The sequence below is a fragment of the Salipiger sp. CCB-MM3 genome, assembly GCF_001687105.1.
GTDB lineage: Bacteria > Pseudomonadota > Alphaproteobacteria > Rhodobacterales > Rhodobacteraceae > Salipiger.
In genome coordinates, this window is sequence record NZ_CP014595.1 from 2,116,022 (window position 1) to 2,225,308 (window position 109,287).

Genomic DNA, 109,287 nt, shown 5'->3' on the forward strand with positions numbered 1-109,287 from the left:
GAACTGCGTCCAGAGGCCAAGCAGAAGCCCCGCGCTGGTGTCTCCGACCAGCCCCCAGCTGGCACCGATCTCGGCCTGCAGCCGCTCGCGCAGCGGCAGCACCACCGATGGGGCCAGCCGCACGAAACCGGGATCGCCGCGCTGCACTCCGGTCTGCACCTGCAGGATCGCCTTGCGCCGCTGCGGCAGGTTGAGCCCAAGCGTCAGGTCCATCTTCACGTCGGTGCCCGCCGCGCCGCGCAGCTCCGCCAGTATGTCGGCATTGAGCCAGCCGCGCGCGTGGCTGAGCCCCAGCGACAGCCCGGGGCGCAGCGCCTGATGGCCTTCGATCCGTCCCGCCCCCAGTTCCGCGCTCAGCCGCATCGGGCCCGCGCCGATCAGCGGCAGGCGCAGGAACAGCAGCGATTTGCCCGCGCCCGAGATCGCCCGCCCAAGATCGGCACCAATCGTCACCCGCGGGCTCAGCCCATATTCGACATAGAGTGTGTCGTACCGCCCGCTGGGCAGTTGCCACCCCTGAAGCCCGTAGCTCTGCGGCCATGTGAGCCGCGTGGTCGAACTGGCGAAACCCGCGCCGCGCTCTTGCAGCCAAGCCCCCGCCTGCAGCGGCCCGGCGCAGAGCCAGAGCAGCCCGCAAAGCACACCGAGCCGTGCCAACCTCCGCATAAGCGCCTCCCTTGCGGAAAGCCTGCTCCGGACGTGGTTAACGTGGGGTGAATATGGCGCAGGACCCTCGGCGAGCGCTCGGCGATCCCATGGCGATCTCTTGGCGACCACACGTCATCTGGACACTGGACGGAGTGCCGCGATCGGATATGCTGCAAGTGCAAAACAGCCCTACAGAGGGGCGGGGAGGGGCAGCCATGACCGGATCGGTGATCACCGTCGCACAGCAGAAGGGGGGCTCGGGCAAGACCACGCTCTCGGCCAATCTGGCGATCGGATTTCTTGCGCAGGGCAAATCCGTGGCGCTGGTGGACATCGACCCGCAGGGTAGCCTCGGGCGCTGGTTCATGACCCGTCTGGAACGCGATCCCGAGGCGCTCGGCGCGCTGGAGTTCGCCACCTCCTCGGCCTGGGGGGTCACCTACGAGTGCCGCAAGCTGTCGGGCAGCCACGACGTGGTGATCGTCGACACGCCGCCCAAGGCCGACAGCGATCTGCGCCCGGCGCTGCGTGCCGCCGATCTTGTGGTGGTGCCGGTCTCGATGAGCCATCTCGACCTCTGGGCCACCGAGGGTGTGCTCGATCTGGCCCGCCGCGAGAACCGCGAGGCGATGGTGGTGCTCAACCGCACCCGCCCCGGCACCCGGCTTTCGGGCGAGATCTCCGAGGCGGTGGGCGCTATGGACGTGCGCATCGCCGCCGCGCAACTGGCCAACCGGGTGGCCTATGCCGAGGCCTTCGGGCGGGGGCAAAGCGCCGCCGAAGGGCGCAAGACCCCGGCCCGCGCCGAGGTCGCCGCGCTGACGGCAGAGGTGGCGGAGGCGCTGGCAAACGGGTAAAGCGTGCCGCAACAGGAGACATGCCCGCCCATGACCGAGATGACCGATACCACAGACCACGCCGCGCTTGCCGAGACGATCCGCCGACACCAAGAGGGGCAGGGCCAGCCGATCTCGCGGCTCGGGTATTTCTGCGCGCCCTTCCGGCCCGCCGACGGCCCGTTTGCCGACAAGGTGATCAAGGTCTATCGCGGGCTGCCCGACGGCGCGAAGCTGGAGCGGCTGGCGCAGGCGCATGACGCCTATGTCGCGGCGCTCCAGCAGACCGGCGTGCCGCTGCCGCAGACCGAGTTTCTGCTGATGGAAACCGAGCAGGGCCGCATTCCGGTGATCCTCCAAGAGGCGCTGCCCGAAAGCGCGCTGATGCGCCCGCGCATGCAACGCGAGGATCTGGCCTCGACGCTGGCGATGATGGAGGCCGCGGGTCAGGTCATCGCGCAGTTCTGGAACAACGCCGATCAGCTTGAAGGGCGGGTGGGCTTCCACCCGTCGATTCGCAACTTCGCGGTGCTGGACGGTCAGGCGATCTTTTACGACACTTTCCCGCCGCTGATCGGCTACAGCCGCGACGAGATGGGCGAGCTTCTGCTGCTGTTCTCGGAAAAGCGCCTGATGCGCTGGGTCGGTCCCTTCCTCAAGGCGAAGGTCACCGGCATTCAGGACGAATGGTATTCGGCCCCCGAGACGCTCGTCGGCCTCGTCGGCTCCGCCTGCCGCCTGCGCCCCGAGCATGCGGGCGCCTATCTCGACTGGGGCCGCGACTTCGCTCCGCGCGCCATGCCGCGCTTTGCCGAGGAGGCTCTGGAAGGGCTTTCGCAGCCGCCGCGGCTGCCGGGCTATTGGACCGGGTTCCGCAAGCTGCTGGGGCTGCAGGGCGAGCCCAATCTCTGAGCGCAGCCCTGGCTCGGTCGCCGGATGTGCGTATTTGAGAAGAGAAGAAGCGGCAGGCGCCGCGCAGGGGTTTGAGGGTAATCTGCCGTTAACCCTGATCGCATAGATGTGGCTGTGCGGTACAGGCTGGCGAGCCGATGACCGCAAGAGGAGAAGCCTCGCGGTCCCGCGGCCTTGTTGCTTTCCCGGGGTGCCGGATCGCGGGGTGGACCCGCGCGCTCCCCTTGCTTCTTCTCTTTGAAAATACGCACGGCGGAACTTAGCGGCGGGGCGCGCAGCCGGGGCGGGTCCATAGGTTTCGGAAATGCTAAAGAAAAAGGCCCGCCTCCTGCAGAGGCGGACCTTTGGTGTCCCGGATGGGAGGAGGCGATCAGACGATCTTGATGCCAGCCTTTTCGGCATCGGCGACGAAAGCGGCGAGGCCCTTGTCGGTCAGCACGTGGTTGGCCATCGCCTTGATCACGGCGGGCGGCGCGGTGCAGACGTCGGCGCCGATCTTGGCGCAATCCGACATGTGGTTGGCCGAGCGGATCGAGGCGGCCAGCACCTGCGTCTCATAGCCGTAGTTGTCGTAGATCTGGCGGATGTCGGCGATCAGCTGCAGCCCGTCGAGGTTCAGATCGTCGAGGCGACCGATGAAGGGCGAGATGAAGGTCGCGCCAGCCTTGGCGGCGAGCAGCGCCTGATTGGCCGAGAAGCAGAGCGTCACATTGACCATGTTGCCCTCTTCCGAGAGCACTTTGCAGGCCTTGAGGCCATCCCAGGTCAGCGGCACTTTCACCGCGATATTGGGGGCGATCTCGGCCAGCTTGCGGCCTTCTTCGATCATCGCCTCGGCCTCGAGCGCGACCACCTCGGCGGAGACGGGGCCCGGCACCATCTCGCAGATTTCCTTGGTGACCTCGAGGATGTCACGGCCGGATTTGGCGATCAGCGAGGGGTTGGTGGTGACGCCGTCCACCATGCCGAGCTCGTGCAGCTCGCGGATGGCATCGACATCGGCGGTATCGACAAAGAATTTCATCTGGGTAAGCCCTCCAGGCTTGGCTTGGCATTCGGTCGCGCCTGTCTTACCTCATGAGATGAGGGGCGGGAACCCCCTAGAAAATAGCGCTAACGGACCTGCCCTCAATGGATGATTACTTTGACGAAGGCACGCTGATCTCGGTGCTGACCACGCAACCGCTGGATCGGCTGCTGGACTATAAGGCGCCCGCGGGTGGCTGTGCGCAGGGGGCGTTTGTCGAGGTGCCGCTGGGGCCGCGCAAGGTGTTCGGCGTGGTCTGGGGGCCGGGGCAGGGCGGCTTCGATCCCGCCAAGGTGCGCGGCGCGTCGCGGGTGCTCGAAGCGGCGCCGATGCGCGCGGAACTGCGGGAATTCCTTGAGCGATCCGCGGATTACACGTTGACGCCGCGCACCGCGATGCTGCGGCTTGCCACCCGCGCGCCGGGGCTGGGCGAGGCGCCCTCGATGCGCAAGATCTACCGCCGCGGTGACAGCGTGCCCGAGCGGCTCACCGATGCGCGGCGCCGGGTGCTGGAGGTGCTCGACGAGATGGGCGGCCTGTCGCTGACGCTGAAGGAACTGGCCGATGCCGCCGGGGTGACCTCTTCGGTGGTCAAGGGGCTGGCAAAGCTCGGGGCCGTGCGTGAGGAGGAGGCGCCGCGCGATACCGCCTTTGCCCGGCTCGATCCGAACTATGGCGGCAAGGCGTTGACCGAGGATCAGGCCAAGGCCGCCGAGGAGCTGCGCGCCGGGGTGCGCTCGGGCAAGTACGGTACGGTGCTGCTGAAGGGGGTGACCGGCTCGGGCAAGACCGAGGTCTACCTCGAGGCGGTTGCCGAAGCGCTGCGCAAGGGCCGGCAGGCGCTGGTGCTGCTGCCCGAGATCGCGCTGACCTCGGAATTCCTGACCCGGGTCGAGGCGCGCTTCGGGGCGCGGCCCGCCGAGTGGCACTCTGGGGTCACGGTGACCGAGCGTCGGCGGGTCTGGCGGCAGGTGGCCGAGGGCGGCGCGCAGCTGGTGGTGGGGGCGCGTTCGGCGCTGTTCCTGCCGTTCCGCGATCTTGGCCTGACGGTCGTCGATGAGGAGCACGACACCTCCTACAAGCAGGAGGAGGGTGTGCTCTACAACGCCCGCGACATGGCGGTGCTGCGCGCTTCGATCTGCGCGGGGCGGGTGGTGCTGGCCTCGGCGACGCCCTCGCTCGAGAGCTGGGCCAATGCCGACGCAGGCAAGTACCAGCGGCTCGATCTGGTCTCGCGCTTCGGCCCGGCGGTGATGCCGGAGATGCGCGCGCTCGACATGCGCGGCGAGGACCTGCCGGGCAGCCGCTGGATCTCGCCCTCGTTGCAGGCGGCGGTGAAGCGGCGGATCGCGCAGGGCGAGCAGTCTTTGCTGTTCCTCAACCGGCGCGGCTACGCGCCGGTCACCATCTGCCGCGCCTGCGGTCACCAGATCGCCTGCCCGCATTGCGACGCGCGCATGGTCGAGCACCGCTTCCAGCAGCGGCTGATCTGCCACCAGTGTGGCGAGAGCACGCCGAAGCCGGAAAAGTGCCCTTCCTGCGAGGTCGAGGGCAAGCTGGCGGCGGTCGGGCCGGGGGTCGAGCGGCTGGCCGAGGAGGCGGCGGAGGTCTTTCCCGACGCGCGGTTGGCGGTGCTCTCGTCGGACCTCTTCGGCTCGGCGCGGCAGCTGAAGGCGGAGATCGAGAAGATCGCCATGGGCGGGGCCGACATCGTCATCGGCACGCAGCTGGTGGCCAAGGGGCACAACTTTCCGAACCTGACCCTCGTGGGGGTGATCGACGCCGATCTGGGGCTGCAGGGTTCGGACCTGCGCGCCGCCGAGCGCACCTTTCAGCTGATGCGGCAGGTGGCCGGGCGCGCGGGCCGGGCCGAGAAGCCGGGCACGGCGCTTTTGCAGACCTTCCAGCCCGAGCACCCGGTGATCCGGGCGATCCTTTCGGGCGACGAAGAGGGCTTTTGGAAGGCCGAAGCCGATGAGCGCCGCGCCGCCGGGATGCCGCCCTATGGCCGCCTCGCGGGGGTGATCCTGTCGTCGACCGAGGTGCAGGACGTGTTCGATCTGGGCAACGCCATGGCGCGGCAGGACGGCCCGCTGCGGCGGATCGGTGCGCAGATTTACGGGCCTGCGCCTGCGCCCATCGCGCGGGTGCGCGGGCGGCACCGGGTGCGGCTGCTGGTGAAGGCTCCGAAGGGAGTGGCGTTGCAGGCGGCGCTGGCGGAATGGGCCGGGCAGTTCCGGCTCAAGGGCGAGCTGCGCATGGCGATCGACATCGACCCGCAGAGCTTTTTCTGACGGCAGCGATACGGCAGGCGCGCGCGCCTCTACCCCGCGCGGTTCAGTTTCGTGCTCAGGTGGATCAGGCTCTCGGAGCTTTTCACCCCGCGCGCCTCGGCGATCTTGTCGAGCGTGGCGTCCAGCTCTTCGGTGCTGCGCGCGCTCACCTGCACCAGCAGATCGACCCGGCCCGAAGTGGTATGCGCCGCCTCGACCGCTGGCATCTGGCGCAGCCGGGCGAGCACCTCGGGCTGGCTGCGCGGCTCGATACAGACCAGCACCGTGGCGCGGATCGGCGCCTTCAGCGCGGCGCCGCGGCGCAGGGTGAAGCCGGCGATGATCCCGCGCGAGAGCAGCCGGTCGATCCGCGCCTGCACCGTGGTGCGCGCCAGCCCCAGCCGACGCGCAAGATCGGCCACCGGCAGCCGGGCATCGGCCTCGAGCAGGGCGATGAGCTGACGGTCGGTTTCGTCGATCTGTCCGGTTCTGTCGTCAATCTGCGGCATGATGCCTGACATTCTGTTCCATCTGCCACGCGGATCCGAGCGTTTTCTGCGCCATGCTTAAAGAAAACGCAGCAGGAGGCAGTGACACATGCGGATCGACCCCAGTCTATCGCCGACGCCGGAAAGCTGGCTCGCGGCCAATGCGCCCGACGCGCCGGTGTTTTTCTTTCACCCGGAGCGGCTGGCCGAAGTGGCGCGAGAGTTTCGGGCGGGGTTTCCGGGGCTGGTGACTTACGCAGTGAAGGCCAACCCCGCGCCCGAGATGATCCGCGCGCTGCACGGCGCAGGGATCACCGCCTTCGACGTCGCCTCGCCCGCCGAAATGGCGCTGGTGCGCGCCCATGCGCCCGGCGCGGCGCTGCATTATCACAACCCGGTCCGCTCGGCGGCAGAGATCACGGTGGGCGTCGAGGCGGGCTGCGTGTCGTGGTCCGTCGACCGCGCCAGCGAGCTTGAGAAGCTGCGCAGCCTGCCCGCGGGCACCGAGATCGCCGTGCGCCTGAAGCTGCCGGTGGCGGGCGCGGCCTATGACTTCGGGGCCAAGTTCGGCGCCACGCCCGATCAGGCGGCGGCGCTGCTCCGGCGTGTGGCCGAACTGGGCTTCACCCCCTCGCTCACCTTCCATCCCGGCACGCAATGCGCCTCGCCCGAGCCATGGGCGCGCTACATCGCCGAGGCCGCCGCGGTGGCGCGCTCGGCCAATGTGGTGCTGCACCGGCTCAACGTGGGTGGCGGCTTTCCGGCGCACCGCGACACCGACCGCCCCGATCTGCAGGCGATCTTCGACACCATCCGCGAGGTCACCGAAGGCGCGTTCGACACCGCGCCGCAGCTGGTCTGCGAGCCGGGCCGCGCGCTGGCCGCCGAGGCGCTCACGCTGGCGCTGCGGGTGAAGGGCGTGGACGAGGAGGCGGTCTTTCTCAACGATGGCGTTTACGGCGGGCTGGCGGAATGGCGCGACATCGCACCGATGAGCCGGGTGCGCCCGGTGGCTGCTGCGGGCGGTGCGCTTTGCGGCGCTTTGCGGCGGCGCATCGTCTTTGGTCCGACCTGCGACAGCATCGACCGGCTACCGGAATTGCTGCCGCTGCCCGGTGACTTGGCGGAGGGGGATTACCTGCTCTTCGAGGGCATGGGGGCCTATTCGCGCGCGCTTGTCACCGGCTTCAACGGCTATGGTGTACGCAGAGTCGTGGAAATCGAAAAACAGTCCTGAGATCACAGTCCCGGGCGCTGGACTCTGCCGACATGCCCTCTACAGTCGCCCGCGAAGACGCATCGCGGGAGGACCAGCCAGATGGAAAAATTCGGCAAGAGCCAGTCGTTCAAGCGCACCGAGGATGTGCGCTTTCTCACCGGGCACGGTCGCTATGTGGATGACATTGCACCCGAGGGCGCGCTCCATGCCTTTGTCCTGCGCTCGCCGGTGGCGCATGCGAAGATCACCGAGCTTGACGTGACCGACGCCCGCGAGATGCCGGGCGTGCATCTGGTGGCGACGGTGGAGGATCTGCTGGCCTCCGGCATGGACATCTCGATGGGCGGCACGGTGATCAGCAACCGCGACGGCAGCAAGGCCGCCGACCCGATGCGCCCGGTGCTGGCCAAGGACCACGTGCGCCATGTGGGCGAGCCGGTGGCGCTGATCGTGGCCGAGACGATGATCGAGGCGAAGGACGCCGCCGAGGCGATCCTGTTCGATTTCGAGGACCTGCCGGTGCATATGGCGCTGGAGGCGGGCGGCGATCCGATCCACCCCGAGGCGCCGGACAACCGCGCTTTTGACTATGGTCTGGGCAATGAGGCCGAAACCGACGAGGCCTTTGCCAAGGCCGCCAAAGTGGTCAGTCTCGAGGTCGGCGACAACCGCGTCATCGTCAACGCCATGGAGCCGCGCGGCGCCTATGCCGAATGGGACGGCGAGAAGCTGCATGTGGCCTTCAACGGGCAGGGCGTCTGGGGGCTGAAGTCGGAACTGGCGCAGGCCTTCGACCTGCCGGTCGAGCAGATTCGCGTGACCAACCCCGATGTCGGCGGCGGTTTCGGCATGAAGGCTCCGGGCTATCCCGAGTATTTCGCCATCGCCTACGCGGCGAAGCAGTTGGGCAAGCCGGTGCGCTGGATGTCCGACCGCACCGAGGCGATGCTTTCGGATCATGCGGGCCGCGATCTGGTGACGCTGGCGGAGCTTGCCTTTGACGAAGACAACCGCATCCTTGGCTACCGCAACCACACCCGCTGCAACCTTGGCGCGTACAATTCGAACTTCGGGCAGGCGATCCAGACCGCGCTCTATGCCAAGGTGCTGACCGGCACCTATGACATCAAGGCGGCCTATATGCGGGTCGAGGGCTTCTACACCAACACCACGCAGGTCGACGCCTATCGCGGCGCGGGCCGCCCCGAGGCGATCTACACGCTTGAGCGGGTGATGGACCGTGCCGCGCGCGAGCTCGGCGTCGATCCGATGGAGCTGCGCCGCATCAACTTCGTGCAGGAGTTTCCCTATAAGACCGTCACCGGCGAGAATTACGACGTGGGCGATTTCTCCCGCGTGCTGGCCCATGCCGAGGCGGATGCCGATATCGCCGGATATCCCGCGCGCAAGGCGGCTTCGGAGGCGCAGGGCAAGCTGCGCGGGCTGGGCCTGTGCTATTACATCGAAAGCATCCTCGGCGATCCCGCAGAGGACGTGAAGGTGGAGTTCACCGAGGACGGCGGCGCGACCATCTACGTCGGCACCCAGTCGAACGGGCAGGGGCATGAGACGGTGTTCGCCAAGTTCCTTGCGGATCAGACCGGCATCCCGGTCGAGAAGATCGGCTTCGTGCAGGGCGACAGCGACCGCATCCCGCGCGGCGGCGGCACCGGGGGCTCGCGCTCGGTGACCACGCAGGCGACGGTGACGCTGACCGCGGTGCGCGACATGATCGCGGGCTTTGGCGAGTTCCTTGCCGGCGAGATGGGCGTCGATCCCGACGACGTGCGCTTTGATGACGAGCAGTTCCGCGCCGAGGGCTCGAACCTGCACCCGACCATGCTCGAGGCTGCCGCGCTGGCCCGCGAAAAGGGCCGCGAGGATCTGCTGAGCTGGTCCGCGCGCACCGCCATCGACGCCCGCTCCTACCCCAATGGGGCGCATTTCTGCGAGGTCGAGATCGACCCCGAAACCGGCGTGACGCGGGTGGTGAAATACACGGTGGTCGATGATTTCGGCAATCTCATCAACCCGATGCTGGCCGAGGGGCAGGTGCATGGCGGGGTGGTGCAGGGGCTGGGTCAGGCGCTCACCGAACACACCGTCTATGACGAAGATGGCCAGCTGCTGACCGCGACCTTCATGGATTACGCCATGCCGCGCGCCAAGGATGCGCCGTGGATCGCCTTCGATGTCGAGCCCGTGCCCTCCACCGGCAACCCGATGGGCATGAAGGGCTGCGGCGAGGCGGGGACCGTGGGCTCCATGGCCGCCGTGTCGAACGCCGTGCAGGACGCGCTGTGGGAGCGGGGGATTCGTCAGGCGGATATGCCGTTCACGCCGCACCGCGTTTGGCAGATGCTGAACGGCGCTGCCATGGCAGCAGAATGAGGTCCGCCAGCACGTGAAGATGGGAAGGTCAAGATTTTTTCATCACGTAAGCGCGAGGGGTCTTACATTCGTGGCATTTTTGCCTATCTCTGATGCAGAGGCGCGGAACCGGAACTTCCGCAGCCCCTTCACTGTCCCTCGTTCCGTAACTGGCGTCCGGGTTTCTCCCGGACGCTTTTTCTTTTCCCAGTTTCGCTTCCCCCGGCGCTGTGACAGGCTGTTCACATGAGCTATTCCGACGCATTTCTCAAAGATGTCCTCACCCGCACGCGGGTGATCGCCGTGGTCGGTGTTTCGACCAATCTCATGCGCCCGAGCCACTACGTCTCGCGCTTCCTGCATCAGCGGGGGTATCGGATCATCCCGGTCAATCCCGGCCATGTGGGGCAGACGCTGTTCGGCGAGGACGTCCGTGCTGGTCTCTCAGAGATCGACGCGCCGGTGGATATGGTCGACATCTTCCGCCGTCACGATGCGGTGCCCTCGGTGGTCGGCGCGGCGCTGTCGCATCTGCCGCAGCTGCGGACGATCTGGATGCAGCTCGGCGTCGAACACGCCGAAGCGGCCGCCAAGGCCGAGGCGAAGGGGATCGACGTGATCCAAAACCGCTGCACGAAGATCGAATACGAGCGCTTGATTGGCGCGTCCATGCCGCTCGCCGACGCAGTCGGTGGCTGAGGAGCGCTAGGGGAGGGGGCTCTGCCCCCGTCCGCGATGCGGACTCCCCCGGGATATTTGCGTCTAGACGAAGGCCGTAGGGTCCCGGCCCGTGTGCTTCTTCTTTTGGCTTCTTCTCTTTGAAAATACGCCGGGGGTGAGCCGCGCAGCGGCGAGGGGGCAACGCCCCCTTGGTGGGCGGTCTCAGCCCTTGGGCCGCGCGGCCTTCTCGGCGATGCCCGAGCGGCCCTGACGGCGCTCGAGCTCGGCCATGACCTCTGACAGCGGCAGCTCGCGGGCGCGCAGCATCACGAGGAAGTGGAACAGCACGTCGGCGGCCTCGGAGGTTAGCTTCTCGCGATCGCCCTTCACCGCTTCGATGATCGCCTCGATGGCTTCTTCACCGAATTTCTCGGCGCATTTCTCCGGGCCCTTGGCGAGCAGCTTGGCGGTCCAGCTTTCGTCGGGCGAGGCGGAGGCGCGGTCGGCGACCACCTGTTCGAGCTTTTCCAGCGTCATCTGCGACATGTCAGAGCCTCACGGGGATGCCGGCCTGCGCCATATGCGCCTTGGCCTCGGCGATGGTGTAGGTGCCGAAATGGAAGATCGAGGCGGCAAGCACCGCTGAGGCATGGCCCTCGGTCACGCCCTCGACCAGATGGTCGAGCGTGCCGACGCCGCCCGAAGCGATCACCGGGATTGGCACCGCGTCGGCGATGGCGCGGGTCAGCGGCAGATTGAACCCTGCCTTGGTGCCGTCGCGGTCCATCGAGGTGAGCAGGATCTCTCCTGCGCCCTTGCGCGCCATGGTGATGGCGAACTCCACTGCGTCGATGCCGGTGGGGCGGCGGCCGCCATGAGTGAAAATCTCCCAGCGGCCGGGCGCTACGGTTTTGGCATCGATGGCGCAGACGATGCATTGGCTGCCGAAGTGATCCGCGGCCTCGGCCACCACGTCGGGATTGGCCACTGCGGCGGAATTGAACGAGACCTTGTCGGCCCCGGCCAGCAGCAGCGCCCGGACGTCGCCGACCGTGCGCACGCCGCCGCCCACGGTGAGCGGGATGAAGCATTGCTCGGCGGTGCGGGTGACCACGTCGAACATGGTGCCGCGGTTTTCATGGGTGGCGTGGATGTCGAGAAAGCAGATCTCGTCGGCGCCAGCGGCGTCATAGGCGCGGGCGGCGTCCACCGGGTCGCCGGCATCGCGCAGGTCGACGAAGTTGACGCCTTTGACCACGCGGCCATCGGCCACGTCGAGGCAGGGGATGATGCGGGTCTTCAACATGGCGCTGTGATAGTGCGGAATTTCCGCGGGGGGAAGGGGATGTTGCACTGCGGCGCGCATGCGGGCCTGCCTGAAAGCAAGAAGGGCGCGCCGCTTGGCGCGCCCTTCGGCGTTTGTGCCTCAGTCGGGGGTCACTCTTTCACGGTGATCCGGCCCTCGGTGAAGGGCTCGTAGGGGCTGTGCGCGGCGACGAATTCGGCCGTGACATCGGCGAGGTCGGGGCCGAAGTCATAGGCGTTCTCGGCGGTGGTGAACATGGAGTAGCCATCCCCGCCGTTGCGCACGAAGTTGTTGGACACCACGCCGTAGGTGACGCTTTCGTCCAGCGCGGCTTCGCCGACCATCACGTCGGAGACGCGGCTGCCAGCCTCGGCCGAGGGATCGACGGTGAAGCTCATGCCCGAGACCTGCGGGAAGCGCCCGCCGCCTTCTTCGATCTGGCTGACGCCGTTTTCCAGCGCCTCCTTGATCACCGCGCCGGTGACCTCAAAGGTCGAGAGGGTGTTCTGGAACGGCAGCACGGTCAGCACTTCGCCCATGGTCACCTCGCCCGCGTCGATCGAGGCGCGCAGCCCGCCGCCGTTGGTGATGGCGATGTCGATGCCCTGATCCTTCACGCGATCGAGCATGGCGTCGGCGACGAGATTGCCCATCGGGCATTCCTCGGCGCGGCACATGTCGCGGCTGCCATTGATCTCGGCGGTCGACTCGCCGATCACCTTGTTGCGGATCTCGTCGAGCGGCTTGGCCGCGTCGGTGATGCGCGACTTGGTGGCCTCGTCCTCGGTCACGCTGGCATCCATGATCAGCGGCTGGCCGGAGGCTTCGACAAGGTTGCCCTCATCGTCGAAGGTCGCGTTCAACTCGCCGAGGAACTTGCCGTAGGCATAGGCCGAGAGGATCGCCGTGTCCTTGACCATGGTGGGGTAGGGGCCTTCGGCACCGTCCATGTCGCCAAGCAGCGTGTTCGAGTGGCCGCCGACGATGATGTCGACGCCGGTGGTCTCTTCGGCGACGCGCAGATCGGTGTGATAGCCCGAGTGCGACAGCACCACGATCTTGTTCACGCCCTCGGCGGTCAGCTTGTCGACCTCGCCCTGTACCGCATCCACCGGATCGGTGAAGACGACGTTCTTGCCCGGCGAGGACAGTTCCTTGGTGTCCACCGGGGTCAGGCCGATGAGGCCGATCTTCTCGCCGTCCTTCTCGATGACCACGGATTTCTGGATCTCACCTTTCAGCAGATCTTCGCCGGTGAGATCGGCGTTGGACATCAGCACCGGGAAGTCGACCGAATCGACAAAGCCGCGCAGCACCTCGGGGCCGTCGTCGAACTCGTGGTTGCCCACGGTCATCGCGTCATAGCCCATTTGGTTCATCATCTCGGCGGCGAGCTTGCCCTTGTAGTAGGTGTAAAAGAGCGTGCCCTGAAATTGGTCGCCGCCGTCCACCAGCAGGTAGTTCCCGGCGCGATCCTTGGCTTCGGTGATGGCGGTCTGCAGGCGGGCCGAGCCGCCAAAGCATTTGCCCTCGGTGTTGTCTTCTTCGCCGCAGGTGGAATCATACTTGCTGATCGGCTCGAAGCGCGCGTGGAAGTCGTTCGTGTGCAGGATGGTGATGGAATAGTCGGCGCTGGCAGTTCCAGCGGTCAGCGCCAGCGCGGCGGCGCCGGTCAGAAGACGAAGCGACATGGGAATCCTCTCTGTCGTGTTATTATCTTTTGATCCTGCAACGCCTTCTGCGGCCTGTCAAAACACGTTGAGGGAAAAGTCAGCCTTGCGTCCAGCCGTGGGTCAGAACCCGGGCAAGTTCGGCGGGATCGGCATCGGTTTCTCCCGACAGGAGCTTCAGCCAGAGCATGGCGATCACCGCGTCGGCCAGTGCTTCGGGGGCGAGGTCGGGGGCAAGCTCGCCGCGCGCCTCGGCGCGGTGGATGACGCCCACCAGCGCATCGCGCCGCTCGAGACGAAACTCGGTGAGAGCGGCGTTGACGTCCGGCTCGGCCTGCGCGGCGGCGATGATCGAACGGAAGACCTGCGCCGTGCCGCCGCGCCAATGGCCGAGGACCAAGGCGAGCACCCCGGCGATGTCGCTCTCGAGCGCGCCGGTGTCGGGGTAGTGATCGTCGAACTTCATGCGCCGGTAGACCGCCAGCAGCAGCGCGCCCCGCGTCGGCCACCAGCGATAGAGCGTTGCCTTGCCAGCCCGCGCGCGCTTGGCCACCGCCTCCATGCTGAGACCCGAGATGCCCTTTTCGGCCAGCACCTCTGCGGCGGCGTCGAGCACGGCGGTTTCCGTGTCAGGGTTGCGGCGGGCGCCGATGGAGGCTCGTTTTTCGGTCATCGGATGGGCTTTGCTGCGAAAAGGGCGGGTTCTAATCGCATAGCCCTTTACAGGCGCGCACACCAGATATTATGGAACGGAACGTATCGTTCCGATAAATGGAGTCCTCCCATGACTGCCACGACAGCCACGCCGCGGACCCCGTCCCGTCTGCGGTTCGCCATCTTCGTGTTTATTGCGGTCTATCCGCTTGTCACGCTGCTGCTCTATCTGATTGGTCCCATCACAGCCGAGTGGCAGGTCTGGCAGCGCAACCTGCTGTTTGTCCCGATCATGGTTTTCTCGATGGTCTGGGTGATCATCCCACGCATCCAGCGGCACTGCGGGCGCTGGCTCTGAGCCGTCTTGCGCCTGCCTTTCGGTAGGCGGGGATTGACCGGCGCAGGGTTCCACGGCATCTGGAGCCCATGCTGATTTACAAAATCCTCCGGGCCGACGAATGGGCGGCGCTGCAGGCGCAGGGCGAGACCGCCGGGGCGCCCATCGACGTGGCCGATGGCTACATTCACTTCTCGACCTCCGAGCAGGTGCGCGAAACCGCCTCGAAGCATTTTTCTGGCGTCGAGGGGCTGCATCTGCTCTGCTACGAGACGGAGGATCTGGGTGACCAGCTGCGCTGGGAGCCGTCGCGCGGTGGCGCGCTGTTCCCGCATCTCTACGCCGCCTTGCCGATGGCGGGGCTCAAATGGGCGCGTCCGCTGCCGGTGGGCAGCTCTGGGGCGCATGTGTTTCCGGATGATCTGGCATGATGCGATTTCTCGAGAAGGCAGGTCTGCCGCTGTTCCACAAGCTTGACCCCGAGCAGGCGCATCGGGCCGCGGTGCTTGCCCTGAAGATGGGTCTGGCACCGGCGCCCGGTCTGATCACCTCGGACCGGCTGCGCTGCGAGGTGGCGGGGCTGCGGCTGCCCAACCCGATCGGGCTTGCCGCCGGGTTCGACAAGAACGCCGAGGCGCTTTCGGGCCTGTCGCGCGCGGGCTTCGGCTTTGTCGAGGTGGGTGCGATCACCCCCCGCGCCCAGCCGGGCAACCCCAAGCCGCGGCTGTTCCGGCTGACCGAGGATCAGGCGGCGATCAACCGCTTCGGCTTCAACAACGAGGGCATGGAGGCCGCCGCCGGGCGGCTGGTGCATCGCCCGCGCGACATGGTGCTGGGGCTCAACCTCGGTGCCAATAAAGACAGCGACGACCGCGCGGCGGATTTCGCCAAGGTGCTGGCGCGCTGCGGCGAGCATCTCGATTTCGCCACCGTCAACGTCAGCTCGCCCAACACCGAGCGGCTGCGCGACCTGCAGGGCAAGGACGCTCTGGCAGCGCTGCTCGGCGGCGTCATGGAGGCTCGGGCGAACCTCGATGACCGCATTCCGGTGTTCCTCAAGATCGCGCCCGACCTCGACGAGCAGGGGCTCAAGGACGTGGCCGAGGTGGCCATGGCCTCCAAGGTCGACGCGGTGATCGCCACCAACACCACGCTCTCGCGCGAGGGGCTACGCTCGAGCCATGCCTCCGAGGCGGGCGGCATGTCGGGTCAGCCCTTGTTCGAGAAATCCACCCGCGTTCTGGCGCATCTGTCGCAGCTGACCGAGGGCCAGCTGCCGCTCATTGGTGTCGGCGGCATCGGCTCTGCCGAGCAGGCGTATCAGAAGATCCGCGCCGGGGCGTCTGCGGTGCAGCTTTACACCGCGCTGGTTTACGGCGGGCTGTCGCTGGTGCAGGACCTCGCCGAGGGTCTCGATGCGCTGCTGGCGCGCGACGGCTTTGCCTCGGTCGAGGAAGCGGTGGGCACCGGGCGCGGAGACTGGACATGATCCTCTGGCACAATCCCCGCTGCAGCAAGTCGCGCGAGGCGCTGGCGCTGCTGCAGGACAAGGGCGCCGCGCCGCAGGTCCGCCGCTACCTCGAAGACGCGCCGAGCTATGATGAGCTGAAGGCGGCGCAGGCCGCGCTTGGCGTACCGGTGATCGCGATGATGCGCACCAAGGAAGCCGAGTTCAAGGCGGCGGGGCTGAGCAAGGACAGCGACGATGAGACGCTGCTGCGCGCTATGGCCGAGACGCCCAAGCTGATCGAACGCCCGGTCGCCTTCGAGGGCGAACGCGCGGTGATCGGCCGTCCGCCCGAGCGCGTGCTGGATCTGCTCTGAGCCATGGAAAACACCTTCGAGATTTTCCTCGCCTGCGCGCCGGGGCTGGAGCCGGTTCTGGTGCAGGAGGCCAAGGCGCTTGGCTTCGGCCCGCTGAAGCCCGAGCAGGGAGGCGTGTCGTTTCAGGGCGGCTGGCCCGAGGTGGCGCGCGCCAATCTGGAACTGCGCGGCGCGGCGCGGGTGCTGGCGCGGATCGGCGGCTTTCCGGCGTTGCATCTGGCGCAACTCGACAAGCGGGCCCGCAAGTTCCCATGGGGCGACATCCTGCGCGCCGATGTGCCGGTGAAGGTCGAGGCGCTGAGCCGTAAGTCCAAGATCTACCACGCGGGCGCCGCCAAGCAGCGCATCGAGCGGGCGATCACCGAAGAACTGGGCGCGCCCGTGGCCGAGGATGGCGTGCGCATCCTCGCGCGGATCGAGAACAACCTCGTCTCCTTCTCCGTCGACACCTCCGGCCAGCCGCTGCACCGGCGCGGGCTCAAACAGGCGGTGAGCAAGGCGCCCATGCGCGAGACGCTGGCTTCGCTCTTCATGCGCGCCTGCGGCTACGATGGCGTCGAGCCGGTGCTCGATCCGATGTGCGGCTCGGGCACCTTCCCCATCGAGGGGGCCGAGATCGCCGCCGGTCTGCTGCCGGGCCGGGCGCGGGCCTTTGATTTCGAGCGTCTGGCGGTCTTTGCGCCGGCGGACCTCAAGGGGATGAAGCGGCAGGGTCCGCTGCGCATGCCCTCCGCGCTCTACTATGGATCCGACCGCGACGCGGGGGCGATCCGCTCGGCGACCGCCAATGCCGAGCGTGCCGGGGTGACGGAATGGACGCGCTTCGATTGCCGCCCGGTGAGCGAGCTGGAGCGTCCCGAAGGGCCGCCGGGGCTTGTTATGGTGAACCCGCCCTATGGCGCGCGGATTGGCGAGAAGGGCCCGCTGCACGCGCTGCACGCCTCGCTGGGCACGGTGCTGAAAGAGAAGTTCGGCGGTTGGCGCGTGGGGATCATCACCACCGAGCCGGGTCTGGCCAAGGCCACGGGCCTGCGCTTCCTGCCGACGGGGGCACCTGTGGCCCACGGCAGCCTGAAGGTGAAGCTCTACCGCACGGAGCCGCTTTAACTACTAACGCCCGCCGGAATGCACAAAGGGCCGCCCCAATCGGGCGGCCCTTTTGCTTGGCTCCGGCGATGGGCTCAGCCCTTTAGGGCGGCCAGCGCGTCCTTCAGGTCGATGGCCCCATCGTAAAGCGCCCGTCCCGAGATCGCGCCGTTGAGCTCCGCACCGCAGTCGCGCAGGGCGATGAGGTCGGCCAGCGACGACACGCCGCCGGAGGCGATCACCGGGATCGACACGGCGCGCGCCATGGCGGCGGTGTAATCGATGTTCGGCCCCTGCATGGCGCCATCGCGGTTGATGTCGGTGTAGATGATCGCCGCCACGCCGTCGTCCTCGAAGCTGCGCGCCAGATCCACCGCGTCCACATCGGTGACCTCGGCCCAGCCCTTGGTGGCCACCCGGCCGTCGCGGGCGTCGATGCCCACGGCGATCTTGCCGGGGAAGGCCTTTGCCGCCTCGCGCACCAGCGCGGGGTTCTCCACCGCCACGGTGCCGAGGATGACGCGCGCAAGCCCCTTGTCGAGCCAGCGCTCGATGGTCGCCATGTCGCGGATGCCTCCGCCCAGCTGTGCGGGCACTTTGGTGCGCTCGAGGATCGCCTCGACCGCCGCCGCGTTCACCGGCTCGCCGGCGAAGGCGCCGTTGAGGTCGACGAGGTGCAGCCAGTCACAGCCCGCCTCGACGAACTCCATCGCCTGCGCGGCGGGATCGTCGTTGAAGACCGTGGCCTTCTCCATATCGCCGCGCAGCAGGCGCACGGCCTTGCCGTCCTTGAGGTCGATGGCGGGGTAGAGGATCATGGCGCGGCTCCGCAAAAGGTCAGTGACGGGATCGGTGTCGGGCACCCTATAGCCGCGCCGGGGCGCGCTTTGCAATCCGCGCGCTGCCGCAAAGGCAGCCCGCGCCAGCACCAAGGATCAGGGCGCCCAGGTCAGGAAGTTGCCGATCATCCGCAGCCCGGTCTCGGCGCTCTTCTCGGGGTGGAACTGAAAGCCCAGCATGGTGCCGGTTCCGACGACCGCGGTCACCGTGCTGCCGTAGTCCACATGGGCGATGCGGTGCTCGGGGGTCAGCATGCGCATCTGGTAGGAATGCACGAAATAGGCGTGATCGCCGCTCTGCACGCCGTGCAGAACCGGGTGCTCGTGGTCGATGACCAGCTCGTTCCAGCCCATATGCGGCACTTTCAGCGCCGGGTCCTCGGGCAGGATCTTCTCGACCTCGCCGTCGACCCAACCAAGGCCGGGGGTCTCTTCATATTCATAGCCGATCCGCGCCATCAGCTGCATGCCGACGCAGATGCCAAGGAAGGGCCGACCCTTCTGGGTCACCGCCTCGACCATGGCGTCGAAACAGCCCGAGTGGCGCAGCGCCTTGGCGCAGGCGGGGAAGGCCCCGTCGCCGGGCAGCACCAGCCGGTCGGCGCGGGCCACCACTTCGGGATCGTCGGTCACCACCACGGTGCCGGCGTCCAGCTCATTCGCCATGCGCTGAAAGGCCTTTTCGGCCGAATGCAGGTTGCCGCTCTCGTAGTCGATGATCGCCGTCAGCATGTGGCTCACCTTTCCGGGCCGGTGCAGTCCCGGCCCCTTTCATCTTTCCGCAAATACTCCGGGGAGCGCGAGGGGCTGGCCCCTCGCTGACCCGCGAAAAATTCAGAGCGCGCCCTTGGTCGAAGGGATCGCGTCGCCCTTGCGCGGGTCCGGCTCGACCGCTTCGCGCAGGGCGCGGGCCACCGCCTTGAACGCCGCCTCGACGATATGGTGCGAGTTCACCCCATCGATGGCCTCGACGTGCAGTGTGATGCCGCCATGGGTCGCCAGCGCCTGAAAGAACTCGCGCACCAGTTCGGTGTCGAAACTGCCGATCTTTTCGGTGGGCAGCTCGACCTTCCACACCAGGAAGGGACGGGCCGAGAGGTCGAGCGCCGCGCGCACCAGCGCATCGTCCATCGGCAGCAGGCAAGAGCCATAGCGGCGGATGCCGCGCTTGTCGCCGAGCGCCTTGGCAAGCGCCTGCCCGATGGCGATGCCGGTGTCCTCGACGGTGTGGTGATCGTCGATGTGCAGATCACCCTCGGCACGCACCACCATGTCGATCAGCGAATGGCGTGCCAGTTGGTCCAGCATGTGGTCGAAGAACCCCACGCCGGTCTTCATGTCGTAGCTGCCGGTGCCGTCGAGATCGAGCGCGACCTCGATCTTCGTTTCGGCGGTGCTGCGGCTTACCTCGGCCTTGCGCATGGACCATACTCCTCGATGTCTCGCAGGGGCTTATAGGGCGGGGCAGGGCGCGCGCCAAGCCCCGCGCGTTACGGACGCCGCGGGCACGCTTGCGGCGGCGGGGGCGGTGTGACAGCTTGCCCGCATATCAACGAAAGGCCCCGACCATGACCACCTGCGTCTTCGTGCAGATCCGCTGCAAGCCCGGCACCACCTATCAGGTGGCCGATCAGATCGCGCTTCGCGAGATTCATTCCGAGCTCTATTCGACGTCGGGCGACTGGGACCTGCTGCTCAAGCTCTACATCCCCGAGGGTGCCGACGTGGGGCATTTCATCAACGAGAATCTGCTGGATGTGCCGGGAATCGAGCGCTCGCTGACGACGCTGACCTTCAAAGCGTTCTGAGCCGCCGCAGGGCGGCCTTCGGGTCGCCCGTCCGCGCGTGGCAAGGGGCTTGAGCAAAGCGCGCAGCACAGATTCAGGCATCACAATACTGCCGCCTGTAGGTCGATCAGTCTGGAAACTTCGTCTGGAAGTAAAGTGGTGAATGGAGCGGGCGAGGCGATTCGAACGCCCGACCCTTACCTTGGCAAGGTAATGCTCTACCCCTGAGCTACGCCCGCAAACCATTCATCATGTGCGACTTTCAGGCCTCTGCCCGTCTGTCGATCCGGCCTTTCACCGGCCCGGCTGCTGCCGGAGGTCCAACTGGAGCGGGCGAGGCGATTCGAACGCCCGACCCTTACCTTGGCAAGGTAATGCTCTACCCCTGAGCTACGCCCGCTTCCTTGTTGGTGTGGGCGATTTAGAGTTTCCCGCAGACCTCCGCAAGAGGAAAATTCAGGTTTTTGCCGGAAATTTCCCGGACAGCAAAAAAGCTCAGCAAAACGCGACGGAAACTTCGCGGCGGCGCGTATCGGATGTGGGCGCGCGGGGGAGGGCGCGGCCTTTCGAACGCCAGCATCGGAGCATCCGCCGCATGAAACCCGTCATCCAACGCTACGCCACACCGCTCATCACCGGTCTTTTCCTCGTCTCGCTCATTTCGGGAATCGCGCTGTTCTTTCATTGGAACATGGGCTGGTTTCACGGCATGCACGAATGGCTGAGCATGGTGCTGATCCTGCCCTTCGCCCTGCACCTGTGGAAGAACTGGCGCCCGATGACCGCCTATATGCGCAAGCCTGCCTTCGGGCTGGCGATGGTGGCGTCGCTGGTGATGGCTTTGGCCTTCGTGGTGCCGTCGCTGTCGGGTGCGGACGGTGCGCCAGGCGGCGGGCGTCCGCCGCAGTTCGCCGCTGCCGGGCTGGTGCTCGAAGGCAGCGTGGCCGAAGTGGCGGCGCTGATCGACGTGCCTGCGGCCGACCTCGGTGCCACGCTGACGGAGGCGGGGTTTGCGGTCGGCGGGCAGGAGGAGAGCCTTGCCTCGATCGCCCGCGCCTCGGGGCGGAGTGACGGCGAGATCCTTGCCGCGCTGATCGGGGCGGAGCGCTGAGCCGTCGGTTGCGACATGCGTATTTGAAAAGAGAAGAAGGCCCGGAGCAATGCACCCCGGGCCTTCTTTTATATCAAGGTGTGCGTCGGTGTTTCGTCAACAGCCCGCCCCGGCGGCGCGTCAGAACGGCACGTCGCCCGCCGAATCTGCAGCGGTGACGAAACGGGCCACCACTTTCTTGACGCCTGCCTTCTCGAAGTCGATCTCGAGCTTGTCGCCTTCGATGGCGACGATGGCGCCATAGCCGAATTTCTGGTGGAAGACGCGCTCACCGGTCTCGAAGGCCGAGACCGCCTGCAGGTCGATCACCTGATTGCGGCTCTCGCGAGGCTGGCTGACCGAGCGGGCGCTGGAGGAGCGTTCCTGCAGGCGTTTCCAGCCCGGGGAATTGTAGACATTGGCCTCGGCGGCGCGGCTTTCCAGCCCCGATCCGCCGCCAAAGCCGCTGTTCATGCCCGCGGCGCCATAGCCGCCGCCGTAGAGGCCGGGCGGGGTGAGAATCTCGACGTGCTGCTCGGGCAACTCATCGATGAAGCGCGAGGGCAGGGCCGATTGCCACTGGCCGAACACGCGCCGGTTGGCGGCGAAGGAGATGGTGCAGAGCTCCTCGGCGCGGGTGATCCCGACATAGGCGAGGCGGCGCTCTTCCTCGAGCCCCTTGAGGCCGCTTTCGTCCATCGAGCGCTGGGAGGGGAAGAGCCCGTCCTCCCAGCCCGGCAGGAACACCGCGGGAAATTCGAGACCCTTGGCCGCGTGCAGCGTCATGATCGAGACCTTGGCGCCGGCCTCTTCCGTCTCATTGTCCATGATCAGCGCGACGTGTTCGAGGAACCCCTGCAGGTTGTCGAAATTCTCCAGCGCTTTGACCAGTTCCTTGAGGTTTTCCAGCCGGCCCGGGGAATCGGGGTTCTTGTCGTTTTGCCACATCTCGGTGTAGCCGCTCTCGTCGAGCATGACCTCGGCCAGTTCCACATGGCTCATGGTCTTGGCCAGCGGCTTGTCCTCGTCGATCAGCACCAGATCATCATCATCCTGCTGCACCTCCGAGGGGAGGCCCAGTTGCTGGCGGGCCACCTCGTGCCAGCGGTCGATCTGCTCGACGAAGGTGGCCAGCTTGCCCGCGCCCTTGCCGGTGATCTCCTTGTCGCGCAGCAGCAGCCGCGCGCCGTTGAGCAGCGTCGTGCCGTTCGCGCGCGCCTTGATCTGGATCTTCTGCTGCGCCTTGTCGCCGAGGCCCCGCTTGGGCGTGTTGACGATGCGCTCGAAGGCCAGATCATCTTCGGGCGAGACCACCAGCCGGAAATAGGCCATGGCATCGCGAATCTCGAGCCGCTCGTAGAAGCGCGGGCCGCCGATCACCCGGTAGGGCAGGCCGATGGTCAGGAAACGATCCTCGAAGGCGCGCATCTGGTGCGAGGCGCGCACGAGGATCGCCATGTCATCAAGCGAGACGGGCCGCATTCCACGCGATCCGCGCTGCGCCGCCTCGATCTCCTCGCCGATCCAGCGCGCCTCTTCCTCGCCGTCCCAATGGCCGATGAGGCGGACCTTCTCGCCGCCATCGGCCTCGGTCCAGAGTTCCTTGCCGAGCCGGTTCTCATTGCCGCGGATCACCGAGGAGGCGGCGGCGAGGATATGCGCGGTTGAGCGGTAGTTCTGTTCCAGCCGCACCACATGGGCGCCGGGGAAATCCTTTTCGAAGCGCAGGATGTTGCCCACTTCGGCGCCGCGCCAGCCATAGATCGACTGATCGTCGTCGCCGACGCAGCAGATGTTGGTGTGGCCCTGCGCCAGCAGCCGCAGCCAGAGGTATTGGGCGACGTTGGTATCCTGATACTCGTCCACGAGGATGAAGCGGAACCAGCGCTGGTATTGCTCGAGCACATCGGCGTGCTGCTGGAAGATCGTCACCACATGCAGCAGCAGGTCGCCGAAATCGCAGGCGTTCAGCTCGCGTAGGCGGGTCTGATACTGGGCGTAAAGCTCGGTGCCGCGGTTGTTGAAGGCGCCAGCCTCGGACGCCGGCACCTTGTCGGGAGTCCAGGCGCGGTTCTTCCAGTTGTCGATCACCCCCGAGAGCTGCCGGGCGGGCCAGCGCTTCTCGTCGATGTTGTTGGCCGCGATCACCTGTTTCAGCAGACGGATCTGATCGTCGGTGTCGAGGATGGTGAAATTCGTCTTCAGCCCCACCAGTTCGGCGTGGCGGCGCAGCAGCTTGACGCAGATCGAGTGGAAGGTGCCCATCCACGGCATGCCCTCGACCGCGTGGCCGAGCAGGCGGCCCACACGCTCTTTCATCTCGCGCGCGGCCTTGTTGGTGAAGGTCACCGAGAGAATCTCGTTCGGCCTCGCGCGGCCGGTGGTCAGCAGATGCGCGATACGGGCGGTCAGCGCCTTGGTCTTGCCTGTGCCGGCGCCGGCCAGCATCAGCACCGGCCCGTCGAGCCGTTCCACCGCCTCGCGCTGCGCGGGGTTGAGGTCGTCGAGATAGGGCGCGGGGCGCGCCGCCATGGCCCGCTGCGACAGCGAGGCCCCCTCGAATGCATCCATGTCGTCAAAGCTGCTCATGGCGCAAATCTAGCGCGGCACGGCGGGCTGTGAAAGGTGCGTTCTTTATTTGTTCCAAAAATCACTGTGCGGGCGGACTCCATGGAGGTTTTCCGCACTCGTGGGCGGCGGTCGCGGCGTCTAAAATGAACGGGATTTTCAGACCGCATTTGCACCCGCCGGTTGCGGAGTCCGCTTTTGACCACGGCTCGCTCCCGGCGCCAGAGGCCGAAATCCATTGCACGACAGAGATTCTGGAGGAGGGATCGATGGAACTCAAACTGGAAGCCAAGGTTCACGAATACGGCAATCGCGACATACGGCCCGCCGACAGGTCCGAACCAGAGAAGCTGGGCGCGCTGAGCAAGCTGCCGGGCAAATGGATCAACGCAAAGGAGGGGCTGACCACCGGATTTGAAGGCCGCGGCTGGAACATGATCGCGCTGCCCTTCTTCACCGATGCCAGCGGCGACTTCCGGGTGCTGGCGAACCAATACAACGAAACGCTCGATTTCCTGACCGTCGACGGACCCGTGCCCAACCGTGGGGTCGACAAGGAGGGCAGTGCCGATGCGACGGCGCAGACCGACCAGACGATCTTTGGTCTCGACTACATGCAGCGCATCGCGCAGATCGCGGTGAAGGACGCTCCGCCGTCGAGCGACATGATCCGTGGCAAGATCGGTGCCGGGATCCACCATGAGCCGGGCTTCATGCTGTGGATTCGCGATCAGCACACCTTCATAGATTACGTGGTCAGGACGCCCGCGGGGGATGAGTGTGAAACCAAGCTGCCGCTCAATGTGGCGCGGCTGGCCTCGATCCCGCATGGCGATACGGTGACCGCGATGGGCGTGTCCTTCACCCGCCCGGGCGCGCCGCTGGTGCCAGAGATCAGCGGCCTTCCTGTGCACCTGCAATCCCCGCCGGGCGAGCCGGACCCGGAGCTTACGCGCTATCTCGCGCCCTATGGCGATCTGAGTGGCGGCAATAAGTTCGAGGGTCTGTTCGACGTCTCGCGCCCGTGGGAGCTGCTGCGCGGAGGAATCGCGGCGCTGGGTCCGATCCGCCAAACCACGACGCTGCATTTCAATACCGAGTTCGCCACGGGCGGGATCGTCAATATCCCCTTCATCGTGAGCGAAGCCAATGCCACGGCGATGGAGGCCTTCTTCTGGATCATGGAACTGGAAGAACCGATCAACGGCCGGGGCTGGGCGCTGGCTTATATTCAGAACGTGCTGCTCGACTTCTTCCCGCAGTTCGGTGGGCCAGAAGGCGCGCTGATCCGCTGGCCGCATGTCAGCATCAACATCATGTGCCTCGATGAGGCGCCGGCCCGCGAGCCGCTGCACAAACCCGAGGAGCAGGACGCGAGCAACGGCTGACATCGGCGGCATTTTGCAAAGTTGGCGCTCACGGGTGCTAACTTTGCATAGTCATCTTGCGCCGCATCGCAGCATGGCGTTCACTCCACGTCACCCGCAGGCATGGCGGTAGTGACGGAGGAAGATAATGCCAGAGTTCCAGAAGATTCTCATCGCCAACAGGGGCGAGATCGCGATCCGCATCATGCGCGCCGCGAACGAGATGGGGAAGAAGACGGTCGCCGTCTATGCCGAAGAAGACAAGCTGGGGCTCCACCGTTTCAAGGCCGACGAGGCCTATCGCATCGGTGAGGGGCTGGGCCCCGTGGCGGCCTATCTGTCGATCCCCGAGATCATCCGCGTTGCCAAGGAATCGGGCGCCGACGCGATCCATCCGGGCTATGGCCTGCTGTCCGAGAATCCCGAGTTCGTCGATGCCTGCGTCGAGGCAGGCATCACCTTCATCGGACCCAAGGCGGAAACCATGCGCGCGCTTGGCGACAAGGCCAGCGCCCGCAAAGTGGCGGTCGAGGCCGGGGTGCCGGTGATTCCCGCGACCGAGGTGCTGGGCGATGATTTTGCCGCGATCACCAAGGAAGCCGAAGAGATCGGCTATCCGCTGATGCTCAAGGCCAGCTGGGGCGGCGGCGGGCGCGGCATGCGCCCGATCGAGTCGTCGAAGGAACTGAAAGAGAAGGTGCTCGAAGGGCGGCGCGAGGCCGAGGCGGCCTTTGGCAACGGCGAGGGCTATCTCGAGAAGATGATCATCCGCGCCCGCCACGTCGAGGTGCAGATCCTCGGCGACAAGCAGGGCAACATCTATCACCTCTACGAGCGTGACTGCTCGGTGCAGCGCCGCAACCAGAAGGTCGTGGAGCGCGCACCCGCGCCCTATCTGTCCGAGGCGCAGCGCGAAGAGCTTTGCGAACTGGGCCGCAAGATCTGCGCTCATGTGAACTATGAATGCGCGGGCACCGTCGAGTTCCTGATGGATATGGACAGCGGCAAGTTTTACTTCATCGAGGTGAACCCGCGCGTGCAGGTCGAGCACACCGTCACCGAAGAAGTGACTGGCATCGACATCGTGCAGGCGCAGATCATGATCGCCGAGGGCAAGAGCCTTGCAGAGGCCACCGGCAAGGCCAGCCAATACGACGTGCGCCTCACCGGCCACGCGCTGCAGACGCGGATCACCACCGAGGATCCGACCAACAACTTCATCCCCGACTATGGCCGCATCACCGCCTACCGCTCGGCCACCGGCATGGGCATCCGCCTCGATGGCGGCACGGCTTATGCGGGCGGGGTGATCACCCGCTATTACGACTCGCTGCTGGTGAAGGTGACCGCCAAGGCGCCGACGCCCGAGAAGGCCATCGCCCGCATGGACCGCGCCCTGCGCGAGTTCCGTATTCGCGGCGTGAGCACGAACATCGACTTCGTGATCAACCTGCTCAAGCACCCGGTGTTCCTGAACAACCAGTACACCACGAAGTTCATCGACACGACGCCCGAGCTTTTCGATTTCAAGAAGCGCCGGGACCGCGGCACCAAAGTGCTGACCTATCTCGCCGACATCACCGTCAACGGTCACCCCGAGGTGCAGGGACGTCCTAAGCCGCATGCCGAGCTGAAGCCCGCGCGCGCGCCCGAACTGCGCGCCGAAACGCCGCCGCCGGGCACCCGCACGCTGCTGGAAGAGAAGGGCGCGCAGGCCGTGGCCGACTGGATGGCGGCGCAGAAGCAGCTGCTGATCACCGACACCACCATGCGCGACGGCCACCAGTCGCTGCTGGCGACCCGGATGCGCTCGCTCGACATGATCAAGGTGGCGCCGGCCTATGCGGCGAACCTCTCGAATCTCTTCTCGGTGGAGTGCTGGGGCGGCGCGACCTTCGATGTGGCCTACCGTTTCTTGCAGGAATGCCCGTGGCAGCGGTTGCGCGACATCCGCGCCAAGATGCCCAACGTCATGACGCAGATGCTGCTGCGCGCCTCCAACGGCGTGGGCTACACCAACTACCCCGACAATGTGGTGCAAAGCTTCGTCGCGCAGGCGGCGGAGTCGGGCGTCGATGTGTTCCGCGTCTTCGACTCGCTGAACTGGGTCGAGAACATGCGCGTCGCCATGGATGCGGTGATCGACAGCGGCAAGATCTGCGAGGGCACGGTGTGCTACACCGGCGATATCCTCGATCCTGCGCGTGCCAAATATGACCTCAAGTACTACGTGGCGATGGGCAAGCAGTTGAAAGAGGCCGGGGCGCATGTGCTGGGTCTCAAGGACATGGCGGGCCTGCTGAAACCCTCGGCGGCTGGTGCGCTGATCACCGCGCTGAAAGAAGAGGTCGGCCTGCCGATCCACTTCCACACCCATGACACGTCGGGTGCTGCCATCGCCACCATCATGGAGGCGAGCCGGGCCGGGGTCGACGCGGTGGATGCGGCGATGGATGCGCTCTCGGGCAACACCTCGCAGCCCACGCTCGGCTCTATCGTCGAGGCGCTGCGCCACACCGAGCGTGACACCGGGCTCGACGTGGACGTGATCCGCGAGGTCTCGAACTACTGGGAGGCGGTGCGCGGCCAATATGCGGCCTTCGAGAGCAGCATGCAGGCGCCCGCCTCCGAGGTCTATCTGCACGAGATGCCGGGCGGGCAGTTCACCAACCTCAAGGCGCAGGCGCGCTCGCTGGGGTTGGAAGAGCGCTGGCATGAGGTCGCCAAGACCTATGCCGACGTGAACATGATGTTCGGCGATATCGTGAAGGTGACGCCGTCGTCGAAAGTGGTGGGCGACATGGCGCTGATGATGGTGAGCCAAGGGCTGACCCGCGCGCAGGTCGAGGACCCCAAGAGCGACGTCAGCTTCCCCGACTCGGTGATCGACATGATGCGCGGCAATCTCGGCCAGCCGCCGGGCGGCTTCCCCGAAGGCATTCTCAAAAAGGTGCTGAAGGGCGAGAAACCCAACACCGAGCGCCCGGGCAAGCATCTGCCGCCCGCCGATTTCGCCAAGCTGCGCGCCGAGCTGCAGGAGAAATTCCCCGATGTCGAATTCGACGACGAGGATTTCAACGGCTACCTGATGTACCCCAAGGTCTTCACCGATTACATCGCGCGGCACGAGGAATACGGCCCGGTGCGCACCCTGCCGACGCTGGCCTATTTCTACGGCATGGAGCCGGGTGCCGAGATCACCGCCGAGATCGACCCCGGCAAGACGCTGGAGATCCGCCTGATCACCGTCGGCGAGACGCAAGATGACGGCGAGGTGCGGGTGTTCTTCGAACTCAACGGTCAGCCGCGCGCGGTGCGCGTGCCCGACCGCAAGGCCAAGGCCGCGAGCGGTGCTAAGCCTAAGGCCGAGTTGGGCAACGCCAACCACATCGGCGCGCCGATGCCGGGCGTTGTCGCCTCGATCGCGGTGCAGGCGGGCGCCTCGGTCAAGGAGGGCGATCTGCTGCTGACCATCGAGGCGATGAAGATGGAGACCGGGCTGCACGCCGAGCGCGATGCGGTGATCAAGGCGGTGCATGTGACGCCCGGCAGCCAGATCGACGCCAAGGACCTTCTGATCGAGCTGGAAGAGTAAGGCGCGCGCCGCAGAGCGTTGGACGCAACGAAGCGCGGGGCAGGGGTGACCTGAGCCCGCGCTTCTACTTTGCGCCTACACCGCGTCCGGTTACATCGCCCGTGTTTACATTGCCCAAGCCGCGCCCGCCCAGAGCGCCGGGCCGAGCAGAGCGAAGGCCAGGATGATCAGCAGCCCGTCGCGCAAGGTCAGGCCAAGCCCGAACAGCAGCACCGGCACGGCGACGAGGAACGGCAGGCCGGGCACGAAGCCGAGGCCGATCACCGCTGCGCCTGCGAAGATCAGCAGAACGGCGATGACGCGCGAGATGGTGCCGCTGGCCGCCCATGTCATGCGCGAGCCAAGATAGCGGCGAAGGCTCCGGGCCTTCGGCCAAGCTCTCTTGATGCTGGCGGTGAACTTGTCCGCAGGGAACTCGATGCTGGCGATCTTCGAAGGCAGCCAGACCCCGGATTTGCCGCGCATCATCTGCGCGCCGCAGAGGATGAACAAAAGGCCGATCAGCGCGGGCACGCCGGGGATCATTCCGATCGGCAGCATGAGGAAGGCCGCCAGCACGATGAGCAGTGGCCCAAAGCCCCGCGATTCCAACGTGCGCACCACCTCTTGCACCTCGATGCAGCCGTCGCTGTCTCCGAGTTCCGAGAGGTCGTGCATAATTCCTTCAAGCGGCCGGTCGGTCATATCGTTCCCCACTAATGTGTAGGGATAAGCGCCTCAGGGGTGCTTCGGTTCCAGACCGTTTGGCTGCGGTGGTGGTCCGGGCGCCTGTCAGCGCGCCCGGGGATGGGCTTATTCAGCCGCCTTGCGCTTCGCCTTGGGCGCGGTGATCGGCAGGTAGTCCTGCGGCTCGCGGTGCTCTTCGAAGTTGAAGACATTTGCGCGGATCTCGGCGCAGCGGTCGAGATCGACCTCTGCCGTGATCACCTCGTCGCCGGAGGTGCTGGCCTTGGCGACGATCTCGCCAGTGGGAGCGACGATGATGCTGCCGCCGATCAGCACAGAGCCTTCCTCCAGCCCGGCCTTGGCCACCGCCACGCCCCATGTGCCGTTCTGGTAGCAGCCTGCCATCACCGACAGTTCGTTGTGGAAATACTGCAGGTGATCATGCTCGGGCGCGGGCGCAAAGTGGATCGGGGTGTTGTAGCCAAGGCAGACCAGTTCGGCCCCGCCAAGGCCCAGCACGCGCCACGTCTCGGGCCAGCGGCGGTCGTTGCAGATGCACATGCCCATCTTGCCACCGAGCATGTCGAACACCGGCCAGCCCAGATCGCCCTTTTCGAAATAGCGCTTCTCGAGGTGCTGGAAGGGGCGCCACTCCTCGTTCTCCCAATGGCCGGGAAGGTGGATCTTGCGGTATTTGCCCGCAATCTCGCCATCGGGGCCGACGAGGATCGCGGTGTTGTAATGGTGTCCGTCCGGCGTCAGCTCGGCATAGCCGAGGTGAAAACCGATCTGCAGGTCCTTGGCGAGGGCGAAGAGCGGCGCGGTGGCCTCATTCGGCATCTCGGTCTCGAACCACTGATCCAGCTCGGGGCCCGCCTCGATGAACCAGCGCGGAAAGAAGGTGGTGAGCGCAAGTTCGGGGAAGACCACGAGGGAGGCACCGCGGGCCTTGGCCTCCTTCATCATCGCGCAAAGGCGGGCCACGGCAGAACTGCGCGGCTCATCCTTGGCGATGGGGCCAAGCTGGGCAGCGGCGACGGTGAACTTGCGGCTCATGGGGTCGGTCCTTTTCTAGAGGCGTATCTGGGAGGCCGGGGCGCCGATGAGCTGCTCATAGAGCTCTGGGTCGGTGTCGCCCTCGGTGCCGAAGGTGAGAATGCGGGAGGTGGCGTCGAGGCCGAGCAACTGGCGCGCCTCGGGGTCTTCCATGGCAAGGCGCAGCCCGGCGATGCCCGCGACGGCCGACTCGCCCGCGACCAGCGCAGGATCGCCGCCCTCGGGGTAGGCGAGGCGGCGCATGGCGGCGATGGCCGCGGCATCGGTAAGCGCGATCACCGCGTCGCCGTGGTCTTGCAGGATCTCCCACGCCAGCGCCGAGACCTCACCGCAGGCGAGCCCCGCCATCAGCGTATCGAGATCGCCATGCACCGCCGTGCGCGCGCCGGTGCGGTAGGAGGCTAGGAAGCACGCCGCCTGATCGGGATCGCAGAGCACGATCTTCGGCCTGTCCGCGCCGTAGCGGCGCACTGCCTGCGCGGTGACTGCCGCCGCCATGCCTCCAACGCCGGTTTGCAAAAAGATGTGGGTGGGCGGCTCGGGCAGGGCGTCCAGCGCCTCGGCGGCCATGATCTCATAGCCCTGCATCACGTCGCGCGGCACGTCCATATAGCCGGGATACGAGGTGTCGGAGACCACGAACCAGCCTTCCGCGCTCGCCACCTCCTGCGCCTCGCGCACCGAGTCGTCGTAATTGCCCGGCGTGCGGCGGACCTCGGCGCCAAAGGCCTCGATGGCGGTCTTGCGGCCCTCGGAGACGGTGGCGTGGATGAAGATCACGCAGTTGCAACCAAAGCTCTGCGCCCCCCAGGCGACCGAGCGGCCATGGTTGCCGTCGGTGGCGCAACAGACGGTGATCTGCGCCGCCTCGGGGATCGCGCGGGCGGTGATCTCGTCCATACTCACATCGCGGCCCAGCCGTGCCGACAGTTCCTTCTGCAGCAGCCGCGCCACCGCATAGGCCCCGCCAAGCGCCTTGAAGCTGCCGAGCCCGAAGCGGGTGCTTTCGTCCTTGTAGTGCAGCGCGGCAACGCCGATCTCAGCGGCGAGCGCGGGAAGGGCAACCAGCGGCGTCTCGGCGTAGCCGGGCCAAGCGCGGATGGTGCCCGCAGCGGTGGCAAAGCCTACGTCGCTGAGGATGGCATTCTGCGCTTCGGTCCACTGGGTGCCGGGGGCGGCCTGTGCGTTCAGGGCGAGCGTGAAGGCCTCTTCCGTGCCTGCGTTGCGGGTGATCTCCTCGGCCATGGTGTCCTTCCAATTGATCTGCGTTACTGAAGTAGAAAGTTCGGACTTTTGCAAAGGCCCGCATGCGGGCAGCGCGCCGCCGCGCAAGCCTGTGCTGAATAATCGGGCAGCTCAAGCGATGTGTTCAGGCCCTGCGTGTGCGCCGCCGCGTCAGGCTGCGATTTCGCGCAAGAGCCAGTCGCGGAACGCCTGCACGCTTTCGCTGTCGGCGCTGCGTTCGGGCTGGATCAGCGCGTAGCTCTCGCCGGTGTCGAAGCGACGCTGCGCGGCGAGGGCAAGCTGCCCGCTGGCAAGGGCCGGGCGGGCGATGATCTGCGGCACGATGCCGACGCCAAGCCCCGCCATCGCGGCATCGAGGATCATGTCGAAATGGTCAAAGCGGGCGCCGCGCAGGATGCGCCGCGCGTCGGTGTCGCTGCCGCGGAACCAGTCGAGCCAGAGCGTCGGGCGCGTGGATTGCTGCAGCAGCGGCAGGTCGAGCAGTTCCGCGTCCGAAAGCTCGGCGCGCCCCGCAAGCAGGGCAGGGGCGGCGACAACCACCATCTCTTCGCGCGCCACCGTCTCGGCGCTGGTGCCGGGGGTTTCATGCTGGCTGCGCATAAGCGCAAGGTCAAAGGGATCGCGGCTGAACTCCACCGGCTGCAGCCGGGCAGAGAGATCGAGGGTGATTCCGGGGGCGACTTCGGCAAAGCTCGGCAGGCGCGGGATCAGCCATGTGCGGGCAAAGCTTGGCAGCACCGCAAGGCGCAGCACGGCGGATTGCCCCCCGAACGCCATGACCCCCATGGCGGCGCCGTCAAGCTCGCCCAGCACCTTCTCGGCCTGCAGCAAAAAGGCCTGCCCCGCTGGCGAAAGCACCAGCCTCTGGCGAACGCGCAGGAAAAGCGCGACGCCGAGCCGGTCCTCGAGCGCCGCAAGCGAGCGCGAGATCGCGCTCTGCGTAAGGTTCAGACTGTCGGCGGCCATCGTGGTGGTGCCGCGCCGGGCGCAGGCGACAAAGGCCTCCAGCTCGCCGACGCTGGGCATATAGGGTTTGCGCATCCGGGACTCCTCTGGATGCGCAGATTATGATTTTTGATCATGACATGAGCAATTCAAATCGTTTCCCAGCGGCCCGCCCCGGCGCTAGTCTGCGCGCCAAACGCATGATCCCTCCGGAGGAGCCTTCCGATGACCGACCTGTCCCACCTCAAGCCCAAGGAACAGCCCGCGCTTGCCTCGTTCAACTGGGAGGACCCGCTGCTGTTCAGCGAGCAGCTGACCGAGGAAGAGCGGATGATCAGCGACACCGCCCATGCCTTCTCGCAGGAAAAGCTGCTGCCGCGGGTCGAACATGCCTATCTCGACGAGCACACCGACCCCGAGATCTTCCGCGAGATGGGCGAGTTGGGCCTGCTGGGCTCGACCATCCCCGAGGCCTATGGCGGCATCGGCGCAGGCTATGTGGCCTATGGCCTCGTCGCGCGCGAGGTTGAGCGCGTGGACAGCGGCTACCGCTCGATGATGTCGGTGCAATCCTCGCTGGTGATGTATCCGATCTACGCCTACGGCTCGGAAGAGCAGCGCATGAAGTATCTGCCGAAGCTCGCCAGCGGCGAGTGGATCGGCTGCTTTGGCCTGACCGAGCCCGATGCGGGCTCCGATCCCGCAGGCATGAAGACGCGGGCGGTGAAGACCGAGGGCGGCTATGTGCTCAAGGGCTCCAAGATGTGGATCTCGAACGCGCCGATCGCCGATGTCTTCGTGGTCTGGGCCAAGTCCGAGGCGCATGGCGGCAAGATCCGCGGTTTCGTGTTGGAAAAGGGCATGAAGGGGCTGAGCGCGCCGAAGATCGGCGGCAAGCTCAGCCTGCGCGCCAGCATCACCGGCGAGATCGTCATGGATGACGTCGAGGTCGGCGAGGACGCGCTGCTGCCCAATGTCGAGGGCCTCAAGGGGCCGTTCGGCTGTCTCAACCGCGCGCGCTACGGCATCGCATGGGGCGTCATGGGTGCCGCCGAGTTCTGCTGGCATCAGGCGCGCAGCTACGGCCTCGACCGCAAGCAGTTCGGCAAGCCGCTGGCAGGCACACAGCTCTTCCAGAAAAAGCTCGCCGACATGCAGACCGAGATCGCGCTGGGGCTGCAAGCCTGCCTGCGCACCGGTCGGCTGATGGACGAGGGCCGCGCCGCGCCCGAGATGGTCTCGCTGATCAAGCGCAACAACTGCGGCAAGGCGCTGGATATCGCGCGTATGGCCCGCGACATGCACGGCGGCAACGGCATCCAGATCGAATACGGCGTGATGCGCCACGCGGCCAACCTCGAGACGGTGAATACCTATGAGGGCACCCATGACGTGCACGCGCTGATCTTGGGGCGGGCGCAGACCGGCATTCAGGCGTTCTTCTGATGCAGGTTCCCCCGCTGCCGCCGATGCACGGGGTGCGCGTGATCGAACTGGCGCGCATCCTCGCCGGGCCTTGGGCCGGGCAGGTGCTGGCCGATCTCGGCGCCGAGGTGATCAAGGTCGAGGCGCCGCAGGGCGATGACACCCGCCGCTGGGGCCCTCCGTTCATTGAGCGCGAGGGCGACCGCTCGGCGGCCTATTTCCATGCCACCAACCGCGGCAAGCGCTCGGTGATCGCCGACTTCCGCACGCCCGAAGGGCAGGCGAAGGTGCGCGAGCTGGTGGCCGAGGCCGATGTGGTGATCGAGAACTTCAAGCTCGGCGGGCTGCGCAAATACGGCCTCGACTATGAGAGCCTGCGCGAGGTGAACCCCGGGCTGGTCTATTGCTCGATCACCGGCTTTGGGCAGGATGGCCCCTACGCCGAGAGGGCGGGGTATGACTTTCTCATTCAGGGCATGGCGGGCTGGATGGACCTCACCGGCAGCCCTGAGGGCGAGCCGCAGAAGGTCGGCGTGGCCTTTGCCGATATTTTCACCGGGCTCTATTCGGTGATCGGCATTCAGGCGGCGCTGGCGGCGCGCGCGCGCACCGGTCGGGGGCAGCTCGTCGATATGGCGCTGCTCGACTGCGCCGTGGGCGTGCTGGCCAACCAGGGGATGAACTATCTCGCCACCGGCAAGGCACCGCGGCGCCTCGGCAACGCGCATCCGAATATTGCGCCCTATGAGGTGCTGCCCACCGGTTCGGGAGATATGATCCTCGCGGTCGGCAATGACGGGCAGTTCGCCCGGCTCTGCGCTGTGCTGGAGCTGGCGCTGGCCGAGGACCCGCGCTTTGCCACCAATGAGGCGCGGGTGGCGCATCGTGACCTGCTGCGGCCTGCACTGGTAAGCGCGCTGGCGGCATGGGACCGGGCCGAGCTTCTGGCCGCGCTGGAGAAGGCCACCGTGCCCGCCGGGCCGATCAACTCGGTGGATCAGGTGTTCGACAACCCGCAGGTGATCGCGCGCGGTATGGCGGTGGAGGCGGGCGGGGTGCCCGGCATCCGCACCCCCATCCGCCTGTCGGAAACGCCCTTGGCCCCGGCACGCCCCTCGCCGAAGCTCGGTCAGGGCTGAACCGCGGTCGAGGGGGCTGCGCCCCCTCGGCGCTGCGCGCCTCACCCCCAGGCATATTTTTCGGGCGTATTTTTAAAGAGAAGAAGGGCGCGAACCCCGGCTTCGTCTCTTTCCAAATACGCCCGCCGGAGGCGGTCCGATGCGCGCCAGAGGCGCTTTCCGCCGGGAAAAGCGAAACGCGTTCCGCTGTGCTCTGGTGCGCGGCGCGCCGCTTTAGTAGGGTCGCGCGCATGACGGCGCCCGCGATCAGTTTTTCCGAGGATCAGGCCGAAGCCTGGGACCGCGTGGCCGAGATGCTGCGCGGCGCTGGCGTCGATCTGGATGAAGGCACCACCGAACCCGCGCGCGAGGGCCTGTCCAAGGTCATGGCGCTGATGGGCAAGGCCGGATCGGGCAAGACGCTGCTGCTGGCCGAGCTGTGCAAGGCGCTGCAGGAGGCGGGCTGCGAGGTGGTCTCGGGCGATTTCGAGAGCCGCCGCAAGCGCGACAAGCGCACGCTGGCGATCCTTGCGCCGACCAATAAGGCGGCCTCGGTGCTGCGCATGCGCGGCGTGCCCGCCACCACCATCCACCGCATTCTCTACACGCCGGTCTATGATCCGGTCTATGAGCGCATCGCCGAATGGCTGATGGGCAACGAGGAGCGCCCGGAGATCGAGGCGCTGACCGATGAGGCGCTGGACCGGGCCTATGCCGCGTATCAGGGCCACAAGTCGGTGCCGGCGGCGCTGGCCGCGGCGGGGCTGCGCGGCAGCGATTTCATCACCGGATGGAAACGCCGCGAAGAGCCGCTCGACATCGGCTTCGTCGATGAGGCCTCGATGCTGGATGACCGGCAGTTCGAGGATCTGCGCGAGATCTTCCCCAACCTGCTGCTCTTTGGTGATCCGGCGCAGCTGGCACCGGTGAACCAGTCGGGCAAGATGGTGTTCGACGCGGTGCCCGAGGACCGCAAAATGGAGCTCTCGCGCATCCACCGGCAGGAAGCCTCGAGCCCGATCCTCGATCTGGCCCATGCGCTGGCCGATCCGGAGGTGGATTTCTACCGTTTCGAGCGGCTGGTCGAGGAGATGGCGGCCAAGGACGATCGGGTGATCTGGGGCCAGCGGGTCGAGGTGGATCTGATGGCGCGCTCGCCGGTGCTGGTCTGGCGCAACGCCACGCGCATCCGGCTGATCAACGCCTTCCGTGCCGTGCATGGCGCGCCCGAGACCGAGCTTCTGCCCGGCGAGCCGCTGATCTGCGACGGTATCGAACTGCCGCTCAAGCACCGCAAGAAACGGCTCGATCTGGAGGCGCGCGGGCTGATCAAGGGCGCGCAGGTGGTCTATCTCGGGCCGGGCAAGAAACCCGGCTTCTCGCGGCTGCACGTGATGGGCGCGCCCGACCCGCAGGTTTCGGCGGCGTCCATCGTGAAGATCGAGAAGCCCGACGAGGAAGAGCCCTTCATCCCCTTCGCCGCGCGCATGGGGGCGACCTTCCTGCATGGCGCGGCGGTGACTATCCACAAGGCGCAGGGCTCGCAGTGGGAGAACGTGCAGGTCTTTGCGCCCGATCTTTACACCGCTGCGCGCATGGGGCGCGTCGAGGCCGGGCAGCCGCTGTGGAAACGTCTTGCCTATGTGGCCATCACCCGCGCCTCCGACCGGCTGCACTGGGTGGTGCGCAACCGCCTCGCCAAGCCCTCGGGGCCACTGCGGGTGGATGATCTGGCCGCTGCGGCTCCGGCGCCGCTGGAGCTTGAGATGCAGGGCGAGGACGCGGCGGGCTGATGCCCTGCGGCTGATCGGGATTTCCTCTTGCCAGCGGCGGGGCCGATCCGCCAATCTGCCTCGGGTTTGGCAATGCGCAAGGAGAGGCGATGATCCGGGGCAGCAGCAACAGGCAAGCGGGGCACCATGCCAGCTGAGGCGATCCTAGGAATGGAGCCGAAGGTGTCGCGCTGGTTTCTTCTGGACGCGGAGAAAGTGGCGCAATTTGGCGCAGTGACCGGCGATCTGAAGTTCTTCCACGAGGACGCGGGGGCCTCGGCCGATTTCCTGTTCGGAGAGCCGGTGGCGCAGGGCTTTCTGACGCTGTCGCTGCTCTCGGCCATGTGCGCCGACGCGGTGCCGCCCTTTCCGGGACAGATCGCCAATGTGAACTACGGCTTTGACCGGGTGCGATTTGTCACCCCGGTGCCGGTGGGCTCGCGGGTGCGCGGGCATTTCACCGTCGGCGGGGTGGAGGAAGAGGAAGAGCGGCTCACCGTGCATTGGGACGTGGAGATCGAGATCGAGGGGCAGGTGCGCGATCAGCCCGCGCTGGTGGCGCAATGGGTGACCTTCCTCGAACTGCGCGACTGATCCTCAGCTGACGCAAAGGCCCCGGCTTGACCCTGCGCCGCGCAGCGCCGACACAAGGGGCGCGCAACAGGAGACCCCGCATGACCGAGCCGTTCCTCGAAGGCCCTTCGCCCTATCTGCAGCACCTCGGCGCTGCGCTGACCGACTGGCGCGCCGATTTCGCCCGGTTCGAACTGGACTTGGGGCCCGAGCATATGAACCGGCACGAGAACCCGCATGGCGGGGTTCATGCGTCATTGCTCGACACGGCGATGGGATTTGCAGGCTGTTTCACCGGGGATGCGGACGACAAGCTGATGGCGCTGACGCTGTCTCTCAACGTGCAGTATCTGTCGCGCCCCAAGGGCACGCGGCTGATCGCCGAGGGCACGCGCACCGGCGGCGGCAAGAGCACCTTCTTTGCCGAGGCGACGATCACCGATGAGACCGGCGAGCTTATCGCGAAGGGCTCGGGCGTGTTCCGCTACCGCCGCCGGGGCTGAGGCTCAGCCCGGGGCCAGCGCTTCGAGCGCGGTGATATCCGCAGCCTCGAGCGCGCCGCGGGCCGCGGCGATGCGCTCTCCTGGCCAATGCCACCAAGCGAGGCGCAGGAGAAGGTCGATGGTCTCGGGATCGAAGCGCATCTTCGCCACGCGTCCGGGGTTGCCGGTCACCACCGCATAGGGCGGCACCTCGCCGCGCACCACGGCACCCGCGCCGATGATCGCGCCCGAGCCGATCTTTGCACCCGCCAGAACCATCGCGCCGGTTCCTAGCCAGACGTCATGGCCGATCTCGATGCCTCGGGCGTCGGGCTGCGTGGCCTGAATGGCCTCGCGGTCGAACACCATGAAGGGGTAGGTGCTGAGCCCCCGCGTCTCATGGTTGGCCGAGCCGCCGATGAAACGCACGCCATGGGCGATCTGGCAGAAATTGCCGATCACCAGCCGGTCTTTTGAGAAGGGAAAGAGATAGGGCGCGAGGCGCGCCGCCCAGCCGTCGACCGCGGGCGGATCGAAATCCGAGGCGTAGGTGAAACGGCCGACCTCGATGCACGGATGGTCGATCACCGCGCGCAGATGCACGGTGCCCGCGTGCGGGGTGCCATCGGGCAGGATGATGGGGTGAACTTCCTCCGCGGAGGGAAGGGCAAAGGGCATGGGAGCCTCCTTTCGAAACGCATTTGTCAGGGTTTCAAAGGTGCTGGTCCATGGCTCCCTCCATCGGTGAACAGGGGCACTCTAGCGCGGAAGGGCGGCGCGGGAAAGCGCGCTCACTCTCCCGGGCGTTTGAGCGAGAACACCTCGCGGATCACCGCATAGTCGCGGTAGCCGAGGCGGGTGAGCGGCTGGAAGGTGGTCACATCGAACTGCCCATCCTTGAGGCAGTCATCACGCATGTGAACGCCAGTGACCTCGCCGAAGACGGCGAAATTCGCCGCGCCTTCCAACGGCACGATCTGGGTCACCTTGCATTCCAGCGAGGCAGGCGCCCCGGCCACGCGCGGGCAGTCGATGGTCTCGCACTCGGCTTTCTCGATCCCGGCGAGGGTGAACTCATCCTCGCCCGCCGGCCACGGCCCGGAGCTGAGGTTCATCACGTCCCGCGCCGCGTATTCGACGATGTTGACGCAGAAGACACCGCTTTCGCGCAGCTGCGCCACGCTGTCCTTGGTGCCGTCGCGGTCGTCCTTGGCCGAGGTCGAGGCGAACATCACCTGCGGCGGCACATAGGCCACCGCGTTGAAGAAAGAATAGGGCGCGAGGTTGTCGCCCATCGTCCCGCGGGTGGAAATCCAGCCGATAGGGCGGGGGGTGACGATGGCGTTGAACGGGTTGTGCGGCAGGCCGTGGCCGTCTTCGGGGCGGTAGAACATGCCTGTCCTCTCAGCTGTTTGCGCGGTCTTTGGACCCGTGATAGGGCCAATTCAGCCAAAACGCCACGGGAGAGCACACCTCTGTACAGCTTGTTTCAGGAACGCCCGGATGATGTCTGGGAGGTCGAGGCCCTCTATGACCTCAGCTTTGCGCCGGGGCGGACGCTGCTGTCGTCCTACCGCCTGCGCGACGGCGTGGCGCCGGTGGCCGAGCTGTGCCGCGTGGCCAAGGACGAAAGCGGCATCATCGGCGGCGCGATCCGTTACTGGCCGGTGCGTGTGGGCGAGGTGCAGGCGCTGCTTCTGGGGCCGGTCGCGGTACACCCCACGGCGCAGGGCGAGGGGCTGGGCGCGGCGCTGATCCGCGACACGCTGGAGCGGGCACGGGCGCTGGAATGGGGCCGGGTGCTGCTGGTGGGTGATGAGCCCTACTACCGCCGTTTCGGCTTTTCCAAGATCGACGGGGTCGAGATGCCGCCGCCGACCAACCCCGAGCGCGTGCTGGCGATGGAACTGCGCCCCGGCGCATGGGCCGGTGTGACCGGCGAGGTCACGCGCAAAGCTTGAAATTTCGGGGGCGGGGCCGATCTTCTTAGAAAGACCCTAGGAGGCGCAAGATGACCGCAGCAGTCCCCGGAACCGAGCTTGTTCCCGTCAGCATCGAGGCAGAGATCGCCGCGCTTGCCCGGCGCCACCGCGCCGCGGGCGGGGTCGGGCTGCAGGTGCTCAACCTCATCGGCGGCAAGGCGGAGAACCTGCTCGAACGGCTGCCCGACTCGGTGAAGAACCGGCTCGAAAGCAGTACGGCGAAGGCGCTGGAGCTTTCCTTGAAGGCGGCCTCGGGCTCGCGCCGGGCGGTGCCGGATCAGAAGGGGTGGCTCAACACCGCGCTGGCCACCGCCATGGGCGCCGCTGGCGGCGCGGGCGGGCTGCCTACGGCCATGGCCGAGCTGCCGGTCACTGTCACCGTGCTCCTGCGGGCCATTCAGGGCATCGCGGCGGAATATGGGTTTGACCCCGAGATGCCGGAGATCCGCCGCGAGTGTCTGGCCGTCTTTGCCTCCGCCGGTCCGCTGGCGACGGATGATGGCGCGGATCTGGGGTTTCTGGCGACGCGGGTCACGCTGACCGGCGCGACGGTGCACGGGCTGATCGGCAAGGTCGCGCCGCGACTGGCGACGGCGATGGGGCAGAAGCTGGCGGCGCAGACAATCCCCGTGCTGGGCGCGGCCGCTGGGGCCGCGACCAACTACGCCTACACCAGCTATTATCAGGAAATGGCGCATGTGCAGTTCGGCCTGCTGAAACTGTCGCAGCAGACCGGGCGTCCGCGTGCCGAACTGGTGGCGGCGCTGCAGAAGCAGATCGGTTAACCGCTTCGAAAGGTTAATGGCCTAGAGACTTGCGTAAGGCGCGGTGAAACCCGCGCCGCAACGCCCGCGCAGAAGGTGCGGGTTGTGTCCCGTGTCAGAACGGCCGGCGATGCGCGCAACATCCAAATCGCCCGGGGCGCGGGGGACCGATGCGCCGGGCGAGCCACTTTGCAACAAATCTAGCCAGTCGCGCAGACGCCCGGAAGCAGGCCGAAGGCGCCGGGCGAGCGCCTGCTCGTCCGGGCGGGCTGGCGCTTTGTGAAACTCGCGCGCCGCTGACGTGCTGGCCGGACTTGGCTGGCATAAAGCGCAGACCTCATGCGGAGCAGCGCCATCCCACGGGCAGACGCTCATCCGGCGCGCGCCGGACATGCTTAATCCGTTTCAGATAGCGGCCTTGCCCCGCCTCAGCCCTGCCAGCGCATATATTCCATCACCGCGTCGCGCACCGACTGCTCGCCGCGCTCACGTGCGTCGCAGATCACGTCATAAAGCGCGTCTAGATCCGTGCGCATGATCAGGCTCTTCACCGGGCCGATCGAGGCCGGGCGCATCGACAGGCGGTGCAGCCCGATGGCGGCCAGACAGACCGCCTCGATCGGGCGGCCCGCATCCTCGCCACAGAAGCTCAGCGGCGTGCCGGTGGCCGAGCAACGCTGCACGATCTGTTCGAGGAAGGTCAGGAAGCTGACGTTGAGCGTGTCATAGCGCCGGCGCACGCGCTCGTTCTCACGGTCGGCGGCAAAGAAGAACTGCTTGAGGTCGTTGCCGCCGATCGACAGGAACTCCACGTCCTCGAAAAACTTGTTCGAGGCGTAGGCGAGGCTGGGGGTTTCCAGCATCGTGCCGACCGAGATCTTGTCGGGCACCACATGGCCCAGCTTCTTCTCCAAAGCGATGGCCTTATAGACCTCTTCGCGGGCGGCGCTGAATTCTTCCCATTGCGCGACGAAGGGGAACATCAGGGTCAGAGGGCGGCCCTCGGCGGCACGTAAAAGCGCCTGCAGCTGCATCCGCATCACGCCGGGCCGGTCGAGGCCGACGCGGATCGCCCGCCAGCCGAGCGCCGGGTTGGGCTCGTCGGTGGGCTTCATGTAGGGCAGCACCTTGTCCGAGCCGATGTCGAGCGTGCGGAACACCACCGGCTTGTTTCCGGCGGCATCTGCTGCGTCGAGCACGCGCTTGTAGACCGCCGCTAGCTCGGTGCGGTTGGGCATCTTGTTGCGCACGAGGAACTGCAGCTCGGTGCGGAAGAGGCCCACACCCTCGGCGCCCGAGGTTTCGAGCGACGGGACATCGGCCAGAAGGCCCGCATTCATGTAAAGGCTGATACGCTTACCGCAGAGCGAAATCGCCGGCTTTTGCCGGATCGAGGCATAGCGTTCCTGCGCCTCGGCCTGCATGGCGATCTTGTCGCGGAAGGCCGACACCACCGTGTCATCGGGGCGCAGGTGCACGAGGCCCTGATCGCCGTCGACCATGATGTGATCGCCGTTGAGCGCCTCTGTGGTGATGCGCGGCGCGTTGATCACCAGCGGGATCGCCAGCGCGCGGGCAACCACGGCGGCGTGGCTGCCGACCGAGCCTTCCTCGAGCACGATGCCGCGCAACTGGCGACCGTATTCCAGCAACTCGCCGGGGCCGATGTTGCGGGCCACGAGGATCGGATCATGCGGCATCGACGCGCCGGTGTCGCTGCCCTGACCGGTGAGGATGCGCAGCAAGCGGTTCGACAGATCGTCGAGATCATGGAGCCGCTCACGCAGGTAGTTGTCGGCCACTTGGCTCATGCGGGCGCGGGCGGCGGATTGCTCTTTCTCTACAGCCGCTTCGGCGGAGAGGCCGCGCTGAATGTCTTCTTCCATGCGCCGCCGCCAGCCCTTGGAGTTGGCGAACATCCGGTAGGCTTCGAGCACTTCAAGCTGTTCGGCGTCATGGCCCGCGCCGGCGAGCATCTCGTCGACGCTGACGCGCAGCCGCTCGATCGCCTCGCTCAGCCGCTCATGCTCGCGCTCGGGATCGTCGGCGACGAAATTGGTGACCATCACCCGCGGCTCATGCAGCCAGACGTGGCCCTCGGCGGTGCCTTCCTGTCCGGTGCCGCCGCGCAGCAGGGTGGGCTGGGTGTGCCGGGCCGAAAGCGCCGCGCTGTCGCCGACGAAGGCGCCCAGTTCGGTCATCTCGGCCAGAACCATGGCGACGACTTCCAACGCATAGACCTCGTCAGAGGTGAACTCGCGCTTGGCCCGCGTCTGCACCACCAGCACGCCCAGCGTCTCGCCGAGGCGCTGGATCGGCACGCCGAGGAAGCTGGAGTAAATCTCCTCGCCGGTCTCGGGCATGTAGCGGAAGCCCTTGGCCGAGGGCGCATCGGCAGTGTTCACCACCTTGCCGCTGCGCGCGACGCGGCCCACCAGACCCTCGCCCATGCGCATGCGGGTCTGGTGCACGGCCTCTTTCTTGAGGCCCTCGGTCGCGCAGAGCTCCAGCGTCTCTTCATCGCGGAAGAGGTAGATCGAGCACACTTCGGTGCCCATCGAGTCGGCGGTCAGATGCGTGATCTTGTCGAGGCGCGCCTGTCCGGCGGCATCCTCGGCCATGGTGTCCCGCAGCCGCCCGAGAAGCTTGCGACTTTCGCTTTCCGTGCCGTCCGGCATTCGGCCACCCTGTCCCTAATTATTTGGAAGGGAGCCCGCGGTGTCTGTCAGGCCGCCTTCTCGAGTTCGAAGGCATCATGCAGCGCCTGCACCGCAAGTTCCATGTATTTCCGGTCGATAAGCACCGAAATCTTGATCTCTGAGGTTGTAATGACCTTGATGTTGATGCCCTCGTCGGAAAGCACCTTGAACATCTTTGCCGCGACGCCCGGCTGGCTGCGCATGCCGATGCCAACGACCGAGATTTTGCACACTTCGGTGTCGGCCTTCAGCTCGGCGAAATTGATGCTGCCGGCGTCCTTGCAGTCCTGCAGGGTCTTCTCGGCGCGCGCCACCTGATTGGTGGGGCACGAGAAGGTCATGTCGGTGCGGCCCTCGTCCGAGATGTTCTGGACGATCATGTCGACATTGATGCCCGCCTCGGAGAGCGGCGTGAAGATGGCCGCGGCGATACCCGGACGGTCGGCGACCGAAACAAGGGTCATCTTGGCTTCGTCGCGCGAATGGGCGACCCCGGAAACGACGTTCAGTTCCATGATTTCCTCCTCGTCGCAGACGAGCGTACCGGCTTCGTCGGACTGTTCTTCAAAGCTGGAGAGCACCCGCAGCTTCACGTTGTAACGCATCGCAAGTTCGACGGAGCGGGTCTGCAGCACCTTGGCGCCGAGCGAGGCCAGTTCGAGCATCTCCTCGAAGGCGATCTTGTCGAGCTTGCGGGCCTTCTCGCAGATCCGCGGGTCGGTGGTGTAGACGCCATCGACGTCGGTGTAGATGTCGCAGCGCTCGGCCTCGAAGGCGGCGGCAAAGGCGACGGCGGTGGTGTCCGAGCCGCCACGGCCCAGCGTGGTGATCCGGCCCTCGGCGCTGATGCCCTGGAAGCCCGCGACCACGGCCACTTTCATGCCCTCGCCGAACTTGCGGTTGATGTTGTCGGTGGGGATGTCGACGATCCGCGCCGCGCTGTGCGACGAGGTGGTCTGCAGCGGCACTTGCCAGCCTTGCCAGCTGCGCGCCGGCACGTCCATTTCCTGCAGCGTCAGCGCCATCAGCCCCGCGGTGACATTCTCGCCCGAGGAGACGACGGCGTCATATTCGCGCGCGTCGAACAGCGGCGAGGTCTCTTCGACGTAGCCGACCAGCTTGTTGGTCTCGCCGGACATGGCCGAGACGATGACGATCACGTCGTAGCCCTTGGCGACCTCAACGCCCACGCGTTTCGCGGCCCGGCGAATGCGGTCCAGCGTGGCGACGGAGGTGCCGCCGAATTTCATCACGAGCACGGGCATGGCGTTTTCCCCGGGGTGGCCTTTGAATCAGCGGTCGTTTACGCGCGGGGGGCGGGCTGCGCAAGAGCCTTACACCGGCGCCGTGAGCGATCACTGCGCGGGCAGGGGGCTTTTGAGTATTTTTGGAAAGATGAAAGCGCCTTCCTGTCCCGGTTCCTTGCGCGCGCTCCGGTCGGGGCGCGGGAAGGGGCTCAGGAGAGGTTCATAGCTTGCGGTAATTGGCGGTCGAGATCCCGTCCTGTGCCACATAGGTCTCTTGCCCGGGCATGACCTCGGTGTTCTGCGCGGAGACGGCCTGCCATCCCTCCGCCGTGCGCTGCAGGACGAAGATCAGGATGGTCTGGCGCGGGCCGGCGGCGCTGCCGTCCGGGGCGCGCTGGCCGGTCATGTGAAAGCGGCAGCGCACCACGGCGTGGTCCTCGCCCAAGTGCCGGGTGGCGATACGGCCGGGCCGCAGGGTGGTTGAGGCAAAGAAGCTTTTCAGCGCGTAGTCATGCGGGCGGGCGATTGCCGCGCGGCCCTGCCACCACAGGCCGGTGACATTCACGAACTCGGTGTCCTCGGCAAAGAGCGCGGCGATGGCCGCGCCCTCGCGCGTGGCCCATGCGCGGGCGAAAGCGGCGGGGAAATCTCCGGGCCGCTGCGGCAGATCAATAGGGGTGGGCGCGGCCATCCCAGGTCTCAAAACAGCCGGTGCCATCGAGGCTCAGCGCGTCCAGCCGGTCGGCGAGCCCTTCGGCGGATTGCGCCGGCGTGAGATCGGCGCCCGCGCCGCCCATCTCGGTGCCGACCCAGCCCGGATGGTAGATGCCCACCGCGATGCCGCGGGGCTTCAGGGCTTCGGCAAGGTTGCTGCCAAGGTTCAGTGCTGCGGCCTTGGAGGCGCGGTAGATCAGCGCGTTGCCCTTGGCGAGCGCGTTGGAGCCCATCTGCGAGCTGATGATCATGATCTTCGGCGTGGCGGCGCGCTCCAGCAGCGGCAGCATGGCCTGCACCGTCAGGAAGACGCCGGTGACATTGACCGCGAACATATCGGCCCACATCTGCGCCGGGTAACCGGTGTCGAGCGTCTCGGGTTTGTCGAAGTAGATCCCGGCGTTGCAGATCAGCGCATCGAGCGGCGCCTCGCCAAGCTGGCCCGCCAGCGCGGGCGGCGAGGCCGGGTCGGCCACGTCGAGCTTCAGCAGGCCTTCGGTGTTGCGGGCGGTGCCCAGCACCTCATTGCCGCGGGCGCGCAGCGTATCGGCCAGCGCGGCGCCGATGCCGCGGTTGGCGCCGGTGATGAGCAGTCGCATGGGAATGTCCTAGTTCGATTTCCGGGTCGGCATAAAAGGCAGGGGAGCCACGGGCACGCCGTCTTCGATCAGCGCCTTGGCCTCGTCGCCGCGGGTCTCGCCCCAGATCGCCCGTTGCGGCGCGTCACCGCTGTGCATGGCGCGTGCTTCGCGGGCAAAGTCGCGGCCCACGTAATCCGAGGTTTTCTCCACACGCTCGCGCAGGGCGCGCAGCGCCTGTTCGGCGGGGTTGGCCGGTTCGGAGAGGCTTGGCGCTTCGGGCTTGGGGTCGGCGGCGCCATTGTTCACGCGCGGCGCCATGGGCACCTTTTCCACCTTGGTGGAGCCGCAGGTGGCACAGGCCACCATGCCCGCGGCCTGCAGCTTGTCGAAGGCGCTGGCCGATTGGAACCAGCTGTCGAAGCGGTGGTCTTCCGCGCATTTTAGAGAGTATTGGATCATGCGGCAGTTTCCGAAATGATCCCTGATACGTAATGTTTTTTACGCGGAGATCAAGCGTATCTGGCCACCGTCGCAGGCGGGCCTGATGTTGCGCAGCAGCCGGGCCAGTTCGGGATGCTCGACCAGATGCGCCGCGCGCTTAGGGCTGACCCAGCGCAGTTTGCGTTCGCCGCGCTCGGGAAACTTGCGGTCGCGCGAGGCGGCTTCGAGCGGGTAGACCAGCGCCAGATGAGGATGCGGGGAGTTGCGCTTGCGATAGGTGTAGGAGCCGACGCAGACCTCATGCGCGCGTCCGCGGATGCCGGCCTCTTCCCAGGCTTCGCGCGCGGCGGCCCCGGCCGGGCTGTGACCGGGCATCGGCCAGCCTTTGGGTAGTGTCCAGCGACCACGGCCCCGGCTGGTGATCAGCAGCACCTTGAGCTTGCCGTTGCGGACGCGAAAGCACAGCGCGGCGTATTGCACTTGGGTCTTCCGGGGCAGCCGTCCTTGGCCGAGGCTTTGGACGGCGAGGGCCGGCAACGCTTTCATCCTGGATCCCTGCTCGTGGTCTTTTTCCGGAATCTTGCGCCTATTTTTCGGCTGCGTCTACATATTGTGTAAGCAGGGAGACGAGGTCGTGCGCCGACGCCTCGGGTTCGAGCAGGCTGCGGGCGGCACCTCCGGCGGCGTTCTGCGCGCTAGGGGTGCGCAGCCTTTGCAGCGCAGCGGCGAGTTCGGCGGAATCCTTGATCTGCAGCGCCGCGCCCGAGGCATCGAGCAGGCCAAAGGGCGCGTGGAAGTTGCGCAGGTCCGGGCCGTGGATCAGCGCCGCGCCGAAAGCGGCGGGCTCATAGGGCGTGTGACCGCCGCGGTCGGTGAGCGTTCCGGCGATGAACACGCGCCCCGCCAGCCGGTAGAAGAGCGCCATCTCTCCAAGCGTGTCGGCAAGGTATACGTCGGCGCCCTGCGGCGGCTCGCCCAAGCTGCGACGGGCGCAGCTCAGGCCCTGCGCGGCGATGAGGCGGGTGATCTGCTCGGCCCGGCGCGGGTGGCGCGGGGCGAGGATCAGCCGCAGGCCCGGCTCGTGTTTTCGGGCTTCGGCATGGGCGGCGAGGACGATCTCATCCTCACCTTCATGGGTCGAGGCCGCCAGCCAAGTGGAGCCGCGGGGAAATTCGGCTTCCAGCGCCGGGTCGCGCTGCTGAGGCGGGATGTAGAGCGCCTTGAGGTCAACCACGGGGCCAAGCGTTTCGGGGCGCAGCCCGGCGGCGAGGAAGCGATCGCGCGAGCCGGAATCCTGCGCCGAAAGAAACGCGATGCGCCGCAGTACCCGCGCCTGCAGGCCGCCAAAGATGCGCCAGCCGCGGGCGGTGCCCTCGGACAGCCGCCCGCCCAGCACCAGCACCGGGCCGGGGCAGGTGAGCAGCCGGTTCGGCCATAGCTCGGATTCCATGGTGATATGGGTGCGCACGTTCCAGCGCCGGTGCATGCGCCGCGAGGCGCGTGCGAGGTCGAGCGGTGCCAGACGTGCCACCAACCCCCAGCTTTCGGCAAGGCTGACACCGGAGGCGGAGTTGCAGGTGACCAGCAACTTTAAATCCGGGCGGGCGGCGCGCAGCGCTTCGATCACCGGTTTGGCCGAGGCCAACTCGCCGTTCGACGCGGCATGCAGCCAGACGTGGGCACCGGGGTTGCCGGGGCCCAGTGCCAGCCGCGCACGCAGCGTGTCGCCGTCGCGCCGGAGTGCGGCGCGGCCAAGAATCGCGATGGCAAAGATCGACAGAAGCAGGCGGTACAAAAACATCGGGTTCGGCGCATCCAAGTGGCATAGGGCAGCCGCCGGGCCACCGGTGCCGCAGTGTAACCGCCTCTTCTATATAAAAAGCCGGCGAAGGAGGCGACCTCCTATCGCCGATGCCCCAAGGATGCCAGACGGTCGCCCCCGCTCAGGCCGCTTGCGCGCCCGGCCGCCGCATGGCTTCGATTTCGAAGAAGATACGCCGCACCTCGGGGTGCGCTTCCTGAATGCGGGCCTGCACCCGCTCGACGGTTTCAAAGATGTCGGCGGCGCTCAGGTCGGTGCGGAACCGCGCCTCCATGTTCAGCAGCACCTGCTTGGGGCCGAAGTGCATGGTGAGCAGGCTCGACACTTCGGAGATTGCGGGCTCCTCCAGCGCGATGTTTCGGACCGAGCGCGTCACTTCGCTGTCGGCGCTTTCACCCATGATCAGCGAACGGGTCTCGGACACCAGCAGGCAGGCCACGGCGATGAGGATGACGCCGATCACGATCGAAGCGATGCCGTCAAAAATCGGCGCGTCGAAGGTCACCGACAGATAGACGCCAAGCGCGGCGGCGATGATGCCAAGAAGTGCGGCGGTGTCCTCGGCGACGACGGTGAACACCGACGGGTCCTTGCTGCGCCGGAAGGTCTGCAGCGCGCTCTCCCCCTCTTTGCGGGTCTTGAGCATGGCGCGCAGGGCGATGATCCACGAGGCGCCCTCGGCCAGAAAGGCGATTCCCAGAACGGCGTAGTTCCACATCGGCTCTTCGATCGGTTCGGGGTTCATCGCGTGGACGATTCCCTCATAGACCGAGAGCCCGCCGCCGATGGCAAAGAGCAGCATCGCGACGATCAGCGACCAGAAGTAAAGTTCCTTGCCGTAGCCGAATGGGTGTTTGGCGTCGGGCTTTTTGCGGCTGCGGGCGAGGCCGAGCAGCAGCAGCCCCTCATTTCCGGTGTCGACCACAGAGTGAAATGCCTCGGACAGCATCGAAGAGCTGCCGGTAAAGAGCGCGGCGGCGAATTTGGCGACGGCGATCAAAAGATTGGCTGCGAGCGCCCCGTAGACTGCAATGGGGCTTTCTCCCGATGATTCTGCCATGGGTGTCCTGCTTTTTCTGATTCTCTGGATGCGCCGGTCGGCTTGCCGGAGGTGGAAAAGTCAGGCCAGTCGCAGGACATTAACAGGTGCCAGCGCTGCGGGTTCCCGCATGTGCTTCATCTGATAGAAATTTCTCGTGATGAGAGAGGGGGCGCTGCGCTCAGACAGAAGGGTGCGGGATGCGGTGAGGCACGCGCGAAACGCGAAAACCCACGGCTGGACATGCCGCAGAAAGCTGCCACTTTGGTCTCTGATTTGAAGAGGGAAAGTGGTGGGCGACCTTGGAATCGAACCAAGCGTGCGTCTCCGCGAGGGAGTTACAGTCCCCTGCCACACCTTGCGGCCTGTCGCCCACTTTCCACCGTCTGGCGGTGTCCTCCGCCGGCTGCCCGGCGTCGTGGGGCGCTGACTACAATCAGTGAAAACTGCCGTCAACAGGAAAATCTCTTGCAGCGCGTCACAGGGCGATGCAGAGACCGAAGCTCAGGAAAAAGGGACGCGTGCCATGGTCAAGAAACCGAAATGGGTGGTCGAGAAAGAACAGTCGAAAAAGGCCAAGGCGGCCGAGACCGTCTGGCTGTTCGGCCTGCATGCGGTGCGCGACGCGCTGATGAACCCCAAGCGCGAGAAGCTGCGGCTGATCCTGACCCTGAATGCCAAGGCAAAACTGGAGGATGCGCTGGAAGCGGGGGGAATCGAGCCCGAGATCCACGACCCGCGCAAATTCGGCGCGCCGCTCGATCCGCAGTCGGTGCATCAGGGCGCGGCTCTGGAAGTGAAGCCGCTGGATTGGGGGCGACTGGATGATGTGGCGCTGGGAGATGGCACACTGCCGCCGCGCCTGGTGCTGCTCGACCGGGTGACCGATCCGCATAACGTCGGGGCAATCCTGCGCTCTGCCGAGGTCTTCGGCGCGCAGGCGGTGATCGGCACGCTGCACCATTCGGCGCCCGAGACCGGCGCACTGGCCAAGACCGCTTCGGGCGCGCTGGAACGCCAGCCCTACCTGCGCGAGCGCAACCTTGCGGACACGATCATTGCGCTGCAGGGCATGGGCTATCTGGTGCTGGGCCTCGACGGCGAGGCGGAGGCCTCCATCGAAGAGGCGCTCGAGGGCAAGCGCGACCGTGCCGTGGCTCTGGTGCTGGGCGCCGAGGGACCGGGGCTGCGCCAGCGCACCAAGGAGACGGTGGATCAACTGGTGAAGATCGACTTTGCCCGCGGCTTCGGCTCGCTCAACGTCTCGAACGCGGCGGCGGTGGCGCTGTACGCGGCCAAGCCCTGAGCTTGCGGGGCGCGCCCGCCGCGCCCATATGCTGCTGATGGCCCAAACGATTGCGACCTGTTGTTACTGCGGCGCCCGCGCCGCGCTTGTGCTGGACGGGACGTCCCGTCACGAACTCAGCTGCGCCTCCTGCGGGGCACCGCTGTGGCAGTTGAAGAACCTGAAAACCGAAACATCGCGGGCCGGGGTCATCCCACACCCCAAGCTGCATCCGGACCGGGACATCCTTCGCAAGGCCGAGAAGGCGGCGCGCAAGGCCGCCAAGAAGGCGAAGAAGCGCAAGCGCAAGTCGCCGGCGAAAAAAGCGCTGTCGGGCATGTTCGACCTTCTGGACGATATTTTCGACTGACCGCCTTGCACAGGGTGCAATACAGCCACGCACAAAAACCGGCCTAGTCTTTCGCGCCCGCCTGTCTTATTTGGCGGGTGCAGAATTGAGAGGCGACATGGCGGATTACGAAAACCCGGGTCCGGTTGAAGAGAACTGGAAAGACGCGATTTCCTCGGTCGAGGAGATTATCGAGGATGCCCGCAACGGGCGGATGTTCATTCTCGTCGACCACGAGGACCGCGAGAACGAGGGTGATCTCGTGATCCCCGCGCAATGGGCGACCCCCGACGCGATCAACTTCATGGCCACCCATGGCCGCGGTCTGATCTGCCTGTCGATGACCTCCAAGCGGATCGACGAGCTGGGCCTGCATCTGATGTCGGTCAACAATTCCTCGCGCCACGAGACGGCCTTCACCATCTCGATCGAAGCGCGCGAAGGGGTGACCACGGGCATCTCTGCTGCCGACCGTGCCAAGACCGTCGCCGTTGCCATCGACGCCTCGAAGGGGGCCGCCGACATCGCCACACCGGGCCACGTCTTCCCGCTGCGCGCCAAGGATGGTGGCGTTCTGGTGCGGGCCGGTCATACCGAGGCCGCCGTCGACGTCTCGCGCCTTGCCGGGCTCAACCCCGCGGGCGTGATCTGCGAGATCATGAACGAAGACGGCACCATGTCGCGCCTGCCCGAGCTGGTCGCCTTCGCGCAGCGCCACGGGCTGAAGATCGGCACGATCTCCGACCTCATCGCCTACCGCCGCCGCCACGACAACCTCGTGCGCGTGCGCTCCGAAGAGGTGATCCACTCGGAGTTCGGCGGCGACTGGAACATGCGCATCTACACCGACCAGTCCCATGGCGACGAGCATATCGTGCTGACCAAGGGCGACATCTCCGGCGATGAGCCGGTGCTGGTGCGGATGCATGCGCTCGATCCGATGCTCGACATCATCGGCACCGGCCACGGTGGCCGCTCGGACGAGTTCCGCGATTCGATGAAGGAAGTCGCCGAAGAGGGCCGCGGCGTGGTCGTGCTGCTGCGCGACACCTCGATGAAACTGGAGTTGCATGACGACGTTTCGCCGCGCACCCTGCGGCAGTACGGTCTGGGCGCGCAGATCCTGTCGTCGCTCGGCCTGTCGAAGATGGTGCTGCTGACCAACTCGCCCACCCCGCGCGTCGTCGGGCTCGAGGCCTACGGGCTCGAGATCGTCGGCACCCGCAAGATCGGAGAGAAGTGATGGCCTCGAACGAAACCCATTACAGCCTGCCGCGCGCCGAGTTCGACAAGCCGGTGAAAATCCTCATCGTCGTCGCGCCTTACTACAAGGAAATCGCCGACGAGCAGATCGCCGGTGCCATCGCCGAGATCGAGGCCGTGGGCGGCTTCCACGAGATCGTCGAAGTGCCGGGCGCGCTGGAAGTGCCCACCGCCATCGGCATCGCCGAGCGCATGTCGAACTTCGACGGCTATGTGGCGCTTGGCTGCGTGATCCGCGGCGAGACCACCCATTACGACACCGTCTGCAACGACAGCTCGCGCGGGCTGACGCTGCTGGGCCTGCAGGGCCTGTGCATCGGCAATGGCATCCTCACCGTCGAGAACTACGAGCAGGCGCGGGTGCGCGCCGAGGCGAAAGGCCAGAACAAGGGCGGCGGCGCGGCTGCTGCGGCCTTGCATCTTATCGCGCTCGAACGTAGGTGGGGCGGCGCCCGCAAGGGGGTGGGATTCGTTCCTGCCCAGGACGAGTACCAGATCGCGGGCGCTTCCAAAGGAAAGCATAGCGCATGACGACCCCGGTCCCCCCCTCCGGCAATCAGAAACGCCGTATGAAATCCGCATCGCGGCTCTATGCCGTGCAGGCGCTCTATCAGATGGAGCTCTCGGGCACGACGGCCGAGAAGACCATGCAGGAGTTCTACGACTACCGCTTCGGCGCGGAGGTCGAAGAGGGCGTGGAGCTGGTCGAGGGTGACATTGATCTTTTCGGCAAGCTGGTCGGCGAGGCGGTGAACTGGCAGGCGAAGATCGACCAGATGACCGACCGCGCGCTGGTGGCGAAATGGCCGATCGACCGCATTGATCCGATCCTGCGCGCGCTGTTCCGCGCCGCCGGGGCCGAGATGGTGGCGCTCGACACGCCGCCGAAAGTGGTGATCACCGAGTTCCTCGACGTGGCGCGGGCGTTTTTCCCCGAGGGCCGCGAAGTGCAATTCGTCAACGCGATCCTCGACCACATGGCGCGCGAGGCCAAGCCCGAGGCGTTCTGAGGCGTTCTGGGGCGTCAAAGGGAGAGAGGGGGCGCTGCCCCCGCCGCGGCTGCGCCGCGACTCCCCCGGCGTATTTTTAAAGAGAAGAAGGGGCCGGGGTCGGGGGACGCCGGCCTTTTTGCGTGTGAGCGACTTGCGTGTGATCTAGCGGGCGTGGCTGGGCGGGACTTGGCTGGGCGGCGCTTTCGTCGCGGCGGGATTGCTTGCGTTTCGTAAAAGTATCCCTACATTTGAATGTGACGGAGCGGAATCTTGCAAGAGACTTGAGCTTTGCAGAGGTTACGTTACGCTCTGTCGACCTGATGAAGGAGAGAGTCATATGCCGAAACTCGTCCGCCTCTACATCACCCAATGCGCGATTGGCTTTGGCCTGTCGGCGGGCTTCGTGGCTCTGCTGCTGTGGCAGAACGTCGCCAACCTGCAGCATTTGGTAACCCATTCCGACATGGGTGGTCTGGCGGTGTTTCTTCTGTGGCTTTTCAACGGTCTGGTCTTTGCCAGCGTGCAATTTGCGATGACCGTGATGCGCATGGGCGACGACGCGCTTCCGCCGGCTGGTGGCAAGCGCATGGCGCTTGAGCCGATGCCGATCCGCGTGCCGGTGGATGAACCGCGCAAGCGCCGCCATCTCTGATCGCCTCAGGTCTGTTTGCCGAATCGAAGCGCCTCCTTGTGGGGCGCTTTTTTCGTTTCCGGGGGGCGGGAAGAGGGGAGCTTGAATAGGAACGGCAGATTTCCGCGCCCTAGCCTGAGCCGTGACCGGAAATCTTGAGGGGGGAGAAGTGGCGGGAACCGGTCCTTCCGTGGGGTTATCTCATTCCCGAGGACCTGTATATACAGGTGGGCGTCAGGTAACCGGACCAGGGCCCGGACAGAGCCAACTCCCTCGGAATTGCTTAAGGCCACCGGAATGCAACCATGCACGCAAAGGTCAGAACCCGCCTGAGCCGCAGATAGTCTCTGCGTGGCCTCGCGGCAAGGGGCAGGGCGCAAATCCTCGGCGCGGCACCGTCATGATCCGGTCACGAAGTTGTAACGGGTCAGCTCCTCGGGCAGCAGCACGTAGATCTGATCGGAAGGTGTGGCGAGCGCGGGGCGCAGCAGCATCGGGTCGATGCCCATCTCGTCGAGATATTCCATCACCTCGCCCTGACCGCGCTGGATCTGCTCGACCGCGACAAAGGCGGGCAGGATCGTGCTTTCGCCAAAGTAATGCTGGTGCACGCCGACCGAGGCGCCCTCGGGGATGTCGCGGGTGACGCCGGAGGCGAGCAGATAGGGGCAGGCGGAATAGCAGAACTCGCCCTCCAGCATGCGCGTGCCGAGGCCCATCTCGCGGATGTGGCGCCCGATGGCCAGCGCATCGGGGACCGAGCCACCGGGGCTTTGTAGGATCACCGTCTCTGGCTGCGACTCGTCGAGGACTTTGATGACGCGCTCGGCGTCCCCGTCGGCGATCGTACCTTCCAGCCGCCACGTGGCGCCCTCGGTCTGGGTCAGCGTCAGCCGCTCCGGCAGATCGCCCGGATCACGCAGCGGAGAGAGCGGCGGCAGATCGCGGTTCGGAGCGAAGGTGCGGCGCTGATCGCCGGGCTGCACCGGCTGTGACAGCCGCGGCGCGGAGGGGCCGAAGCGGGGCAGGGAGAAATCCGAGGTTCCGAGATCGCCAACGACCAGAAAGGCCCCCAGAGCGATCTGCAGCACCAGCGCGCCGGTCAGCGCGCGCGAGACGCTGAGTTTCATGTGCTGCGTCCCGGCAGGCGCGAGACCTCAGGGTGATCTGCGGGGGGATCTGCAGCGTCGCGCTCTGTGGTGCCCTCGGGCGCGATCGGCGCGGCTTCGGCGGCAGCGGGCGTGCGGGCCATGGTGGCCTCGACGTCGCGCATGGCGTGCAGCGCGGCGCGCAGCTCGGCGAGGGTCAGCGTGTCTTCGATCTCGGCGCCTTCGCGGCCATGGCGGATGGCGCCATGGGTGACCGCGAGGATCAGCACCAGCACCGCGGGCAGCAGGTCGATGGCGATCGCCCCGGCCCAGGATGGCACGAAGTTGCGAGCGTACATGATCACCGCGTCTGCGGCAGAGACCGGCGTATAGGTGACCTCGGCGGCGGGCTGCAGCGCCAGCACGTTCTGCGCGGCGCGTTCCAGCGTGGTGGCGCGCTGCGCCAGAACATCCAGCACCGAAGTGATGGTGGCGGCCTGATTGCCGCGGTCGGCGTCGCTCTGGCCGTCAAGCTCGGGCAGCACCACCGAGGCGGCGAGATCCTGCGCCGCGCGTTCCACCAGCGGCGCGACCGAGAGCTGGCGCAGCTGCGCGATCAGCCCCTGCAGCTCCACCGCGGCCTCGGAAAACTCCACCGAGCGCGGCTCCACCGGGCCGGGCTCGACGGTCAGCGCGCGCATCCGCGACAGAATGGCGTTGCCCTGCGCGAAGGCGCTGTCGACCAGCGGTGTCTGCTCGGCGATCTGTGCCTCGAGCGCCGACAGTTCGGCGGCCTTCTGGCGCAGCACCCGGAACACCGCGCCGCGCCCGGCGAGGCCCGACAGCGAGCCCTGCGCCTCCTGTTCCGACAGATCCTCGAAGCTCTGCCGGACGCGGGCCACGTCGCGTTCGAGGGATTGTCCGGTGAGGGCGATCTCATGGGTGCGCTCCAGCGCGCCCTGGTATTGCTGCACGGTTGTGGCGAGATGCTGTTCAACCGCCGCCGAGCCCGCCAGCGCCGCCGCGTTGAGCCAGGACGACATGGCGATGATCGCCAGCGAGCCAAGCCCCATGGCCCCCAGCAGCCCCATGCGTGCACGTGTCGAGCGCATCGCCGGGAAAAGGCGCATCAGGTAGGACCAGAAGACGAAGATCCCGACCGAGACCGCGACCGAATAGGCGACGGCGGCAAAGACGGTGAAGGCGCCGCCTTCTTCGAGCAGCGAGGACACGCCGAGATAGGTGTAAATGCCGGAGGCGACCGACAGAACCCCGAGCGCGGTGCCGGAAAACGTGTCGAGCCAGCCGAGGTGCGATTCCAGCTCGCGCGCGTGCCGCAGCCCGCGTGTCTTGGACTGGCCGGAGCGGATATCGTCGGTCCTGTCGGCGTCGTCAGTCGTGGCGGTCATGCGTGTGGCCTCCTGCAACCATTTGACAAGAAATAGGCGCGCAGGCGGCGCAAAAAAGAGTGAGCGGCTCTCTGCTTGCTTTTGTTCACGTATTGTTCATATTGGGGCCATGATCCCGCAGACCGATACCCCACTGATGCCCGGCCAGCTTCTGGCGCGGGGCGTGTGCCGTCATCTTGCCAGCCTCGGCTTTGCTGTCGTCGAGGAGTTCACCCCCGAGCGCGGCAAGCGCGTCGACGTCATGGCGCTGGGGCCGAAGGGTGAGATCTGGGTTGTGGAGTGCAAGAGCAGCCGCGCCGATTTCATGTCGGACGGCAAATGGGAGGGCTATCTTGACTGGTGCGACCGCTATTTCTGGGCGGTGGATGAGGCTTTCCCGACCGATCTGCTGCCGGAAGGGACGGGGCTGATCATCGCCGATGCCTATGATGCGGAAGTGCTGCGGATGGCGCCGGAGGTGAAGCTCAGCGGCGCGCGGCGCAATGCGCTGATCCGGCGCTTCGCCATCCATGCGGCGCGGCGCCTGCAGGCGCTGCGCGACCCCGAGGCGCGACTCGACGCCTGGGGGTGAGGTTAGCTGCGGCGCTGGCTCAGCGCTTTACCTTGCGCGCGGTGGCGGCTGCAGCGCGCAGTTCTTCGGCGATTTCCTCGGCCTCTTCGGGATCGAAATCCATCGGGATCTCGAGGTCGCCGGCAAAGACGTAAAGGCGCACCATACCCTGGTCGGTCGGGCCGATCTGCAGGTTGGCCTCGATGTCGCGTTCGCTGTTGATCCCCATGATCACCCTCATCAGAATGGAATTGCGCGGACTTAGTCCCGCACCGATCATAATGCAAGCGCGGGGGCGGAAGTCCATGAATCAGGTAAGCGATCAGGTCACGTTGAAGCCCTATGAGCCCGCCGATCGCGGCTGGCTGGTGGCGCAGCACGCCCAGCTTTACGCCAAGGCCGAGGGGTTCGACGACAGCTTCGGCGTGCTGGTGGAGAGCATCCTGAAGGAGTTTGAGGCCGCGCATGATCCTGCCTGCGAGCGCGGCTGGGTTGCATGGGCGGGCGGGCAGCGACTCGGCAGCATCTTTTGCGTGCGCGCGGGCGAGGGGCTGGCGAAGCTGCGGCTCTTTCTGCTGGTGCCCGACGCGCGGGGGCTTGGTCTGGGGCAGCGCTTGCTCGACGCCTGCATGGGATTCGCGCGCGAGGCGGGCTACGGGCGCATGACGCTCTGGACTCATGAAAGCCATGAGGCCGCCTGCGCGCTCTATGCCAAGAACGGGTTTTCCCTTGTCTCGTCGACACCTGTGACCAGCTTCGGGCAGGCGCTGGTCGAACAGCATTGGGAGCGGCAAATTTAGTGCCGGATTTCTGCTTGCATTCGAAAATGGAGGGCGTTATTCCCCCCGAGCGTGCCGCCTTAGCTCAGTAGGTTAGAGCGCTTGATTGTGGATCAAGAGGTCTCCCGTTCGAACCGGGAAGGCGGTACCATCTCCCCCCTTCGGAAAATCGCTTGTCGCGCTGCAGGACAGATGTCGCTCGTCTGGCCGCTCGTCTGGTGTGTGGATGCGGGTGTTTTTGGGGCGCTGCCCCGTCCGCGCTGATGCGCGGACTCCCCGGGATATTTTTGTCTAGACGAAGGTCTATTCGTTGGTCTTGACCGCGATGGTCTGGCGCAACTGATGGTCTTCGCGGTTGAAGATGAGGATCTCATCGTCCGCTGTCACCACCGCGTACCAATCCGAGCCTTGGGTGAAGGCCGTTGCCTTGGTGCCGGAGGGCAGGGTGATCTCGTCGGGAAGCGGCGCGCGGGCGTTCGTGAAGCGGATGACAATCAGCGACAGGATCGCTACAAGCCCTGCGATCATCACCGCCGTCAGCAACGTCACCAGCCGGCGCAGGAAGCGCAGGTTGGCGGGTTCGGGCAAATCCTCAGGGTTTTCGGGAGTATTGGACATGGAGCAGCCTCTGCGCATCGTCATCGGGGAAGCCCCGCCGCCGCGCCTTGATAAGGCGCTGGCGCGCGATGTGCCAGAGGAAGCGGCCCTCTCGCGCACCCGGCTGGCCCGGCTCATCGCCGAGGGCGCGGTGACCCGTGGCGGCGAGGTGCTGTCGGACCCCAAGGCCAAAGTGGCCGAGGGCGATGTGCTGGAGATCTCTGTGCCGCAAGCCGAAGAGAGCCACATCGGCCCCGAGGACATCCCGCTCGACATCATCTGGGAGGATGCCGACCTCGTGGTGGTGAACAAGCCCGCGGGCATGGTGGTGCATCCCGCGCCGGGCACGCCCTCGGGCACGCTGGTCAACGCGCTGCTGTTCCATTTCGGCGACGATCTGTCTGGGGTCGGCGGCATGAAGCGACCGGGCATCGTGCACCGGATCGACAAGGACACCTCCGGCCTGCTGGTCGTGGCCAAATCCGACCGCGCGCACCACGGGCTGGCGGCACAATTCGAGAAGCACAGCGCCGAGCGCGCCTATCTGGCGGTGGTGCATGGCCTGCCCTCGACCGCCGATCCGCGGCTGCGCGGTGTGCGCGGCGTGTCTGTCGAGCCCGGCGAGGTGATCTGCATTCAATCGGGGCTGGCGCGGCACAAGACCGACCGGCAGCGGCAGGCGGTCTATTTCGACGGGCAGGGACGCCACGCCACCACCCGCGCGCGGGTGCTGGAAAGCTTTGGCACGCCGCCGTCGCTGGCGCTGGTCGAATGCCGGCTGGAGACCGGGCGCACCCATCAAATCCGCGTGCATATGGCCCATGCCGGTCACGGGCTGATCGGCGATCCGGTCTATGGCGGCAAGCGCAAGCTCTCGCCGAAAGCGCTGTCGCCCGAGGCATTGGCGGCGGCGACCAGCTTTGACCGGCAGGCGCTGCACGCGGCTCTGCTGGGCTTTGAGCATCCGGTCACCGGCGAGCATCTGCGCTTCGAGGCGGAGCTTCCCGCAGACATGGCCGATCTTTTGCAGGTGCTGCGCGGGGAATGACATAAGCTTCCCATCTGCGTGAAAGCGGCGAAATACGGATCCGCGCGACGGATCCATGCGTTAGAAACGTGAAACCTTCGTAAGACCGCTAACATCGCGGCCTTGAAATGATCCGGGGGCCTGCCCATATGGCATGTTAACCCCCATAACATTGGAGGAACGGACACGTGAGCAACTACGCCAATCTGCCGGCGCCGTCGCCGGAAGCCGGCCTCAGCCGGTACCTGCAAGAAATCCGGAAGTTCCCGCTTCTGGAGCCGGAAGAAGAATACATGCTGGCCAAGCGCTGGGTCGAAGAGCAGGACGCCGAGTCGGCCCATAAGATGGTCACCAGCCACCTGCGTCTCGCGGCCAAGATCGCCATGGGCTATCGGGGCTACGGTCTGCCGCAGGCCGAGGTCATCTCGGAGGCCAACGTCGGCCTGATGCAGGCGGTGAAGCGCTTTGACCCCGAGAAGGGCTTTCGCCTTGCGACCTACGCCATGTGGTGGATCCGCGCCTCGATCCAGGAATACATCCTGCGGTCGTGGAGCCTGGTGAAGCTGGGCACCACCTCGGCGCAGAAGAAGCTGTTCTTCAACCTGCGCAAGGCCAAGAACCGCATTGGCGCGCTGGAGGACGGCGATCTGCGTCCCGAGCACGTCGAGCGTATCGCCACCGATCTCGGCGTGTCCGAGGATGAGGTGATCTCGATGAACCGGCGCATGTCGGGCAGCGACGCCTCACTCAACGCCACGGTCGGCGCGGAGGGCGAAGGCTCGATGCAGTGGCAGGACTGGCTCGAAGACGAGGACGCCGATCAGGCCGCCGACTATGCCGAGCGCGACGAGATGGATGCGCGCCGAGCGATGCTGGCGCAGGCCATGGACGTGCTCAATGACCGCGAGAAGGACATTCTCACCCAGCGCCGTCTTGCTGAACAGGCGGTGACGCTGGAGGAACTGTCGAGCGTCTATGACGTCAGCCGCGAGCGGATCCGTCAGATCGAGGTGCGCGCCTTCGAGAAACTGCAGAAGCGCATGCGAGAGCTTGCGCAGGAACAGGGAATGCTGAGCGACGCCTGACGTCGCGCCTCCCGAACGTGTCCCCGAACGCCCGTCGCACCTGCGGCGGGCGTTCTGCTTGCAGCCCCCTGCGGCGACGCTACCATCTGCGCAAAGGCTGAAAGGATTTGAGCATGGGTGATTACGTCAGATGGGGCATTCTGGGCGCTGCGAATTTCGCAAAGAACCACATGGGGCCAGCGATCCATGCGGCGCGGGGCGGGGCGCTGACCGCGCTGGCGAGCTCCAAGCCCGAGAAGGCCGAGCCCTTCGCCGCCTTTGCTCCCGGCTTGCGGGTGCATGACAGCTACGACGCGCTTTTGGCCGATCCCGAGATCGACGCGGTCTACATCCCACTACCCAACGCGCTGCACGTGGAATGGAGCCGGAAGGCCGCGGAGGCGGGCAAACATGTGCTCTGCGAAAAACCCATCGCCATGCAGGCCGAAGAGATCGACGATCTGGTGGCGGTGCGGCAGAAGACCGGCAAGCTGATCGCCGAGGCCTGGATGGTGGCGCATCACCCGCAGTTCGCCAAGGCGCGCGAATTGCTGCAGGCCGGAGAGATCGGCGATCTGCTGCGCGTCGACTCGACCCACAGCTTCTACAACGACGACATGCAGAACATCCGCAATCAGGCCGATGTCGGCGGCGGCGCGATGCGCGACATCGGGGTCTATGCCTTCGGGTCGATCCGGCTGATCACCGGGCAGGAGCCCGGCGAGATCCTCGCGGCCCAGATCGACTGGCAGAACGGTGTGGATGCCTCGGCGCATGTGATGGCGCAGTTTCCGGGGTTTCTCTACACCGGGCGGGTCTCGACGCGGGCGGCGCTTTGGCAGGAGATCGTGCTGCATGGCACCAAGGCGGTGATGCGCTTGCCGGTGCCCTTCAACGTGCAGGTCTTTGGCGAAGCGCGCGTCGAGGTTCACGGGCCGGGGCTGGAGACGCGCACATGGCGCTGGCCCGCCGAGAATCATTACGTGCTGCAGGTGGAAGCGTTCAACAGGGCGGTGAAGGGCGAGGCCGACTATCCGCTGCCGCTGGAGTTCTGCCGCGGCACGCAGGAATTCATCGACCGTATCTTCGCCGCAGCGCCGCAGGGCTAATGCTGCGCAGCATTTTTAAGGCCGCGATGCAGCATGTTGCAGCATCGCGGCGGTGAGCCGTCCGGCAAGTGTCGGTGAAACTGGTGCTTTTCTTTTTTTCTGCGCTCGCATAGGCTTTTCCTCAACTCTGCGTGGAGGGAGGGTCCAACGTGGCTGACACCGAAAAACCGCTGCTCATCAAGCGCTATGCGAGCCGGCGGCTCTACAACACCGAGACCAGCGATTATGTGACGCTCGAGGACATCTCGGGTTTCATCCGCGACGGTCGCGACGTGCAGATCGTCGACCTGAAATCGGGCGATGACCTGACGCGTCAATATCTGCTGCAGATCGTCGCCGAGCATGAAAGCCGCGGCGAGAGCGTGCTGCCGATCAACGTGCTGACCGACCTCGTGCGCAGCTATACGACGCAGGCCACCTCGGCGGTGCCGCAGTTCCTTGCGGCCAGCTTCGAGATGTTCCGCGACAGCCAGAGCAAATGGGCCGAGGGCATGGCGCAGGTCAATCCTATGATGCCGAAGATCCCCGGCCTCGAGGCGATGCAGGCGCAGCAAGAAGCCTTCCTGAAAGCCATGTCTGGCCAGATGGGCGGCAATTGGTCCGGCCCCTCGAAAGAAGACGAGAGCGGCGGCGAGAGCGAGGAAGACCTCGCGGCGATCAAGAAACAACTCGCCGAGCTGCAGCAGAAGCTCTCCAAGATGGACAAATGATCAAGACACCCAAGTGATCCAGGGCCCTTCGGGGCCCGATCTGCTTTTTGGCGCCCCGCCACCCGGCGCATTGCGCAGGATCCGGATTTCCCCGCCGCCCCGGATCGGGCAAAGCGGGGGCATGGATCACGCAGCTTCCCCCCGTATCGACCGTACCGCCGCCCTGCTGCTGCTCGCCCTCGCGGCGCTTTGGGGCAGCACGTTCCTCTTTGCCGAGATCGCCCTGCGCGCGCTCAGCCCGATGCAGGTGACGCTGCACCGCGTGGCGCTGGCGCTGCCGGCGCTCTGGCTGGTGCTGCGCTGGCGCGGGCTTGCCTTGCCGCGCAGCGCGCGTGTCTGGAGTGCCTATCTGGTGATGGGCGCGCTCAACAACGCCATCCCCTTCACGCTGATCTTCTGGGGGCAGACCTATATCGAAAGCGGGCTGGCCGCCATCCTCAATGCCTCGACCGGGGTGCTGGGCGCGGTGGTCGCCGGGCTGCTGCTGCGCGACGAGCGGCTGAGCTGGCACAAGCTGGCGGGCGCGGCGTTGGGGCTTTGCGGGGTGGCGGTGGTGATCGGACCCGAGCGGCTGACGACGCTGGACCCGCGCAACCTCGGGCAGGGGGCGGTGCTGCTGGCGGCGCTGAGCTATTCGCTCGCCAGCGTCTGGGCCAAGCTGCGCCTCGCGGGGCAGCCGCCGCTGGTCAACGCCTTTGGGATGCTGGCCGGAAGCACGGCGCTGCTGCTGCCGCTGGTGATCTGGCGCGAGGGTGTGCCGAGCCTCGACTATCCGGCCGGGGTCTGGGGCGCGCTGCTGGGGCTGTCGCTGCTGGCCACGGCACTGGCCTTCATCCTCTATTTCGCCATTCTCGCGCGGGCTGGCGCGGCGAACCTGATGCTGGTGACGCTGCTGATCCCGCCTTTCGCGATCCTTCTGGGCGCGCTCTTCCTTGGCGAGCGTCTGTCGCCGGGGGTCTACCTTGGGCTTGGGGTGATCGCGCTGGGGCTCTTGGTGACCGACGGGCGGCTGACGGCGCGACTGCGCCGTCGGCCCAAGCGCCGGTCAAAAGGCAGCACTCAGGTGCCGTAGGCGCGCAGCGGCCCCATCACGCTTTCCGCCGCGCTGACCAGAACCTCGGCCACCGCAGAGCATTCCTCCAGCGTCAGCCGCGCCGGCAGCCGCGTGTCGCAGGCGCGCTCGAGCATGGCGCGGGTGCGCGGCAGCTCGGGGATCTCGGTGAGGAACTGCCAGTTCCAAAAGGCGCGGGCGTTGTCGGTCGACAGGCCAAAGAGCTGCACTTTCACGCCGCCCTCCGCCGCGGCCTCGATGAAGGCGCGCATCTCGGCAGCATCCATGCCGACAAGGTTGAACTGCAGCGAATCCGGCGCGCGCTCTTCGGGGCCAAGCTTTTCCGGCACCTCGATCCACGGCGAGCGGTTCAGGATGGCGGCCACATGATCGTGGTTGCGGCGCCCGTCGCGCACCCGGCGCGCGACCTGCGGCAACTGCGGGCGGATCACTGCGGCGGCAAGGTTCGACAGGCGCAGGTTATAAAGCGGCAGCCGGTTCTGCCAGCGGGCAAAAGCCTCTTCCAACTCAGCCGAATTGTCGCCCGGCGTCATATGCTTTTTCCAGTTATGCTCGTAAGCGCCCGAGAGGATCACCGCCCGCGCCACCAGATCGGCATCATCGGTGATCAGGATGCCGCCCTCGCCAGCGTTGACCAGCTTGTAGCTCTGGAAGCTGAAGCAGCCGACCTTGCCCAGCGTGCCGATGTTGCGGCCCGCCCAAGTGGTGCCCAGCGAATGCGCCGCGTCTTCGATCACCGGCACAGCGCGCGCGTCGCAGAGCGACAGGATCGCGTCCATGTCCGAGGTGTGGCCGCGCATATGGCTGATGATCACCGCCTGCACGTCGCCGAGCTTGGCCTCGAAGTCGCTCAGGTCAATGCGGTAGTTCTCGCCCACCTCGCAAAGCACCGGCACGCAATCGGCATGGACGATCGACGAGGGCACGGCGGCGAAGGTGAAGCCGGGGATCATCACCTTAGCGCCGCGCGGCAGGCCGAGCGCCTTCAGCGACAGGAACAGCGCCGCCGAGCAACTCGACACCGCCAGCGCGTATTTGCTGCCCAGCATCGCCGCGAATTCGCGTTCCAGCAGCGCGACGGGCGCATCCTCGGCGGCGGTGTAGCGGAAAAGGTCGCCCGATTGCAGCAGACGCTCGATCCCGGCCCGCGCTTCCTCGGGGATCGGCTCGGCGTCATGCATGTTGGGAAGGCTGCTCATTTCACAAATCCCGAATTGTCTCTTTCGAAAACCTTAAACACCGTGTTTGTGACAGCCAAGTATAAAGCCCCCGCAAAATACGGGGGCCTTGCAGGGGTCGGCGGATTTTTTCTTAGATTCCGAGGCGGTCGCGCAGCGCGTACCAGCTCATCGCCAGCACCAGCAGCGGCGAGCGCAGCGCCGCGCCGCCGGGGAAGCTGGGGACCGGCAGCGCCGCCATGGCGTCGAAGCCAGCAGACTGGCCGCGCACCGCCTCGGCCAGCAGCCGCCCGGCATGAACCGCGGTGCCGACGCCGTGGCCCGAATAGCCCGAGGCCGACAGCACGTTGGGACCCAGCCGCGCCAGCAGCGGCAGGCGCTTCATGGTGATCGCCAGCGTGCCGCCCCAGGCGTAGTCGATCTTCACATCCTCAAGCTGCGGGAAAATCTCCAGCATCGGCTTGCGCACCAGCGCGCGGATGTCCGCGGGGAAACGGTAGCCGTAGCTCTCACCGCCGCCGAACAGCAGCCGCCCGTCGTGGCTGAGGCGGAAGTAGTTCACCACGAATTTGCTGTCGGCCACGGCCACGTCGCGGGTCAGCACTTCACGGGTGCGCTCCCCCAACGGCTCGGTGGCGACGACGAAATTGTTGATCGGCATAACGCGCGCCGCGACCTTGGGCTGCAGATCGCCAAGATAGCCGTTGCAGGCATAGATCACATGGCCCGCGCGCAGACGGCCCTTGCCCGTGTGGATGACCGCCTCGGGGCCCTGATCGACCTTTGAGACATGGCTGGTCTCATAGATGCGCGCCCCGGCGCCTGCCGCCGCTTTCGCCAGCCCTTGGGCAAAGCGCAGCGGGTGCAGATGCGCAGCGCCCATGTCGAGCACGCCGCCACAATAGTCGGGCGAGGGGCAGAGCTCATGGAAGGCCCCGGCGTCGAGCTGCTCGATCTCGTAGCCATAGCGCGTGCCCATATGATCGGCATACTCATGCAGATGCTGCACGTCGCCCTTGCTGGAGCCGCACCATGCCACGCCGTCGCGCAGATAACAGTCGATGCCATGCTTTGCGATGAGGCTGCGGCAGAGATCCTTGGCTTCCTCGCCAAGATCCCAAAGCACCCGAGCGTCGGCCTCACCAACCATCTTCTCGAGGCTCAGCTGATCCTGCCGCTGTCCCGACCCAAGCTGCCCGCCGTTGCGCCCCGAAGCGCCAAATCCGACGCGATGCGCCTCCAGCAGCGCCACATCGAGCCCGGCTTCGGCCAGATGCAGCGCCGCCGACAGCCCGGTATAGCCGCCGCCGATGATGCAGACATCTGCCCGCGCCTCGCCTTCGAGCGCGGGGAAGGGGGGCAGCGCATCGGCAGTCGCCGCGTACCAGCTTTGCGGGTATTCCCCGCGCCGGTCGTTGGAAAACAGCAGGTCCATGAAACACCGCCTCCGCTTCGTCTAGATGCAAATATCCCGGGGGTCCGGGGGCAGCGCCCCCGGCCTGTTCGCGCCCGTTCCCGGCTCAGACGTTGAGCAGCAGGTGCTCGCGTTCCCACGGCGAGATCACCGCGAGAAATTCTTCGTACTCGGTGCGCTTCACGATCGAGTAGACGCGGGCAAAGTCCGGCCCCAGCACCTCGTGCAGCTTGGTCGCCTCGTCGAAGATATCCAGCGCCTGTCCCAGCACGCGCGGGATGTCGCCCTCCCCCTCATAGGCGTCGCCGCGGAACTGCTTCGACGGGCGCCGCTCTTCCATCAGGCCGAGGTAGCCGCAGGCCAGCGAGGCGGCGATGCCGAGGTAGGGGTTGCAGTCCATCCCCGCGAGGCGGTTCTCGACGCGCCGCGACGACGGACCCGAGATCGGGATGCGGATGCCGGTGGTGCGGTTGTCGCGGCCCCATTCGAGGTTGATCGGTGCGGCGCTGTCGCGCACGTAGCGGCGGTAGCTGTTCACATAGGGTGCCAGCACGGCGATCGCCGCCGGAAGATGCGCCTGCAGCCCGCCGATGAAGTGATAGAAGGCGTCGGTCTCGCCGCCGGCGGGGCCGGAGAAGATGTTGCGCCCGGTCTCGATCTCCATCACCGAATGGTGGATGTGCATGGCCGAGCCCGGCTCATCGGCGATCGGCTTGGCCATGAAGGTGGCAAAGCAGTCGTGGCGCAGCGCCGCCTCGCGGATCAGCCGCTTGAAGTAGAAGATCTCGTCGGCCAGCTTCACCGGATCGCCGTGCTGCAGGTTGATCTCGAGCTGACCGGCGCCGCCTTCCTGCGTGATGCCGTCGATCTCGAAGCCCTGCGCTTCGGCGAAGTCGTAAATGTCGTCGATCACCGGGCCGAACTCGTCCACGGCGGTCATCGAATAGGCCTGCCGGGCGGCGGCGGGGCGGCCCGAGCGACCCATCATCGGCTTGATGTCGATCGCCGGATCGACGTTGCGCGCCACAAGGAAGAATTCCATCTCCGGCGCCACAACCGGCTCCCAACCCTGCGCGCGGTAAAGCTCGACCACCCGCTTCAGCACGTTGCGCGGGGCGTAGGGGATCGGCTCGCCCTTGCGGTCAAAGGCGTCGTGGATCACCTGCAGCGTCCAGTCGGCCGTCCACGGCGCGGCGGTGGCGGTGGTCATGTCCGGGCGCAGGATCATGTCGCGCTCGATGAAACCTTCGTTTTCGTCCGCCGCCTCGCCCCAGTCGCCGGTGATCGTCTGGTAGAAGATCGACTCTGGCAGGTGGAAATAATCCTGCCGGGCAAATTTCGACGCAGGCACCGCCTTGCCGCGGGCAATGCCGGGCAGGTCGGCGATCACGCATTCGACCTCGTCGAGCCGCCGCCCTTCGAGATAGGCGGTGGCGGGTTGCGGAAGCTGGTTGGTCCAGTCTTCGGTCATGCGAGAGCCTTTTGCTTGAAGAAATGCGCGAATTGATCGGCGAGGGCGCGCTGGTCGAGCGGCGTGCCAAGCGCCTTGTCGGCGGCGTCGAGCTTGTCCTGCGGCACCACGCCGGGGCCGCGGGTGTCGATCAGCGCGCGGGTGAAACTGTCGTCGAACTCGGGGTGCGGCTGCACCGTGTAGGCGTGGCCGGGATAGAGCAGCGCGGCATAGTCGCAATAGTCCGAACTGGCGATCACCTCGGCGCCGGGCGGCAATTGGGTGACTTGGTCCTGATGCCACGCGTTGATGATCTTGTCGCCACTCGCGAAGTGATAGGCGGTGGGGCCGATGATCCAGCCGCCGGGGTGCTTCTCGACCTTGCCGCCAAGCGCCTGCGCGATGATCTGATGGCCGAAGCAGACGCCGATCAGCGGTTTGCCAGCGGCGTAGATGTCGCGGATCAGTTGCTCGAGCGGCGGGATCCAATCGTGCTCTTCATAGGCGCCGTGGCGCGAGCCGGTGATCAGCCAGCCATCGGCGGCTTCGGGGTCTTCGGGAAACTGCCCCTCGACCACGGACCAACTGGCGAAGTCGAAGCCGTAGCCATCGAGAAGACGGGCGAAGAAGGCGGGATATTCACCGGTCTCTGCCGCGAGTTCCGCGGGGACGAGGCCGGTTTGCAGGATGCCGATTTTCATGGATCACACGTTGGTTTCGCTGGCGCGGTTTATGTGGCGCGGTTTGTCTGGCGCGTCTTTCAGGCCAGGGCGTTCTGCGCCGAAGGTAGCCTTGCCGCCCGAGGGCGGCAAGGTGGTGCTCAGACCGTATCGAGATAGATTTCTACCTGCTCCTGCGGCGAGAGTTCGGCCATGTAGAGCTGCTCTTGCCGTTTGGTCAGCAGCAGGTTGCGGATCAGTTCGGGCGGCAGGATGCGCGGCATGATTGGGCTGGCCTCGAAGGCGTCCATCGCCGATTCCCAGTCGGTGGGGATCGTCGGCAGGTCCTGCGCGTAGGCGTTGCCGGTAATCGGTGCGGGCGGCTCCATCTCGTCCTCGATCCCGGCCAGCGCCGCGCCGAGGATGGTGGCCATCAGCAGATAGGGGTTCACGTCGCCGCCCGCCACGCGATGCTCGATGCGCCGCGCCGCCGGGCTGCCCGAGGGCACGCGGATCGCCGCGGTGCGGTTCTCATAGGCCCAAGAGATGCCGCAGGGCGCGTGGTTCTCGGGGATCAGCCGGTCGTAGGAGTTGAGATGCGGCGCAAAGATCAGCGTGCTGTCGCTCATGGCGTTGACGCAGCCGCCAATGGCGTGGCGCAGCACGTCGGTGCCTTTGGGGCCACCGTCGTCGAAGATGTTGTTGCCGTCCTCGTCGAGCACCGAGAAATGCATATGCATCCCCGAGCCGGCGTAATCCTCGTAGGGTTTGGCCATGAAGGAGGCGGCAAAGCCGTGGCGGCGCGCCAGCCCCTTCAGCAGCATCTTGAACAGCCACGCATCGTCGGCGGCGCGCAGCGCATCGTCCTGATGCATCATATTGATCTCGAACTGACCCAGACCCGCCTCGGAGATGGCGGTGTCGGCGGGGATGTCCATGTCCTCGCAGGCGTCGTAGAGATCGGTGAAGAAGATGTCGAACGCGTCGAGCGCGCGGATCGAGAGCACCTCGGCGGCTTTGCGGCGCTTGCCCGAGCGGGGCGAGACCGGCACCTGCAGCTTGCGGGTGCTGTCGTCGATCAGGAAGAACTCCATCTCCAGCGCCACCACGGGGGTCAGCCCGTGTTTCTTGTAGCGGCGGACCACCTGCGCCAGCGCGTGGCGCGGATCGCCCTCATAGGGTTTGCCGCCCTCGTGGAACATCCAGATCGGCAAAAGCGCGGTGGGGGCCTCGAGCCACGGCATCGGCACAAAGCCACGCTCAGTGGGCTTGAGTACGCCATCGCGGTCGCCGCTTTCAAACACCAGCGGGCTGTCGTCGATGTCCTCGCCCCAAATGTCGAGGTTGAGGGCCGAGAAGGGGAAGCGGGTGCCATCCTCGACGACCTTATGGGCGAAACGGGAGGGCACGCGCTTGCCGCGTGGCTGGCCGTTGAGATCGCAGGCGGCGACGCGGATGGTGCGGACCTGGGGGTTCTTGCGGAGCCAGGTTTTCGGGTCTGTCATGGTCTATCCGGAAATTTGATCAAATTAAGCGTAGCGACTCGGATGCACGCTGGCAAGCGGGGGGGTGGCGGGAAGAGAGGAGTATTTTTGGAAAGATGAAAGAGCGGGCGCGCAGAGAAGCCGCCTGCCACGCGAAATATGGCCGGGCGCCCGGACTCCGGGGCTGACAGGTGCCAGGGTATGGTGGGGGCCTTGGGTAAGGGCGCTCAGGCGGCGCGCCTTGCGTCCGCTCCGTCAGCGCAGCAAGAGCCGCGGACGCATCCGCATCTTCTGGCGACGCTCTTTGGGCAGATGCCGGTTCAGCCGCTTGTTGATCAGCCCGAAGACGCCGACCACGCAGAGTGTCAGCAGGATGAAATAGCCCGCAAGGATCGGGTAGGGGATGAACGGGTTGAAGGTCTTGTCGGCGAAGTAATTCGCGTAATAGAGCGCGTCGCCCCGCTGCTGCCACGCCGGAAAGCCCGAGAAGAACACCAGCGTGGTGGCGTGGAAGAGGAAGATCGCCTCGTTGGTGTAGGCGGGCCACGCGAGGCGCAGCATGGTCGGCCAGACGATGCGGCGGAAGCGCGGGAGCCCCGAGAAACCGTAGGCGTCAGCCGCCTCCACATCGCCCTTGGGCACCGAAAGCAGCGCGCCGTAGAAGATCTCGCCCGAATAGGCGGCGGTGTTGAAGAACAGCACGATCGCCGCGCCCAGCCACGCCGAGGTCAGCGGATCGAAGACCGGCGAGACGCTCTTGAGGCTGAGGAACAGGAAGTAGGCAAAGAAGAACTGGATGAAGAGCGGCGAGCCGCGGAACACGAAGATCACCCATTCCGCCAGCTTGCGCAGCGGGGTGATCTTCGATGCCTTGCCCATGGCCAGCGCCGTGGCGAGGCAGAAACCGGTGATCAGGCTGACGATGCCGAAGTAGATGTTCCACAGCATGCCCGAGCCGATCAGTGTGAACTGCTGGCACAGGGTGAAATTGTCGCGCGGCAGCAGCCGCTCGCCGATGCCGATCGAGCGCAGCCCGTAGTCCGCGATGGTTTCCCAGCAGCTCATGAGGCCTTCCTCTGCGCTTCGCCGCCCATGGTCGCCTGACCGTGGGTGAGGCGCTTCATGATGCGGTCAAGGACGATCTCCGACACGCGGGTGAAGACCAGATAGAAGACCAGCAGCGCCGCGAAATACCACACCCGCCAGTCGGGGTGCGGATAGTCGGTGAAGCGCGCGGTCTTCGAGCCGCCGAGTTCGCGCGCCCAATAGACGATGTCCTCGACCCCCAGCAGGAACAGCAGCGGCGTCGCCTTGATCAGCACCATCCACAGGTTCGACAGGCCGGGCAGCGCATAGACCCACATCTGCGGCACGAGGATGCGCCAGAAGGTCTGGCGCCGGGTCATGCCATAGGCCTCGGCGGTCTCGAGCTGGGCGTGTGGCACGGCGCGCATGGCGCCAAAGAGCACATTGCCCGCGAAAGCCCCGAAGACGATGGCGAAGGTCAGCACCGCCAGCGAGAAGCCATAGGTCTCATGCACCCATTGTGCCGCGGTCGACAGCGGCAGCTTGGCCTCGGCGCAGACCACGAAGTCATTGCCCTGCCGGATCGGCTGATCCCAGTCGGGGCATTTCACTTCGTGGCGGATCCACTCGAAGAACTGGTCTAGGGCGATGACAAAGAACAGGAAAAAGGCGATGTCCGGCACGCCGCGCACGATGGCGATATAGCCCTTGCCCAGCCACGACAGCGGCGGGAAGGGGGAGCGGGCCGCCATGGCGCCGCCGAAACCGAAGGCCAGCGCCACCGGCGCGGTGATCGCCAGCAGCAGCAGCACGGTGCCGACCGAGACATAGATCGACATGTGCTTGCCCGTGGTCAGGTAGCAGCTCAGCCAGCTCAGGCCAGAGATCGCGTCGGGGTCGGTACACCAAGAGAACATGTCGGATCAGCCGTCGAGGGGGCCGGACAGGCCCCCTCGTCTTGGGGCGCTCAGAACGGAGCGCCGATTTCCCATTTCACGAGCAGCTCGTTGAGCGAGCCATCGTCCTTCATGGACTGGATCGCCGCGTCGAACTTCTCTTTCAGCTCGGCGTCGCTCTGGCGCAGGCCCATGCCGACGCCGCCACCGATCAGCTCTTCCTGTTCGAGCAGCACCACGTCGTCGCTCTCGTCGGCGACCGGCGCGAGATAGCTCTTGTCGGCCAGAACCGCGTCGGCTTCGCCGCTGCGCACGGCGGCGACGGTCTCGTCCGGGGTGGCGTATTCCACGAGGGTTGCGCCCATTTCAGCGACGAAGGCGGCCTGAATGGTGCCGGTCTGCGCGGCGATCACCGCGCCCTTCAGATCGACGTCTTCCATGCCCGAAAGCACGAGGTAGGCCGAAGGGTCTGGCTGGGTGTAGTTCTGGGTGAAGGCGATGACTTCGGCCCGCTCGGGGGTGATCGACATGCCAGCCATGATCGTGTCGTAGTTGCCCGACACGAGGTTGGGGATGATCGAATCCCAATCGTTGGTCACCCACTCGCAGGTCACTTCGGCGCGGGTGCAGAGCTCGTCGCCCAGTTCGCGCTCGAAGCCGTCCACTTCACCGCTGTCGTTGATGAAGTTGTACGGAGGGTAGGCGCCCTCGGTGCCCATGCGCACCACGTCCTGTGCCAGCGCGACGCTGGCGGTCATCGCCAGCGCGGCGGTGCCGAGAAGGATGGATTTCATGTAACTTGCTCCCTGGTTTACGCGTCCGATTGCGGTTCTTGGCCGCTTGTCAGACATGGCTGGTCGACCGCAGGAAGCCCTGCAGTCGTTCCGATTTCGGCGCGCCGAACAGCTCGGCCGGGGCGCCTTCTTCCTCGATGCGCCCCTTGTGCAGGAACACCACGTGATCGCTCACGTCATGGGCCATCTTCATGTCGTGGGTGACGATGATCATGGTGCGGCCTTCGGCGGCCAGATCCTTGATCACCTTGACCACTTCCTGCTCCAGCTCGGGATCGAGCGCCGAGGTCGGCTCGTCAAAGAGCAGCGCCTCGGGCTCCATGCATAGCCCGCGCGCGATCGCCGCGCGCTGTTGTTGGCCGCCGGAAAGCTGCGCCGGGAAGACGTCGGCCTTGTCGCCGATGCCGACCTTGTCGAGATAGCGCCGCGCGGCGGCCTCGACCTCGGCGCGCGGACGGCCGAGCACGGTGAGCGGCGCTTCCATCACGTTCTGCAGGATGGTCATATGGGCCCAGAGATTGAACTGCTGGAACACCATGGAAAGATTGGTGCGCATGCGCAGCACCTGCTTGGGGTCCGCCGGGCGGCGATTGTGCCCGGAGCCGTGCCAGCGCACCGGCTCGCCCTTGAACAGGATCTCGCCTTGCTGGCTGTCTTCAAGCAGGTTGCAGCAGCGCAGCAGAGTGGATTTGCCCGAGCCCGAAGATCCGATCAGCGAGACGACGTCGCCGCGCTTGGCGGTGATGCTGACGCCCTTGAGGACTTCAAGCTCGCCATAGGCCTTGTGCAGATCGCGGATCTCGATGACGGGATCGAGGGTCTTTGCGTTGGCTGGGGCGTTGGCAGGAGCGGGATCGGTCAAGCCTCACCTTCTTGGGCAGTTGCTGAATCTGGCGGCGAGAATGGGCGAAAAGCAGCCCCGATGTCCATGCGCAAAACAGCAGGCTCTGCCGGGTTTGCGCGGCGTAAATGGGCAATTGCCCGGAAATCAGCCGGATGGACGGAGTCTCAGCCCGCGGCTTCGACCCTTTGCCGGGCCAGCGCCGAATCTCTGTCGTTGATGCCGAGCAGGTTCGACACCAGCCGCAGCAGCGCGTCTTCCTCGTCGTCGCGGCTGCCGTCGGCCAGCGCCACCTGCCACAAGGCCTCGATCACCGCGATGCGATCCTCATAGGCTACGGCGTCCTTGATCGCGCGGGTGAAACGCACGGTATCGGGGGCCTCGGCCTCCAGCGCCTCGGCCTCGCGGCGCAGCTTGCTGGCCTCGAAGGGCGACAGGCCATAGCGCGTCGCGGCGATGCGGTCGATCCGGTCCTGTTCGGACTGGTCGTAGGTTTCATCGGCCCGTGCCACACGCACGAGCAAAGCGCAGAGCGCCAGCCGCGCATCGGCGTCGGGCAGGAGCTCGGGGCCGGGATCGACCAGCCGTTTCAGGAAATCCGCAAACATAGGCAAGATATAGCCGCCTCTTGCCGCCGCGCCAACGGCAGAGCGTGACGGGCGTCGCACGAAGCTGTGTGCGACGGTTTCCGCCTTCGTCTAGAGGCAAATATCCCGGGGGAAATCCGCGCCAGCGGATTGGGGCAGAGCCCCCAGCTACGGCCAGCTACAGTTGGTCAATTCGCGCGATTGGGCGCGGCAAGATCCTGCGGCGTCACGAAAAGCAGATGTTCCGACAGCCATAGCGCGCTCTGCAGCGAGGCGGCGGGCGCTTCGGCGTCGGCCATGACTTCATAGAGACAATGCGCCAGCGCCAGCCGCTCGCGATAGCCGACCGCGCGGGCCAAAAGCGCGGCGAAACAGGCGGTGTCGGGGGCTGCCGCCGCGACGGCCTGACAGGAGATGCGCATCTCGGCGGCCTCGCGCGGGGTCAATTCGTGGCGGCGGGCCAGAACCGCATCGACCACCGACACGCGCAGCAATGGCGGCTGGCCTTGGGCTTCGGCGGCGGCGCGCAGCAAAAGCGCCCCGAGCGCCAGCGGCACATCGCAGGGTTCGAGCGGCGTTGCCTCGGGGGCTGCCATCCAGAATTTCAGACCGCGCGGCAAAGTCTTAGCCTAGGTGCGCGCGGCTGCGCATATGCGTGAACCGTGTCATTTCGGCCCTGTTCGCTGAGTGTCGTCTGACTTACTTTGCGTCAGGTTCCGGCGGCGGGCAATGGTCTTGCGCGGTCAGCGCGCGGCCTTGGCACGGCGCAGCCGATCGGTGAGGGCGCTTGCCGCCTCGGACAGACCCCACGGCGGGTTCACCACGAACATGCCCGAGCCGATCATCCGATGATTTTCGCGCACGGGGGGAAAGCGGATCTCGTGGCAGAGCGCGTCGGGGAAATCCTCGGTCAGCGCCGCCAGCATCGGCACATGCGCGGCGGAACTGAGGATCGGATACCAGAGCGCAAGCACGCCGACGTTCCACTTCTTGTTGATCTGGCGAAAGAATTTCGGGATCTCGACGTAGTCCTGCTTGAGCTCATAGGGCGGATCGACGAGCAGCACGCCGCGCCGGGGCTCTGGCGGGCAGAGGCTGTGGGCGAGGGCGAATCCATCCTGCCGGTGCAGCGTCACATTGGGCGCGCGCAGTGCCAGCGTCAGCGCCTGATGCTCTTGCGGGTGAAGCTCGGCGAGGTGGATTTTATCGTTCGGGCGCAGCAGCTTGGAGGCGATGAGCGGCGAGCCCGGATAGGCGTTCGGCCCATGTTCGCGGCGCACCGCATCCAGCGCGGCGAGATAGGGATGATCCTGCCCGAAGATGCCCGCATGGGCGCCGATGCCCTGCGCCGCCTCGCCGGTTTTTACCGCCTCGTCGGAGGTCAGATCATAGAGCCCGCGACCGGCATGCGTCTCGATATAGGTGAGCGGTTTGTCCTTCTTCGTGAGGTAGGACAGCAGCTCTGCAAGCAGCGCGTGCTTTTGCAGATCGGCGAGGTTCCCGGCGTGGAAGGCGTGTTGGTAGGAAAGCATCTGGGCCTCGGAGCAGGGGGGCACAAGCGATGCACAAAGCATGCACAACCCATGCATATGCCGCAGCAGATAGCCCTTGCGGCGCGCCCTGTCGAGCCAGTGGCCTTTGGCGCGCGCTTTCGGCCTGCCGCTGCGGCGGGCAGGGCAAGAGCGCGGCGGCGCAAATGCGAGCAACAGAGCGCCCACATCGGCGGAGCGGGTGGTTCGGCCTTGCGGGGCCCTGAAGCGCGCGCGATGCTGCCCCAATTGACGGAAGAAATTTTTGAAAATTTTTACGCGCGGCTGCGAGAGGACGGGACGCCCCTCTGCCGCGCCGAGGAGCGAAACCGTGACAATCGAGGACTTCATGACGGCGGCCGAGGGCCGCCCGAGCGGCTTTGACTATATGCGACTGCTGCTCTCGGTTCTGGTTCTGGCAATTCACAGCGTGCAGATCGCCTATGGGCAGCAATTCTACATGGAGGTGATCTGGAGCCATTTCCCCAGCGACGGGCTGGCGATGACCGTGCTGCCGATGTTCTTTGCCCTGTCGGGCTTTCTGGTGGCGGGCAGCCTTTATCGCTGCCGCACGCTGTTTTCCTTCATGGGGCTGAGGTTCATCCGCATCTATCCGGCGCTGGCGGTGGAAGTGGTGCTGTCGGCGGTGGTGCTGGGGCCGCTGGTGACCTCGCTGGCGTGGCCCGAGTATTTCGCCGCCGAGGAGTTTGCCCGCTATCTGCTCAACGCCACTGGCCATGTGAGCAACGAGTCGATGTATCTGCCGGGGGTCTTCGCGGGCAACCCGCAGGAAGGCTTGGCGAACGGCCAGCTGTGGACCGTGCCCTATGAGCTTTATTGCTACATCGGCCTTGGCCTTCTGACGCTGCTTGGCGCGCGGCGCGACCGGCGCGTGCTGCTGCTGGGTCTGCTGGCCTTCCTGACGCTGTCGGTGGTGAAGATGGGGCTGAACACCGGCTGGCATTTCGACCCTTGGGTCGGCACGGTCACCGGACGGGCGCTGGTGCTGGCCTTCGTCTGCGGTGTCTGCCTGCATGCGTGGCGCGAGGTGATCGCCGTGCGGTTTGGATTCGTGCTGGCAGGCGCGGTGATCGCGGTGATCGCGTTCAGCCTCAGCGGGCTGGGCCAATACGTGGGGATTTTCGCGATCTCTTACGTGACGGTGGGGCTGGGGTTGATGAATGCGCCGCGGCTTGGCGTGCTGAAGCGGGCCGATCTCAGCTATGGCATCTTTCTTTATCACTTCATCATCGAGCAGCTGGTGGCCTATCTGCTGCCCGGTCTGCGCGAATGGTATTGGATCACGCTGGTGTCGCTGCCGGTGACGGCGCTGGTGGCGCATCTGTCGTGGGTGCTGATCGAGCGCCCGGCGCTGCGGCTGCGGCGGCATGTCTTTGCGCTGGAAGGCTGGGCGGTGGGCGCGATGCCCGCGCTGGCCGGGCGCGGCGCGCTGCGGTGATCCGCGGGCGCAGGCCCTATCGCAAAAAGGCCCGGACGTATGCCCGGGCCTTTTCGAATTCTGTGAGGGTGGCGCTCAGACCAGACGCGAGGCTTCTTTCGCGGCGCGCACGAAATCCTTGAAGAGCGGGTGCGGATCGAAGGGCTTCGATTTCAGTTCCGGGTGGAACTGCACGCCAAGGAACCAAGGGTGATCGGGCCATTCGACGATCTCGGGCAGGCGGCCATCGGGCGACATGCCGGAGAAGCAGAGCCCGCCTTTTTCCAGCGCCTCGCGGTATTTGATGTCGACCTCGTAGCGGTGACGGTGACGCTCGTCGATGGCGGTGGTGCCGTAGATCTCGGCCACTTTCGAGCCTTCGGTCAGAACTGCGTCATAGGCGCCGAGGCGCATGGTGCCGCCCTTGTCGTCGCTCACCGAGCGGTTCACGCGCTGGTTGCCCTGCACCCATTCCTTGAGGTGATAGACCACCGGCTCGAAGCGCTTCTCGCCCTTCTCGTGGTCGAACTCTTCCGAGCCCGCCTTGGCCACGCCTGCGACGTTGCGCGCCGCCTCGATGACCGCCATCTGCATGCCGAGGCAGATGCCGAGGTAGGGCACCTTATGCTCGCGGGCGAATTGCGCCGCCTTGATCTTGCCCTCGGTGCCGCGCTCGCCAAAGCCGCCGGGCACGAGGATCGCGTCGAAGCCTTCGAGATGCGGCGCCGGGTCTTCCTGATCGAAGAGCTCGGCATCGACCCAGGAGACATTCACCTTCACCCGGTTCGCCATGCCGCCATGGGTCAGCGCCTCGGCGATCGACTTATAGGCGTCTTCGAGCTGGGTGTATTTGCCGACGATGGCGACGTTCACTTCACCCTCGGGGTTGTGGATGCGTTCCGAGACGTCTTCCCACTTTTCGAGGTTGGGGCGCGGCGCAGGGGTGATGCCGAACGCATCGAGAACCGCCTGATCGAGCCCCTCGCGGTGATAGGCGAGCGGCGCGTCGTAGATCGACGACAGATCCTGCGCGGCGATCACGCTGTCGGGGCGAACGTTGCAGAAGAGCGCGAGCTTCTCGCGTTCCTTCTGGGGAATCGGCCCCTCGGAGCGGCACACGAGAATATCGGGCGCGAGGCCGATCGAGCGCAGTTCCTTCACCGAGTGCTGCGTCGGCTTGGTCTTTAGCTCGCCCGAGGCCTTGATCCACGGCAGCAGCGTCAGGTGCATGAACACGCATTGGCCGCGCGGCTTGTCCTGGCTGAACTGGCGGATGGCTTCGAAGAAGGGCAGGCCCTCGATGTCGCCGACCGTGCCGCCGATCTCGCAGAGCATGAAATCCACCTCATCCTCGCCGATCGAGATGAAGTCTTTGATCTCGTTGGTGACATGCGGAATGACCTGAATGGTCTTGCCGAGGTAGTCGCCGCGGCGCTCTTTCTCGAGCACATTGGTGTAGATGCGGCCCGACGAGATGGAATCGGTCTTGCGCGCCGGAACGCCGGTGAAGCGTTCGTAATGGCCAAGATCGAGATCGGTCTCGGCCCCGTCGTCGGTGACGAAGACCTCGCCGTGTTCGAAGGGGCTCATAGTGCCCGGATCGACGTTGAGATACGGATCGAGCTTGCGCAGGCGGACCGAAAAGCCCCGCGCCTGCAGCAGCGCGCCAAGCGCCGCGGAAGCCAGACCCTTGCCGAGCGAAGAAACGACACCGCCGGTGATGAAGATGAAACGTGCCATTGGCAGCGCGACCCCGTGATTTGCGTCAAAATGGAGGACACCCACGGCCCAACGAGCCGCAGCATCACGGGAGTCCACGTATAAAGGATTCGGGCCGCACTGTCTAGCCAACCGCAAGATGCTGTTGCGGCTGACAGGCGGCCCTCAAGCTGTTGTTAGTCTGGCGGATATTAGTCCGCGCTGGGAACCATCGGCGCATCTGCGCCAGAATCGGTGCCCGTCTCGCCCGACGGCGGCGGCAGCAGGCCATCCGTGTCGAGCGTTGCCGGAGCGGAGCCGTCGCTCTCTTCGGCGGAGCTGCCGCCGGTGAGCCGGTCCATGACCGAGGTGCCGCTTGCATCGCTCGCCGCGAGCACCGTCAGGGTGATCGAGGTGATGATGAAGGCGATGGCGAGCCCCCAGGTGATCTTGCCCAGTGCCGTGGCTGCTGCGCGTTGGCTCATGGCGCCACCGCCGCCGCCGCCCATCCCAAGGCCGCCGCCTTCGGATCGCTGCAGAAGCACCACGCCGATAAGCGCGAGCGCAAGGAGGAGGTGCACGATGAGGATCACGTTTTCCATGGGGCGTCTCAGGCATTCCGGCTGTGTTGAACGGGCGCTGTGTAGGGCAAGGCGACTGCACACGCAACCCGGCTCTTGGCGGCAATGCGGCGGCACCCGCCCGTTGCGGCATGTAAGTCAGGATGGAACTCAGGCGCGGGGCGCCAAAACAACCGCAGCATCACCCGCCGCCCCCGCTTCATTGTTCCACAAATACGCACTCTTGGGCGCAGCGGCCGGGCGGCCCTCGATGGGCTGAGAGCGGGGGATTTTCGCTCAGACCCGGTGCGGCACATGACAGAAATTCTTGTCTGAGTGAAAGGGTGCGGCTACCGTTCGCCTCATGGTTGGTGATCGTCCTCTTCTTGGTGTCCTTTTGATGCTTGGCTTCTGCATCGTCGCCCCGATGGGCGACGCGACGGCCAAGCTGCTTGGGGACAAGGTCACGATCGGCCAGCTGCTGCTTTTGCGCTTTGCCATTCAGGCGCTGGTGCTGGCACCGCTGGTGATCGCTACCCATCGGGTCTGGCGGATGCGGCGGCGAATCTTCGCCCTGACCGCGCTGCGCACGCTGCTGCATATGCTGGGCATTGGGCTGATGTTCGCCGCGCTGCGCCATTTGCCGCTGGCCGATGCGGTGGCCATCGCCTTTGTCATGCCGTTCTTCATGCTGCTGCTCGGCCATTACGTGCTGGGCGAGGAGGTGGGCTGGCGGCGGCTTGCGGCCTGCGGCGTCGGGTTTGTCGGCACGCTGCTGGTGGTGCAGCCCGCCTTTGCCGAGGTCGGCTGGCCGGCGCTGCTGCCGTTGGGCGTGGCGCTGAACTTCTCGCTCTTCATGCTGGTTACGCGGCAGATCGCGCGCGAAACCGATGCGATCTCGCTGCAGGCGATCTCGGGCGGGATGGCGGTGCTGATCCTCGTGCCGGTGCTGGCGCTGCTGCCGGGGGCCATGCTGCCCGCGCTGGAGTGGAGCGGCGAGGGGGCCGAGGTCTGGGGGCTGATCCTTGGCATTGGCCTGCTGGGGACGCTGGCGCATCTGCTGATGACATGGTCGCTGCGCTTTGCGCCCGGCGCGACGCTGGCGCCGATGCAATATCTGGAGATTCCCTTCGCCACGCTGTTCGGCTTTCTGGTCTGGAGCGACCTGCCGGACGGGCTGGCGACGGTGGGCATCTGCATCACCGTCGCCTCGGGGCTTTATATCCTCATGCGCGAGCGGGCCATCGCGCGTCGGCTTGCTGCAGCGCCTGCGCCAGTGGCGCCAGATGCTGCGCCGGCAGAATGATCAGCATCTTCGGGGCATCAAAGCTCAGGTCCACACGCGGTGCATCGGTCTGGTTCGACGTGCCGGTGATCCCATCGGGGCGGAAACGCAGCCCGTCGATCGGCCAGCGCAGCCCGGAACTGGTGCCGCCACAGTCCGCCATCGGATAAAGCGAAAAGCGGCAGCCGATGGGCAGCTCGAGCGAGATCCGCGGCGGGCAGAGCGCCACCACGTCATCGCGGCCCACCAGCAGGCAGCGGCGGTCGGGGTGACGCGCCAGAACCGTCATCGCCGCCAGTTGGTGATCAAGCCGTGCGCCAAGAAAGCCCGCCGCATAGACCAGAGGTGCCGCGATGTTGCGCAGACACTTGTCGAAATCGGTGCTGTCCTGTTCCGTGATAAGATGGATTCGCTCTGGCGGGATTGCGGCGCGGGCGTCGTCTGTCAGGGAATCGAGATCGCCGATCACCGCATCGGGGATCACCCCGGCTGCCAGCAGCGCATCTGCGCCGCCATCGGCCGCCACGCGCAGCTGGGCCTTGTCCAGCAGCGGCGACAAGAGGTCGGGCGGGCAGTCTCCGCCGCCCGCCAGCAAGACGGGTCCGTCGGACCTGAGACGTTCGGAAGCTCCGGGATTCATGGCTTTTTAGTGGCTTTTCGCGAAAACGACCACAATTTGGTCATGAAATGATACGGTGAAAACCTCAGATTCGGTCAGCTTTGGTCTCCTGGTAGATGGTAAACAGTTTGTTGCAGATCGAGTGAAAGAGTGAGCGGCACATGGTGAGTTCCAGCAAGATATTGACGGTCTCCTACGGCACCTTCTCCTGTACGGCAGAAGGGTTCGAGGATCCCCTCGCGGTGGTCAAGGAGAGCACGAATTTCTTCCGTGGTGTGGTGCGGGAAGATCGCTTCTTCGGTGCCGAGCCGCCGCAGTTTGATCCCGAGCTTGCCGCGCAGCTTATGCAGGCGCAGGTCAGTGCCGACGCGCAGAGCGGCCGTCTGGTGCTGCGCGGGCCGCTGGCCGATGCGGCGATGCCCGCGGCAGCGCAGGCCGGTGCCGATGTGGTCGGCCCCGACGCCGAGCGCGGCATGGAAAAGGCACTGAGCGAGGCCGCCGAGCGCGCTGCCGCCGAGGCCGCCGCCGAGGAAGCTGAGCTGCAGCGCGACGCGGAGGCTGCTGCCAAAGCCGCCGCCGAATCCGCGCAGATCGAGGCGCAGGCCGAGATTCTGGCCGAAGGCGATGACAGCCTCTCCGCCGAGGCGGCGTTCTTTGCGGCGGAAAGCGCCGTGCCCGCCCATGACGCCTTTGACGATGATTACGACGACGAGCCGGTTGCCGCTGCTGCGGCGCCCGCCGCGCCGGTTGCAGGCATCGTTCCGGCCTCCGACGACAGCGTGGCCGCCAAACTGCGCCGCATTCGCGCCGTTGTGTCGGGCGGGGCCGTTGCCGCGACCGCGCCGGACGTGAGCGAAGACGCCGATCAGGACGGTGAAGACACGGTTGCCGCCGTCTCCGCCATGCTCGGCACGCTCGATGTGGATGCGCCCGAGGTCCGTGATGTGGCCCTTGATGAGAGCGCTGAAGACGCGGACGACGCGCAGGACATGCAGATCGACCTGTCGGTGCTGCAGGGCGAAGATTGGGACGACGAAGAGGATGCCGCCGAGGATGCCACGGATGCGGACCTTGAGGGAGAGCTCGAGGCAGAGCTCGACGCGCCCGTCGCGGACGCCCCCTTTGCGCTGACCAAGGCTTTTGCCGCCGCGCCGGACCATGCTGAAGAGGCAGAGATCGAGGCGGCTGAGCCCGAAGCTGCGGCCCCCGCGAAAGTGGTCCGGGTTGCACCTGAGGCTTCCGCAGAAGCCGCCACCGACACCAACACCGCGCCGGAGGCCGCAAAGCCGTCCAAACCGCGCCGGGTGCGCGTGGTGAAGGTGAGCCGCGCCGCCTTTGACGCCGCCGTGGCGACGGGTGCGCTGGAAGAAGTGCGCCAAGAGCCTGCCAAGAGCAGCCTCAGCGCCGATGACGAGGCCGACCTTGCCCGCGAGCTTGAAGCGGTGAAGGCCGAACTGGCCGCCGGTCTCGAAGATGAATGGGACGAGGTCGACGATCTCGACCAGATCAGCGCGGCGGCGGAAGAGGCCGAGGCGGACACGCCGGTGCCCGCCGAGACGCTGCTTGCCGAGCTTGAAGCCGAGACCGAGGAAGAGAGCGCTTGGGACGACGAAGACCTCGAGGATGAGGATTTCGACGACGAAGCATGGGGCGACGACGATTGGGACGATGAGGATGACGACGAGGAAGACCTCGCCGCCTCCGCAGCCGCCCGCGATGCCCTGCTCGACGATGAGGATGACGAAGACGACGATCTGGCCGAGGAATTCACCGAAGCATTCGACGCGCCGCTGGATGAGGCCGATCAGGACGGTGATGATCAGGACTGGGACGATCAAGACGGTGACGATCAAGACGGTGACATCGAAGAGATGATCCGCGCCGCGCAGCAGGACGTGCGCAAGGCGGTGAAGCTCTCGAGCCCGGCGCGCATGATGCTGACCGAGACCAGCGTCGAGGACAATGACACCTCGCGTATCCTGAACGAGACCAACACCCAGCTTGAAGAGCCCGAGGGCAACCGCCGCCGCAGCGCCATCGCGCATCTCCGCGCCGCCGTGGCCGCAACCCGCGCCGACCGTCTGCTGGGCCGCAAGAAGGACGCCGAAGAGCAGGCGCAGCCCTACCGCGAGGATCTGGCGGATGTGGTGCGTCCGCGCCGCCCCGCGCCGGCTCCGCAGGAGGCCGCCACCGAGCGCCCCGCCGCCGAAGCTCCGCTGCGCCCCGCGCCGCTGAAGCTGGTCGCCGAGCAGCGCGTGAACGAAACCGCGGATGCGCCCGAAGCGCCGCTGCGTCCGCGCCGGGTGACGCTGGCCGATCTGGAAGAGCAAGCCCCCGCAGGCGTTCAGGGCGATTTCGCCAGCTACGCCGAAAGCGTCGGCGCGCACGACCTGCCGGATCTTCTTGAGGCCGCAGCCTCCTACCTGTCGTATATCGAGGGCCGCGCCCAGTTCTCGCGCCCGCAGCTGATGACCAAAGTGCGTCAGGTGGAAGGCGAGGACTCGAGCCGCGAGGATCGCCTGCGCAGCTTCGGCCAGCTTCTGCGCGACGGTAAGATCGAGAAGACCGGCGGCGGGCGGTTCACCGTCTCCGACCGGATCAGCTTCAAGCCCTCGGCCCGCGCCGCAGGCTGACCCGGCGGCCAAGACCCCGCCATCAAAGCGCCCCTGCGAGCCATCGCGGGGGCGCTTTGCGTTTCACCGGGCCGGACGGGTCACCGGGCCGGGCGGACGCCTCGTTCACGGCGATGTGCCTCGCGCTGCGGGAACAGGGCAGGGGGGACCGCTCGTTTGATCCGTGACCCGCAGCGCCGAAGCGCGGCGCGCCGGAACGGACCAAACGGAGATTGAGATGAAAGATATTGTTGCAGACCCCGCCATCGCCCCGCAGCCCTATGAGAGCCTCGACCGTTTCGAGGGCGCCACGGTGATCGTCACCGGTGCCAGCACCGGCATTGGCCGCGCCACCGCCCGCCGCTTCGTGCTGGAAGGCGCCAATGTCGCCATGGTGGCGCGCAGCGAAGACGACCTTGCAGAGGCGGCAGAGGGGCTGCCCGAGGCGCGGGTGCTGAAGATCAGCGCCGATGTGTCGAAGGAAGAGGACGCCAAGCGCATCGCGGCGGAGACGCTGGCGCATTTCGGCGCCATCGACGTGCTGGTGAACAACGCCGGGACCGCCGTCATGGGCAGCATTGAGGAGGTGGACCGCGAAAGCTGGGACAAGGTGATCGATACCGATCTCACCGGGCTTTACATGGTCACCCGTGCGGCTTGGCCCGCGCTGCGCACGGCGCGCGGCAATGTGGTCAACACCTCTTCGGTTTCGGGCACAGGGGGCGACTGGAACATGTTCGCCTATAATGCCGCCAAGGGCGGGGTCACCAATCTGACTCACGCGCTGGCGCTGGACGCGCGCGAAAGCGGCGTGCGGGTAAATGCGGTGAACCCCTCGATCACCCGCTCGGCGCTGACCGAGGATATGTTCGAGAACGAAGATCTGCTGCAGAAATTCATGGAGCGCCTGCCGCTGGGCCGCCCCGGCGAGCCCGAAGATGTGGCCGCGGCGATCTGCTTTCTGGCCTCGCGCGATGCCTGTTTCATCAATGGTGTGAACCTTGCGGTTGACGGCGGGCTGTCGGCCTCGAACGGCCAGCCGCCGCAGGCTTAAGCTGCAAGCCTAAGAAGCGGGTCTTGGGGGTTGGCGGTATGCGCCGGACCCGAGGCTGCGCGCGTGGAAGGCTGCGTATTTGGAAAAGAGAAGAAGGGCAGGGCGTGGGTGCGCTCTGCCCTTTTCTGTGCCGTCCGGCGATCGGGCGGGATGGCGGCGGCAGTTCTGCGCTGGGCGCGGCAAATGACGGAATTTGGTCGGCATATTCGGCAAATGCCCGCGCTTTGCGCGACGCGCTGCATCACTTGAGAGTTCTTTTGCGCCCCGCCTTGTCGTCACGCGGGGGCGTGTCTACATCACCGGGATGAAAAGCCCGATCCCCTTCCTGAAAAGCAAACCCACCGTCTCGGTCGTGCGCCTGCAGGGCGCCATCGGCATGGCGGGACGCGGCAGTCTCAACGACACCACGCTGGCGCCGGTGCTGGAACGCGCCTTCCGGCGCGGCAAGCCCAAGGCGGTGGCGCTGGAGATCAATTCGCCCGGCGGCTCGCCGGTGCAGAGCTCGCTCATCGGCGCGCGCATCCGGCGGCTGTCGGAAGAGACCAAAGTGCCGGTCTATGCCTTCGTCGAGGATGTGGCGGCCTCGGGCGGCTATTGGATCGCCTCGGCGGCGGATGAGATCTTTGCCGACGAAAGCTCGATCCTCGGCTCGATCGGGGTGATCTCGGCGGGCTTCGGCGCGCATGTCTTTCTCAGCCGGCAGGGGATCGAGCGGCGGGTGCATACCGCGGGGAAATCCAAGAGCATGCTGGACCCGTTCCGTCCCGAGAGCGAAGAGGATGTGGCGCGGCTCGAGCGCATCCTCGGCCAGTTGCACGAGACCTTCATCACGCAGATCAAGGAGCGGCGGGGCAGCAAGCTTGCCAATGATCCCGATCTCTTTACCGGCGAGATCTGGATCGGGCGCTCCGCGGTGGAGGTCGGGCTGGCCGATGGCACCGCGCATCTGGTGCCGGGGATGAAGGCGCGGTTCGGCGACAAGGTGAAGTTCCGCCGCTATGGCGTGAAGAAGCGGCTGATCCCGAAGCTGGGCCTGAGCCTTGCCGAAGAGACGATGGGGCTGATCGAGGAACGCGCGGGCTTCGCGCGCTTCGGGCTCTGACATGCTTGCAAAGATTGTCGCCCTCTTCCTTGTGGTCATCGCGGTGCTGGGGATCTTCGGCAAGCTGCGCATGCCGGGAGTGGGGCGGTTGAGCCGCCGAGAGGCGGGAAAGAAATGTCCGCGCTGCGGTCGGCACAAGATCGGCAAGGGACCCTGTCCCTGCGGCGAACGAAAGGTCTGAAATGGTTTTTGTCTACGCGGCCCTCGGCCTTGTGATCCTGCTTTTGGCGGGGGATGCGCTGGTCAAGGGGGCGGTGAACCTATCTTTGCGCATGGGGATCCCGGCGCTGATCGTTAGCCTCACCATCGTGGCCTTCGGCACATCCGCGCCCGAGTTGCTGATCTCGATACAGGCCGCGCTCGACGGCGTTCCGGGGATCGCGCTGGGCAATGTGGTGGGCTCGAACACCGCCAACGTGCTGCTGGTGCTGGGCGTTCCGGCACTGATCACCGTGCTGCACACCTCCGGCCACGACACGCGCAAGAGCTATGCGATCATGATCGGCGCCTCGCTGCTTTTCATCGCGCTGGCCTTCCGCGGCACCTTCGACTGGATCGCGGGGCTGGTGATGCTGGGCGTCATGGCGCTGATCTTGTGGGATTCGGTGCGCGACGCGCTGAGCCACCGCAAGAACGGCAAGGCCGATGCCGAGCTTGAGGACCTGGAAGATCCCGAGGGTGCGGATCCCGACATGCCGGGCTGGAAAATCGCGGTCTATCTGGTGCTGGGCCTCGTCGGCCTGCCGGTGGGCGCCAACCTGCTGATCGACAGCGCCACCGAGATCGCCGCCATGTTCGGCGTGCCCGACACGGTGATCGGCCTGACGCTGGTGGCGCTTGGTACCTCGCTGCCCGAGCTTGCGACCACGGTGATGGCGGCGATCCGGCGGCAGGCGGATGTGGCGCTTGGCAACGTCATCGGCTCGAACGTCTTCAACCTGCTGGCGATCATCGGCGTCGCGGCGCTGATCAAGCCGATGCCGGTGGATCCGCAATTCCTGAGCTTCGATCTGTGGGTGATGCTGGCGGCCTCGCTGATCCTCGTGCCCTTCGTCTTCATGAAGCGCGACATCGGACGCGTCTGGGGGGTGGTGCTCTCGGCGCTTTACATCGGATATGTCAGCTACGTTCTGATCTGATCGGTTTCGGGGGGAAGAAATATGGGTATCGAGAAACGCGCGCTGGTGACCGGCGCGGGCAAGCGGCTGGGCCGGGCGATGGCGCTGTATCTGGCGGAGCGCGGCTTTGACGTGGCGGTGCATTACGGCGGCTCGGCGGAGGCGGCCGAAGAGGTCGCGGCGCTGGTGCGCGAGAAGGGCGGCCGGGCGGTCACGCTGCAGGCCGATCTGCTGGACGAGCGGCAAGTGACCCCGCTGGTGGGGCGCGCTGCCGAGGCGCTTGGCGGGCCGCTCGGCCTGCTGATCAACAACGCTTCGATCTTCGAGCATGACGACATGGAGACAGCGACGCGCGACAGCTGGGACCGGGCGATGGAATCGAACCTGCGCGCGCCCTTTGTGCTGCTGCAGAGCTTCGCGGCGCAGGCGCCCGAGGCCGAAACCGACGAGCGCGGCGAGCCGCGGGCCCGCGCGCTTTGCGTCAACATGCTTGACCAGCGGCTGCGCAAGCTGACGCCGGAGTTCATCAGCTATACGCTGGCCAAATCGGCGCTCTGGACGCTGACCCAGACCGGGGCGCGGGCGCTGGCGCCGAACGTGCGGATCAATGCCATCGGGCCGGGGCCGACATTGCAGGGCGCCGATCAGAGCGCCGAGGGCTTCGCCACGCAGCGCGCGGCGACGGTTCTGCAGCGCGGATCGAACCCCGAGGACATCTGCGGCGCGCTGGGATATTTCCTCGATGCGCCGGGGGTGACCGGGCAGTTCCTCTGCACCGATGGCGGCCAGCATCTGGCATGGCAGACGCCCGACACCTGCGACCGCGACTAAGGTCGCGGCGGGCAGGCTGCGACAAGTTGTGCACCTGTCACGGGCGCGTTACCCAAGTGTTAGGAAAGCATCAAGCTTTCAAGGGTTTGCGCAAAGCTGCGTAAATCTTTTAAGCTAAATCAATACGTTATGTTTTGGCACAATTTTTGTGCAAATCGACGAAACGGCAAGGATTCAAGGGAAAAACGCAGAACCCCGGAATTCCCCCTCAGGGTTATCCACAGGAACAGTGGATGTATTCTTTCTTGATCTCAGGGGGCCGGCATTGCAGCGAGATGCAGAATCAAGGCAAGCGGTGAACAGACCGGAAACGACGTGATGAACGACGAAGCAGACATTCCGAAAGTCGCGCCGAAACGCGGCTACGAGGTCATCCACGGCTACCTCAAGACGCTCGACTCCAGTCCGGGCGTCTATCGCATGCTGGATGACCAGAGCCGGGTGCTCTACGTCGGCAAGGCGCGCAATCTGAAGGCGCGGGTGTCGAGCTATTCGCGGTCTTCGGCGCAGCACTCGCGGCGGATCAGCCGGATGATCTCGGAAACCGCGTCGATGATGTTCCTGACCACGCGCACCGAGACCGAGGCGCTGCTGCTGGAACAGAACCTGATCAAGCAGCTCAAGCCGAAGTTCAACGTGCTGCTGCGCGACGACAAGAGCTTTCCGAACATCCTCGTCACCACCGAACATGACTTTCCGCAGATCAAGAAGCACCGCGGCGCGAAGAGCGAGAAGGGGGCTTACTACGGTCCCTTCGCCAGCGCCGGGGCGGTGAACCGCACGCTGACGCAGCTGCAGCGGGTGTTCTTGCTGCGCAACTGCTCGGACTCGATGTTCGACAGCCGCACGCGGCCCTGTCTGCTGTTTCAGATCCGCCGCTGTTCGGGGCCCTGCACGGGTGAGATCAGCGCCGAGGATTACGCGGAATCGGTGCGCGACGCGCAGCGCTTCCTGTCGGGCAAATCCACCGAGATGCAGGCGCGGCTGGCCGATCAGATGATGGCGGCCTCCGAGGCGATGGAGTTCGAGCGCGCCGCGGCATTGCGCGACCGTATTCGCGCGCTGACGCAGGTGCAGTCGGTGCAGGGCATCAACCCGCAGGGCGTGGAAGAGGCCGACGTCGTGGCGCTGCATATGGAGCATGGGCAGGCCTGCGTGCAGGTGTTCTTCATCCGCTCGGGGCAGAACTGGGGCAACCGCGACTTTTATCCGCGCGTCGGCGATGACGTGGAGGAGGCGGAGGTGCTCGAAGCCTTCCTCGGCCAGTTCTACGACACCAAGGAGCCGCCGCGGCTGGTGCTGCTGAGCCATGAGATCGAGAGCCCGGATCTGATGTCGGAGGCGCTCAGTGGCAAGCTGGGCCGCAAGGTCGAGATCGCGGTGCCGAAGCGCGGCGAGAAGGCGGAGCTGGTCGAGGGCGCGGCGCGCAACGCGCGTGAGAGCCTCGGGCGCCGCATGGCCGAGACCGCGACACAGGCCAAGCTGCTGCGCGGTGTGGCCGAAGCCTTCGGGCTCGACGGGCCGCCGCAGCGCATCGAGGTCTACGACAACTCGCATATCATGGGCACCAACGCCGTCGGCGGGATGATCGTCGCCGGGCCGGAAGGCTACATGAAGAACCAGTACCGCAAGTACAACATCCGCGGTGAGGATCTGGTGCCGGGCGACGACTTCGGCATGATGAAAGAGGTGCTGACGCGCCGCTTCACCCGGCTGCTGAAAGAGGACCCCGAGCGTGACAAGGGACTCTGGCCCGACCTGCTGCTGATCGACGGCGGCGCCGGGCAGGTCTCGGCGGTCTGGGAGATCATGCAGGAATATGGCGTCGAGGATATCCCGATGGTGGGCGTCGCCAAGGGCGTCGACCGCGACCACGGCAAGGAAGAGTTCCACCGCATCGGCGAGCGGCCCTTTGCGTTGCAGCGCAATGATCCGGTGCTCTACTTCATCCAGCGTCTGCGCGACGAGGCGCACCGCTTCGCCATCGGCACGCACCGCGCCAAGCGCGCCAAGTCGCAGATGGCCAACCCGCTCGATGAGGTGCCCGGCGTCGGCGCGGCGCGCAAGCGGGCGCTGCTGCAGCATTTCGGCTCGGCCAAGGCGGTGGCGCGGGCGAATCTGGCGGACCTGAAGGCAGTGGACGGGGTCAGCGAGGCGCTGGCCGAGCGCATCTACGATTTCTTCCACGAGAAGGGCTAGGCAACTTTCTTCGAAGAAAGTTGCAAAAGCCTTCGAAGGCTTTTGACCGCGCCCGCCGCTGGCATAGTTCCTTTTGTGCCGCGGCCATGTTATGGCGGCGCATCTTTACCCAAGGAGAGAGGCCATGGCCCATAAGGTGTTCATCGACGGCGAGGCTGGCACGACCGGTCTGCAAATCCGCGAGCGGCTCGAAGCGCGCGCGGATATCACGCTCGTTCAGGTGGACCCGGCCCGACGCAAGGACGCCGACGCGCGTTCCGAGGCGCTGGCCGAAGCCGATGTGGCCATCCTGTGCCTGCCCGATGATGCCGCGCGCGAGACCGTGCGGCTGGCCGAACCGCATGGCACGAAGATCATCGACGCCTCCACCGCGCACCGCGTCGCCGAAGGCTGGGTCTTCGGGTTCGCCGAGATGGCCGAGGGCCAGCGCGAGGCGATCGCCGCGGCGCAATTCGTGTCCAACCCCGGCTGCTGGTCGACCTGCGCCATTGCGCTGATCCGCCCGCTGGTGGACGCGGGGCTCATCGACCCCGCCGCGGGGCCGGCCATTTCCGGCGTGTCGGGCTATACCGGCGGCGGCAAGGGCATGATCGCCGAGTATGAAAGCGGCGAGACCAATGGCTCGTTCCTCTATGGCGCGTCGCAAGGCCACAAGCACCTGCCGGAGATCGTCAAGCACGGGCTGCTGAGCGCGGTGCCGGTGTTTGTGCCCTCCGTGGGCGCCTATGCGCAGGGCATGGCGGTGGCGGTGCAACTGCCCGCCATGGGCAGCGAGGGTCAGGCCGCGGCCGAGGCGGCGCTGCGCAAGGCCTATGCCGGTGAGCGTTTCGTGTCGGTGGTCGAGGCATCGGTGCATGAGCCGCGGGTCATGCCGCAGCGGCTCAACGGCACCAACGCGCTGGAGCTTTCCGTGCATGGCAACCCGGCGACCGGCGCGGTGACGCTGATCGGCGTGCTCGACAACCTTGGCAAAGGCGCGTCGGGCGCGGCGGTGCAGAACCTCAACATCATGCTCGGCTGCGACGAGGCCGCAGGGCTTGAGGGGGCCGAGGCCGCGGCAGCCTGAGCGCTGGTGCCGGGAGGGGGCGCTGCCCCCGTCCGCTGACGCGGACTCCCCCGGCGTATTTGGCAAAGAGAAGAAGGGGCGCGGTCCGGCGGGGCAGCGCCTTTTTTCGTGGGCTGCGCGGGGGGATAGCGGCGCGCGGGCAAAGAAAAACGCGGCGCCTCCGGGGAGGCACCGCGTTCGAGAATTCGGACCTGTGGCGGGGTCAGGTGTTGAACAGGAAGTGCAGCACGTCGCCGTCCTTGACCATGTAACTCTTGCCCTCGGCGCGCATCTTGCCCGCCTCCTTGGCGCCCTGTTCGCCCTTGCAGGCGATAAAATCATCATAGGCGATGGTCTCGGCGCGGATGAAGCCGCGCTCGAAATCGCCGTGGATGACGCCAGCGGCCTGCGGGGCGAGCGTGCCCTGCGGGATGGTCCAGGCGCGGGCCTCTTTGGGGCCGACGGTGAAATAGGTCTCGAGGTGCAGCAGCTCGTAACCGGCGCGGATGAGACGGTCGAGCCCGGCCTCTTCGAGGCCCAGCTCCGAGAGGAACATCTCGGCTTCCTCGCCGTCGAGCTGGCTGATCTCTTCCTCGATCTTGGCGGAGATCACCACGTGGCTGTTGCCCTGCGCGGCGGCCATCTCGGCGACCTTCTCCGACAGCGCGTTGCCGGTGGCGGCCTCGTCCTCGTCGACGTTGCAGACATAGAGCACCGGTTTGGAGGTCAGCAGCTGCAGCATGCGCCACTGTTTGGTGTCCTCGGCATCGACCTCGACGAGACGCGCGGGCTTGCCCGCTTCGAGCATCGCCAAGGCGTCTTTCATCAGGCGCTCTTGCTGGATCGCCTCCTTGTCGCCGCCGCGCACCTTGCGCACGATGTTCTGCAGGCGCTTCTCGAGGCTCTCCATGTCGGCGATGATCAGCTCGGTCTCGATGGTCTCGGCATCGGCCACCGGGTCGACACGGCCATCGACGTGGGTGACGTCATCATCCTCGAAGCAGCGCAGCACATGGGCGATGGCGTCGGTCTCGCGGATGTTGGCGAGGAACTGGTTGCCGAGGCCCTCGCCTTTCGACGCGCCCTTCACCAGCCCGGCGATGTCGACGAAGGTCATCCGTGTGGGGATGATCTGCTTCGATCCGGCGATCTGCGCCAGCGTGTCGATGCGGCTGTCGGGCACCGCCACGTCGCCCACATTGGGTTCGATCGTGCAGAAGGGGAAATTGGCCGCCTGCGCGGCGGCGGTCTTGGTCAGGGCGTTGAAAAGGGTCGATTTGCCCACGTTGGGCAGACCCACGATCCCCATGCGAAATCCCATGTCGTGCTCCTAAGGCTCGGGCTTGGCGTTCTTGCGGTCGCGCCGCTTCTAGTCGCCGCCCGCGCCCCTTGCAAGCGCCAGCCCCGACAGATGCGGCACCTGACGGTACCAGAAGCGCCAGTAGAGCAGCAGCGCCGCGACGCCGAGGCCAAGGCTCAGGCCCATCCAGACGCCGCCCGCGCCATACCCCAGCGGGAAGCCCAGCACATAGGCGGCGGGCAGGCCGATCAGCCAGTAGGACACGGCGGCGATGATCATCGGCACTTTGGTGTCCTGCAGACCGCGCAGCACGCCCAGCACGATCACCTGAATCGAGTCGACCAGTTGGAACACCGCGGCGAGCAGCAGCAGCAGCGTGCCAAGCCGCAGGATCTCGGCCCGGCGGGGCTCGTCGTCCGACAGGAAGAGGTCGATCAGCGTCTCGGGCATGCCGAGGAACAGGATCACCGTCAGGATCACGGTGCCGATGGAGAGGATCTGCGCCGCCATGGCACCGCGGGTCAGGAAGGGCAGGTCGCTGCGGCCCATGGCCTGACCGGCGCGCACCGTGGCGACGTTGGAAAAGCCGAGGTGGATCATGAAGATCGCGCCCGAAAGTTGCATCGCGATGCCATGCGCCGCCAGCGGCAATGTGCCCAGCCAGCCGACCAGCACCGCCGTGGCGGCAAACAGCCCGACCTCGGCCAGCGTGGTGAGGCCAATGGGCCAGCCAAGCTGGAACACCTCGCGCAGCATCTCCATGTCGGGGCGCCAGAAGTGGAACCAGATCTGATGCTCAGGCAGGCGTAGCCGCGCGTAGAGGATCACCCCGAAGAACGACGCGCTATGGGCGCAGATCGAGGCGATGGCGGCGCCGCGGATGCCAAGCTCTGGCGCGCCCCAATTGCCGAAGATCAGCGCGTAATTCGCCGCCGCATTGACCAGCGCCGCCGCGACGGTGATCCAGAACACCGCGCGGGTGTGTTCAAGCGCCGCCAGATAACTTTTGAAGACCATGACGCCGAGCGCGGGCAGCAGACCGCAGCCCGCGATGCGCAGGTAGGTCTGGGCGTTTGCCGCAACGATATCATCCTGTCCCAGCAGCCGCAGCAGCGGGCCCGAGAACCACAGGATCGGCAGCGCCAGCAGGAAGAAGGCGGCGGACAGCCACAGGCCCATGCGGGCGACCCTGCGCACATGCACCTCGTCGCCGCGCGCGGCGTATTGCGCGACCATCGGCATCACCGCAAAGGCAAACCCCGAGCCAAAGAGGAACAGGACCTGAAACAGCGTCATCGACAGTGTAAGGGCGGCCAGTTCCGGCACGCCATAGCGCCCCATCATCACCGTATCGGTCAGACCGATGGTGAGCTGCGCCAGATGGCCGCCGATCAAAGGCAGGCCCATCACCAGAACGGCGCGGATATGGGCGGAATATGGCAGGTCTTGCGTCATATACGGGCTTTATTCTGACGCAATTGTTCGCGCAACCTCAGAGTGTGCGCAGCAGGAGTTGGGCCGCGAAGAGTGTGACAATCGCGCCCGCCGTAGCTTCGAGCAATGCCAGCGCGCGGGCGGTGCCGGGTCCGGACGCGAAGCGGGTCAGCGCGCCTTCGCGCAGCGAGACAGAGGCCAGCGCCACCACGAGCGTCACCGAGGCGGTGCCCAGCCCCATGGCGAAGGCGCCGAGGATGCCGGCCATGCCGATGCCCATCCGCCACGTGAGGATGAGCAGGAACAACGCGCCGGTGCAGGGGCGGATGGCGATGGCACCGATCAGCAGGGCCGCGTCGCGCAGGGAGTGCACCTTTTGCGCCTGTTCAAGGCTGGGGCCATGGGCATGGCCGCAGGTCTGGCAGATGCCTTCGTGGTCGTGGTCGTGGTCGTGGTCGTGGTCGTGGTCGTGGTGGGCGTGTGTCGCGTGGCGGTTGGCCAGAAGGCGGCGCAGCCCGCGCGCCAGCAGGTAAAGGCCGATCCCGGCGATCGCGGCGTAGCTTGCCGGGGCGAACCACTCCTCGGCGGCGGCGGTCATCCGCTCGCGACCCCAGCCCAGCAGCCAGACCCCGGCATAGACCAGCAGCACCGCCGCAGCGGCCTGCGCGAGGCTCGAGGCCACCGCCAGTGCCGACAGCCGCCATAGTGCCACGCGGCGCCCCAGCCCGTAGCCGCCGATCAGCAGCTTGCCATGGCCCGGTCCGACCGCATGGAAAAAGCCGTAGCCGAAGCAGACCGCCATCAGCGCCATCATCGCTCCGGGCTCGCCAGCCCGCAGCGCCCGGAGGCCGCGCGCCATGGCGTTCTGCGCCTCGCGCTGGCCTTCCATCGCCATCACGGCCAGCCGGTCCGCGCCGCCAAAGCCCCAGAGCCAGACCGCCGCCGCCAGCACCAGCAGGGCGGCGAGCGTCAGGAGGCGGCGCATGTCACCTCGATGCGGTCGGCGAAGTCGCGGCCGGGCTCGATCTCGAGGAACTGATCCTCGGGGATCTGCGCCAGCTCCTGCTGCATCTTGCGCTCGGCCTCGTCGAGGTCGGGCTTGGCGACAGCCGCCGTGCACGGGGCGGGCAGGGTGATCGGCAGGCTCGCTTCGAAGGCGATGTAATAGGTCGGGTCATAGGGCTCGATCACCAGACCGTCGGCGGGGGCAGGGCTGACGCTGCGGCGATGCACCGAGGTGATCCGCCCCTCGTCGACCGAGACGGAGACAAACTCTGGCGCGCCGAGGGTCAGCTTCTGCTCGCCCGAATACATGTAAAGATCGCCTTCGAAGCCCTCGTACCAATTGTCGAGATCGAAGCGTTCCAGCGCCGTGAGTTCCGCGGGCGTGAGGGCGCCGTCGCCGTCGGCATCGAGCCCCATGTCCTCGAGAATGAGCAGCGAGAAGAAATCGTCGTAGCGCCAAGTCACCTCGACCGAGACGACATTGCGCTCGGCATCGAGGTCCAGCGCCAGACCCACATCCGCAAAGACATGCGGATGCGCCTGCGCGGCCGGGGCGCAGAGCAATGCGGCGGCGGACAGGGCGGCGAGACGGCGGAGGAGTTTGCGGAAAGGGGGCATGACGGCGCGACGTTACAGGGTTTCAAAGCCGCCACAAGCTTTTGCCCCGAGCTTCGGCGGCTTCGTGCTAGGGTGGCCATATTTGAGACATGATTCCCTTGGGAAATTTTAATGGCAAGTTTGATTGATCTGACGGGGTTCGCCCCACAGGCCCGGCAGTTTTTGTCCGAGCTTGAAGCAAATAATGACCGGGCGTGGTTTCACACGAACCGGCAACGCTACGACAGCGAGGTGAAGCGCCCCGCCGAACGCATGATATCGCTGCTGACCCCCGAGCTTGAAACCCTGTGCGGCGAGCGCCCCCGGCCCAAGCTGTTCCGGCCGCATAGGGACGTGCGGTTCAGTGACGACAAATTGCCGTTCCACACCCATCTTCACGCGCTCTGGGCGCTTCCCGACGGCAGGGCATGGTATTTTGCGCTGTCGCCCAGCTACGCCACGGCGGGGGCGGGGATCCTCAAATTCGACGCGCGTCAGATGTTGGCGTGGCAAGCGGCGCTTATGGGGCGTGAGGGCGAGGAATTAGAGCGGTTCATCACCCGCAGCGAGGCGCGGATCGACCCAGCCGCGGACCCTGAACAGAGGGTGCCTGCGGGGCCGCGGTCGGAATTGATGCGGCGGCCGGGCTGCGTGCTCTGGATCGATGGCATCTACGATACGCTCAGCCCGGACCCGGTGGGCGCGTTGCAGCAGTGCTATGCGCGGCTGCAGCCGCTGCAGGACTGGCTGGGCCAGCGGCTCTGACCCTCATTCCGGCGCGGTTTCCTTGGCTGCTGGCGTGGCAGCCGACGGGCTCAGCGCCGTGCCCAGAATATGCTCGGAGCGGTGGATCACATGCGCCGCGCCGCCGACGATCAGCGGATCGGGCGGGGTGGCGATGCGGCGGTCCTTGCCGGGATAGTCCAGCGTCGACAGAAAGTGCCGCATGCAATTGATGCGCGCGCGTTTCTTATCGTCGGATTTCACCACCGTCCATGGCGCGTCTGCGGTGTCGGTGTAAAAGAACATCGCCTCCTTGGCTTCGGTGTAATCGTCCCATTTGCCAAGGCTCGCCTTGTCGATCGGCGAGAGCTTCCACTGTTTCAGCGGGTCGGTCTCGCGGCTCTGGAAGCGGGCCTTTTGCTCTTCGCGGGTGACCGAGAACCAGTATTTGTAAAGCCGGATGCCCGAACGCACGAGCATGCGTTCAAGCTCGGGGGTCTGGCGCATGAACTCGAGGTAGTCATTGGGCTCGCAGAACCCCATCACCCGCTCGACCCCTGCGCGGTTGTACCACGAACGGTCGTAGAGCACGATCTCGCCCGCGGTGGGCAGATGTTCGACGTAGCGCTGGAAATACCATTGCCCGCGCTCTTCGACGCTGGGTTTGTTGAGCGCGACAACGCGGGCGTGGCGCGGGTTGAGATGCTCGGTGAAGCGTTTGATCGTGCCGCCCTTGCCAGCGGCGTCGCGCCCCTCGAAGAGCAGCACGAACTTCATGCCGGTCTCTTGCGCCCAAAGCTGCACCTTCAGCAATTCGGCCTGAAGCTGCGCCTTCTGCCGCTCGTAGCTGCGCCGGGCCATCTTTTTGGCATAGGGATACTCGCCGGTCTCGAAGGCGTGGCGGATCTCGTCCGGGGTCGGTCCGCGGTGGTGCGGCATATGCGGGGGGATGGCGATCTCGGGGGCTGCGGCGCCATCCGGCGCCACGGCCTGAGTGTCGGCGGTGGGCTCATCTGCTTGCGGGGTCTTGGGCATCTGGGTCATCGCGAACTCCTCGGCGGCGGCTGGGCACGTGTTGTCCCAGCCTATGCCCAAAGCCTGCGCCCGCCTTTGATACCTGTCAAATCCCGCCCGGCGGTTTATCCGTGCAATATGCTGCGCCAATCATGCTGCGGGGAGAAACCGAGCATCTGCCGCGCCTTGGCGTTGCTGAAGAACGCCTGCCGCGGCTGCATCGGGGTTTTCACCGGCACGCCGCCGTAGAACTGGTTGCGCAGCGCCTCATTGTCCTGCGGCACCGCAAGGTCGTCGTTGACCACGTTGAACACCTCATATCCCAGCCCATCGGTGTCGAGACAGCGCTCGACCATCTGCGCCAGATCGCGCACGTCGATATAGCCGAACATATTGCGCAGCCGCAGGCCGGGGTCCTCGGCGAAGGCCGGGAAATCCCGGTGATAATCCTCGATCTCGCAGACGTTGGAGATGCGCAGCCCGTAGATGTCCTGCCCGCTGCGCTTCTGGATGCTGCGGGCGGTGGCCTCGTTGCAGACCTTCGAGATCGCATAGGCATCCTCGGGCACGGTCGGGTGCTCTTCGTCGATGGGCAGATAGGCGGGCTGGCGCGGGCCATCGGCGAAGCAGATGCCATAGACCGTCTCGGAACTGGCGAAGATCACCTTGGGAATGCCCAGTTTGGCGGCGGCCTCCAGCACGTTGTAGGTGGATTGCGTGTTGACCCGGTAGGTCTCGCAATCGGGCTGGATCAGAATGCGGGCCAGCGCGCCGAAATGCACCACCGCGTCGAATTTCGGCAAGCCGGTGCCGGGCTCCAGCTCGTCGAAGCCCGCGTAGGAGGTGAGCGCGCCCCAGACCTGTCCGGGATCGGCAAGATCGGTGATCAGATCGTGCACCCCGGGATGTCCGAGCGGCGCGAGATCGGCGTTCAGGATGCGGTGGCCGCGCGCCGCGAGATGCGGCACGACATGGCGCCCGGCCTTGCCGCTGCCGCCGGTGAACAGAATGCGCATGGGGGTCTCCTCGTGATGTCTCCTCGCCGTGCAGCTAAGGCGTGGGGCGCGGCGAGGTCCAGAGGTGGCGGCGGATTTGGCGGGCTCCCGCAGCATCACGGCGTGCCGAGCGGGCCGCCGCCGTCAGACATGCGCTTGATTTTCCCTTGGGTATCCGGCAGAGCTTTCGCGACATTCCGGGCGCCCCGCGTGCCCGCCTGCGAAGGGAAGGACCGCCATGACCCGCATCGACGCCAAATTCGCCGCCCTGAAGGAAGAGGGCAAGAAGGGATTCGTTGCCTATGTGATGGCCGGGGACCCCGACTTCGACCGCTCGCTGGAACTGGTGCGCGGTCTGCCGGAGGCGGGTGTCGACGTGATCGAACTGGGTCTGCCCTTCACCGATCCGATGGCCGATGGCGAAACCATCCAGCTGGCCGGGCAGCGCGCGCTCGAAGCGGGCATGACGCTGAACCGCACGCTGGAGCTGGTGCGGGAATTCCGCAAGGGCGACGACAGCACGCCGATCGTGATGATGGGCTATTACAACCCGATCTACAGCCACGGCGTGGACAAGTTCCTCGAAGAGGCGCGCGAGGCGGGCATCGACGGGCTGATCATCGTCGACCTGCCGCCCGAGGAAGACGAAGAGCTTTGCATCCCGGCGCAGAAGGCGGGGCTGAACTTCATCCGCCTCGCCACGCCGACCACCGATGACAAGCGCCTGCCGAAAGTGCTGCAGAACACCTCGGGCTTTGTCTATTACGTCTCGATCACCGGGATCACCGGCGCGGCTGCGGCGCAGGCCACCGATGTCGGCCCCGAGGTCGCGCGGATCAAGGCGGGCACCGATCTGCCGGTGATCGTCGGCTTCGGCATCCGCACGCCGGAGACCGCCGAGAGCATCGCCGGGGTCGCCGATGGCTGCGTCGTCGGCTCAGCCATCGTCGCGGCCATGGCGGAGGGCAAGCCGGTCGCCGAGGTGCTGGGATTCGTCAAATCCCTCGCCGATGGGGCGCATCGCGCCTGACCCGGCTTGCGAGGCGGCGCAACGCCGCCTGACAGAACGCCGCCTGACACAAAGTAACTTCCAAAGCCGCGCCGCCTGCCGAGCGCGGCTTTTTCGTGCCCGGCCACAGAGCTTGCGTGGCGCGCAGCGGGGCGAGGGGCGCTGCCCCTCGCGCTCCCCGGCGTGTTTTCAAAGAGAAGAAGTGCAGGACCTGCCTTGGCAGTAATGGCATGTTACCGCCACCAGCCGCATTGACACTCCGAGCCGCAGGCTTCATCTTCATTTGGTATACCATTTTGCGGGAGGAGCACTTTGGCAGAGATCACGGTGATCGGGCTCGGCTCGATGGGCATGGGCATGGCGCTATCGCTGCTGCGGGCAGGACATGTCGTGCACGGCCTGGATATTTCGACCGAGCGGATGGAGGCCTTCAGGGCCGAAGGCGGTGCCGAGGGCAGTCTCGCCGAGGCGCTGGCGGCAAGCTCGATCCTTGTCTGCGTGGTGCTGAACGCCGCGCAGACCCGCGAGGTGCTGTTCGGAGAGGCCGGCGCGGCGGCGCATCTGCCGGAGGGCGCGGCGATCATTTCCTGCGCCACAATCGCGCCCAGTCAGGCGCGCGTGTTCGCCTCTGAGGCCTCGGCGAAAGGGCTGCACTATCTCGATGCGCCGATCTCTGGCGGCGCGGTGAAGGCGGCGCAGGGCGCGCTGTCGATCATGGCGTCGGGCACGCCCGAGGCCTTTGCCGCGGCGCAGCCCGCGCTGGACGCCATGGCGGCCACCGTGCATCCGCTTGGGGATGAGGCCGGGGCGGGCAGCGCGATGAAGGCGGTGAACCAGCTTCTGGCGGGCGTGCATATCGCCGCCATGGGCGAGGCGATGGCGCTGGGCGTGAGCCAAGGGCTCGATCCCGCGCGCATCGTCGAGGTGATCTCGGCTTCGGCGGGCACCAGCTGGATGTTCGAGAACCGCGGCCCGCATGTGGTCGAGGGCGATTACACCCCGCGCTCGGCGGTCAATATCTGGCCCAAGGATCTGGGCATCGTTGGCGGCATCGCCGGGGAGGCGCATCTTCCCGTGCCGATGACCGAGGCGGCGCTGTCGCAGTTCAAGGCCGCGGCGGAGGCCGGCGACGGGCTGATCGACGATGCGGCGGTGATCAAGGTCTACGCCCGCGCGGCCGGGCTGACGCTGCCGGGAGACGACTGATGCTGCTGGGATGTATCGGCGATGATTTCACCGGCTCGAGCGATCTTGGCAACACGCTGGTCAAGCAGGGCATGCGCACGGTTCAATACGTTGGCGTGCCGACGGGCGATGCGGCGCCGGAGGTCGAGGCCGGGGTGGTGGCGCTGAAGTCGCGCTCCATTCCCGCCGCCGAGGCGGTGAAACTGTCTTTGCAGGCGCTGGAGTGGCTGCAGGCGCAGGGCTGTCAGCAGTTCCTGTTCAAATATTGCTCGACCTTCGACTCGACCGCAGAGGGCAACATCGGCCCGGTCGCCGAGGCGCTGGCGGATGCGCTCGGCACCGAGAGCGTGATCTTCTGCCCGGCCTTTCCGGCGACCGGGCGGACGATCTATCAGGGCCATCTTTTTGTGCAGGATCACCTGCTGTCCGAGAGTGGCATGGAGAACCATCCGCTGACCCCGATGACAGACCCCGATCTGCGCCGCGTGCTGGCCGCGCAGGTCTCGCGCGGCGTCGGCCATGTGCCCGCCAGCGCGGTGTGGCAGGGGCCGGAGGCGATCCGTGCGCGGCTTGCGGAAGAGGCGGAGGCGGGGCGCGGCTTTGTCATCGCCGACGCGATCCGCGACGCGGATCTGCTGACCTGGGGCGAGGCGCTCAAGGGCAGCAAGCTGCTCACCGGCGGCTCGGGCATTGCGCTGGGTCTGCCGGCCAACTTCGCGCTCTCGGGCAAAGCCGGGGCATGGACGGGGCAGGGCGGGCAGGTGGTCGCGCTCTCGGGGTCCTGCTCGAACGCCACCCGCGCGCAGGTCGCGGCCCACGGTGGGCCGAAGCGCGAGGTCACCGCCGAGGAGGCGCTTGGCGGGCTGACCGCCGCGACGCTGGCGGAGTGGGCGGTGGCCCAAGATGGACTGCCGCTGATCTACTCCTCAGCAGAGCCAGCGACGGTGGCCGAAGCACAGAAAAAGCACGGGCGCGAGACGGTCGCCGCGGCGCTGGAGGGGCTTTTCGCCCAGACCGCCGCCGCGCTGGCCGCCAAGGGCGTCAAGCGGATCATCAGCGCCGGGGGCGAGACCTCGGGCGCGGTGGTCGAGGCGCTGGCCCCCGAGGCGCTGGAGATCGGACCGGAGATCGATCCGGGCGTGCCGGTCATGCGCGCGGGCGAGATGGTGCTGGCGCTGAAGTCGGGCAACTTTGGCGGGGCGGATTTCTTTGCAAAGGCGGCGCGCGTGATGGAGCAGGGCGCATGAGCGAAACCAAGCTGCGCGAGCAGATCTGTGAGATGGCCGCCTCGATGTTCCAGCGCGGCCTCACCGGTGGCGCGTCGGGCAATATCTCGGCGCGCACCGAGGATGGCGGGCTGCTGGTCTCGCCCACCGGCTCCAGCTTCGGCAGCCTCGATCCGGCGCGGCTGTCGCGTTTCGACGACCGCGGCATGCTGATCGGCGGCGACAAACCGACCAAGGAGATGCCGCTGCACAGCGCCTTCTATGAGACACGCGGCAAGACCGGGGCCGTGGTGCACCTGCATTCGAGCCATGCGGTGGCGTGGTCGATGATGCCCGACATCGACCCCGACAACCTGCTGCCGCCGCTCACCGCCTATGCGGTCATGCGGCTCGGCAAGGTGCGGCTGCTGCCCTTTTTCGTGCCGGGCGATCCGGCCATGGGTGACGCGGTGCGTGGGCTGGCGGGCAAGCGCTCGGCTGTGGTGCTGGCCAACCATGGCCCGGTGGTGGCGGGCAAGGATCTCGAGGCGGCGGTCTATGCGATGGAAGAACTGGAAGAGACCGCCAAGCTGGCGCTGCTGCTGCAGGGGCACCGGCCGCGCATGCTCACCTCTGGACAGGTGAAGCAGGTGGTCGACAAGTTTGACGTGGAGTGGGACTGAGACATGAAGTTTTCCGCAAACATCGGATTTCTCTATACCGAGCTGCCGCTGCCCGAGCGTATCCGTGCCGCGAAGCGCGACGGGTTCGACGCGGTGGAGTGCCATTTCCCCTATGACGTGCCCGAGGCCGAAATGAAGGCGGCGCTCGACGAGACCGGCTTTGCCATGCTCGGGCTCAACACCGTGCCCGGCGATGTGGCGGGCGGGGACTTCGGCCTTGCCGCGCTTGCCGGTCGTCGCGATGAGGCGGCGGCGGCGGTGAAGCAGGCGGTGGACTATGGTGCCGCGATCGGCGCGCAGAACGTGCATGTGATGGCCGGTCGGACCGATGGCGGCGCCGCGGCCGAGGCGGCCTATCGCGAGACGCTGAGCCTTGCCTGCGAGCTGGCGGGCGAGAAGGGCATGGGCGTGCTGATCGAGCCGATCAATCATCGCGACGTGGCGGGCTATCACCTTTCGCGTGTCGAACATGCCGCCGAGATCATCGAGGCGCTGGGGAAGGACAACCTGCGCATCATGTTCGACTGCTATCACACGCAGATCATGCAGGGTGATCTGCTGATGCGCTTCAAGGCGCATCAGCCGCTGGTCGGCCATGTGCAGATCGCCGCGGTGCCCGACCGGGGCGAGCCCGACGGCGGCGAGATTTGCTTCGAACGCTTGCTGGCCGGTTTTGCCGAGGCGGGCTGGGCGGCGCCGGTGGGCGCGGAATACAAGCCGCGCGGCGGGGATACGAAGGCCGGTCTCGGCTGGCTCGCGCCCCTGCGCGCGGCGCTGAATTGACCCAACAAGGATTGTTGAGATGACGGATGTACTGGCGGTCGGCAGCCCCGACCAGAAAAGCCGCGAGGCGCTGGCTGAACTGGGCTGGACCCATGTGGAAAGCCTCGACGCCGCGCAGGCGCTGGACAAAGAGACCCGCAAGGGCGTGAAGGCCATCGCCTTCTTTGGTCACAGCCCCTTTGCAGGCGCGCAGATGGAGGCGTTCCCGGCGCTTGGGCTGATCGCCAACTTCGGCGTCGGCTATGACGCGATCAACGTGGGTGATGCCTCGGCGCGCGGCATCAAGGTGACCAACACGCCCGATGTGCTGAACGATGATGTGGCCGATCTTGCCGTGGCGATGCTGCTGGATTTCTGCCGCGACATGCGCGGCGCCGAGGCGCATGTGCGCTCGGGCGACTGGGGCAAAAAAGGCCCGCATCCGCTGCAGCGCAAGATGAGCGGGCAGAAGGCCGGGATCCTCGGCATGGGCCGCATCGGGCGTGAGATCGCCGACCGGCTGGCCGCCTTCAAGATGGAGATGCACTACCACGCGCGCTCCGAGAAGGAGACGCCGGGCTGGACCTTCCACGCCGATCCGGTGGCGCTGGCCCGCGAGGTGGATTTTCTGGTGATCGCCCTCGTCGGCGGCCCGGCCACCGAAGGCTATGTCTCGAAAGAGGTGATCGAGGCGCTGGGTCCGACCGGCGTGCTGATCAACATCTCGCGCGGCACCACGGTGGATGAAGAGGCGCTGATCGAGGCGCTGCAGAAGGGCACCATTCAGGGCGCCGGGCTGGACGTGTTCCTTAACGAGCCGAACCCGGACCCGCGCTTCCTGACGCTGGAGAATGCCGTGCTGCAGCCGCATCAGGCCTCGGCCACGCATGAGACCCGCGCGGCGATGGGCCAGCTGCAGCGCGACAACGTCGCGGCTTTCCTTGCGGGCAAGGACCTGCTGACGCCGGTAAATTGAAGGCGGTGAACTGAGCCGCAACGTTCTTCGAAGGACGTTGCAAATCTCTTGCAAGAGATTTGGCCCCTGCCGCTGGCGGGGGCTTTTCTTTGCGCCGCTTCTCTTGGCGGGCCGGATCGGGTAGGGCGGGCGCAGCCACCACTTGAGGACCGCATCATGCAGCCATGGGAACTTCTCGCGACGGCGCAGGCGCCGCAGGGCGACACGCTGCGGCTGCTGCGGCGCGGGCATGAATATTCGATCCGTCTGCAGGGCGGCAACGAGTTGATGAGCAGCCGTCTCAGCGGCTCGGAGGAGGCGCTGGCGACGCTGGCGCTGGAGGCGCTCGGCGGGCGCGCCGCGCCGCGGGTGCTGATCGGCGGTCTCGGCATGGGCTTCACCCTGCGCGCAGCGCAGGAGGTGGCCCCTAGGGATGCGCGGCTGATCGTCTCGGAGATCGTGCCGGAGCTTGTCGGCTGGGCCACCGAGCATATGGGCGCGGTCTTTGGCGATTGCCTCGACGATCCGCGGGTGGAGGTCCGCACCGGCGATGTTGCCGCAGAGATCCGCGGTGCCGAGGCCGGCAGCTACGACGCCATCCTGCTCGACGTGGACAACGGCCCCGACGGGCTGACACGGGCGGGCAACGACTCGCTATATGGGGAGCGCGGGCTGCAGCACGCGCGGCGGGCGTTGAGCAAGGGCGGCGTGCTGGCGGTCTGGTCGGCGGCGCAGGATCAGGGGTTCACCCGGCGGCTCGGGCAGAACGGCTTTGCCGCCAAGGCGCATATGGTGCGCGCCGGGCGCACCAAGCGCGGTGCCAAACACACGATCTGGATCGCCCAGAAGACCGGGAGTTAGAGACCCGCGCCTGAGGGACCGGCACCTGACGCGGTGCCGGTGCATCGTTCTAGAGCAATGTCTTAGGCAAAGATGCCGGGCACCAGCGCGCCGCGCGCCTGAATGACCTTGGCGGCCAGCTGCATCGCCTCGGCGGCGGCGTCCTGCGGCGCCTTGCCCTGCGCCAGCCCGGCCAGCAGACCGGCGGCAAAGCTGTCGCCCGCGGCGGTGGTGTCGACCACATCCGTCACGGTCTGCGCCTCGATCTGGTGCATCCCGGCCTCGCGCTGCCACAGATGCAACGCGTCGCCGCCCTGTTTGACCGCCACCATGTCGGCCCCGCCTTCGCGGTAGCGCTCGATGGTTTCGGTGGGGGTGGCATCGCCGAAAAGGCTTTCTTCCTCGTCGAAGCTTGGCAGCACGATATCAGCGGTGCGGGCACCCATGGTCAGCCCGGCGCGCATCGCCTCGGTGCTTTCCCAGAGCTTGGGCCGCAGGTTGGTATCGAAGGAGACGATCGCGCCCTTCTTGCGCGCCCGCGCCAGCGCGCCGCAGAACATCTCGCGCTGCTTCGGCGGCAGGATGGCCAGCGTGATGCCCGAGAAATGGATCATCTCGCGGCCCTTCAGAATGCCGTCGAGCCACGTCAGATCGTCGGCCATCTGCTTTGCCGCCGACCGGCCGCGCCAGTAGGAGAAGCTGCGCTCGCCGCCGTCGAGCGAGATCATGTAGAGCCCGACGGTGCGGTCCGAGACACGCTTGACCGTCGACACATCGACCCCTTCGCCCGAGATGAAATCGAGCATCTCGGTGCTCACGGCGTCCTCGCCCACGCAGGTGCCATAGCTCACCGTCCACTCCTCCGGGAGCAGGCGGCGGGCGTACCATGCAGTGTTGAACGTGTCGCCGGCAAAGCCGCGCTTGTAGAGGCCGTCTCCGGCCTGCGACAGTTCAACCATGCATTCTCCGAGGGCGAGGAAAGCGGTCACAGAAGGTTTCTCCGGGATAGGTTGCGCATCAATGCGCCAGCGCCAAAGGTCCATTCCGGGGCCTCGGTCGACAGGCGTACGGTGTTCTCTAGCGCACCGAGCGCGGGTTCGGAAATGGTTACCACGTCACCGACGTGATGGGTGAAGCCCTGACCGGGTGCGTCGCGGTCCTCGGTCGGCGCGAAAAGCGTGCCGAGGAACAGCATGAACCCGTCGGGATACTGGTGGTGGCGGCCGATGGTCTGGCCGACGATCGAGGCCGGGTCGCGGCTGATCTGGCTCATCGACGAGGCACCGTTGAGCACGAAACCATCCTCGCCCTTCACCGTCATCGTCAGCTCTGCCTTGCGCACGTCGTCGAGCGTGTAGCTTGCGTCAAAGAGGCGGATGAACGGGCCGATGGCACAGGAGGCGTTGTTGTCCTTGGCCTTGCCGAGCAGCAGGGCCGAGCGGCCCTCGACGTCGCGCAGGTTCACGTCATTGCCCAGCGTCGCGCCCAGGATGTCGCCGCGCGAGTTGATCGCCAGCACGATCTCGGGCTCGGGGTTGTTCCATTTGCTGATCGGGTGCAGGCCCACCGTCGCGCCCCAGCCGACCGCGGCCATGGGCTGGGATTTGGTGAAGACCTCGGCGTCTGGGCCGATGCCCACCTCGAGGTATTGCGACCACATGCCTTCCTGCTGCAGCACGCGCTTCACTTCCATCGCCTTCTCGGAGCCGGGCTCGATGCCGGAGAGCGAGTCGCCGATGATGGATTTCACCTTGGCGCGGATCGCCTCGGCGGCGTCGGGATCGCCCGCCGCCTGCTCCTCGATCACCCGCTCGACCATCGACTGCGCGAAGGTCACGCCCGAGGCTTTCACCGCCTGCAGATCGCAGGGGGCCAGCAGGTGCAGCACATCCTCGCCCGCGTTTTCCTTGGACCCTACGGCGAGATCGGCCAGCGTGCCGATCTCTTCGCCGGTGGCCGCGCGCAGGGTCGCCGCTGGATCGTCGCCCTCCAGCAGGTCGCGCATGGTGGGGATCGCCGTGCTGGTGATGTCCACCAGCGTCTCGCCGCGCAGCGTGACGACGGCAGGTCCGACGCCGGGGCGCCAGACGCGACCGACAAAAAGAGCATCAGGGGTGGGGTTGCTATGCGGGAGCATGAAATCTCTCCTAGTCAATTAATCTTGGGGCGGCAACAGTTTGCCGGGGTTCAGGATGCCCTGCGGATCGAAGGACGCCTTGATGCGCCGCATCCACGCGAGGGCGGGGCCGTGTTCGGCCTCCATGTATTTTTGCTTGCCGATGCCGATGCCATGCTCGCCGGTCACCGTGCCGCCGAGCCGCAGCGCGGTCTCGTTGAGCTTTCCGGCAAAGGCGTGCACCGCCTCGACCTCTGCCGGGTCGGCGGGGTTGAAGCGCGCGGCGCAGTGGAAATTGCCGTCGCCCACATGGCCGACGATGGTGCTGACCAGCCCTGCGGCACGGGCATCTGCCTGCGCCTGCAGCACCGCCTCGGCAAGCTGCGAGATCGGCACGCAGACATCCGTGGCCAGCGTGCCGAACTCCGCCCCGGGGCGCAGCGCGGCAGAGGCGAAATGGGCATTGTGGCGCATCTTCCACAGCGCATTGCGGGCCTCGGTGGTATTGGCCTCGGCCCAGGCTTCCATGCCGAACTCCTCGGCGATCTCGCGGAAGCTCTCGGACTGCTCGGCGACGCCCGCCGGGCTGCCGTGGAACTCGACAAACAGATGCGGCTGCTCGGGCAGGCTCGATCCGGCGTGGATGTTGAAGCCGCGCACCATCATCTCGTCCACCAGTTCGATCCGCGCCATCGGCAGGCCGGACTGAATGGTCAGGATCACGCAGTTCACCGCATCCTCGACGGACGGAAAGCGGCAGGTGGCCGAAGCGATGCCCTCGGGCAGACCGTGCAGCTTCAGCGTCAGCTCGGTGATGATGCCGAGCGTGCCTTCGCTGCCCACCAGCAGATGCGTCAGGTCATAGCCCGCCGAGCTTTTGCGCGCCTTGGTGCCGGTGCGGATGATGCTGCCGTCGGACATCACCGCCTCCAGCGCCAGCACGTTCTCGCGCATGGTGCCGTAGCGCACCGCCGTGGTGCCCGAAGCACGGGTGGCCGCCATACCGCCAAGCGAAGCATCTGCTCCGGGGTCGATGGGGAAAAAGAGGCCGGTGGCCCGCAGGTCCTCGTTGAGCTCGGTGCGGGTGACACCGGGCTGAACGACCACATTGAGATCCTCGGCATTGACCTCCAGCACCTTTTTCATGCGCGAGAAGTCGAGGCTGATGCCGCCGTTGATCGCCAGATGCTGGCCTTCCAGCGAGGTGCCGGTGCCGAAAGGGGTGATCGGCGTGCCGGTCTCGGCGCAGAAGCGGACGATGGCGGCGACCTCCTCGGTGGTTTCGGGGAAGGCCACGGCGTCGGGCATGGCGAGGGGGAAATGCGCCTCGTTCCGCGCGTTCTGCTCGCGGATGGCATCGCTGGTGGCAAGGCGGTCACCAAGGAGCTGTTCGAGCGGGGTGAAGAGGGTCATTTCTCAGGTCTCCAAGTTTGGGTGCCGGGCGCAGGCCCGCCCGGACGAAATCAAAGCCAGCGCTACGACAGCCGGGCGAGCGCCTGCCCGTGGGGTGGCGCCGCGACGGTCGAGGTCCGCGCTTTATATCAGCCAAGCCCGGGCGACCTTCGTGCGTCTCGCAAGGGTGACAGAGCGCCAGCCCGCCGGGACGGGCAGGCGCTCGCCCGGCGGCTTCGCCTTGATTCCGGGCGGCCTTACTTGCCCCAGTTCAGCACGAGCGGATCGAGCGGCTTGATCAGCTCGATCAACATCGAAGCGGTGTCGGGATGCAAGGGGGCAATCGGGTGGCGGCAGAAGGCCGATTTGATCACGCCGCCCACCTGCATCGCGTGCTTGGCCGACCGAAAGCCGCACTGACGGTTCTCATGGTTCACCGCGGGCAGCACGCGGGCATAGCCGTCGATCGCCGCCTGCCGGTTGCCGGCAAGGAAATCCACCACGATCGGGCGGATCTGATCGGGGATCATCGCCGAGGTCATGCAGCCAGTCGCCCCGGCGTCGAGGTCCGCCAGCAGGGTGATCGCCTCTTCGCCATCGAACGGCGCCTCGATGGCCGCGCCGCCCTCGGCAATCAGGTTGCGCAGCTTGGCGGCGGCCTGCGGGCATTCGATCTTGAAGAGCTTCAGCATCTCGATCTCATTGGCCATCTTCACCAGCAGCGGCACCGGCAGATCGACACCCGAGAGCGGCGCATCCTGCAGCATGATCGGAATGCCCACTTCACCCACCTGGCGGAACTGCTCGAAGGTCTGCTCGGCAGTGCCCTTCATCAGCGCGCCGTGGTAGGGCGGCATCATCATCACGATGTCGGCGCCAAGGTCCTTGGCGTATTGCGCGCGCTCCACCGCGATGGGGGTGGCGTAATGCGAGATCGTCACGATCACCGGCACACGGCCCGCCACATGCTCGACGCAGAGCTTGGTGAGGATCGCACGCTCGTCGTCCGACAGCAGGAACTGCTCGGAGAAATTGGCGAGGATGCAGATGCCGTCGACGCCCATGTCGATGGTGCAGTCCAGAACGCGCTTCATGCCCTCAAGGTCAAGCGAGCCATCGTCGTGGAACGGCGTCGGCACCACGGGCCAGCATCCGGTATATTTGGTCATTCTAAAGGTCCTCCCGAATAGTCGATGTCTGAGTGTCAGGTTCCGCCGAAGGCCGACACGAGGGCCAGCGCGACGACGCCCAGCATGGCCAGCGCCATGCCGTAATTGATCAGCCGCTGGGTGCGGTAGCTGAGATTGAGCCGGTGCAGGGTCACCCCCGCCTTGAGCCAGGCCAGGTGCACCGGGATCCAGATCGCGTTCATGATGAGGATCTTGGCGGCGGTCTCGAAGCCGAGGCTCTCGGGCGCAAAGGAAAACCCGGTGAACATGGCGGTGTTCACCGCATAGGCCTTGGGGTTGATCACTTGCAGCAGAACGCCCGCGCGCACGCCCGGCGCGGTCTTGGCCTCGATGAAGGCGATGCGGCTGCCCGCCAGCGCGATGCGCGCGGCGAGATAGAGCAGGTAGCACACCGACAGCCCCATCAGCACG

107 protein-coding genes and 4 tRNA genes (2 of these 111 only partly in view) are annotated in these 109,287 nt (G+C 66.3%); 53 read left to right on the top strand and 58 right to left on the bottom strand.

Features of this window, described 5'->3' with window-relative positions; genetic code table 11:
• Positions 1-666 carry the 5' portion of a hypothetical protein gene (locus AYJ57_RS10270; protein WP_066104575.1) on the bottom strand. The gene continues 3 nt to the left of window position 1, outside the view, so the window shows 666 of its 669 coding nt (coding positions 1-666); it begins with the start codon at positions 664-666; the stop codon falls past the left edge of the window.
• A gap of 197 nt (positions 667-863) precedes the next feature.
• On the opposite strand from AYJ57_RS10270, the gene parA reads away from it, so the two are divergent.
• Together parA and AYJ57_RS10280 are read left to right on the top strand one after the other, a co-directional pair.
• The gene (gene parA / locus AYJ57_RS10275) at positions 864-1,505 is read left to right on the top strand and encodes a ParA family partition ATPase (protein ID WP_066104578.1); all 642 of its coding nucleotides are present in this window, start codon (positions 864-866) and stop codon (positions 1,503-1,505) included.
• 30 nt (positions 1,506-1,535) lie between these two features.
• Positions 1,536-2,396: a DUF6206 family protein gene (locus AYJ57_RS10280; protein ID WP_335740003.1), complete on the top strand. Its 861-nt coding sequence runs from the start codon at positions 1,536-1,538 to the stop codon at positions 2,394-2,396.
• A gap of 370 nt (positions 2,397-2,766) precedes the next feature.
• Here the strand turns inward: AYJ57_RS10280 and fsa are convergent, their stop codons facing one another.
• Entirely contained in the window at positions 2,767-3,420 is a 654-nt protein-coding gene (gene fsa, locus AYJ57_RS10285) for a fructose-6-phosphate aldolase (protein ID WP_066104580.1), read from the bottom strand.
• A 107-nt stretch (positions 3,421-3,527) separates the two neighbouring features.
• On the opposite strand from fsa, the gene AYJ57_RS10290 reads away from it, so the two are divergent.
• The gene (locus AYJ57_RS10290) at positions 3,528-5,717 is read left to right on the top strand and encodes a primosomal protein N' (protein WP_066104583.1); all 2,190 of its coding nucleotides are present in this window, start codon (positions 3,528-3,530) and stop codon (positions 5,715-5,717) included.
• Positions 5,718-5,746: 29 nt separating this feature from the next.
• On the opposite strand, the gene AYJ57_RS10295 is transcribed toward AYJ57_RS10290, so the two are convergent.
• Positions 5,747-6,205: an Lrp/AsnC family transcriptional regulator gene (locus tag AYJ57_RS10295; protein ID WP_066106958.1), complete on the bottom strand. Its 459-nt coding sequence runs from the start codon at positions 6,203-6,205 to the stop codon at positions 5,747-5,749.
• 88 nt (positions 6,206-6,293) lie between these two features.
• Here AYJ57_RS10295 and AYJ57_RS10300 point away from each other — a divergent pair, with 88 nt between their 5' ends.
• The 3 genes from AYJ57_RS10300 to AYJ57_RS10310 all read left to right on the top strand — a co-directional run bounded on the left by AYJ57_RS10300 (position 6,294) and on the right by AYJ57_RS10310 (position 10,472).
• A complete protein-coding gene (locus AYJ57_RS10300) occupies positions 6,294-7,421 on the top strand; it encodes an alanine racemase (RefSeq protein ID WP_066104586.1) in 1,128 nt (375 codons plus the stop codon).
• An 81-nt stretch (positions 7,422-7,502) separates the two neighbouring features.
• Positions 7,503-9,794 carry a xanthine dehydrogenase family protein molybdopterin-binding subunit gene (locus tag AYJ57_RS10305; protein WP_066104588.1) on the top strand — a complete coding sequence of 764 codons (2,292 nt, stop codon included), beginning with the start codon at positions 7,503-7,505 and terminating at the stop codon, positions 9,792-9,794.
• Between the two features lie 225 nt (positions 9,795-10,019).
• Positions 10,020-10,472, top strand: a complete 453-nt coding sequence (locus tag AYJ57_RS10310; protein ID WP_066104591.1) for a CoA-binding protein — start codon at positions 10,020-10,022, stop codon at positions 10,470-10,472.
• Positions 10,473-10,655: 183 nt separating this feature from the next.
• Here the strand turns inward: AYJ57_RS10310 and AYJ57_RS10315 are convergent, their stop codons facing one another.
• The 4 genes from AYJ57_RS10315 to AYJ57_RS10330 form a co-directional block, all read right to left on the bottom strand.
• Positions 10,656-10,970: a phosphoribosyl-ATP diphosphatase gene (locus AYJ57_RS10315; protein WP_066106961.1), complete on the bottom strand. Its 315-nt coding sequence runs from the start codon at positions 10,968-10,970 to the stop codon at positions 10,656-10,658.
• Between the two features lie 10 nt (positions 10,971-10,980).
• Positions 10,981-11,739: an imidazole glycerol phosphate synthase subunit HisF gene (gene hisF, locus AYJ57_RS10320; RefSeq protein ID WP_066104593.1), complete on the bottom strand. Its 759-nt coding sequence runs from the start codon at positions 11,737-11,739 to the stop codon at positions 10,981-10,983.
• 131 nt (positions 11,740-11,870) lie between these two features.
• On the bottom strand, positions 11,871-13,430 hold the full coding sequence (locus AYJ57_RS10325) for a bifunctional metallophosphatase/5'-nucleotidase (RefSeq protein ID WP_066104596.1): 1,560 nt from the start codon (positions 13,428-13,430) through the stop codon (positions 11,871-11,873).
• Between the two features lie 79 nt (positions 13,431-13,509).
• Positions 13,510-14,082, bottom strand: a complete 573-nt coding sequence (locus tag AYJ57_RS10330) for a TetR/AcrR family transcriptional regulator (RefSeq protein ID WP_066104598.1) — start codon at positions 14,080-14,082, stop codon at positions 13,510-13,512.
• 111 nt (positions 14,083-14,193) lie between these two features.
• Here AYJ57_RS10330 and AYJ57_RS10335 point away from each other — a divergent pair, with 111 nt between their 5' ends.
• The 5 genes from AYJ57_RS10335 (at position 14,194) to AYJ57_RS10355 (ending at position 17,331) form a co-directional block, all read left to right on the top strand.
• Positions 14,194-14,421, top strand: a complete 228-nt coding sequence (locus AYJ57_RS10335; RefSeq protein WP_066104601.1) for a hypothetical protein — start codon at positions 14,194-14,196, stop codon at positions 14,419-14,421.
• A 68-nt stretch (positions 14,422-14,489) separates the two neighbouring features.
• On the top strand, positions 14,490-14,831 hold the full coding sequence (locus AYJ57_RS10340) for a DUF952 domain-containing protein (protein WP_066104604.1): 342 nt from the start codon (positions 14,490-14,492) through the stop codon (positions 14,829-14,831).
• Complete coding sequence (locus tag AYJ57_RS10345) at positions 14,831-15,889, top strand: quinone-dependent dihydroorotate dehydrogenase (protein WP_066106964.1); 1,059 nt, start codon at positions 14,831-14,833, stop codon at positions 15,887-15,889. Before AYJ57_RS10340 ends, AYJ57_RS10345 begins: the two co-directional genes overlap by 1 nt.
• Entirely contained in the window at positions 15,886-16,224 is a 339-nt protein-coding gene (gene arsC, locus AYJ57_RS10350) for an arsenate reductase (glutaredoxin) (protein WP_066104607.1), read from the top strand. The genes AYJ57_RS10345 and arsC overlap by 4 nt, the downstream gene beginning before the upstream one ends.
• Before the next feature lie 3 nt (positions 16,225-16,227).
• A complete protein-coding gene (locus tag AYJ57_RS10355; RefSeq protein ID WP_066104611.1) occupies positions 16,228-17,331 on the top strand; it encodes a THUMP domain-containing class I SAM-dependent RNA methyltransferase in 1,104 nt (367 codons plus the stop codon).
• 74 nt (positions 17,332-17,405) lie between these two features.
• Here AYJ57_RS10355 and hisA read toward each other — a convergent pair whose 3' ends face one another.
• The 3 genes from hisA to hisB all read right to left on the bottom strand — a co-directional run bounded on the left by hisA (position 17,406) and on the right by hisB (position 19,571).
• A complete protein-coding gene (gene hisA, locus AYJ57_RS10360) occupies positions 17,406-18,128 on the bottom strand; it encodes a 1-(5-phosphoribosyl)-5-[(5-phosphoribosylamino)methylideneamino]imidazole-4-carboxamide isomerase (RefSeq protein WP_066104613.1) in 723 nt (240 codons plus the stop codon).
• Between the two features lie 117 nt (positions 18,129-18,245).
• On the bottom strand, positions 18,246-18,881 hold the full coding sequence (hisH, locus tag AYJ57_RS10365; RefSeq protein WP_066104617.1) for an imidazole glycerol phosphate synthase subunit HisH: 636 nt from the start codon (positions 18,879-18,881) through the stop codon (positions 18,246-18,248).
• A gap of 102 nt (positions 18,882-18,983) precedes the next feature.
• A complete protein-coding gene (gene hisB / locus AYJ57_RS10370; protein WP_066104620.1) occupies positions 18,984-19,571 on the bottom strand; it encodes an imidazoleglycerol-phosphate dehydratase HisB in 588 nt (195 codons plus the stop codon).
• Between the two features lie 146 nt (positions 19,572-19,717).
• Between hisB and AYJ57_RS10375 the strand changes: the two genes are divergently transcribed.
• On the top strand, positions 19,718-19,957 hold the full coding sequence (locus AYJ57_RS10375) for an Lrp/AsnC ligand binding domain-containing protein (RefSeq protein WP_066104622.1): 240 nt from the start codon (positions 19,718-19,720) through the stop codon (positions 19,955-19,957).
• A gap of 143 nt (positions 19,958-20,100) precedes the next feature.
• Here AYJ57_RS10375 and AYJ57_RS10380 read toward each other — a convergent pair.
• Positions 20,101-20,175 (bottom strand) — tRNA-Gly (locus tag AYJ57_RS10380).
• Between the two features lie 86 nt (positions 20,176-20,261).
• A tRNA-Gly gene (locus tag AYJ57_RS10385) sits at positions 20,262-20,336 on the bottom strand.
• A 195-nt stretch (positions 20,337-20,531) separates the two neighbouring features.
• On the opposite strand from AYJ57_RS10385, the gene AYJ57_RS10390 reads away from it, so the two are divergent.
• Positions 20,532-21,047 (top strand): DUF4405 domain-containing protein, encoded by a 516-nt coding sequence (locus AYJ57_RS10390; RefSeq protein ID WP_066104624.1) that lies wholly within the window; start codon positions 20,532-20,534, stop codon positions 21,045-21,047.
• Positions 21,048-21,167: 120 nt separating this feature from the next.
• On the opposite strand, the gene AYJ57_RS10395 is transcribed toward AYJ57_RS10390, so the two are convergent.
• Positions 21,168-23,615 carry an ATP-dependent helicase gene (locus AYJ57_RS10395; protein WP_066104626.1) on the bottom strand — a complete coding sequence of 816 codons (2,448 nt, stop codon included), beginning with the start codon at positions 23,613-23,615 and terminating at the stop codon, positions 21,168-21,170.
• Between the two features lie 248 nt (positions 23,616-23,863).
• Here AYJ57_RS10395 and AYJ57_RS10400 point away from each other — a divergent pair, with 248 nt between their 5' ends.
• Together AYJ57_RS10400 and AYJ57_RS10405 are read left to right on the top strand one after the other, a co-directional pair.
• Positions 23,864-24,982: a heme-binding protein gene (locus AYJ57_RS10400; protein ID WP_066104629.1), complete on the top strand. Its 1,119-nt coding sequence runs from the start codon at positions 23,864-23,866 to the stop codon at positions 24,980-24,982.
• 127 nt (positions 24,983-25,109) lie between these two features.
• Positions 25,110-28,556, top strand: coding sequence for a pyruvate carboxylase (locus AYJ57_RS10405; RefSeq protein ID WP_066104632.1), 3,447 nt, complete (start codon positions 25,110-25,112; stop codon positions 28,554-28,556).
• A 105-nt stretch (positions 28,557-28,661) separates the two neighbouring features.
• On the opposite strand, the gene AYJ57_RS10410 is transcribed toward AYJ57_RS10405, so the two are convergent.
• The 4 genes from AYJ57_RS10410 to AYJ57_RS10425 all read right to left on the bottom strand — a co-directional run bounded on the left by AYJ57_RS10410 (position 28,662) and on the right by AYJ57_RS10425 (position 32,564).
• Positions 28,662-29,240 carry an exopolysaccharide biosynthesis protein gene (locus tag AYJ57_RS10410; protein ID WP_083191213.1) on the bottom strand — a complete coding sequence of 193 codons (579 nt, stop codon included), beginning with the start codon at positions 29,238-29,240 and terminating at the stop codon, positions 28,662-28,664.
• A 108-nt stretch (positions 29,241-29,348) separates the two neighbouring features.
• Positions 29,349-30,278, bottom strand: a complete 930-nt coding sequence (locus AYJ57_RS10415; RefSeq protein WP_066104638.1) for an N-carbamoyl-D-amino-acid hydrolase — start codon at positions 30,276-30,278, stop codon at positions 29,349-29,351.
• A 15-nt stretch (positions 30,279-30,293) separates the two neighbouring features.
• A complete protein-coding gene (locus AYJ57_RS10420; RefSeq protein WP_066104640.1) occupies positions 30,294-31,523 on the bottom strand; it encodes a diaminopropionate ammonia-lyase in 1,230 nt (409 codons plus the stop codon).
• Between the two features lie 150 nt (positions 31,524-31,673).
• The gene (locus tag AYJ57_RS10425; RefSeq protein ID WP_066104643.1) at positions 31,674-32,564 is read right to left on the bottom strand and encodes a LysR family transcriptional regulator; all 891 of its coding nucleotides are present in this window, start codon (positions 32,562-32,564) and stop codon (positions 31,674-31,676) included.
• Between the two features lie 129 nt (positions 32,565-32,693).
• On the opposite strand from AYJ57_RS10425, the gene AYJ57_RS10430 reads away from it, so the two are divergent.
• The 5 genes from AYJ57_RS10430 to AYJ57_RS10450 all read left to right on the top strand — a co-directional run bounded on the left by AYJ57_RS10430 (position 32,694) and on the right by AYJ57_RS10450 (position 37,859).
• Positions 32,694-33,914, top strand: a complete 1,221-nt coding sequence (locus AYJ57_RS10430; protein WP_066104645.1) for an acyl-CoA dehydrogenase — start codon at positions 32,694-32,696, stop codon at positions 33,912-33,914.
• The gene (locus tag AYJ57_RS10435) at positions 33,914-35,032 is read left to right on the top strand and encodes a CaiB/BaiF CoA transferase family protein (RefSeq protein ID WP_066104647.1); all 1,119 of its coding nucleotides are present in this window, start codon (positions 33,914-33,916) and stop codon (positions 35,030-35,032) included. Before AYJ57_RS10430 ends, AYJ57_RS10435 begins: the two co-directional genes overlap by 1 nt.
• A gap of 230 nt (positions 35,033-35,262) precedes the next feature.
• The gene (locus AYJ57_RS10440) at positions 35,263-36,804 is read left to right on the top strand and encodes an ATP-dependent DNA helicase (RefSeq protein ID WP_066104650.1); all 1,542 of its coding nucleotides are present in this window, start codon (positions 35,263-35,265) and stop codon (positions 36,802-36,804) included.
• 162 nt (positions 36,805-36,966) lie between these two features.
• Positions 36,967-37,377: a MaoC/PaaZ C-terminal domain-containing protein gene (locus AYJ57_RS10445; RefSeq protein WP_237220139.1), complete on the top strand. Its 411-nt coding sequence runs from the start codon at positions 36,967-36,969 to the stop codon at positions 37,375-37,377.
• Positions 37,378-37,457: 80 nt separating this feature from the next.
• Positions 37,458-37,859, top strand: a complete 402-nt coding sequence (locus AYJ57_RS10450) for a PaaI family thioesterase (protein WP_066104656.1) — start codon at positions 37,458-37,460, stop codon at positions 37,857-37,859.
• Positions 37,860-37,862: 3 nt separating this feature from the next.
• Here AYJ57_RS10450 and AYJ57_RS10455 read toward each other — a convergent pair whose 3' ends face one another.
• Complete coding sequence (locus AYJ57_RS10455) at positions 37,863-38,516, bottom strand: CatB-related O-acetyltransferase (protein ID WP_066104659.1); 654 nt, start codon at positions 38,514-38,516, stop codon at positions 37,863-37,865.
• 113 nt (positions 38,517-38,629) lie between these two features.
• Positions 38,630-39,232 carry a flavin reductase family protein gene (locus AYJ57_RS10460; protein WP_066104662.1) on the bottom strand — a complete coding sequence of 201 codons (603 nt, stop codon included), beginning with the start codon at positions 39,230-39,232 and terminating at the stop codon, positions 38,630-38,632.
• Positions 39,233-39,322: 90 nt separating this feature from the next.
• Between AYJ57_RS10460 and AYJ57_RS10465 the strand changes: the two genes are divergently transcribed.
• Positions 39,323-39,799 (top strand): GNAT family N-acetyltransferase, encoded by a 477-nt coding sequence (locus AYJ57_RS10465; protein WP_442974571.1) that lies wholly within the window; start codon positions 39,323-39,325, stop codon positions 39,797-39,799.
• Positions 39,800-39,849: 50 nt separating this feature from the next.
• Positions 39,850-40,605, top strand: coding sequence for an EcsC family protein (locus AYJ57_RS10470; RefSeq protein ID WP_066104665.1), 756 nt, complete (start codon positions 39,850-39,852; stop codon positions 40,603-40,605).
• Between the two features lie 407 nt (positions 40,606-41,012).
• Here the strand turns inward: AYJ57_RS10470 and ptsP are convergent, their stop codons facing one another.
• The 9 genes from ptsP to AYJ57_RS25870 form a co-directional block, all read right to left on the bottom strand.
• Positions 41,013-43,262, bottom strand: coding sequence for a phosphoenolpyruvate--protein phosphotransferase (gene ptsP / locus AYJ57_RS10475; RefSeq protein WP_066104668.1), 2,250 nt, complete (start codon positions 43,260-43,262; stop codon positions 41,013-41,015).
• A 47-nt stretch (positions 43,263-43,309) separates the two neighbouring features.
• Complete coding sequence (locus AYJ57_RS10480) at positions 43,310-44,548, bottom strand: aspartate kinase (RefSeq protein ID WP_066104671.1); 1,239 nt, start codon at positions 44,546-44,548, stop codon at positions 43,310-43,312.
• A gap of 202 nt (positions 44,549-44,750) precedes the next feature.
• Positions 44,751-45,221 (bottom strand): SgcJ/EcaC family oxidoreductase, encoded by a 471-nt coding sequence (locus tag AYJ57_RS10485; protein WP_066104674.1) that lies wholly within the window; start codon positions 45,219-45,221, stop codon positions 44,751-44,753.
• Positions 45,199-45,843 carry an SDR family NAD(P)-dependent oxidoreductase gene (locus AYJ57_RS10490; protein WP_066104679.1) on the bottom strand — a complete coding sequence of 215 codons (645 nt, stop codon included), beginning with the start codon at positions 45,841-45,843 and terminating at the stop codon, positions 45,199-45,201. Before AYJ57_RS10490 ends, AYJ57_RS10485 begins: the two co-directional genes overlap by 23 nt.
• A 9-nt stretch (positions 45,844-45,852) precedes the next feature.
• A complete protein-coding gene (locus AYJ57_RS10495) occupies positions 45,853-46,284 on the bottom strand; it encodes a DUF1178 family protein (protein WP_066104682.1) in 432 nt (143 codons plus the stop codon).
• Positions 46,285-46,323: 39 nt separating this feature from the next.
• On the bottom strand, positions 46,324-46,812 hold the full coding sequence (locus AYJ57_RS10500) for an NUDIX hydrolase (RefSeq protein ID WP_066104685.1): 489 nt from the start codon (positions 46,810-46,812) through the stop codon (positions 46,324-46,326).
• A 40-nt stretch (positions 46,813-46,852) separates the two neighbouring features.
• Complete coding sequence (locus AYJ57_RS10505) at positions 46,853-48,067, bottom strand: 3-deoxy-D-manno-octulosonic acid transferase (protein ID WP_066104688.1); 1,215 nt, start codon at positions 48,065-48,067, stop codon at positions 46,853-46,855.
• Positions 48,068-48,209: 142 nt separating this feature from the next.
• Positions 48,210-49,148, bottom strand: a complete 939-nt coding sequence (locus tag AYJ57_RS10510) for a cation diffusion facilitator family transporter (RefSeq protein WP_066104692.1) — start codon at positions 49,146-49,148, stop codon at positions 48,210-48,212.
• Between the two features lie 269 nt (positions 49,149-49,417).
• Positions 49,418-49,501, bottom strand: a tRNA-Tyr gene (locus AYJ57_RS25870).
• 152 nt (positions 49,502-49,653) lie between these two features.
• Between AYJ57_RS25870 and rlmB the strand changes: the two genes are divergently transcribed.
• The 6 genes from rlmB (at position 49,654) to AYJ57_RS10540 (ending at position 53,668) form a co-directional block, all read left to right on the top strand.
• Positions 49,654-50,433 (top strand): 23S rRNA (guanosine(2251)-2'-O)-methyltransferase RlmB, encoded by a 780-nt coding sequence (rlmB, locus tag AYJ57_RS10515; RefSeq protein ID WP_066104695.1) that lies wholly within the window; start codon positions 49,654-49,656, stop codon positions 50,431-50,433.
• 28 nt (positions 50,434-50,461) lie between these two features.
• Positions 50,462-50,782: a hypothetical protein gene (locus AYJ57_RS10520; protein WP_335740004.1), complete on the top strand. Its 321-nt coding sequence runs from the start codon at positions 50,462-50,464 to the stop codon at positions 50,780-50,782.
• A gap of 97 nt (positions 50,783-50,879) precedes the next feature.
• Entirely contained in the window at positions 50,880-52,004 is a 1,125-nt protein-coding gene (gene ribB, locus AYJ57_RS10525) for a 3,4-dihydroxy-2-butanone-4-phosphate synthase (RefSeq protein WP_066104699.1), read from the top strand.
• Positions 52,004-52,555: a 6,7-dimethyl-8-ribityllumazine synthase gene (locus AYJ57_RS10530; protein WP_066104702.1), complete on the top strand. Its 552-nt coding sequence runs from the start codon at positions 52,004-52,006 to the stop codon at positions 52,553-52,555. The genes ribB and AYJ57_RS10530 overlap by 1 nt, the downstream gene beginning before the upstream one ends.
• Positions 52,552-53,034: a transcription antitermination factor NusB gene (gene nusB / locus AYJ57_RS10535; RefSeq protein ID WP_066104706.1), complete on the top strand. Its 483-nt coding sequence runs from the start codon at positions 52,552-52,554 to the stop codon at positions 53,032-53,034. Before AYJ57_RS10530 ends, nusB begins: the two co-directional genes overlap by 4 nt.
• Positions 53,035-53,353: 319 nt before the next feature.
• On the top strand, positions 53,354-53,668 hold the full coding sequence (locus tag AYJ57_RS10540; protein ID WP_066104709.1) for a hypothetical protein: 315 nt from the start codon (positions 53,354-53,356) through the stop codon (positions 53,666-53,668).
• Between the two features lie 377 nt (positions 53,669-54,045).
• On the opposite strand, the gene AYJ57_RS10545 is transcribed toward AYJ57_RS10540, so the two are convergent.
• Positions 54,046-54,777, bottom strand: a complete 732-nt coding sequence (locus tag AYJ57_RS10545; RefSeq protein ID WP_066104712.1) for a hypothetical protein — start codon at positions 54,775-54,777, stop codon at positions 54,046-54,048.
• Entirely contained in the window at positions 54,774-56,144 is a 1,371-nt protein-coding gene (locus AYJ57_RS10550) for a hypothetical protein (protein WP_066104714.1), read from the bottom strand. Before AYJ57_RS10550 ends, AYJ57_RS10545 begins: the two co-directional genes overlap by 4 nt.
• A gap of 109 nt (positions 56,145-56,253) precedes the next feature.
• On the opposite strand from AYJ57_RS10550, the gene AYJ57_RS10555 reads away from it, so the two are divergent.
• Positions 56,254-56,715 carry an MmcB family DNA repair protein gene (locus AYJ57_RS10555; protein WP_066104717.1) on the top strand — a complete coding sequence of 154 codons (462 nt, stop codon included), beginning with the start codon at positions 56,254-56,256 and terminating at the stop codon, positions 56,713-56,715.
• Between the two features lie 19 nt (positions 56,716-56,734).
• On the opposite strand, the gene AYJ57_RS10560 is transcribed toward AYJ57_RS10555, so the two are convergent.
• Positions 56,735-56,923 (bottom strand): DUF6324 family protein, encoded by a 189-nt coding sequence (locus tag AYJ57_RS10560; protein WP_066104720.1) that lies wholly within the window; start codon positions 56,921-56,923, stop codon positions 56,735-56,737.
• Between the two features lie 76 nt (positions 56,924-56,999).
• Here AYJ57_RS10560 and AYJ57_RS10565 point away from each other — a divergent pair, with 76 nt between their 5' ends.
• The gene (locus AYJ57_RS10565) at positions 57,000-57,494 is read left to right on the top strand and encodes a GNAT family N-acetyltransferase (protein ID WP_066104723.1); all 495 of its coding nucleotides are present in this window, start codon (positions 57,000-57,002) and stop codon (positions 57,492-57,494) included.
• A 53-nt stretch (positions 57,495-57,547) separates the two neighbouring features.
• Positions 57,548-57,624: transfer RNA gene (locus tag AYJ57_RS10570), tRNA-His, on the top strand.
• Between the two features lie 152 nt (positions 57,625-57,776).
• Here AYJ57_RS10570 and AYJ57_RS10575 read toward each other — a convergent pair.
• Positions 57,777-58,091: a DUF6476 family protein gene (locus AYJ57_RS10575; protein ID WP_066104726.1), complete on the bottom strand. Its 315-nt coding sequence runs from the start codon at positions 58,089-58,091 to the stop codon at positions 57,777-57,779.
• On the opposite strand from AYJ57_RS10575, the gene AYJ57_RS10580 reads away from it, so the two are divergent.
• The 5 genes from AYJ57_RS10580 (at position 58,090) to AYJ57_RS10600 (ending at position 63,052) form a co-directional block, all read left to right on the top strand.
• Complete coding sequence (locus tag AYJ57_RS10580) at positions 58,090-59,118, top strand: RluA family pseudouridine synthase (RefSeq protein WP_066104729.1); 1,029 nt, start codon at positions 58,090-58,092, stop codon at positions 59,116-59,118. The two genes, AYJ57_RS10575 and AYJ57_RS10580, sit on opposite strands and share 2 nt — an antisense overlap.
• Before the next feature lie 167 nt (positions 59,119-59,285).
• Positions 59,286-60,182: an RNA polymerase sigma factor RpoH gene (gene rpoH, locus AYJ57_RS10585; RefSeq protein ID WP_066104732.1), complete on the top strand. Its 897-nt coding sequence runs from the start codon at positions 59,286-59,288 to the stop codon at positions 60,180-60,182.
• Positions 60,183-60,295: 113 nt separating this feature from the next.
• The gene (locus AYJ57_RS10590) at positions 60,296-61,270 is read left to right on the top strand and encodes a Gfo/Idh/MocA family protein (protein WP_066104734.1); all 975 of its coding nucleotides are present in this window, start codon (positions 60,296-60,298) and stop codon (positions 61,268-61,270) included.
• Positions 61,271-61,419: 149 nt separating this feature from the next.
• Positions 61,420-61,980 carry a polyhydroxyalkanoate synthesis repressor PhaR gene (gene phaR / locus AYJ57_RS10595; protein ID WP_066104738.1) on the top strand — a complete coding sequence of 187 codons (561 nt, stop codon included), beginning with the start codon at positions 61,420-61,422 and terminating at the stop codon, positions 61,978-61,980.
• A 121-nt stretch (positions 61,981-62,101) separates the two neighbouring features.
• Positions 62,102-63,052 (top strand): DMT family transporter, encoded by a 951-nt coding sequence (locus tag AYJ57_RS10600; RefSeq protein ID WP_066104741.1) that lies wholly within the window; start codon positions 62,102-62,104, stop codon positions 63,050-63,052.
• On the opposite strand, the gene AYJ57_RS10605 is transcribed toward AYJ57_RS10600, so the two are convergent.
• From AYJ57_RS10605 to AYJ57_RS10660, 12 genes are all read right to left on the bottom strand, one after another.
• Positions 63,040-64,251: a DegT/DnrJ/EryC1/StrS family aminotransferase gene (locus AYJ57_RS10605; protein WP_066104744.1), complete on the bottom strand. Its 1,212-nt coding sequence runs from the start codon at positions 64,249-64,251 to the stop codon at positions 63,040-63,042. The two genes, AYJ57_RS10600 and AYJ57_RS10605, sit on opposite strands and share 13 nt — an antisense overlap.
• 112 nt (positions 64,252-64,363) lie before the next feature.
• Positions 64,364-65,665 (bottom strand): NAD(P)/FAD-dependent oxidoreductase, encoded by a 1,302-nt coding sequence (locus tag AYJ57_RS10610; RefSeq protein ID WP_066104747.1) that lies wholly within the window; start codon positions 65,663-65,665, stop codon positions 64,364-64,366.
• A gap of 85 nt (positions 65,666-65,750) precedes the next feature.
• The gene (locus tag AYJ57_RS10615; protein WP_066104750.1) at positions 65,751-67,115 is read right to left on the bottom strand and encodes a glutamine synthetase family protein; all 1,365 of its coding nucleotides are present in this window, start codon (positions 67,113-67,115) and stop codon (positions 65,751-65,753) included.
• On the bottom strand, positions 67,112-67,795 hold the full coding sequence (locus AYJ57_RS10620) for a type 1 glutamine amidotransferase (protein ID WP_066104752.1): 684 nt from the start codon (positions 67,793-67,795) through the stop codon (positions 67,112-67,114). Before AYJ57_RS10620 ends, AYJ57_RS10615 begins: the two co-directional genes overlap by 4 nt.
• A gap of 119 nt (positions 67,796-67,914) precedes the next feature.
• On the bottom strand, positions 67,915-69,258 hold the full coding sequence (locus tag AYJ57_RS10625) for a glutamine synthetase family protein (RefSeq protein WP_066104754.1): 1,344 nt from the start codon (positions 69,256-69,258) through the stop codon (positions 67,915-67,917).
• Between the two features lie 234 nt (positions 69,259-69,492).
• Positions 69,493-70,302, bottom strand: coding sequence for an ABC transporter permease (locus tag AYJ57_RS10630; protein ID WP_066104756.1), 810 nt, complete (start codon positions 70,300-70,302; stop codon positions 69,493-69,495).
• Positions 70,299-71,180, bottom strand: coding sequence for an ABC transporter permease (locus tag AYJ57_RS10635; RefSeq protein ID WP_066104759.1), 882 nt, complete (start codon positions 71,178-71,180; stop codon positions 70,299-70,301). The genes AYJ57_RS10630 and AYJ57_RS10635 overlap by 4 nt, the downstream gene beginning before the upstream one ends.
• A 50-nt stretch (positions 71,181-71,230) precedes the next feature.
• Positions 71,231-71,953, bottom strand: a complete 723-nt coding sequence (locus AYJ57_RS10640; protein ID WP_066104762.1) for a transporter substrate-binding domain-containing protein — start codon at positions 71,951-71,953, stop codon at positions 71,231-71,233.
• A 49-nt stretch (positions 71,954-72,002) separates the two neighbouring features.
• A complete protein-coding gene (locus AYJ57_RS10645; protein WP_066104765.1) occupies positions 72,003-72,815 on the bottom strand; it encodes an ABC transporter ATP-binding protein in 813 nt (270 codons plus the stop codon).
• A 146-nt stretch (positions 72,816-72,961) separates the two neighbouring features.
• Positions 72,962-73,402: a tellurite resistance TerB family protein gene (locus tag AYJ57_RS10650; protein ID WP_066104767.1), complete on the bottom strand. Its 441-nt coding sequence runs from the start codon at positions 73,400-73,402 to the stop codon at positions 72,962-72,964.
• A 167-nt stretch (positions 73,403-73,569) separates the two neighbouring features.
• Positions 73,570-73,977 (bottom strand): hypothetical protein, encoded by a 408-nt coding sequence (locus AYJ57_RS10655; RefSeq protein WP_237220140.1) that lies wholly within the window; start codon positions 73,975-73,977, stop codon positions 73,570-73,572.
• A 147-nt stretch (positions 73,978-74,124) separates the two neighbouring features.
• Positions 74,125-74,913, bottom strand: a complete 789-nt coding sequence (locus tag AYJ57_RS10660; RefSeq protein WP_066106973.1) for a 23S rRNA (adenine(2030)-N(6))-methyltransferase RlmJ — start codon at positions 74,911-74,913, stop codon at positions 74,125-74,127.
• Between the two features lie 328 nt (positions 74,914-75,241).
• On the opposite strand from AYJ57_RS10660, the gene AYJ57_RS10665 reads away from it, so the two are divergent.
• Positions 75,242-76,369, top strand: a complete 1,128-nt coding sequence (locus AYJ57_RS10665; RefSeq protein ID WP_066104772.1) for an acyltransferase family protein — start codon at positions 75,242-75,244, stop codon at positions 76,367-76,369.
• Between the two features lie 75 nt (positions 76,370-76,444).
• Here the strand turns inward: AYJ57_RS10665 and AYJ57_RS10670 are convergent, their stop codons facing one another.
• Both AYJ57_RS10670 and secG read right to left on the bottom strand, forming a co-directional pair.
• Positions 76,445-78,088 (bottom strand): CTP synthase, encoded by a 1,644-nt coding sequence (locus AYJ57_RS10670; RefSeq protein ID WP_066104775.1) that lies wholly within the window; start codon positions 78,086-78,088, stop codon positions 76,445-76,447.
• Positions 78,089-78,258: 170 nt separating this feature from the next.
• On the bottom strand, positions 78,259-78,648 hold the full coding sequence (gene secG, locus AYJ57_RS10675) for a preprotein translocase subunit SecG (RefSeq protein WP_066104779.1): 390 nt from the start codon (positions 78,646-78,648) through the stop codon (positions 78,259-78,261).
• 322 nt (positions 78,649-78,970) lie between these two features.
• On the opposite strand from secG, the gene AYJ57_RS10680 reads away from it, so the two are divergent.
• Positions 78,971-79,912, top strand: coding sequence for a DMT family transporter (locus AYJ57_RS10680; RefSeq protein WP_066104783.1), 942 nt, complete (start codon positions 78,971-78,973; stop codon positions 79,910-79,912).
• On the opposite strand, the gene AYJ57_RS10685 is transcribed toward AYJ57_RS10680, so the two are convergent.
• Entirely contained in the window at positions 79,833-80,531 is a 699-nt protein-coding gene (locus AYJ57_RS10685; protein WP_066104784.1) for a thiamine diphosphokinase, read from the bottom strand. The genes AYJ57_RS10680 and AYJ57_RS10685 overlap by 80 nt on opposite strands.
• Positions 80,532-80,671: 140 nt before the next feature.
• Between AYJ57_RS10685 and AYJ57_RS10690 the strand changes: the two genes are divergently transcribed.
• From AYJ57_RS10690 to argC, 7 genes are all read left to right on the top strand, one after another.
• On the top strand, positions 80,672-83,143 hold the full coding sequence (locus AYJ57_RS10690) for a hypothetical protein (RefSeq protein ID WP_066104786.1): 2,472 nt from the start codon (positions 80,672-80,674) through the stop codon (positions 83,141-83,143).
• A gap of 217 nt (positions 83,144-83,360) precedes the next feature.
• On the top strand, positions 83,361-84,176 hold the full coding sequence (locus AYJ57_RS10695; RefSeq protein WP_066104789.1) for an SDR family NAD(P)-dependent oxidoreductase: 816 nt from the start codon (positions 83,361-83,363) through the stop codon (positions 84,174-84,176).
• Positions 84,177-84,480: 304 nt separating this feature from the next.
• Positions 84,481-85,278: a S49 family peptidase gene (locus AYJ57_RS10700; protein ID WP_066104792.1), complete on the top strand. Its 798-nt coding sequence runs from the start codon at positions 84,481-84,483 to the stop codon at positions 85,276-85,278.
• A gap of 182 nt (positions 85,279-85,460) precedes the next feature.
• Positions 85,461-86,417, top strand: a complete 957-nt coding sequence (locus AYJ57_RS10710; protein WP_066104797.1) for a calcium/sodium antiporter — start codon at positions 85,461-85,463, stop codon at positions 86,415-86,417.
• Between the two features lie 21 nt (positions 86,418-86,438).
• Entirely contained in the window at positions 86,439-87,227 is a 789-nt protein-coding gene (locus AYJ57_RS10715; RefSeq protein ID WP_066104799.1) for an SDR family oxidoreductase, read from the top strand.
• Between the two features lie 318 nt (positions 87,228-87,545).
• Complete coding sequence (gene uvrC, locus AYJ57_RS10720; RefSeq protein ID WP_066104801.1) at positions 87,546-89,426, top strand: excinuclease ABC subunit UvrC; 1,881 nt, start codon at positions 87,546-87,548, stop codon at positions 89,424-89,426.
• A gap of 124 nt (positions 89,427-89,550) precedes the next feature.
• Positions 89,551-90,492 (top strand): N-acetyl-gamma-glutamyl-phosphate reductase, encoded by a 942-nt coding sequence (argC, locus tag AYJ57_RS10725; RefSeq protein WP_066104804.1) that lies wholly within the window; start codon positions 89,551-89,553, stop codon positions 90,490-90,492.
• A gap of 202 nt (positions 90,493-90,694) precedes the next feature.
• Here argC and ychF read toward each other — a convergent pair whose 3' ends face one another.
• The 4 genes from ychF to AYJ57_RS10745 are packed head-to-tail and all read right to left on the bottom strand — an operon-like array spanning position 90,695 to position 94,828.
• Positions 90,695-91,792, bottom strand: a complete 1,098-nt coding sequence (gene ychF / locus AYJ57_RS10730; protein ID WP_066104807.1) for a redox-regulated ATPase YchF — start codon at positions 91,790-91,792, stop codon at positions 90,695-90,697.
• 48 nt (positions 91,793-91,840) lie between these two features.
• Positions 91,841-93,226, bottom strand: a complete 1,386-nt coding sequence (locus tag AYJ57_RS10735; protein ID WP_066104809.1) for an MATE family efflux transporter — start codon at positions 93,224-93,226, stop codon at positions 91,841-91,843.
• 37 nt (positions 93,227-93,263) lie between these two features.
• Positions 93,264-94,190, bottom strand: coding sequence for a nickel/cobalt transporter (locus tag AYJ57_RS10740; protein ID WP_066104812.1), 927 nt, complete (start codon positions 94,188-94,190; stop codon positions 93,264-93,266).
• Positions 94,175-94,828 (bottom strand): DUF1007 family protein, encoded by a 654-nt coding sequence (locus tag AYJ57_RS10745; protein ID WP_066104815.1) that lies wholly within the window; start codon positions 94,826-94,828, stop codon positions 94,175-94,177. Before AYJ57_RS10745 ends, AYJ57_RS10740 begins: the two co-directional genes overlap by 16 nt.
• A 111-nt stretch (positions 94,829-94,939) precedes the next feature.
• Here AYJ57_RS10745 and AYJ57_RS10750 point away from each other — a divergent pair, with 111 nt between their 5' ends.
• Entirely contained in the window at positions 94,940-95,572 is a 633-nt protein-coding gene (locus tag AYJ57_RS10750) for a DUF2461 family protein (protein ID WP_066104818.1), read from the top strand.
• A gap of 3 nt (positions 95,573-95,575) precedes the next feature.
• On the opposite strand, the gene ppk2 is transcribed toward AYJ57_RS10750, so the two are convergent.
• Both ppk2 and AYJ57_RS10760 read right to left on the bottom strand, forming a co-directional pair.
• On the bottom strand, positions 95,576-96,565 hold the full coding sequence (ppk2, locus tag AYJ57_RS10755) for a polyphosphate kinase 2 (RefSeq protein WP_066106976.1): 990 nt from the start codon (positions 96,563-96,565) through the stop codon (positions 95,576-95,578).
• 104 nt (positions 96,566-96,669) lie between these two features.
• A complete protein-coding gene (locus AYJ57_RS10760; RefSeq protein ID WP_066104820.1) occupies positions 96,670-97,560 on the bottom strand; it encodes an NAD-dependent epimerase/dehydratase family protein in 891 nt (296 codons plus the stop codon).
• Positions 97,561-97,777: 217 nt separating this feature from the next.
• On the opposite strand from AYJ57_RS10760, the gene trpA reads away from it, so the two are divergent.
• The 7 genes from trpA (at position 97,778) to AYJ57_RS10795 (ending at position 104,199) form a co-directional block, all read left to right on the top strand.
• The gene (trpA, locus tag AYJ57_RS10765) at positions 97,778-98,569 is read left to right on the top strand and encodes a tryptophan synthase subunit alpha (RefSeq protein ID WP_066104822.1); all 792 of its coding nucleotides are present in this window, start codon (positions 97,778-97,780) and stop codon (positions 98,567-98,569) included.
• A 291-nt stretch (positions 98,570-98,860) separates the two neighbouring features.
• Positions 98,861-99,754, top strand: coding sequence for an L-threonate dehydrogenase (gene ltnD, locus AYJ57_RS10770; RefSeq protein WP_083191216.1), 894 nt, complete (start codon positions 98,861-98,863; stop codon positions 99,752-99,754).
• Complete coding sequence (otnK, locus tag AYJ57_RS10775; protein ID WP_066104825.1) at positions 99,754-100,980, top strand: 3-oxo-tetronate kinase; 1,227 nt, start codon at positions 99,754-99,756, stop codon at positions 100,978-100,980. The genes ltnD and otnK overlap by 1 nt, the downstream gene beginning before the upstream one ends.
• On the top strand, positions 100,977-101,621 hold the full coding sequence (otnC, locus tag AYJ57_RS10780) for a 3-oxo-tetronate 4-phosphate decarboxylase (protein WP_066104827.1): 645 nt from the start codon (positions 100,977-100,979) through the stop codon (positions 101,619-101,621). The genes otnK and otnC overlap by 4 nt, the downstream gene beginning before the upstream one ends.
• Before the next feature lie 3 nt (positions 101,622-101,624).
• The gene (locus AYJ57_RS10785) at positions 101,625-102,404 is read left to right on the top strand and encodes a hydroxypyruvate isomerase family protein (protein ID WP_066104830.1); all 780 of its coding nucleotides are present in this window, start codon (positions 101,625-101,627) and stop codon (positions 102,402-102,404) included.
• Between the two features lie 19 nt (positions 102,405-102,423).
• Positions 102,424-103,359, top strand: a complete 936-nt coding sequence (locus AYJ57_RS10790; RefSeq protein WP_066104832.1) for a 2-hydroxyacid dehydrogenase — start codon at positions 102,424-102,426, stop codon at positions 103,357-103,359.
• A gap of 156 nt (positions 103,360-103,515) precedes the next feature.
• Entirely contained in the window at positions 103,516-104,199 is a 684-nt protein-coding gene (locus AYJ57_RS10795; RefSeq protein ID WP_066104835.1) for a spermidine synthase, read from the top strand.
• 62 nt (positions 104,200-104,261) lie between these two features.
• Here AYJ57_RS10795 and AYJ57_RS10800 read toward each other — a convergent pair whose 3' ends face one another.
• The 5 genes from AYJ57_RS10800 to AYJ57_RS10820 form a co-directional block, all read right to left on the bottom strand.
• On the bottom strand, positions 104,262-105,167 hold the full coding sequence (locus AYJ57_RS10800) for a sugar kinase (RefSeq protein ID WP_083191217.1): 906 nt from the start codon (positions 105,165-105,167) through the stop codon (positions 104,262-104,264).
• Positions 105,164-106,315 carry a fumarylacetoacetate hydrolase family protein gene (locus AYJ57_RS10805; protein ID WP_066104837.1) on the bottom strand — a complete coding sequence of 384 codons (1,152 nt, stop codon included), beginning with the start codon at positions 106,313-106,315 and terminating at the stop codon, positions 105,164-105,166. Before AYJ57_RS10805 ends, AYJ57_RS10800 begins: the two co-directional genes overlap by 4 nt.
• 18 nt (positions 106,316-106,333) lie before the next feature.
• Positions 106,334-107,707: an FAD-binding oxidoreductase gene (locus tag AYJ57_RS10810; RefSeq protein ID WP_066104840.1), complete on the bottom strand. Its 1,374-nt coding sequence runs from the start codon at positions 107,705-107,707 to the stop codon at positions 106,334-106,336.
• A gap of 236 nt (positions 107,708-107,943) precedes the next feature.
• On the bottom strand, positions 107,944-108,855 hold the full coding sequence (locus AYJ57_RS10815) for a dihydrodipicolinate synthase family protein (protein ID WP_066104842.1): 912 nt from the start codon (positions 108,853-108,855) through the stop codon (positions 107,944-107,946).
• 35 nt (positions 108,856-108,890) lie between these two features.
• Positions 108,891-109,287, bottom strand: the 3' portion of a protein-coding gene (locus AYJ57_RS10820; RefSeq protein ID WP_066104845.1) for a LysE family translocator. Its footprint extends 203 nt past the window's final position; only the last 397 of its 600 coding nucleotides appear in the window; its start codon lies off the right edge, out of view; its stop codon occupies positions 108,891-108,893.

What these genes read in the sequence shown, in the direction of transcription:
- parA (WP_066104578.1), top strand. Translation starts at nt 864, where the DNA reads ATGACCGGATCGGTGATCACCGTCGCACAGCAGAAGGGGGGCTCGGGC.
- AYJ57_RS10280 (WP_335740003.1), top strand. Translation starts at nt 1,536, where the DNA reads ATGACCGAGATGACCGATACCACAGACCACGCCGCGCTTGCCGAGACG.
- fsa (WP_066104580.1), bottom strand. Translation starts at nt 3,420, where the DNA reads ATGAAATTCTTTGTCGATACCGCCGATGTCGATGCCATCCGCGAGCTG.
- AYJ57_RS10290 (WP_066104583.1), top strand. Translation starts at nt 3,528, where the DNA reads ATGGATGATTACTTTGACGAAGGCACGCTGATCTCGGTGCTGACCACG.
- AYJ57_RS10295 (WP_066106958.1), bottom strand. Translation starts at nt 6,205, where the DNA reads ATGCCGCAGATTGACGACAGAACCGGACAGATCGACGAAACCGACCGT.
- AYJ57_RS10300 (WP_066104586.1), top strand. Translation starts at nt 6,294, where the DNA reads ATGCGGATCGACCCCAGTCTATCGCCGACGCCGGAAAGCTGGCTCGCG.
- AYJ57_RS10305 (WP_066104588.1), top strand. Translation starts at nt 7,503, where the DNA reads ATGGAAAAATTCGGCAAGAGCCAGTCGTTCAAGCGCACCGAGGATGTG.
- AYJ57_RS10310 (WP_066104591.1), top strand. Translation starts at nt 10,020, where the DNA reads ATGAGCTATTCCGACGCATTTCTCAAAGATGTCCTCACCCGCACGCGG.
- AYJ57_RS10315 (WP_066106961.1), bottom strand. Translation starts at nt 10,970, where the DNA reads ATGACGCTGGAAAAGCTCGAACAGGTGGTCGCCGACCGCGCCTCCGCC.
- hisF (WP_066104593.1), bottom strand. Translation starts at nt 11,739, where the DNA reads ATGTTGAAGACCCGCATCATCCCCTGCCTCGACGTGGCCGATGGCCGC.
- AYJ57_RS10325 (WP_066104596.1), bottom strand. Translation starts at nt 13,430, where the DNA reads ATGTCGCTTCGTCTTCTGACCGGCGCCGCCGCGCTGGCGCTGACCGCT.
- AYJ57_RS10330 (WP_066104598.1), bottom strand. Translation starts at nt 14,082, where the DNA reads ATGACCGAAAAACGAGCCTCCATCGGCGCCCGCCGCAACCCTGACACG.
- AYJ57_RS10335 (WP_066104601.1), top strand. Translation starts at nt 14,194, where the DNA reads ATGACTGCCACGACAGCCACGCCGCGGACCCCGTCCCGTCTGCGGTTC.
- AYJ57_RS10340 (WP_066104604.1), top strand. Translation starts at nt 14,490, where the DNA reads ATGCTGATTTACAAAATCCTCCGGGCCGACGAATGGGCGGCGCTGCAG.
- AYJ57_RS10345 (WP_066106964.1), top strand. Translation starts at nt 14,831, where the DNA reads ATGCGATTTCTCGAGAAGGCAGGTCTGCCGCTGTTCCACAAGCTTGAC.
- arsC (WP_066104607.1), top strand. Translation starts at nt 15,886, where the DNA reads ATGATCCTCTGGCACAATCCCCGCTGCAGCAAGTCGCGCGAGGCGCTG.
- AYJ57_RS10355 (WP_066104611.1), top strand. Translation starts at nt 16,228, where the DNA reads ATGGAAAACACCTTCGAGATTTTCCTCGCCTGCGCGCCGGGGCTGGAG.
- hisA (WP_066104613.1), bottom strand. Translation starts at nt 18,128, where the DNA reads ATGATCCTCTACCCCGCCATCGACCTCAAGGACGGCAAGGCCGTGCGC.
- hisH (WP_066104617.1), bottom strand. Translation starts at nt 18,881, where the DNA reads ATGCTGACGGCGATCATCGACTACGAGAGCGGCAACCTGCATTCGGCC.
- hisB (WP_066104620.1), bottom strand. Translation starts at nt 19,571, where the DNA reads ATGCGCAAGGCCGAGGTAAGCCGCAGCACCGCCGAAACGAAGATCGAG.
- AYJ57_RS10375 (WP_066104622.1), top strand. Translation starts at nt 19,718, where the DNA reads ATGACCACCTGCGTCTTCGTGCAGATCCGCTGCAAGCCCGGCACCACC.
- AYJ57_RS10390 (WP_066104624.1), top strand. Translation starts at nt 20,532, where the DNA reads ATGAAACCCGTCATCCAACGCTACGCCACACCGCTCATCACCGGTCTT.
- AYJ57_RS10395 (WP_066104626.1), bottom strand. Translation starts at nt 23,615, where the DNA reads ATGAGCAGCTTTGACGACATGGATGCATTCGAGGGGGCCTCGCTGTCG.
- AYJ57_RS10400 (WP_066104629.1), top strand. Translation starts at nt 23,864, where the DNA reads ATGGAACTCAAACTGGAAGCCAAGGTTCACGAATACGGCAATCGCGAC.
- AYJ57_RS10405 (WP_066104632.1), top strand. Translation starts at nt 25,110, where the DNA reads ATGCCAGAGTTCCAGAAGATTCTCATCGCCAACAGGGGCGAGATCGCG.
- AYJ57_RS10410 (WP_083191213.1), bottom strand. Translation starts at nt 29,240, where the DNA reads ATGACCGACCGGCCGCTTGAAGGAATTATGCACGACCTCTCGGAACTC.
- AYJ57_RS10415 (WP_066104638.1), bottom strand. Translation starts at nt 30,278, where the DNA reads ATGAGCCGCAAGTTCACCGTCGCCGCTGCCCAGCTTGGCCCCATCGCC.
- AYJ57_RS10420 (WP_066104640.1), bottom strand. Translation starts at nt 31,523, where the DNA reads ATGGCCGAGGAGATCACCCGCAACGCAGGCACGGAAGAGGCCTTCACG.
- AYJ57_RS10425 (WP_066104643.1), bottom strand. Translation starts at nt 32,564, where the DNA reads ATGCGCAAACCCTATATGCCCAGCGTCGGCGAGCTGGAGGCCTTTGTC.
- AYJ57_RS10430 (WP_066104645.1), top strand. Translation starts at nt 32,694, where the DNA reads ATGACCGACCTGTCCCACCTCAAGCCCAAGGAACAGCCCGCGCTTGCC.
- AYJ57_RS10435 (WP_066104647.1), top strand. Translation starts at nt 33,914, where the DNA reads ATGCAGGTTCCCCCGCTGCCGCCGATGCACGGGGTGCGCGTGATCGAA.
- AYJ57_RS10440 (WP_066104650.1), top strand. Translation starts at nt 35,263, where the DNA reads ATGACGGCGCCCGCGATCAGTTTTTCCGAGGATCAGGCCGAAGCCTGG.
- AYJ57_RS10450 (WP_066104656.1), top strand. Translation starts at nt 37,458, where the DNA reads ATGACCGAGCCGTTCCTCGAAGGCCCTTCGCCCTATCTGCAGCACCTC.
- AYJ57_RS10455 (WP_066104659.1), bottom strand. Translation starts at nt 38,516, where the DNA reads ATGCCCTTTGCCCTTCCCTCCGCGGAGGAAGTTCACCCCATCATCCTG.
- AYJ57_RS10460 (WP_066104662.1), bottom strand. Translation starts at nt 39,232, where the DNA reads ATGTTCTACCGCCCCGAAGACGGCCACGGCCTGCCGCACAACCCGTTC.
- AYJ57_RS10470 (WP_066104665.1), top strand. Translation starts at nt 39,850, where the DNA reads ATGACCGCAGCAGTCCCCGGAACCGAGCTTGTTCCCGTCAGCATCGAG.
- ptsP (WP_066104668.1), bottom strand. Translation starts at nt 43,262, where the DNA reads ATGCCGGACGGCACGGAAAGCGAAAGTCGCAAGCTTCTCGGGCGGCTG.
- AYJ57_RS10480 (WP_066104671.1), bottom strand. Translation starts at nt 44,548, where the DNA reads ATGCCCGTGCTCGTGATGAAATTCGGCGGCACCTCCGTCGCCACGCTG.
- AYJ57_RS10485 (WP_066104674.1), bottom strand. Translation starts at nt 45,221, where the DNA reads ATGGCCGCGCCCACCCCTATTGATCTGCCGCAGCGGCCCGGAGATTTC.
- AYJ57_RS10490 (WP_066104679.1), bottom strand. Translation starts at nt 45,843, where the DNA reads ATGCGACTGCTCATCACCGGCGCCAACCGCGGCATCGGCGCCGCGCTG.
- AYJ57_RS10495 (WP_066104682.1), bottom strand. Translation starts at nt 46,284, where the DNA reads ATGATCCAATACTCTCTAAAATGCGCGGAAGACCACCGCTTCGACAGC.
- AYJ57_RS10500 (WP_066104685.1), bottom strand. Translation starts at nt 46,812, where the DNA reads ATGAAAGCGTTGCCGGCCCTCGCCGTCCAAAGCCTCGGCCAAGGACGG.
- AYJ57_RS10505 (WP_066104688.1), bottom strand. Translation starts at nt 48,067, where the DNA reads ATGTTTTTGTACCGCCTGCTTCTGTCGATCTTTGCCATCGCGATTCTT.
- AYJ57_RS10510 (WP_066104692.1), bottom strand. Translation starts at nt 49,148, where the DNA reads ATGGCAGAATCATCGGGAGAAAGCCCCATTGCAGTCTACGGGGCGCTC.
- rlmB (WP_066104695.1), top strand. Translation starts at nt 49,654, where the DNA reads ATGGTCAAGAAACCGAAATGGGTGGTCGAGAAAGAACAGTCGAAAAAG.
- AYJ57_RS10520 (WP_335740004.1), top strand. Translation starts at nt 50,462, where the DNA reads ATGCTGCTGATGGCCCAAACGATTGCGACCTGTTGTTACTGCGGCGCC.
- ribB (WP_066104699.1), top strand. Translation starts at nt 50,880, where the DNA reads ATGGCGGATTACGAAAACCCGGGTCCGGTTGAAGAGAACTGGAAAGAC.
- AYJ57_RS10530 (WP_066104702.1), top strand. Translation starts at nt 52,004, where the DNA reads ATGGCCTCGAACGAAACCCATTACAGCCTGCCGCGCGCCGAGTTCGAC.
- nusB (WP_066104706.1), top strand. Translation starts at nt 52,552, where the DNA reads ATGACGACCCCGGTCCCCCCCTCCGGCAATCAGAAACGCCGTATGAAA.
- AYJ57_RS10540 (WP_066104709.1), top strand. Translation starts at nt 53,354, where the DNA reads ATGCCGAAACTCGTCCGCCTCTACATCACCCAATGCGCGATTGGCTTT.
- AYJ57_RS10545 (WP_066104712.1), bottom strand. Translation starts at nt 54,777, where the DNA reads ATGAAACTCAGCGTCTCGCGCGCGCTGACCGGCGCGCTGGTGCTGCAG.
- AYJ57_RS10550 (WP_066104714.1), bottom strand. Translation starts at nt 56,144, where the DNA reads ATGACCGCCACGACTGACGACGCCGACAGGACCGACGATATCCGCTCC.
- AYJ57_RS10555 (WP_066104717.1), top strand. Translation starts at nt 56,254, where the DNA reads ATGATCCCGCAGACCGATACCCCACTGATGCCCGGCCAGCTTCTGGCG.
- AYJ57_RS10560 (WP_066104720.1), bottom strand. Translation starts at nt 56,923, where the DNA reads ATGGGGATCAACAGCGAACGCGACATCGAGGCCAACCTGCAGATCGGC.
- AYJ57_RS10565 (WP_066104723.1), top strand. Translation starts at nt 57,000, where the DNA reads ATGAATCAGGTAAGCGATCAGGTCACGTTGAAGCCCTATGAGCCCGCC.
- AYJ57_RS10580 (WP_066104729.1), top strand. Translation starts at nt 58,090, where the DNA reads ATGGAGCAGCCTCTGCGCATCGTCATCGGGGAAGCCCCGCCGCCGCGC.
- AYJ57_RS10575 (WP_066104726.1), bottom strand. Translation starts at nt 58,091, where the DNA reads ATGTCCAATACTCCCGAAAACCCTGAGGATTTGCCCGAACCCGCCAAC.
- AYJ57_RS10590 (WP_066104734.1), top strand. Translation starts at nt 60,296, where the DNA reads ATGGGTGATTACGTCAGATGGGGCATTCTGGGCGCTGCGAATTTCGCA.
- AYJ57_RS10600 (WP_066104741.1), top strand. Translation starts at nt 62,102, where the DNA reads ATGGATCACGCAGCTTCCCCCCGTATCGACCGTACCGCCGCCCTGCTG.
- AYJ57_RS10605 (WP_066104744.1), bottom strand. Translation starts at nt 64,251, where the DNA reads ATGAGCAGCCTTCCCAACATGCATGACGCCGAGCCGATCCCCGAGGAA.
- AYJ57_RS10610 (WP_066104747.1), bottom strand. Translation starts at nt 65,665, where the DNA reads ATGGACCTGCTGTTTTCCAACGACCGGCGCGGGGAATACCCGCAAAGC.
- AYJ57_RS10615 (WP_066104750.1), bottom strand. Translation starts at nt 67,115, where the DNA reads ATGACCGAAGACTGGACCAACCAGCTTCCGCAACCCGCCACCGCCTAT.
- AYJ57_RS10620 (WP_066104752.1), bottom strand. Translation starts at nt 67,795, where the DNA reads ATGAAAATCGGCATCCTGCAAACCGGCCTCGTCCCCGCGGAACTCGCG.
- AYJ57_RS10625 (WP_066104754.1), bottom strand. Translation starts at nt 69,258, where the DNA reads ATGACAGACCCGAAAACCTGGCTCCGCAAGAACCCCCAGGTCCGCACC.
- AYJ57_RS10630 (WP_066104756.1), bottom strand. Translation starts at nt 70,302, where the DNA reads ATGAGCTGCTGGGAAACCATCGCGGACTACGGGCTGCGCTCGATCGGC.
- AYJ57_RS10635 (WP_066104759.1), bottom strand. Translation starts at nt 71,180, where the DNA reads ATGTTCTCTTGGTGTACCGACCCCGACGCGATCTCTGGCCTGAGCTGG.
- AYJ57_RS10640 (WP_066104762.1), bottom strand. Translation starts at nt 71,953, where the DNA reads ATGAAATCCATCCTTCTCGGCACCGCCGCGCTGGCGATGACCGCCAGC.
- AYJ57_RS10650 (WP_066104767.1), bottom strand. Translation starts at nt 73,402, where the DNA reads ATGTTTGCGGATTTCCTGAAACGGCTGGTCGATCCCGGCCCCGAGCTC.
- AYJ57_RS10655 (WP_237220140.1), bottom strand. Translation starts at nt 73,977, where the DNA reads ATGGCAGCCCCCGAGGCAACGCCGCTCGAACCCTGCGATGTGCCGCTG.
- AYJ57_RS10660 (WP_066106973.1), bottom strand. Translation starts at nt 74,913, where the DNA reads ATGCTTTCCTACCAACACGCCTTCCACGCCGGGAACCTCGCCGATCTG.
- AYJ57_RS10670 (WP_066104775.1), bottom strand. Translation starts at nt 78,088, where the DNA reads ATGGCACGTTTCATCTTCATCACCGGCGGTGTCGTTTCTTCGCTCGGC.
- secG (WP_066104779.1), bottom strand. Translation starts at nt 78,648, where the DNA reads ATGGAAAACGTGATCCTCATCGTGCACCTCCTCCTTGCGCTCGCGCTT.
- AYJ57_RS10680 (WP_066104783.1), top strand. Translation starts at nt 78,971, where the DNA reads ATGGTTGGTGATCGTCCTCTTCTTGGTGTCCTTTTGATGCTTGGCTTC.
- AYJ57_RS10685 (WP_066104784.1), bottom strand. Translation starts at nt 80,531, where the DNA reads ATGAATCCCGGAGCTTCCGAACGTCTCAGGTCCGACGGACCCGTCTTG.
- AYJ57_RS10690 (WP_066104786.1), top strand. Translation starts at nt 80,672, where the DNA reads ATGGTGAGTTCCAGCAAGATATTGACGGTCTCCTACGGCACCTTCTCC.
- AYJ57_RS10695 (WP_066104789.1), top strand. Translation starts at nt 83,361, where the DNA reads ATGAAAGATATTGTTGCAGACCCCGCCATCGCCCCGCAGCCCTATGAG.
- AYJ57_RS10700 (WP_066104792.1), top strand. Translation starts at nt 84,481, where the DNA reads ATGAAAAGCCCGATCCCCTTCCTGAAAAGCAAACCCACCGTCTCGGTC.
- AYJ57_RS10710 (WP_066104797.1), top strand. Translation starts at nt 85,461, where the DNA reads ATGGTTTTTGTCTACGCGGCCCTCGGCCTTGTGATCCTGCTTTTGGCG.
- AYJ57_RS10715 (WP_066104799.1), top strand. Translation starts at nt 86,439, where the DNA reads ATGGGTATCGAGAAACGCGCGCTGGTGACCGGCGCGGGCAAGCGGCTG.
- uvrC (WP_066104801.1), top strand. Translation starts at nt 87,546, where the DNA reads ATGAACGACGAAGCAGACATTCCGAAAGTCGCGCCGAAACGCGGCTAC.
- argC (WP_066104804.1), top strand. Translation starts at nt 89,551, where the DNA reads ATGGCCCATAAGGTGTTCATCGACGGCGAGGCTGGCACGACCGGTCTG.
- ychF (WP_066104807.1), bottom strand. Translation starts at nt 91,792, where the DNA reads ATGGGATTTCGCATGGGGATCGTGGGTCTGCCCAACGTGGGCAAATCG.
- AYJ57_RS10735 (WP_066104809.1), bottom strand. Translation starts at nt 93,226, where the DNA reads ATGACGCAAGACCTGCCATATTCCGCCCATATCCGCGCCGTTCTGGTG.
- AYJ57_RS10740 (WP_066104812.1), bottom strand. Translation starts at nt 94,190, where the DNA reads ATGCGCCGCCTCCTGACGCTCGCCGCCCTGCTGGTGCTGGCGGCGGCG.
- AYJ57_RS10745 (WP_066104815.1), bottom strand. Translation starts at nt 94,828, where the DNA reads ATGCCCCCTTTCCGCAAACTCCTCCGCCGTCTCGCCGCCCTGTCCGCC.
- AYJ57_RS10750 (WP_066104818.1), top strand. Translation starts at nt 94,940, where the DNA reads ATGGCAAGTTTGATTGATCTGACGGGGTTCGCCCCACAGGCCCGGCAG.
- ppk2 (WP_066106976.1), bottom strand. Translation starts at nt 96,565, where the DNA reads ATGCCCAAGACCCCGCAAGCAGATGAGCCCACCGCCGACACTCAGGCC.
- AYJ57_RS10760 (WP_066104820.1), bottom strand. Translation starts at nt 97,560, where the DNA reads ATGCGCATTCTGTTCACCGGCGGCAGCGGCAAGGCCGGGCGCCATGTC.
- trpA (WP_066104822.1), top strand. Translation starts at nt 97,778, where the DNA reads ATGACCCGCATCGACGCCAAATTCGCCGCCCTGAAGGAAGAGGGCAAG.
- otnK (WP_066104825.1), top strand. Translation starts at nt 99,754, where the DNA reads ATGCTGCTGGGATGTATCGGCGATGATTTCACCGGCTCGAGCGATCTT.
- otnC (WP_066104827.1), top strand. Translation starts at nt 100,977, where the DNA reads ATGAGCGAAACCAAGCTGCGCGAGCAGATCTGTGAGATGGCCGCCTCG.
- AYJ57_RS10785 (WP_066104830.1), top strand. Translation starts at nt 101,625, where the DNA reads ATGAAGTTTTCCGCAAACATCGGATTTCTCTATACCGAGCTGCCGCTG.
- AYJ57_RS10790 (WP_066104832.1), top strand. Translation starts at nt 102,424, where the DNA reads ATGACGGATGTACTGGCGGTCGGCAGCCCCGACCAGAAAAGCCGCGAG.
- AYJ57_RS10795 (WP_066104835.1), top strand. Translation starts at nt 103,516, where the DNA reads ATGCAGCCATGGGAACTTCTCGCGACGGCGCAGGCGCCGCAGGGCGAC.
- AYJ57_RS10805 (WP_066104837.1), bottom strand. Translation starts at nt 106,315, where the DNA reads ATGCTCCCGCATAGCAACCCCACCCCTGATGCTCTTTTTGTCGGTCGC.
- AYJ57_RS10810 (WP_066104840.1), bottom strand. Translation starts at nt 107,707, where the DNA reads ATGACCCTCTTCACCCCGCTCGAACAGCTCCTTGGTGACCGCCTTGCC.
- AYJ57_RS10815 (WP_066104842.1), bottom strand. Translation starts at nt 108,855, where the DNA reads ATGACCAAATATACCGGATGCTGGCCCGTGGTGCCGACGCCGTTCCAC.